Genomic DNA, 108455 nt, shown 5'->3' with positions numbered 1-108455 from the left:
CAGGACTCGAACCTGCGACCCAATGATTAACAGTCATTTGCTCTACCAACTGAGCTATCGAGGAACTGCTCAAACACGGTGCGTAGTATACTCATAGAAACGTGAGGGTCAAGTATCGATTATGGATGAACGCTAGCCGCTGGTTTCCTGTATCCGTATAATGCGCCTATACATGACAGTGGTTGGCACAGCATACTTGCCGACCGCGCGACAACACTCCATTCATCCTCGTCCACCGACGACTCATAGATGACAGGTACCGATGGCGAAGAAGCTCTTCATCAAAACGCACGGCTGCCAAATGAACGAGTACGACTCCTCCCGCATGGCGGATCTGCTCGGCGAATCTCACCAGCTCGAACTCACTGATAATGAGCGTGAAGCCGATGTCATTCTGCTCAATACCTGCTCGATTCGCGAAAAAGCGCAGGAGAAAGTGTTTCATCAGCTGGGACGCTGGAAAAAGCTGAAAGACGCTAATCCGAACCTGGTGATTGGCGTAGGTGGCTGCGTGGCGAGCCAGGAAGGCGAAGCCATTCGCAAGCGCGCCCCTCACGTGGATATGGTATTCGGGCCGCAAACCCTTCACCGCGTGCCCTCCATGCTGGATGCCCGTGGCAACAACCAGATTGCTGCCGTGGATGTCACCTTTCCAGAGATCGAAAAGTTCGATCACCTGCCCAAGCCCACCTCCGACGGTGCAACGGCGTTTGTATCGATCATGGAAGGCTGCTCCAAGTACTGCACCTTCTGCGTGGTACCCTATACCCGCGGTGAAGAAGTCTCACGCCCCTTCGAAGCGGTAATGGATGAAGTCATCCATCTTTCCGACCAGGGCGTGCGCGAGATCAACCTACTGGGCCAGAACGTTAACGCCTACCGTGGTGAGAACCAGCTTGGCGATGAAATCGACCTGGCCGAACTGATTGCTTGCGTGGCGGCGGTAGAGGGCATTGACCGCATCCGCTTTACCACCTCACACCCGGTGGAGTTTACCGACAGCCTGGTCGACGCCTTTGCCGATATCCCTGAGCTGGTGAGCCACCTACACCTACCGGTACAGTCGGGTTCAGACCGCATTCTTACTGCCATGAAGCGCGGGCATACGGCGGCCGAATACATCGAAAAGATGGAGCGCATCCGCGCCAATCGCCCGGATATCAGCTTCTCCTCTGATTTCATCATCGGCTTCCCCGGCGAAACAGAAGAAGATTTTGAAGCGACGATGAATTTAATTCATCAAATCGGCTTCGATCATTCGTTCAGCTTCGTTTACTCCGCACGCCCCGGCACACCTGCTTCTGGCCTGCCGGATGAAACGCCAGAGAGTGTCAAAAAGCAGCGCTTGGCGATTCTGCAGGAGCGAATCATTCAGCAAACCGCGCAAATTAGCCGCCGCATGGTCGGCAGCACACAGCGCGTACTGGTTAACGGATTTTCGCCCCGCGACCCCGGCCAGCTATCAGGTCGCACCGAGAATAACCGCGTGGTTAACTTCCGCGCTGCCAACCCCACCGAGCTGATCGGCTACTTTGTCGATGTAGAGATCACCGAGGCATTTCCCAATTCGCTACGGGGTGAGCTTGCCTCTCCCGAGCGCTATTGATCGTTCACTTATCACAGATCATTGCCCCGCTTCGGGCGGGGCAGTAAGCTGAACGATACACACACTAACGAGGGGTTCCCCACTCTTGAGCCAGCCAACACCTCAGGCCAATCGCATCATCACCTTAAGCCTTGAACCCAATGATCCGCAGCGCCTTGCTAGCCTTTGCGGCCAGCAGGACGAGCATTTGAAGCTGATTGAAAGCCGCCTAGATGTGACGCTGCGCAACCGGGGCAATGTGTTCCAACTAGCGGGCCCAGCCAACCGCATCAAAGCAGCGGCAAACGTGTTGGAACACCTCTATCGCGAGACAGCGGCGAGCGAACTTGACGCTGACACTGTGCACCTGTTCCTGCAAGAGTCCGGGCTTGAAGCCCTGGAAGAGGAAGAGGACGGCACCGGCAGCGGCGATGAAGTGATCATGCGCACCCCGCGCACCATGATCAAACCGCGCGGGCTTAACCAGCAACGCTACGTCTCTAGCATCCGCGAACACGACATCAACTTCGGCATTGGGCCTGCGGGTACCGGTAAAACCTACCTTGCCGTTGCCGCCGCGGTAGAAGCACTCAATCAGCAGGAAGTACGTCGTATTCTGCTCGTACGCCCGGCGGTTGAAGCGGGTGAAAAGCTGGGCTTCCTGCCTGGCGACCTGGCCCAGAAAATCGACCCTTATCTGCGCCCTCTTTACGACGCCCTGTACGAAATGATCGGTTTTGAGCAAGTCGCAAAACTGATTGAGCGCCAGGTGATTGAGATCGCCCCGCTGGCCTATATGCGCGGCCGTACGCTCAATAACTCCTATATCATTCTGGATGAGAGTCAGAACACCACCCCAGAGCAGATGAAAATGTTTCTGACCCGGATTGGCTTTGGCTCTACCGCCGTGATTACCGGCGACGTGACCCAGGTCGACCTACCCAAGGGCCAGCGTTCGGGGCTGATTCAGGTGCTCGACGTGTTGAAAGATACTCAAGGCATCGGCGTCACCCACTTTGCCGCCAAGGACGTGGTACGCCACCCGCTGGTTCAGCGCATTATCGAAGCCTACGATATGTTTGAATCCCAGCAGGAAGTGGAAGAGCGCGCCCGCCGCGAAGTGCGCCAGCAAGAGCGCGACGCACGCATGCAGGCACGCGAAGGCGCTTGGGATAGCTCGCGATGAGTGAAGGTACAAAGAATGGATGCATCGTTGATCGCCAGACGGCGATCAACGACCCCCAGCTCCCCTCGTTAACACAGCTTACCCAATGGGTGGACTGTGTGTTTGCCCACCACCCAGACGATCAGCGCCTTGAAGTGACTATTCGCTTTGTCGACGAGCTCGAAAGCCAAACGCTCAACCGCGACTACCGCGGCAAAGACAAAACCACCAACGTGCTGTCCTTCCCCTTTGAGAGCCCGCCGGGTGTGGAATTACCGCTACTCGGCGACCTGGTGATTTGCCATGCCGTGGTGGCCCAGGAAGCGGCTGAGCAAGGTAAGCCGATTGAGCATCACTACGCCCATATGGTCGTGCATGGCATCCTGCATTTAATGGGCTACGATCATATGGATGATCAAGAGGCCGAGGAGATGGAGCAGTTTGAGCGCGAGCTGTTAGCGGAGCTAAACATCCCCGACCCTTATGCTGATAACACCCACATGCACAACAGGGATGACGCTTAAACGCCTGCCTCTCTATTATTTGGCAGTAGGTGCGTTAAATCACGTAACAACTAATCTGGTACTATCCCCCGTTTCAGTGATAAAACAGCTACCTGACGACCTAGTCAATGAGATAGCAACTGTCTGCCCGCAAACGAGAGAATTGACGCATGAGCGAAGACCGATCGAGCAACCCCAATCAAAAATCCTGGCTCGAGAAACTCTTTGGCGCCCTTTCCGGAGACAATGACGAACCCAGCTCGCGGGATGAGCTGATGACGTTTTTACGCCATACTGCAGGGAAACTAAAGCTGGATCAGGACGCCATCATGATCATCGAAGGCGCCCTTGAGATCAGCGATCAGCAGGTTCGCGAAGTGCTGATACCCCGCTCCCAGGTATCCGCCATCGCGCTGGATCAAACCAGCGACGGCTACCTACCGCTGATTCAGGAAACCGGTCACTCCCGCTATCCGGTGATTGGCGAGAACTTGGATGATGTAAAAGGCATTCTGCTGGTTAAAGACCTGCTCCCCCTCCTCTCCCAGACGCAGGCCCAGCGTGATGCGTTCAAGTTAGATGACATTTTGCGCCCGGCGATGTTTATCCCTGAATCAAAACGGCTCAACAGCCTGCTCAAAGAGTTTCGGGATACCCACAATCATATGGCGGTGGTGGTGGATGAGTACGGCGGCACCGCGGGCATTATCACCATCGAAGATATTCTTGAGCAGATCGTCGGCGACATCGAAGATGAGCACGATACCGATGAAGAAGACGATATCCGCGAAATAGAGAATGGCCGCTACGCCATTCGCGCACTGACCCCCATCGAAGACTTCAACGAACGCTTCGACACCGAGTTCTCTGACGATGAGTTCGATACCGTTGGCGGCCTGGTGATGCAGCAGTTTGGTCATCTCCCGCGTCGCGGTGAACACACCATTCTGGGCGGCTGGCGGTTTGTGATTCTCAATGCCGACACTCGGCGCATTCGTCTCCTTGAAGCCTACCGCGACACGCGTCGTGATGACGAAGAGGATGATGACCAAGAGAACAAGCCCGACTAGGCGCTTGCTGTCGTGCTGCTCTCTACCCACTTTCTTGCACCTTACCGTAGATAGGTTATCGCTATGGGTTTCCCCCCCGCGTTTTTGTTACAGCTGCTTGCTGCCCTGGTGGCGGGCGGTTTCACCACCCTAACGGCTTCCCCTTTTGAGCTTTGGTGGCTAGGCCCGGTGGCGATTGGTCTGCTCTATGTGGGCCTGCACACCTTAACCCCTGCCCAGGCGGCTCTGAAAGGCTGGTTATACGGCGTGGCACTGTTCGCCAGCGGCACCTCCTGGGTGTATGTCTCTATCCACGACTACGGTTACACCGGCGTGCCGCTCGCCGTTTTCCTTACTGCGCTGTTCGTGACAATTCTGGCGCTGTTTTTTGCCGGCACTTTCTGGCTCTACCGGCGCTTCACCTCCGCACGACTCGCGTTTATCAGCTTTGCGGGCGCCTGGGTACTGGGCGAAGTACTGCGCACCTACCTGTTTACCGGCTTTCCCTGGCTGCTACTGGGCTCTGGTTTTGTCGATTCGCCGCTGGCCGCCTGGGCGCCCGTTGGCGGCGTCTACCTGCTCTCACTTATGGTCGCGCTTAGCGGTGCGCTTGGCGCTGAGCTACTGCTGCGCCGTCAGTGGTGGACGCTTGTCCCACTGGCTGCCATTTGGCTAATTCCCTTGGCACTCCCCCAGCAATGGACTACGCCAGCCGATGAGCCTACACGCGTGGCACTGCTACAGGGCAATCTGCCGCAGCTGTTGAAGTGGACGCCCGAAGGGCAGCGCACTGCGGCGAATACCTATAGTGAACTCACCCGCGAAGTCGCTGATGAGGTCGACCTGATCATCTGGCCAGAAACCGCCCTGCCAATGATGGAAACCCAGGCTCGCCCAGTCCTGGAGCGGGTGCAAGCGAACCTGCCCCCCGACGTCGCCCTACTCACCGGCATCGTTCAGCGCGACGAACAAGAGCGCTACTTCAATAGCGTGATTGGCGTTGGCGACGTAGAGGGCAGCTACCAAAAAGAGCACTTGGTGCCTTTTGGTGAGTACCTGCCGCTGGAGAGCATATTGCGCGGGGCGATCGATTTTTTCGACCTGCCCATGTCCACGTTCACCAAAGGTGCAACGGCGCAAACGCCGATGCAGGCCGCCGGGATCTCAATTGGCAATGCCATTTGCTATGAGATTATCTACCCACAGCTGGTCGCTCGCCGAGCCCAAGACAGCGGAGTGATCATGACGGTGTCTAACGACACCTGGTTTGGCGCCTCAATCGGCCCCCACCAGCACCTGCAGATGGCACGCCTACGTGGGTTAGAGAATGGTCGCTATGTGGTGCGTGCCACCAGTAACGGCATTACCGCTATTATCGATCCCAATGGGCAAATTGTTGAACGCGCCCCACAGTTTGAAACCACAACGCTTACTGGCGAGTTCTACGCTATGGAGGGGCTAACGCCTTTCACCCGCTTGGGTAGCTGGCCGGCTTGGTTGCTGGCAGGCTTGATGCTATTACCCGGCGTGGTGGCAGCGAGAGCCACCCGTCAGGCGTGAAGCGGGAACGTCAGAGGCGTTAGTCACAAGGAAGCTAGAAAAACGGCCCGAGTCCTCTGCTGGACTCGGGCCGTTTTGTTTTACTCAAGCAAGCCGCCTACCTAAGTGGCTAGATAGGCAGCTAGTCAATCCGTTATTTAGGCTGCGCTGTTTTTTAGCGTCGCCATATCAATCACGAAGCGATAGCGAACATCGCCTTTTTCCATGCGCTCAAAACCTTCGTTAATGTTATTGATATCGAGCATCTCGATATCACAGGTAATACCTTGATCCGCGCACAGCTTGAGCAGCTCTTCTGTCTCCGCAATGCCACCAATGAGCGAACCAGCCACCACACGACGCTTAAAGACCAAGTTAAAGGCTTCAATGGCTGGCTCAATAGGCTCAAGCAGACCGACAATGATATGGGTACCGTCATACTTCAGCGACGTTAAGTAAGGGTTTAAATCGTGCTGCACGGGCACGGTATCGAGCATAAAGTCGAAGGTTTCTGCCACCGCATCCATCTGCGCCTGGTCGCTGGAAACCACCACATGGTCAGCACCGTTACGCTTAGCTTCGTCAACTTTGGCGTCGGATCGAGTAAACACAGTGACCTCAGCGCCCAATGCTTTAGCCAGTTTAACGCCCATATGGCCTAAGCCGCCCATACCAATGACACCGACTTTATGGCCTTTACCTACGCCGTGATGCTTGAGCGGTGAATAGGTAGTCACACCAGCGCAGAGAATCGGCGCTGCCGAGGCCAGATCGATACCATCAGGCATTTGAAGCACAAAGTGCTCGCTCACCACGATGGAGTCAGAGTAGCCCCCCTGGGTCAGGGTGCCATCCTGGCGATCTTCGCTGCCATAGGTCATGGTGAAGCCTTCCAGGCAGTACTGCTCTACGCCATCTTTACAGGCGGCACAGGTACGACATGAATCCACCATGCAACCGACACCCACCAGATCGCCGGTTTTAAAACGCGTCACTTTATCGCCGACAGAGGTCACGCGGCCGACAATCTCATGGCCAGGCACTACAGGGTACTGACTCATGCCCCAGTCATTGCGAGCAAAGTGCAGATCGCTGTGGCAGACACCACAGTAGAGAATTTCGATGGCGACGTCATCGGGGCGCGGCTGGCGACGATCAAACGTAAACGGTGCTAAGGGCTTATCGTTAGCAAATGCGGCGTAGGATAATGCTTGGCTCATCGGTGAAACTCCTTATCAGCAAAAGACTGCTCTATAAATCAGCAGACGATTCCCCTCGTGCGAGGTATGCCGATAGTATTCGCCTAATGAGTGATGATAGCGATGAACGAAGCTACGCCATTTTTGCCAAATACTCCGATAACACGTAATAAAATAACAAAAAATGGCCATAAATCGTTATGATTATACAAAAGCCACCAGAAACCAGAGAGACACCCCATGGCCTCCACCGCTCAGGCTGGCAATGCGCTGGCTACCGTTATCGCGCCATTGGTTAAAGGCGACGGCATCAATAACACACCGCTGCCTGGCGTGTCGTTACTCTGTTTAAGCCGCCACCAGATCCGCACACCGCTGATCTATGAGCCAAGTCTGACCATCATTGCCCAGGGGCGTAAAATGGGTTATCTGGGTGATCGCGAAATCTATTACGACCCCGGTCACTACTTAGTCCAAACGCTGCCACTGCCCTTTGAGTGCGAAACCTACGGCTCGCCTGAAGCCCCGTTACTGGGTATATCGGTGCGCCTGGATCCGGCACTGTTAAGCGAGATGGTGATGGCCATGGGCGATACCGGACAGTACATACAGGCGCCACTACCCATGGCTTCGGTAGCCATGACAGAGGGCATGCAGGAGGCCGTATTGCGCTTAGCGCGCGCGCTAAATGTAGCGATAGAGTGCAGCGCCATGGGCAACGCCCGCATTCGTGACGTGGTGTTTGAAGCGCTAAAGGGGGAACAAGGGCCCGCTTTACGGGCGCTGGTACTGGGGCATGGGAACTATTCACGCATCGTGCAGGTGCTGTCTAAGCTTCACACCCATTTTGCCGACGACTTTAGCGTGGAACAGTTGGCAGCGCAGGCCCATATGAGTCCGTCGACGTTTCACCAGCACTTTAAACAAATTACCCGCTCGTCACCGGCCCAATATTTAAAACAGTTGCGGTTGATCAAAGCGCAGCAGTTGCTGCTGCAGGATAATCACAACGTCAATCAAGCTGCTGCTGCGGTGGGTTACCGCAGCGTGCCCCAGTTTAGCCGCGACTATAAGCGCTACTTTGGCGAGCCGCCGCTTCAACATCGCCGTCAGGAGCAAGCGTTACGGGCCTAAGGCCTCGCTGTTAGCGGCTACTATTTATTTTGCAAAGACCTGGCTCATATCTTTAAACGCTTTGAATTCCAGGGCGTTGCCACATGGGTCGAGCAGGAACATAGTGGCCTGCTCGCCGACTTCGCCTTTAAAACGCACGTAAGGCTCAATCACAAACTGTGTATCCCTTGCTTTCAAGCGCTCGGCCAAGGCTTCCCATTCGTCCCACGCCAAGATCACGCCAAAGTGCGGCACCGGCACGTTGTGTCCATCTACCGGATTGGTGTGTGCGCTCTCTTGCCCTGGCGTTTTGGGCTGTTCATGAATGACCAGTTGGTGGCCAAAGAAATTAAAGTCGACCCACTGCTCGCTGGAACGCCCCTCTTCCAAACCAAACACATCGTTATAAAACGCCCGGGCTAGCGCAACATCGTAAACGGGAATCGCCAGATGGAAGGGTGAAAGGCTCATGGTCATTCTCCATATTATGGGATGTTATCAGGGTTAGCGGGCACTTTATAAGGCTCCACTCTGTTCATCCTAGGGCGGCGCATGGGAAAATAAAATCAATAACTATTTAGCTGATTCACAAAAAGGATTTATCAATGATCCGCGAGCTAAAAACGCTGATTGCGGTTGCACAGGAAGGCACCTTCGCCGCCGCAGGCAACAAAATCGGCCTGACTCAAGCAGCGGTCAGCGCACAGATGAAACGTCTTGAGGAAGCGTTGGGTATCCCGCTGTTTGAACGTAAAGGGCGTGCCGCCATATTGACCCAGCGTGGGCAGGAAACGTTAAAACAAGCCCATGCCCTGCTCACCCTCTACAGCACACTGGGTGCTGCGGCAGCGGGCCAACCAGCCACTCAACGGGTCAACATTGGTGCCATCGCTTCGATACAGCGCTCGCTACTGCCCGATGCACTGGCTCGCTTTCATCACACCTATAGCGAGTGCTGCACGCGCGTGGTGCCTGGGCTATCTATGGAACTAGTGAATCAAGTCGACGCTGGGGAGCTGGACATGGCAGTGATTATTCGCCCGCCCTTTTCACTGCACAGCGATTTGCGCTGGACGCCCCTAGCCCATGAGCCTTTTCGATTAATCGTCCCGCACCATATTGACGGCGACCAGTGGCAGGAACTCATCACCCAACAGCCGTTTGTCCGCTATGACCGTGCCTCTTTTGGGGGCCGTCAGGTAGATCGCTTCCTTCGTCACAATCACTGCAACGTGCGTGAAGTGTGCGAAGTCGATGAACTGGAAGCCATCGTTAAACTCGTCGCAAAAGGAGTAGGCGTTGCCCTGGTGCCACAAGCGATAGCACAGCAACACTGGCCATCGGGAGTGCGTGCGATTGATTTAGGCGAGCACACTTTTCACCGCGATGTGGGTCTGATTCATCCCACCAGCGGCCATTTAAACGAACCCGCTAGGGCGCTTGCTCAACTGATTGGCGAAATCGCCCAGCGTCCTGACAAAGGAGTAAATGGATGAAGCCAGAGGATCTGGAAAAATTAGTGACGCGTACCATGCCCTTTGGCAAGTATGAGGGTCGGCTTATCGCTGATCTTCCCGGCCCCTATCTAAACTGGTTTGCACGGGAAGGGTTTCCCTCCGGGGAGATTGGTCAGTTGCTGCATTTAATGCATGAAATCGATCACAATGGGCTTGGCCCGCTGCTTGATCCACTGCGTAAAGCGCCGAGTCAGCGTGGCGAAACCTAAGGATTGGCGTTTTTTCGGCATTCTAACGCGCGTTGAGAGCACGCTGAAATTCAGCCCGATAAGCCGTCTCATGCTGTGCAGTATCCGCAGGAAAGCGGCCTAAGGCGACGGCTAGTTCAAAAAAGCCAGCCGCAGGTAAACCATCGCCTCGGCGGCTGACCACCAGCGCCGCGATGAAAGGCTTCTGCTGGGCAGCGTCTTCACGCATTAACTGCTCTAATGCCTGGGTGACTTGAGCAATAGTGCGCGGCGGCGTGAGCGCTAGTGCACTAGCCACCTGCTGATACGTCATGGGCAGAGTGTCACGCGGTGCACTGAGCAGTAGCTGGCGAAGCGCGGCTACGTTATCGGTCATATCTATCCTATCGTCTGGTTTAAAATGTTCACACTGCCCATTGGCGAAGTGTTTGTGCTAAGAGTAGCGAAATACGCGGTGATAAGGAGAGAACATGGTAACGCGACTAACAACGGTACGCCCTCGTGGAGGCCGTTGGCCAGGTATACTGGCTGGCTTGGCCATTCTGCTGCTAGCGGTGGCGGCCCTAATGATGGCGGGCGCTGGGCCTGCTTATCGGGGCGAACTCGTCAGCTTAGGTGAGGCGTTTAACTTACTTCGCAACGGCGTCTATGCCGCCGGAGCCGCAATAGCGATCAGTATTATCACGCTGCTGTTTAGCATGCTGATGCGTCGTTCCAGGCCGGCATTCATCGCCACCCTGGTCATCGTCGCCGCGGCTGCACTGCTTTACATACCCTGGCAGCACTGGCAACGCGCTCAACAGGTGCCTGCGATTCACGACATCACCACCGATACGCAAAACCCTCCTGCCTTTGAAGCGTTAGCTGACGCAAGAGAAGCGGCGCCTAACGCGGTTGACTACCCGGGCGGTGCCACCGCACAGCAGCAGCAAGCAGCCTACCCTGACATCAAGCCGCTGGTCTTGGACGAAGCCCCACAAACGGTACTCGCTGCCGCGCAAGCAGAGGCCGAAGAGGCTGGCTGGCGTATCGCCCGAATTACCGACAATCACATAGAAGCCACCGCGACCACGCGCTGGTTTGGCTTTGAGGATGATGTGGTGATTCGCTTAACTGAGGTTGAGAACGGGGTGCAGGTGGATATGCGCTCGGCGTCACGTCTGGGTGCCAGCGACGTGGGCACCAACGCGGCAAGAATCGCAGCTTTTTTAACGTCGCTGGAAGCGCGGCTTAAATAGCTCGTATTCGTTAATGTATCTGATCGCGCTTATGGCTATCTTCGCGCGCTAAAATTTGCTCAGCGTCCAGGGTGGCGATAGGCACCTGGTGGTGGGTGGGGATATCTCCACTCAACTGAAGCGCTTGATAACGCAGGGCACAAACGCGTAAAAACGAGGTGAAGTTGCCCAAATCGTGTCCGGCGTCGATGGATTCGTGATACAGCCGGGTGATCATCTGGGCCGTGTTCATGCCATCACGCTGGGCAATCTCTTCGAGAATATGCCAGAAATAATTCTCCATACGCACGCTGGTGACCATGCCATCGATACGCAGCGAGTGTGTCGCGCTGCGCCACAGCTCGGGGTCAGCTTGAACGAACAGTTTACACATGGGCGTAGTCTCTTTTGGTAAACATCTTCTCTTGGACTATTCGTGTCCACACGAGTCATTAGCATAGCGGACATAGGCGCAGAGCGCCCAGCAGGTGCTGGGCGCAAACGTCGTTATCACCGCAGATAACCTTACTTATTCAGTAACGCCATAAACTGGCCAAGCCAAGCCGGGTGTGCAGGCCACGCAGGGGCAGTGACCAGGTTGCCATCGGTTACCGCATCGGTCACTTCCAGGTTGGCAAAGTGACCACCGGCAAGCTCCACCTCCGGCTGGCAGGCCGGATAAGCGGAGCACTGCTTCCCTTCCAGTACTTTTGCAGCGGCTAATAGCTGAGCACCATGACAAATCGCCGCCACAGGCTTGTTGGTCTCAAAAAAGTGCTGAACCATGGTTAGCACCTCTTTGTTCAAACGAAGATATTCTGGGGCACGACCACCAGGCACCACCAAGGCGTCGTAATCGGCGGGGTTAATGCTGGCAAAATCAGCATTCAAGGCAAAGCGGTGGCCGGGCTTTTCGGAGTATGTTTGATCACCTTCAAAGTCATGAATTGCCGTCGCCACCGTATCGCCTGAGGCTTTCCCAGGGCAGACAGCATCGACACGGTGGCCAACGGCCATGAGTGCCTGAAATGGCACCATGGTTTCATAATCTTCGGTGAAATCACCGGTGATCATTAAAATGCGCTTGCTGCTCATCTCAGTGCTCCTCTTATCTATCTTATGGTTATTGATCGAGTGTTTGAGCACACGCGGGGCGTGTTAGATGAGACTAGCAAGCGCGCCCTGCTATCGGGTAGTAACTCAATACTACAGTGAAACTTCCTTCTGCGGCGGCAGCGTCAGTTGAGGCTGTCCGGCATGGTCGCTAACACGGAAGCGTCCTACCAGCGCATGCATGTCACCGGCACGATCATCCAACGTGTGGCTGGCTGTGGTCGCTTCTTGCACCAAGCGGGCATTCTGATGGGTCACTTGATCCAACTGCGAAATCGCCTGGTTGATCTGGTCGATTCCAGCCGATTGCTCATGGGTCGCTCCCGCAATTTCGGTAACATAGCGTGTTACCTCACTCAGGCTATCAATGATTTCCTGTAGGTGTTTGCTTGAGGCGTTGACCAGTTGCTCACCCTCACTTACCTTGGCGACACTATCGTCTACCAAATGGCGAATTTGGGCGGCTTCTTCGGCGCTGCGTCCGGCTAGTTTGCGAACTTCCTGGGCCACCACGGCAAACCCACGCCCCTGCTCTCCCGCTCGCGCCGCCTCAACAGAAGCGTTAAGTGCCAGCAAGTTGGTTTGAAAGGCGATATCGTCGATGGCTTTAATGATCGAGGTGATCTTTTCGCTTGCCTCGCGAATATCACTCATCGCCGACGTCGTGCGCGTGGACACATCGCCTGCAGCACGGGCGCGCTGGTCAACATTACCGCTAGCGTCTTTGGCCTGGTCAGCGTACTCAGCCGTTTGTTTGACCGTGGCAGTAATCTCTTCAAGGCTTGAAGCCGTTTCCGCCAACGACGCCGCCTGCTGATCGGTACGCTGGGAGAGATTCTCATTACCCGCGGCAATTTGACGGCTGCTGGCCGCAATGGCTTCAGCGCTTTCACGAATTTGCGCCACCATGCCTTCAAAGGTATCCATCATGTTATTGAACGCTTGAGCAGTTTGGCCCACTTCATCGTTGCGCTTAAGTTCAAGACGCTTAGACAGGTCAGCATTTTCGCCTGCGGCGCCGCTGATATTTTCCATTTGGTGACGCATCGCCACTAGCGGGCCCAGCACTCGCACCATGGTACGCCAGCCAAAAATCGCCAGTAGTGCGATAACCGCTAGAGTGACCATAATCAGTAACGAGCGACCCGCGTTGGCTAAGGTTTCGGCCTGGGTAGAGGCAGTTTGGGCTTGTCCAACGGTATAGGCTTCAACATCACTCAACGCATCACGCATTTGGTTCATGGATTCAGCCACACTGGTAAGTGCAGCTTGTACCTGTTCGTGTAGCGCCAGCTGTTGCAGACGTAATTCATACACAGCGTTGTCATCGGACACCATCAACCCTTCCAGCTCAACAATGACATCGTCTAAGTCTAGAATAAGCGTGCGCTGCTCTGCTTCGGTGCTAGGTGCTTCTGCAATCGCCGCTAATGATTGACGAGCCAACCCCACCTGTTGGGCAATTTCGTTGTAACGCAGGTTGACCAATGCATCGGCACTGCCCGTTTGCATCATCTGACGGCCAAGGTCGGATAGCTGCGCCAATGCCATGCGCGCGTTTCCGCTTAAACGACCAATATCAGCTTGTGTCGCAAACATGTTGTCCAACAGCTGCGTTGGCAGCGTGGTCATGCCATCTTCGCGCCAGGCTTCCATCAATACACGCTGCTCTTGGCGATTGCGAACCTGCGCCAGTGCAGCACGCCCAGCAATATTTTCCGCACTCAGCATTACTTGAGAAATTAGTGCTTGCATAGCACTAATCCGATCAGCCATCTGTATTTGCAGGCTCAGCTCCTCACGCCGCACCGCTTCAAGCGCCGTATCGCCTCCCAACAACGCTTGGTAGTGGCTCTCTAGTGCACTCAGGCCTTCAGCTATATCGATTCCACTCAATGCTTGCTGTGCAGCGCGAAAGCGTTCATCTAATTCGCTTTGAGGGGTGGCCGCGTCAAGGGCTGCTACGTTCTCTGCCGCAAGCAAATCCGCGTGACGTTGGCCAAACGCTCCCATCGTGAGCACCATGCCACGGCTGGCATCTTCAAGCGGGAGCACCTCACCAATAATATAACGCTGCGAATCAATGAGCCGTTGGTTGGTCACCCAGCCCGTTGCCGCTAGTACTATGGCTCCCAGCACCGCTGCTAAGAACAGGCTGATCAGCATTGCTCGAATACTTAAGGTTTTTTTCATTATCTGTTTTCACTTGTGTCAGGGTCTTACAGGTAACGTAAGCTTTGTGAATCGAAGCTTTAGGGCAACAGGCTCGCCCACTCCACCGACTCAAAACGGCCGTTTGTGATAATAGTGGGCCACACAGCATCGCTGGCTTGATGGTCGTTCGGCCCCAAACTAACCGGCTCCTCTAGTCCAATATCAACCGAACCCAAGCCGAGCAGACCATCCACAATCGCCTCACGATCAGGGTTAGCCCCGGCCGCTCTTACACCCTCAACAAAGAGTTTTGCCGCCAAATAACCCTCCAGGGAAATAAAGTCAGGCTCGCTACCCTGGGCATGGGTTGCTAGCGCTTGCCGGTAGGCCTCAACGGCAGGGAGGTCGGCATTTAGGGGCGGGACTACCTGAGTGATGATGACGCCTTCTGCGAGATCACCGAGCTCATCCATAAGGGCTTGGCTGCCCACAAAAGAGACATTCAGAAATACCGTGTCTGGAAGATCGTTTTTCGCTTCACGGATGAAGTCCGCCGCGGGGCCGTATGTACCGACAATGATAACGGCGCGCGGCGTCACCGGCGCTTCCAGAATGGTCGCTAGCCCCTGGTGGATATTACGCGTTCCGCGGGTAAAGCGTCCGTGGGCCAGCGCTGCGATATTTTCAACGCCATGAGCGGCTAACGCTTTTGTGGCGCCATTATATCCCGCATCGCCAAAGCTATCGTTTTGGGTAAAGAAGGCAATTTCCTCGGGCAAAACACCTGCTTCCAACAACCCGTCCACCATGGCAGCGGTTTCTTGTACGTAGCTGGCCCGATAGTTAATCACGTAGCGGTCTGGCGGTGTCTTACGCAGTACGCCTGCACCGGTAAACGCCCCATAAAGCAGCGTTTCATATTCGTTATAAATGGGAATGGTAACGGTAGCCGTCGGAGTACCGACATTGCCAATCGCCGCCAGCACTTCATCCTCTTGAATAAGTTCGCGGGTATTACTGGCGGCCTGCAGTGGTTTGTACTGATCATCCCGGGCAATCAAGGCAAGCGTTTCACCATTAACCCCGCCCGCCGCATTGACCTCGGCAAAGTAGGTTTCGATACCTTTCTGCATGCCCAACCCAAGCGGTGCAGCGCCTCCACTGGACGGGGCGACAATGCCAAAGGTAAGCTCTGCCTGAGCAAATAGAGGAGCAAGCACTCCGCCTAATACAGTTATTGTGAATAAAGCCCTTTTTAGCAAGGCCTTTCTTAACAACTTGGTTCCCAATCGTCGCATTGATCTGCTCCTTAATAGCTAGATCACTTCCCCACGTAAATAGCATGGGCGAAAGTGCGTAGCTTTCCCCTCACACTTTCGCCACATTACCGAACTTTTGTTTATTGCTATCTGAGTATTACTGTCTGTGTATTACTATCGGCAGGAGAATATACGACTAAAGATTAATTATCGTTAATTAATGAGTAACGTTTGTTACTCACTCTGTAACACTCACTCACAAGCTGACAAAGCAAGCCAAATGATCCCAAAAATCATGCTCTTAAAATCTCAACCGGTTGCTAAGCGGGCCTTTCGATAGCGAAACGATCGCTAATGCGGATGTAATCGCTGCCTGCTAGACGTCCAACAGGTTTGAGTAAATCCATATCCACATGGCGACCGTCCCACAGCGAATCATCAATATGGATGGAGACGACTTGAGCCAGTACTAATGTGCCTGCCAAGGGCTGATCTCCAAAGCTAATCATATCGAACAGTTTGCAGCCAAACGCCACGGGCGCGTTGGCAATCCGCGGCACGCTTACGCCAGACATCTCAGCCTTTTCAAGACCGGCCAGGGCGAACTCATCCTCTCCTGGGGGCAAGCTGGCGCTGGTGGTATTAAGCGCTTCAATTAACCCTTCACTGCCCACATGCACGACACACTCTGCGACGTCTTTTAAATTACGCACCGTATCTTTCAGCTCACCGCTGCCATTGAGCAGAGGGGAAAACGCCAGCACTGGAGGATTCACGCTGGCCACATTAAAGAATGAGAACGGTGCTAAATTGGCATTTCCCTGCTTATCCTGGGTAGATACCCAGGCAATAGGTCGGGGGCAAACAGTGCCCGATAGCAACCGATAAATAACCCCTAGGCTTAGTGGGGACTCATCCAAAAGGTAGTCGCTCATTTTTGACTCCTGGGTAATGGGTTTAGGCGTATTATCAACCTATAACAGCTATTACTTTACAATAGCATTGCCAGCAAGGAGCCGATTTGATGAAGATTGTTATTGCCGATGATTATCAGGACTGCGTGCGCGATTTAGACGCCTTCAAGCAGCTAGAGGGCCATGATGTCTCGATTTATCACGACACGCTCACCGACCTGGATGCATTGAGCAAGCGTTTTCAGGATGCCGAAGCGTTAGTGCTCATTCGTGAACGCACTCCTATCACCGCTGCACTGCTTGAGCGGTTACCTAACCTGAAAGTCATCAGTCAAACCGGCGGCGGCGCGGCGCATGTGGATATAGCGGCCTGCCGCCGCCATGGTATCACTGTCATGGCGGGCACCGGCTCCCCCTACGCTGCAGCAGAGTTAACCTGGGGTTTGGTGCTTGCCGCCATGCGCCATATACCGGCAGAGGTTGAGAATCTTAAGGCGGGCCGTTGGCAGCGTACCCTAGGCACGGGCCTCAAAGGCCGCACCCTAGGCATTTTTGGCTACGGCAAAATTGGCAGCTTGGTAGCACGCTATGGCCAGGCTTTTGAAATGAAGGTGTTGGTGTGGGGACGAGAAGGCACCCGCCAGCGCGCTGCTGAAGCAGGAATAGAGGTAGCCAAAAACCAGACCGATTTGTTCCAGCGTGCTGATGTACTCAGCCTGCACCTGCGGCTGAACGACGATACACGCGCTATTGTCAGCGCCGAATCTCTCGCTCAAATGAAACCCACCTCCCTGCTCGTCAACACCAGTCGCGCTCAATTAGTTGCCCCTGGGGCGCTTGAGAAGGCTCTAAAAGCCGGTCGACCAGGCCAAGCCGCAATCGACGTTTTTGATACGGAACCGCTGTTAGCTGACTCGCTGCTGGAACAACCCAATCTCGTCGCCACTCCCCACCTTGGCTATGTGGAAAAAGATAGCTACGAGCTCTATTTTGGCGATGCCTTTAGCAACTTGCTGGCGTATATCGCTGATCAACCCATCAACAATCTAGCCCGTTAATTGAGCGTGCTAGAGAGCGTAGCGGCCACCGCCTCTGTGCCAATTGTGCTAGCCTATAAGCCAATAAGTAACACAGAGGCCATTAATGCTCACCATTTCTAGCAACGTTACCCTGGCTGATTGGGAGATTGATATTAGCCAGATTCGCGCCCAAGGCGCGGGCGGCCAGAATGTCAATAAAGTCGCCTCAGCGGTACACCTGCGCTTCGATATTTTGAGCTCCACGCTGCCACCGCTGTACAAAGAGCGTTTAATGGCGCTGTCTGATCAGCGCATCAGTAAAGAAGGCGTGGTGATTATTAAAGCCCAAAGCCATCGTAAGCTTGAACTGAATAAAGAGGATGCGCTGGCGCGTTTAAAAGAGCTGATACAGAGCGCCACCAAACCGCAAAAAGTACGCCGCGCCACCAAGCCCACCAAAGGTTCGCAGCGCCGCCGGGTCGACCATAAAACCCGTAAGGGCAAAATTAAATCGCTGCGCGGTAAGGTGTCGGCCTCTTAATGACCAAAGACTCCGCACCTCCCGCTCCGCGCCCTCTTTCGCCCTGCATACAGATCTGTCAGATTGAACCAACCACATCGGTATGCGAAGGGTGTGGCCGCACGCTGGATGAAATTGCGCTTTGGGGCAGCATGACCGAGGCCGAAAAGACCCCGGTATGGGAACGCTTGGTAGCCGAAGGCTATGTTTCTAAAGGCTACGTTCCTAAAGACAATGTTTCCAAAGGCTACATTTCTAAAGGCAGTGTTTCCGGCGGGTGACGGTCGCGCAATATATGGTGTAGCTCTCCACACGCGACCATCGGGTCATCACAGTTAATAACGATATCCGAGTGGGCCAGTACATAGCTGCGGCCGGTAATGGTATTTTCGACGACCTGGTAAGCCCCTTCCTGATGGGTGCCAATGAAGGTGCCGATAAACCCCGTCTCACGTAGTGACACCGTCTCTAGCTTATCACCTACATTCAAACGTCCTTCGTAATTCATTAGCGCTAGACGTGCCGAGGTGCCGGTGCCCGTTGTGCTGCGGCAAATAACACCTGGATGCACGTAGGTCGTTGACCGTGAACGTGTATACCCCTCCCCTATCTGCTCTTCAGGGCCCATAAAGTGCAAAAATGGCAGCGGACCCACATCGCCCAGAGTGTAGTGGGAAAAGCCCCGCTGCGCTTTTATCGCTTCGACAATTTTGTAGGCGCACTCCGAAAGCGCACGCTCCTCATCACGGGAAAGCTTAAAGCCCAGCTCAGTGGCATCGACCAAAGCGTAAAAGCCACCACTATAGGCGATGGAGTAAGTCACTTCGCCAATACCCGGCACGTGAATCTTATCGCGATAGGTATCGATATAGCTGGGCAAGCCGCCACAGGTCACCGATTCCACCACACCGTTGTGCACTTTCGCTTCGATTTGCACTAACCCCGCCGGCGCTTCCAACTTAAATCGCTGTATGCCTTCCTGCTTGGGGACAATACCGCTCTCAAGCACCGCTGTGGCAGTACACAGCGTGTTGGAACCGGAATAAATGGGGTACCCCATTACTTCCATAATGATGTAACCCGCCACTGCCTCGGGATGGGTGGCTGGCACTAACAGGTCGACCGACATCTCCGGAATACCGTAGGGCTCTTCAAGCAGCAGGCGGCGCAAACCGTCGGCGTCATCGCGCAGATACTCCATCTGCTCGCGCACGGTAGCGCCAGGCAGACTATCTATCCCCCCCGTGACGATACGGCTAACATCACCTCCTGCATGGGTGTCCATTAGCTGGATGGTATGAAGGTTAGGCACTGGCGGTGCTCCTAAACGGCAGTGGAGGAATTCTCAAGGGCGAACGGCGCACCATGGGATGCCCACTGGGCATCGGGGACAAGCACGATTTTACCCAGGTAGTTGCTACCCCGATTGACAAAATAGCGCTCGGCAGCGTGCAGATCAGAGAGCTTAAAGGCAGCGTGCAGTACTGGTTTTAACTCCCCGCTGCGAATCCACGCCACCAGTTGTTCGGCCTCTTCACGGGTGCCGTGGGAAACACCAAATATCTGTACTTGATAAAGATAGATGCGGGTCCACATCATTTCGCTAAGGTTGCCACCGCTGGCACCGGCAATGGAGAGGCGCGGGTAGCTCTTACGCCCCTGCATATCGACAATCATGGTGTCGATAAACAGATTGGTCATCTCACCGCCGACCAAATCCATTACTGCATCAATCGGTTTGCCACCAGTGCTTTCCAGCACCCGCTCAACAAAAGTGGGCAGATCACCACGATCAATCACCGTTTCTGCACCGAGTGCTTTGAGTGCCTCGGCTTTATCAAGCTGACTGACTGCGTAAGGAATCGCGCCCACAATGCGACAGAGTTGAATGAGCGCGGTGCCCACACCGCCGCTGGCACCGCTGACCAGAACCCGCTCTCCGGCCCCCACCTTGGCGGCGGTCATCATATGATAAGCGGTTTGATACGAACACATGCCCATTGAGGCTAGTTCGGCATCATGCAGCTCTGGGTTAGGCACGTGATAAAACTGCTCCGCAGGCACGGCGATATACTCAGCAAAACCGCCGTCAGCCCCGTGACCATAGTAATCCGGGGTTAGATTGATATCCCGGCGTTCATCGGCGTAAATATTGAAATCAAGCAGTCCGCGCTGACCAATTCGCTTGGCGTCAACGCCTTCGCCAACCGCCACTATACGGCCAGCAACATCGGCGCCTTGAATCCGTGGAAAGGTTAAGGTTGGGGTGCCGCCCATGGCAAAGGAAGTCACATCACCTTTGTCTTTGGTCGGGTACAGGCCTTCACGCGCCTTGCGGTCAGTATTATTCTTCGCCGTAGCGGTCACCTGAACCAACACCTCGCCCGCCTTGGGCTGCGGCGTGGCGACATCCTGATGGTATTCCAGCTTTTCCATACCGCCATGCCCGGTCAATAGCATGGCAGCCATGGTAGTGGGCACCGTGTGTGTCGTCTCGGCCATGGAGTAACTCCTAGGTTGGGCTAACGTCAAACTGCTCAAAACTGATTAGCTAAAAACAGGGACGCCAATCAGCACTGTGTGCAGATAAAAAGCAAACACCACATACGCTATCAAGCCTACGAGCACGGTAGCAATGGTGGCCATTTTATGCGTACTGACGGGCGCAGGTGGTGTCAGGCGGTCGCGCTTTTTGGCGGCTTTAAACGCCAGGATAGCCCAGATAAGAAAGGCCGCAAAAAAGATAATCTCGCCCAAGCGTCCATTGGCCAGCAGGTGAGCAAACGCCCAGATTTTTACCGCCAGCATCATGGGATGGCCAAGCTTGGCCTTAATCGCGTTATGCGGAATATAGGCCGCCACCAGCATAATAAAGGCGGGTACCATCAGCAGCGCCACCGCGTGGCGCATTCCCATAGGCGGGTACCAGATATAGAGAGAGTCGAGGCGCATCTGCCCAAAACCATAAATCGCAATGGCCAGGCCAACGATGGATACCGCCGAATAGGCTACCTTCCAAGTGGTTTCGCCGTGTTTAGCAATCTGCTGCTGACGCCAGTTTTCAGCAAAGATACGTACAGAGTGGCTGCCTAAAAAAATCAGCAGCCCGATAATCATAATCGTCATGGAACAACTCCCAGTGAAAACGCTAGTCGACGGCTTTATGCCTTATAGTCTTGGTCACTGGAGAGGATGCCACACTCAGCCGCTGACCACCTATGTATGCGTCAATTTTTCGTTTCCTGATGAGTCTTTCCCTGGCGAGCCTAAAACCAGTCCTTAAAACCAGTCTTTAAAACCAATGCTTGCGCTTAAACAGCCATATCAGCCCCCCACCGATCCCCAGCATGGCACCCCATACAAAAAAGTAGCCGTACTGATAGCGTAGCTCGGGCATATTTTCGAAGTTCATGCCGTAAATCCCGGCGATAAACGTTAGAGGAACAAAGATCGCAGTAATGACCGTGAGGACGCGCATGGTGATATTTAGTTGGTGAGAGGAAATAGAGATATAGCCATCGATTAAGTCACCGCAAATGTCGTAGTACATTTGGGTCAAGGTATAGAGGCGCTCGAAGCGATCCGCTACATCGTTGATCGCGTGGAGGGTTTCACTCTCTTCCCGCGGCAAATGCTCATAGTCATAAGCGATGAGTTCTTGGGTAATACCCTGGTGGTAGCTAAAGATGCGGCGCATTTTAACCAGCCGCGAGCGATAGGTAATGATCTTGCGCATTAGTACATCATTACCATTTTCCAGCAGCTCGTCTTCCAGGTCGCTTAACGCCGTTTCGAACTCAAGTAGGCTATCGATATAAAAGCCCGCTGAAATATACATCACCCGCAGCGCGACATGTTCCGGCGAGTGGGCCAGTAGGGCTTTACCGTGCTCGTTGAATAGCCGTTCTATGGAGAGCGCTTGGCCGGGATGGAGGGTAACCAGAAACCGCTCCCCCACAAAGAAACAGACCTGTTGCGGTACGTAGTTCAGCTCAGCATCGAAGGAGGAGATGCCTCGGTAAATAATCAAGGTGTGATTATCAAACTCTTCGATTTTCGGCGGATGACGCTCTTTGTGGGCATCTTGAATCGCCATCGGGTGAAACTCAAACGCCTCTAAAATCGTCCGCTCGCTTTGCTGGGACTCCCCCTGCATATCGATCCAAATATGGCTGCCAGGCGTGGTCTGCCAAGCAGCCAACAGTCGTTCATCTCCCTCGTGGGTTTCGCCTTCAGGGGTAGTCAGAATCGTTCGAATCATGGTCGTCCTTGAAGATTTCCCTGGTGCTTAAAAAGCATTATCCAAAGGCTGGGCAATGCGTACTTGGGCTTTTCCAGAGCGCTTTGCATCATACATAGCCACATCGGCGCGCTTTAGCAGTTCATTAGCTGTCTCGGCACTCGCTGGTAAATACAAAGCAACCCCAATACTAACGCTGACATGTAACGCCGCATTACCAGCGGCCAGTGGCTCTTGAACCACCTGAACTAATTTATTGGCCAGCGAATCGATTGCGGTGGGCTCACTGCCTTCCAATAGCAGGACAAACTCGTCCCCGGCCCAGCGTGCGATATAGTCGGTTTCGCGCACCGTAGCCCCCAATCTTTTAGCAATCACGCGCAGCAATTCATCCCCCATGGCATGGCCATGGGTGTCGTTAATTGCTTTGAAACCATCCAGATCCATAAATAAAACGGCTAGGGGTTGTTGGGAGCGTCGAGTGCGGGCCATGGCTTCAGGTAAGCGCTCATCCAAGGCTCTTCGGTTAGGTAGTTTGGTAAGTGCATCTTCACGAGCCTGCTGATCACGCAGTCGCTCAAGCTGCTGACGTTCGGTAATATCGTGGATAAAAAGGCTTCGCCGCTCGCGCCCATCTATCATTAGCGTCTTAATGCGAACTTCAACAGGTAGCTCAGTGCCATCCTGGCGCCGTGCTGTAGAGGTGATGGAAGCACGGTTATTGCTGGGGGGCAGCCCGGCAGGAAAAATCAGCTGCGTTATCGTCCTTGCCAGTGTTTCTTTGCGTGGCCAACCAAACATCACTTCTGCTGCGCGGTTCCAGTCCAAAATAACGTCGTCGGCATCAATGCTAATGTAGGCGTCATAAGCTGACTCAATGACTAAATTGAGCTCATTGGTGCGCCGCTCAATTTGGCGTTCCATACTTTGATGTAGCTCATTCAGCGCCTGCTGAAATGCCGCGGCATTTTTCTTCTCCAGCACCACCCGCTCACGCAAATGAACTTCCTCTGTCGCTATTGCCGCTAAGTCTTGCAAGGCCGCTAACTCATCCTCGCTGACGACGCGAGGTTTAGTGTCGAGCGCGCAGAGTGACCCTAGTGCCAAGCCTTGCAAAGAGCGTAATGGAATACCCACATAAAAACGGATGCCATAGGGAGCAGTCACTAAGGGATTTTGAGAAAAACGGGCATCTTGGCTGGCATCCTCAACAACAAAGGGCTCTGAGGACATAATGGTATAAGCGCAGAAAGCCACATCGCGAGATGTCTCTTGGTTCTCAACGCCAATACTCGACTTAAACCACTGCCGTTGCGCATCTACCAACGTCACCGTCGAGATAGGCACGTCTAGCAGCTTGGTCACCAACCTTGTAATGCGATCAAAAGCAGGCTCTTCAGGGGTATCGAGAAGTGCAAGCTCATAAAGGGCTGCTAACCGCGCATCTTCGTCAGGTGCTGTGGGGAAACTCATTGTCATATCAACCATGAGGTAGCTGTTATTCTGCTAGCATAACGCGATCAGCTCTTTACTGCTTACATCTCACTTTTTTTTGGTTGAAAACGCGAGCAGCACACTCGTTAGCGTAGAGGCGATTAACGCGCCGACGAATGGCCCCAGGGTAGGGATACTGCCCGGAAAGCTGGCAGCCAAGATCCCTGCCATCAGGCTTCCGTGGCTTAACCAACCAGGAAGAATGGCACCTAGCAAACCTGCAACACCACCCCCAATGGCTGCAATTGGCGTCATACGTTGCCACAGGCCGAGCAACACAGGCACCACAATCGCGGCACACAGCAAGTCGGCAATCAAAAACAGCCGCAGTACCGACAGCCCCTGCAAGGCAATCAATACCACTGGCATCATCACCACAACCGTTATCCAACGGGCAGCAACGAGTGAAACGCCCTGTTGCTCGCTGCGTGCGACCACCAGCGAGGCAATGCCATTTTGCAGCGTATCAACGCTGGAGGCCACCAAGGTCACCGCCAATACCAAGGCGGGCAGTGAAAGCCAAATGGGGGCATCACTTAGCAGGGCAAAAAAGGGCATCGGGGGCTCCCCCAGAGAGAAACCGCTCATGGCAGCCAACACGCCCAAACCGCCAATCACCATGATCACGACGACCGTCATCGCCCCACCTAACCACGCCCCGCGCCCCAAGCTCTGATCGTCTTGCGCAGCCCACACGCGCTGCCAATAGCCTTGATGGAAAAGGTTAGCCGCGGTAACCGCGATCACTAGCGTTAACGCTACGCTGAGCGCACTAGTGATGGGAATGGAAGGGAGTACAGCCTCAGCAGGAATAGTGGGAAGCCGCCATAGCGCCATGATCCCCACCACACACAGCAGAACCAGCAGCAGCCACGCCTGCCAGCGATCCGTGGCAAGGCTGGCTCGCAGGCCTCCCGCTGCGGTATACACCAGCGTAGTAAGCGCTACGCCAATAATCACCAGTGCAGGGGGCACATCGGAAAGTAACGCAGTGATTGCCCCAATGGCGGTTAGCTCGGCGGCTAAAAAGCACGCCATATAGGCAATGGATACCAGCGTTACCCAGTGCCGTACACCCGCACCATAGCACGCCTCAGCAAACTCGGCGATGCTGCGCCCCTCGGGCAGCGCACGGCGAATCTTTGGCCCATACAGCCCTAAAACGATAAATGGCAGCGCAGAGCCAAGGGCATAGCCTGCCAGGGCCAGCGGGCCAACAAAGGCACCAATTTCAGGGGGCGCAAAGAGAATCCATGCCCCCATGCCGGAGGCTAGAAAGGAGAGTCCAAGTGTAGAAGCCGTTTGCGAATTACGAGCAGTGACATAGTCGTCAAGCGGGCCATCCACCCAGCGAGCCCGCAGGCCTAAATAAGCAAAGCAGCACAGCGCCGCGCCAAGCACGGCTGACGTTAGGTAAAGCATGTCGCGCTTCCTCCGCCGGTACGAACCGGATCAGGTTCCAGGGTCTGCGCAGCACACATCTCAGCCCTTTTGAGCAGGGCTCCCCTGGCGACAGTGAATGTAGATACGAGGTTAAGAACTGATTCAGGAACTATTCTCAATCAGAATAACCGCTTAGTAAAGCTTAGGATACCGTGGCCGCATGTTAGCGAGGTACACGCCCCATTAAGTAGAACTCCTCATTGGGCGGTGTGCCCGCCAGCGTGACCAAGCGATTTGAAAGACCAAAAAACGCCGCGATGGCGCCAATGTCCCAGCAGTCCTCTTGGCTAAAGCCTACCTCCAGCAGGCGGGAGAGCCATTCATCGGTCATTTCACCCACATCGATAGCGCAGTGCATAGCAAAATCGAGCATAACACGGTGGCGCTCGCTAATCGGCGCTACACGATGATTGATCGCCACTTGATCAGCGAGCAGTGGGTCTTTACTGTAAATACGCACCAGGGCACCGTGAGCGACCACACAATATAAGCAGCGGTTGCGTGCACTAGTGGCGACCACAATCATCTCTTTCTCCGCTTTGGTGAGCGTTTCCGATTCGCGCTCCATTAACGCATCGTGATAGGCAAAAAAAGCCCGAAACTCAGTGGGGCGATGGGCCAGCATCAGAAACACATTGGGCACGAAACCCGCTTTCTCCTGAACCGCTAAAATGGTACTGCGAATATCTTCCGGAAGATCATCCAGTGTTTCAGGAACGTTAAAACGACTTAATGATGCAGACATATTCACCTCTTTATTGTTAAATTTAAATATCTGGTAAAAACGGTTTAGCCGATGGGTAACAAAAAGCTAAATTAAGAGGCTTTTAATCAGCCAACCTGCTCGCCATACTGATGTATCGATCTGTGATAAAAAACCGCGCGCTACTCTTAATAAACAGTTCGTTCAAAGGGACACTGTCATGAACCAAAACGAAGCCGAAGCCAAGGAACATACCCCCGGTCGTCTAAATGAGCTGTTTACTGACCCCTATCGAGCATTTGAAAATGATACCGATGAGCGCCAGCTGCACATTCGTATTATGCTGCATATGTTACTTGCACGCCCAATGAAACGGGATCAGATGACCCTTCGTGTTATCCATGGCTGGGAAAACGGCGGCTTTGAGCCTGAAGACTTACAGCACGTCGATTACGCGCTCGGTGGTGTGCCTGACTTTAAGCGCGCGGTGCAGGATTTTGAACAAGCCTCCAAGCACAACACGCCGCTACCTGCCGACAAAAACGCCATCCTTGCCGCCCCACTCGCCGATGCAATTGCAGACGCCAAAGCCGAAGGGCAAGACCTTAACAATGACATTCGCGATACCCCAGCCCGCTGGCCAGCGTTTGAGGGCGGTTTAGCCCTGTATACGCTGTTTAAAATGTACCATCGGCTGATTTATGGCGAAGATGACACCTACCGCTGCACGCAATGCATGACCCCGTTGGGTATGCGCGAAATACACGAATTTCACCTTGAAGAGGGTGAGTTCGCCCTACTGGTTCCGCCCGCTGAACACTTCATGGAGGGAGAGTCACTGTTAGTGCTGCATGAAAGCCAGCTCGGCCCCATCGAACAGTTGCTCGAAGAAAGCCTGCCTTTATTCGATAATTTTTAGCAAGGAAGGCCAGCACCTCCCCCATCAACGGGCCTTGCTTTACGCAGGGCCCGTTTTGTTAATGCAGGAAGCAAGGCTCTTTAACCCAGCGAAATCGTGCTATTGATACCGCTGGAAACATTTTCTGGTTCGAACCAACGTGCCGTAACGGTTTTTGTTTGTGTCCAGAACGCTATAGCCTGCTTACCGTTAGGCCCTAAATCACCCAGTTTTGAAGCTCTTGAACCGGTGAAACTAAAGTAAGCGACCGGCACTGGGATTGGCACGTTAATACCAATTTGACCAACGTCGATATCGGTTTCAAAACGGCGCGCGACCCAACCTGAGTTGGTAAAGATGGAGGTACCGTTACCATTGGGGTTGGCATTGATAAAGGCAATCGCCTCATCCAGGGTTTCAACACTGACCACACACAGCACGGGGCCAAAAATCTCTTCCCGGTAAATCGTCATATCGGCGGTTACATCGGCAAATAGGGTCGGCCCCACGAAGTTACCGTTGGGGTAACCCTCTACCTGAACCTTGCGCCCATCGACCATCAGCTTGGCGCCCTCTTTCTCACCCGCATCGATTAAACGCAGTACGCGCTCACGGGCGGCCGGCGATACCAGCGGGCCCAGATCCGCATCAAGCTGAGTACCCGGACCTACCTTCATCTCTTTTGCCGCATCGACTATATCGCTAAGCCACTCACGTGCCTCGCCGACCAGCACGACTACCGAGTTTGCCATACAGCGTTGGCCCGCAGCACCAAAGGCTGAGCCCAGCAGGTTGTTGATCGCTTGACTCCGGTTAGCGTCGGGCATCACCACACAGTGATTCTTGGCGCCCATCATCGCCTGCATGCGTTTACCTGCTGCTGCCGCACGGTTGTAGAGCAGCGACCCCACATGGGTAGAGCCGATGAACGAGAGCGCTTTGATATCCTGATGATCGGCAATTTGATTAGCCACGTCGGGGCCACCGTGCACTACGTTGAGTACGCCCGCAGGCACACCCGCTTCGTGGGCTAGTTCCACTAACCGCATGGTGGAGCTGGGATCTTGTTCGGAGGGCTTAAGTACAAAGGTATTACCGGTAGCAATCGCCAGCGGGAACATAAAGCAGGGCAACATAATCGGGAAGTTAAAGGCAGTAATCCCAGCCCCGACCCCCAGCGGTTGGTGCATGGTGTAAACGTCTACCTCGTTGGCAGCGTTTTCGGCTAATTCACCCAGTTGCAGGGAGGTAATCGAGCAGGCGTGCTCCACCACTTCCAAACCGCGACCGACTTCGCCTTCCGCATCGGGCAGGGTTTTACCGTGCTCTTCAGTAATCAAGGCCGCCAGTTCCGAGGTATTGTCACGAATCAGCGCCTGCAGCTTGAGCATAATGCGCATGCGCTTACCCAGCGGCACTTTACGCCACTCCTTGAACGCCTCTTTAGAGCTGCTGATGGCACGCTCCACTTCGTCAGCGGTACAGAACGGCACGCGAGCCACCACCTCTTGTGTGGCTGGGTTGACCACATCGCGCCACTCCTGGCTTTGCGACTGCACGGGCTGACCATCGATATACATGGGAATTTCGCGAACGGACATAGCGTTGCTCCTATTTATGATTGTGGTTGTTATGGGTGCGAGTGTTAAAAAAGCTGTTTTTAAAATGCATCGCGGTAAGACAAGTACACAGGGTATAGCAGCAAGTTGACGTTAACGTCAACTAAGTATCTCGTGAGTAAACAAAATCTACACCTGGACGTCAATTAGCCTTTCCATTGTAGCGTCGCGCTGGCTATGCTTCGGCTTATCAGAGTGCACGTGTTTAAACACAGGGGATTATCTATGCAGGACTTTCACTGCCGCTGTGGCAATCCGCTGTTCTACGAAAACACCCACTGCCTCGCCTGTCAGTCAGAGGTGGGCTGGTGCCCTGCTTGTAGCAATATTACCGCCATTGAGCCCCTGGATAACGGCGGCTACCGTTGTACCCATCCAGGTTGCGATACGCCGCTAATGAAGTGCCACAACTACGCCGTTGAGAATGTCTGCAACCGAATGGTGGTGTTGGAGCGCGGGCATGCGGATACACTCTGCGACTGCTGCCGTTACAACGAAGTCATACCCGACCTCAATGTAGCAGGCCACCGCGAACGCTGGGCAGCACTTGAAGCAGCAAAACGACGACTATTTCATACTCTGGATCTACTTAAACTTCCCCACGGCACCAAAGACGACGACATTTCTGTGCCGTTAAGCTTTTCGTTTATGGCTGATGCCCTGCCCGATCAGGGCTTATGGCGCTCTACCGCCAAGCAGGAGAAGGTGTATACCGGCCATGCCGCGGGCCATATCACCATCAACGTTAAAGAGGCCGACGACGTTGAACGCGAGCGCTTACGGGTTGATATGAACGAATCCCACCGCACACTGATAGGTCATTTCCGCCACGAAATCGGTCACTACTATTGGGATGTGCTGGTTAAGGATCGCGATGAAGAGGCCTGCCGGGCGGTCTTTGGCAACCACCACCGGCCAAGCTATGCAGAAGCGTTAGAGCGTTACTACCAACAGGGAGCCCCCGCCGACTGGCCTAACCGCTTCATCTCCGCTTACGCCACCATGCACCCCTGGGAGGACTTTGCCGAAACATTTGCCTATTACCTGGATATGGTCGCCGTGCTGGATACCGCACTGCACATGGGCATTACCCACGTTGAGTACGACGGCAGCCTGGAGAGCATGCTGATTGCCTTTCACCAGGTAGGGATGGCAGTGAATGAACTCAACCGGGATATGGGCCTGCTCGATTTGGCCCCAGGAGTGCTTGCCCCGGCGGTGCGCGAGAAGCTGGCCTATCTGCATCAAATCGTACAGGCCGCCAGCCCGCTAGCGCGCAATTCCGTTACCGGCTAGTCGTTATCGTTATCCCCCGCGTGGCTTTGACTTTGGCTCTGACTCTGGGTTTGAGTGACACGGGGCACGCTGTCATCATTCACAAAGTAGGTGGCGCTAAGCGTATCGTGGATGGCGGCAAAGCCGATCTGCAGTTCGTCGATAAACAGGTGCAGCTTGCTGGGTGAGTGGGCCAGCGCTTGAATATCGGCATCCACCACGTCGGCACGCACCAGCGAAACGGTGGCCGCCGGGCGATCCTGTCTCGGCAGTAGCGTCAGCTCATGGCCCAGTGTCTCCAGACTACAGGCAATCGAGCGAGGCAGGTTCGGGTCTTGTAGCAAAAAGCGCAGCACATCGGGGCCACGTACGCGCAAACGCACCTGCTGACGGTACATTTGGTAGGCGGTGAGTGACTTAAGCACGCTCATCCATTGCAAGTTCTCAAACGGCAGCAGCTCTTCCGGGTTTTGCGGCAGCAGGCTGGCGGAGCGCACGTCAACAATGCGAGTGGTCATATCGGCCCGCTCTAACTGACGCCCCAGCTCAATGAAAGTGCGCGCAGGGCCATGGCTTAGCGTACCTTCAATCAATCCTGTCAGCGCTTGGCAGCCTCGGATAACGCTTTTGAGAAAACTATCCCGACGGCGTGGACTCACGCCATTTTCGGCATGATCGGCCACGCTCAGATAGAGCTGGTTAACCTCTTCCCAAATCTCCCGGGGCACCACATCCCGGGTGGTTCTCAGGTTTTCACGGGCACTGGCAAGGGCGGAGATAATCGAAATATCGTTGTCGGTATCGGCGCATAAAAAGTGCACCACATTGCGCTCTTCGAAGTCTGAATGTCGCGCTGTGAAGGTTTCCAGGCTGCCGGTCATTTCGATAAGCGGCGCCCAGCCGAGCGGCAGACGACCAGGCAAGTCGAGCATAAGGTGACTGTTGACGCTCAGCAAACGCGCGGTATCTTCAGCACGCTCAATATAGCGCGCCATCCAGTAGAGGTTCTCTGCAACGCGTGACAGCATGGCGTTAGACTCCTTGCACCGCGGCCGCTGCCGCCTTTTCGTCAGTTTCTACAATCCAGGTGTCTTTACTACCGCCACCTTGAGAGGAGTTCACCACCAGCGACCCCTCAATCAATGCCACCCGAGTAAGCCCCCCGGTGGTCACATGAATTTCAGGCCCAGAGAGTATGAAGGGGCGTAAATCCACATGCCGTGGCTGTGGTAAACCATTCGCCAACGTAGGCGTAGTTGATAGTGCCAGGGTGGGCTGCGCCATGTAGTTGCGCGGGTTCGCCTTAATCAAGCGGGCAAACTCTTCCCGGGTCTCCTTCGTTGAGCGCGGGCCAATGAGCATGCCGTAACCGCCCGACTCATTGGCCGGCTTCACTACCAATTCATCCAGGTGATCAAGCACATAGCGTCGGTCGTCCTCGAACATACACAGATAGCTGGGTACGTTGGGCAGCAGCGGCTCCTGGTCGAGATAGTAGCGAATCAGCGCAGGCACGAATGCATAAACGACCTTGTCATCCGCCACGCCAGCACCGGGTGCATTGGCCAGCGCGACTTTACCCGCCCGCCAGGCCCGCATCAAACCCGCCACTCCCAGCATGGATTCCGGGTTAAACGCTTCCGGGTCGAGGAACTCATCGTCTACGCGGCGGTAAATAACATCGACCCGACGCAGCCCTTCCACGGTGCGCATGTAAACCACATTGTCATCATCGACTAGCAGGTCACTCCCCTGCACTAGTTCAACACCCATTTGCTGGGCAAGGTAAGCGTGCTCAAAGTAGGCGGAGTTGTAGATCCCTGGGGTCAGTACCACTACCTGGGGGTCATCCCCCGGCCTTGGCGACATCGCCGCGAGCATGTCATAAAGCTGCGCGACGTAATCATCAACGGGCAGAATTTTTCCAGAGGCAAACAGCTCCGGCAGTACCCGCTTGGTAACGTTACGGTTTTCCAACATATAGGAGACGCCGGAAGGAATGCGTAAGTTATCTTCCAACACATACAGCGTGCCATCCCCATCGCGCACCAGGTCTGAACCGCACACGTGGGCCCACACGCCGTGGGGGGGATTAATGCCAACACACTGGGGGCGAAAATTAACCGACTGCGCCAGCACCTCGGCGGGCAGCACTTTGTCCTTAATGACTTTTTGGTCGTGGTAGAGGTCATCAATAAATAGATTCAGCGCCTGCACCCGCTGTTTGAGGCCTGCTTCGGTTTTGCGCCACTCACTGGCGGGTATAATTCGCGGCACAATATCAAATGGCCAGGCGCGGTCGATCATTGCGCCTTCAGAGTAAACCGTGAAGGTAATTCCCATGGTGCGAATCGCGATCTCCGCCGCGGTTTTCCGCTCGGCCAACTCCTCGGCGCTAAACCTTGCCAACATGTTGCAGAGTTCACCCGCGGACTCGCGTGGCTGACCGGGTGCGGCCATCAGCTCATCGTAATAGTCACGACACGCATAGTTATTCCAATTCACTTGGCTCATGGGCGCTCTCCTGGCGCTGGGGTGGAAGCGGCAACTTCCTTAATGCTCAGTGTAGGCCTGCCGCGCGCAAAACAATCAAACAATTGACAGCAAAATACGTACCATCTTTTGCGATATTTCAACGTTTGCTTACCCAAACGCTACTTGACAGGGAGCCGGGAGAAACATGAAACGCCTTTTCGCTCTGGCATGGTGCACATAAGCAGCTTCAAGTTGGTGCACAAAGCGATTTCCACTTTAGTTAAACGCCTTAGTTGAGATAGCGGCTGCAAAAAAGTAAAAGTGGAACGATACTTGCGAAACGTTCGGTTATTCCCTAACCCAGCCGACAAACCGGTTGATAACGGTTCCTTAGAGGGTGGCCCATGACCATTCGCGTTGCCTTGTACCATCGTACGACCTACCACTTTGACCGTCCGGTGCGTCTTTCGCCCCACGTTATTCGGCTGCGGCCAGCCCCCCACTGCCGCACCCATATCGAGGCGTACTCGCTTAAACTCTCCGGCGACGACCACTTTTTAAACTGGCAACAGGATCCGTTTGGCAACTTTAATGCCCGCGTAGTGTTCCCCGAACCGCGCAAAGAGTTAACCATTGCCGTCGAGCTAATTGCGCCGATGACGGTGATCAACCCCTTCGATTTCTTCCTGGATGACATTGCGCAAAAAATCCCCTTTGCCTATCCAGAAGCGCTGCGCCAGGAGCTAAGCCCCTATCTGGAAATAACCGAATCAGGGCCGCGACTAATGGCGTGGCTTAACGCCGTTCCCCGCGAACCCACCACCACCGTTGATTTCCTGGTGGCGCTTAATCAGCGCCTCCAGGACGACATCGGTTACCTGGTACGCCTGGAGCCCGGCGTTCAAAGCTGCGAAGAGACGTTAGCCCTGGCCAGCGGCTCATGCCGCGACAGCGCTTCGCTGCTAGTGCAAATTTTCCGCCACCTGGGCCTCGCCGCACGCTTTGTCTCCGGCTACCTCATTCAACTCAAGCCCGACGTCAAAGCCCTTGATGGGCCCAGCGGCAGCGAAGTGGACTTCACCGACCTGCACGCCTGGACCGAGGTGTTCCTGCCCGGCGCTGGCTGGGTAGGTCTCGACCCCACCTCGGGATTGTTCGCCGGCGAAGGCCACATTCCACTCGCCGCCACGCCGACCACTGGCAGCGCGGCGGCTATTACCGGCTTTTCGGATAAGTGTGAAGTGACCTTTGATGTGACCATGGAAGTGGAACGCATCCACGAAGACCCGCGGGTCACCAAGCCCTATAGTGACGAGCAGTGGCAGCGTATTTGCGCCCTGGGCGACGAAGTGGATGCCGAGCTGCTGCACGAAGACGTGCGCCTCACCATGGGAGGCGAACCTACCTTTGTGTCTATTGACGATATGGAGAGCCCGCAGTGGAATACCGAAGCGCTGGGCGAGCATAAGCGCGAGCGCGCTGAGGCGCTGCTAACCCGCCTGCAAGCCGCCTATGCGCCCGGTAGCGCTATTCAGCAACAGCAAGGCAAGTGGTACCCAGGTGAACCGTTGCCCCGCTGGGCGCTTGCCTGCTACTGGCGTAAAGATGGCGTGCCACTGTGGCGAGACCCGAAGTGGCTGGCCTGTATGGAAGGCGCTCCGAAAGTGGACGCTGACAGTGCGATGGCCCGACGCTTCACCAAGGCCCTTAGCGAACGCTTGGGGGTGGCGGAACGCTACTGGATTCCGGCGTTCGAGGATGCCTACTACTACCTCTGGAAAGAGCAGTCACTGCCGGTCAATGTTGACCCACGGGAAGCCAATCTCAAAGATGACGCCGAACGCCAGCGCTTAGCCCGTTTGTTGGAGCAAGGCCTGGATGAAGTGGTGGGCTACGCCCTGCCGCTGCGCCACTCGATCAGCCAAGCCCACCGCTGGGAGAGCGGCCGCTGGCCACTCAAGCGCGACCATTTATTCCTGGTGCCCGGCGACTCCCCCATGGGGCTGCGTTTACCCCTTTCGGCACTGCCCTGGGCGGATCCTGAAGAGCAGCCCCAGCCTGAATCGCTGTTCGCGCCACGCCCGGAACTGGGTGATATTCATGGTGAAGTTGCCCGCCGCAACGCCGAACAGCTGCATATCAGCGATGCCGAGCGATTGGGGCGCTCGAGCCACCCTAGTTCAACGCACCCCGAGGGCGAAGCCGTTCAACAGCAGCCAAGGGCTGATAGCGACCGGGAGAGTGGCGTTATTCATACCAGCCTGTGCGTGGAGCCCCGCGATGGCCGCCTGCATATTTTTCTGCCACCGCTGACCAGCTTGGAGCACTACCTCGACCTGATCAGCACCATTGAGGAGTGCGCCAAAGCCCTCACTTGCCCGGTCATGGTAGAAGGCTACTCGCCGCCCCGGGATCCGCGCCTGGAAAACTTTATGATCACCCCCGACCCAGGCGTGATCGAAGTGAATATTATGCCCGCCGCCAGTTGGCAAACCCTGGTGGCCCAAACCGAACGGCTATATGAAGAAGCGAGGAAAAGCCGCCTGGGCACCGAAAAATTTATGCTCGATGGCCGCCATACCGGTACAGGCGGCGGCAACCATGTCACCCTGGGCGGCTTGACGCCTGAGGACTCACCGTTTTTGCGCCGTCCGGATCTACTCGCCAGTTTAGTGACCTACTGGCAGCATCACCCCAGCCTCTCTTACCTGTTTTCAGGCCTGTTCATTGGCCCGACCAGTCAGGCGCCGCGGGTAGACGAAGCGCGCCACGAGGCGCTTTACGAACTGGAAATCGCCTTACAGCAAATGCCTGAAGGAGAAGTAGTGCAGCCCTGGCTGGTGGATCGCTTACTGCGCCACCTGCTCACTGACCTAACCGGTAATACCCACCGCGCCGAGTTCTGTATCGACAAGCTCTATTCACCGGATAGCGACAGCGGTCGCCTCGGTTTATTGGAGCTACGCGGTTTTGAGATGCCACCCCACGCCCGCATGGGACTGATGCAGATGCTGCTGATCCGCGCCTTAGTAGCGCGCTGCTGGAAAACGCCCTACCGGGCAAAGCCGGTGCGTTGGGGCAGCGCCTTACAGGATCGCTGGATGCTGCCCCATTACTTATGGAGTGACCTTGACGACGTGCTGGGGGATCTTCGCCACCACGGCTTTGATTTTGACCTGGAGTGGTTTGCCCCCTTCCTGGAGTTCCGCTTCCCGCTGCATGGCCGGTTGCATACCCCCATGCTGGATATCGAACTGCGTCAAGCTATTGAACCCTGGCATGTATTGGGCGAAGAAGCCTCGGCTGGTGGCACTGCCCGCTATGTGGACTCCTCGGTTGAGCGTCTGGAAGTCAAAGTCAGCGGCATGAGCGGTGACCGTTATGTAGTGACCTGCAATGGACGCCGGGTGCCCCTTTCCGCCACCGGTAGAAATGGCGAAGCGGTGGCCGGGGTGCGCTACCGCGCCTGGCAGCCCCCCTCGGCGCTGCATCCGCAAATTCCCATTCACGCGCCGCTGGTATTTGATGTAATCGATACCTGGAACCAGCGCTCCGTTGCGGGTTGCACCTACCATGTGGTGCACCCCACAGGGCGCAATTTCGACACTTTCCCGGTCAATGCGTTTGAAGCCGAAGCGCGCCGCCTGGGGCGTTTCAGTGACAGCGGTCATCGCCATGGCCATCAGGTACCCAAGCTGGAAACGCCCAGTCTGGAACTGCCGCAGACCCTCGATCTACGCTGGACACCTAGTTAAAGTTTTTTAACAAAGCTAAGGCTTTTCTCTTAACGCCCGGTACAGGATAATCCGCCCCTTACCCATCAGGATTACAAGGATAATGACGGCCCCTGTCTCTACCTCACTTCTCGCGCCCGTGGCTCACGGGCTCGTTGAGGATTACTTACACCAGCTAGGCAAGGGACAGCCCGGCACGTTTGACGCCATGCTCGATGGCCAGGGGCAGTTACGCCCCGGTTGGCAGAGTTTATTGGACTCTCTGGAAGGCATGGGCTCCACGGGGCGCTTGCAACAGCATGAGGAAATACAGCGTCTGTTGGCTGAAAACGGCGTTATTTTTAATATGCACGATGAAACCCAGGGGCGTTCATGGCGGCTTGACCCGCTCCCTTGGGTGATTGATGAACCACAATGGCATGCGTTGGAAGCGGGGCTCATCCAGCGCAGTCGTCTGCTCAGCGCTCTGTATGACGATATTTATGGCCCCAAAACGCTCTTTGAGACGGGGCTCTTACCAAGCCAGGCGTTGCTTGCCTCTCCACACTTTTTACTCCCCTGCCACCGCTCCCTGCCCACTGATCGCGCGCCGATCACGTCCCACGGGGTGGATGTGATTCAGGATACCCAGGGCCAGTGGCGGGTGATAGCAGACCGCCTTCAGGCCCCGTCAGGTACTGGGTTTGCGCTTGAAAACCGCATACTGATGGCCCGCGCGCTGCCGGATATGTATCGCAATGCGCCCTTAAAGCGGCTTGCGGGGTTTCTTGATCTGCACCATCGCACACTCATTGCGATGGCCTACCAACACCGCGATAACCCGACGCTTATTCTATTAACCCCAGGGCCGGGTAGCCCACGCTATTTTGAGCACGCCTATTTGGCCAACTACCTCAATATTGCCTTGGTAGAGGGGCAGGATTTGGTAGTGCGCGATGCCCAGGTATGGCTGCGCACCCTGGGGGGGTTGCAGCCGGTGGATGTGATACTGCGCCACTGCGACGACGCTTACTGTGATCCGTTAGAGCTGCGGGGTGATTCCCAGTTGGGCGTCCCCGGGCTACTCCAAGCCATGCGCGCCGGCGGCGTGGCGCTATCCAACGCCTTGGGGGTAGGCATTCTGGAAGCGCCGGTGTTGGCAGACTACTTACCGATGCTGTGCGAACACCTGCTTGGTGAGCCCCTGCTGCTGCCCAGCGCTGATGCCACGACTCAGCCGGCCACTGCGCCAGTTTTTGATCGCCACCTACAGCGCCTGGAACCCACCAGGCTCAACCTACGCTGTTTTGTGACACGTACACCGGGCAGCGCGACGGCTAAAAACAGCGCCACTGCCAAAAGCCGTCCAGTCAGCGAATACCAGGTAATGCCCGGCGGTTTAGCCTGGGTCGGCGAACCTGGCTCGCCATCGTTAAGCAGCACTGTCGTGAAGGATGTGTGGGTGACGGCGGCCTCTCCCCAGCCCCATGTTAGCCAACTTCGCCAGGCCAGAGGCCCGGTGGTGGCCACCCGTGACGGCACCGACCTACCCAGCCGAGTAGCCGAAAGCCTATTCTGGCTCGGCCGTTACGGCGAACGGTTAGACACCCGTGCGCGACTGCTACGTGAAGCGTTGCTCAGGCTGATGGAGTACGACCAGGATGAGATCGCCGATCAACTGCTTGATGAACTCCTGCTGGCACTGGATATCACCACGCTAAACGAAGAGGATGAACAGCGGCTACAGGCACCGTTGATGGGCTTTGAGCTAAAGCGTGCCGCGCTGCTGGCTCAATTTGATAATGTGGATCCCCAGGCATTGCAGCCGCTGTTTGCACAGTTAATGCGCAACGCCCGCAGCGTGCGCGACCACTTGGGCGATGACTCCTGGCGGGTGGTGCATCAACTGCGCCAGCGCATGGCCACCTTTAACCCCAGCTTAGGGGCCAGCGCGGCGCGGCGCGCCTGTGAAGGGCTGTCTGCTCAGTTAGCCGCCTTCTTCGGGCTGTGTAACGAAACCATGCCCCACCACTACGGCTGGCGGTTTATGGATATTGGCCGCTTTCTGGATCGCGTGCTGGGACTGCTGTCGCTGCTCAAGCTTACCCTCAATGCACCACACTCGCCGGGGTTGGCGCTGTGGGAAGTCGTGCTCGCCACCACCGATAACTTTACCGCCTATCGCCGCCGCTACCGCAGCGAGCTTCACCCTACGGCGATTCTCGACTTACTGCTGTTCGATGAAACCAATCCCCGCTCGGTGGGCTATATGCTCAAGCGCATTGAGCGGCAGATGGATCGCCTGCCCGGCAGTTCATCCCCCTACCGTAACGCTGAACGGCGGCTGCTGATACAAGCCAATGCGGCGCTGCACCTGGCCGACATTGATCGCTTAAGCCACTTGGCCGATACGTCAGAGGCACAAGATGCCTTGGCACAACTGCTGGATGCCCTGATTGAGCCCTTAAGTGCGCTTTCTGAAGCCATCAGCCAGAGTCATTTCAGCCACGTGGAGCGGCCGCGCCAGTTAGTCAGTATGGAGCCCGATGTATGAACTACACGTTGCGCCATACCACCCGTTACCACTACAGCGCCCCCGTGACCCTGTGCCATAGCGAAGCGCGGATGCTACCCCGCAAAACGCCACATCAGCAGTGTGGCGCCTCAGAACTGAAGATCAGCCCCGCGCCACAGGTGCAGATGGAGCGTCGGGACGTATTTGGCAATCGGGTGCTCTATTTCGCCATGGAGGAGGTTCATAAAACGCTGGATGTCACGGTGATAACGCCACTAAGCACGCAACCCTTATCAGCGTTGCCGCATGCTTCCTCAGCGTGGGAAAACGTTGCTCAGCAGCTTAGCCAGACCAATAGCTTTGACCTTCAGCTCTACCGCCTCGACTCCCCGTTTATTCGCCGTAACGATGAATTAGCGACCTTTGCTCATAGCTGCTTCACCCCAGGCAGGCCAATAGTGGAGGCAGCGCTCGCGCTTAATGCGCTTATTCATCAAACTTTTGAGTATGACCCAAGCTTTACCACACTAGCGACGCCGCTAAGCGAGGTGCTCGCCAACCGGCGCGGTGTGTGTCAGGACTTCGCCCACTTAGCCATTGGTGCGCTACGTTCGGTAGGCCTCGCCGCCCGCTATGTCAGCGGCTACCTGGAAACGCAGCCGCCGCCTGGGCAGCCACGCCTAATAGGCGCAGATGCATCCCATGCGTGGCTGGCGACCTGGATTCCCGAATGGGGCTGGCTGGCCCTCGACCCCACCAACGGTACCGTGGCAGGTGAGCAGCATCCGGTGCTGGCTTGGGGTCGGGACTATGCCGATGTCGCCCCGCTCAAAGGCGTTATGAACGGCGGCGGTGAACATCGTCTGGAGGTTGAGGTGGATGTGATGCCATTGGCGGGTTGATACCTGCCCACTGACCACTAGGCCGTCTCATAGGCGGCCTTGAGACGATAAAACTCCTCTACAATAGCGGCCATTTCATCGGCGTCATAATCACAAAGACCGCTCACCACGAGTTTTTTGGAACCAACGCCAACCGCTTCACCCGCAGACTCAATCGAGAAATCCAGCAGTGCATCGGCGCGCTTGCCATACACCTCTAACGAGGAGTGGTTCAACGTCAAACCGGGTGAAAAGCCATCCAATCGTTCGAGCGAAAACCCCATGCTGTCGTAGATAACCAAAGGACGTTTAGGGTTAAACATCACCCCATGTTGCTCCATCAAAGGTTTGAGATAGTGGGGGAAATTTTTGCCAGAGAATGCCACGTAACAGCGTGCGAATGCTTCCACCGCTGCCGTATCGCGGGTAATTTCGCCGCTGCGCACCACCTGCAGGTAGCACTTACCGCTATCATCGCAGACGTGCAGCGTGCCATCGTCTGCTTCGCTAAACTTAAGCGGCGTATCGGCTCCCACCATATTGGTGAAGCGAAACTCCATTTGCCGTGATAGCCCAAACGTTGCGAGTACCAGCGCAAACAGCAAGTCACCGGGCACACAAAAGCGGCGTGCATCCGGGTTATGAATAGGGTTGTAGTCACCAGCCACGCCTTTAGCAAAGCGACTGGCCTGCTCTGCAGAGATTACTACATACTCTCCGCGCTGCGTGTAAAAATCCTTGAACATGGCGTTTGTTGCCTGCCTAGCGTTGAAATCGAAAACCCATCACTGCCCAACGCCGCGCATAATGCCATAAAACACGCCCCAACAGGAGTTATCTGCTAGGGAAGCCACTATGCCAGACGCGAACACTCGTAAAAATCGCCTACCTCGCCTGCTGCTGAGGGTATTGATTGGCCTACTGTTTATCATCCTTATTTGGGTGGCAGGCAGCTATTGGCTGCTTAATAGCCAGTGGTTGCCAGCGCGCATTTCACAGTTTGAGGGCATCGATATCCGCTGGGAGCAGGGCGCTAGCCGACACCCTGGCCGCTGGGAAGTCGAGGGGCTCTATCTGGCTCGTGAAGATGAAGCACTGCCCATCTCGATTGAGGCCGAACGCGCCACTCTTTCGCTCTCACTACTGGCCCTATTGCGCGGCGAGCTGCATATCGAGGCACTCGATGCAAAGGGTATTCGCCGCCTGACTGTTGGTGACATTGCGCTTGAAGCTGACGGCCAGTTGAAGGTGGCGGAGACCACGCTTAGCCGTGACACTCTCGCGATCCCTAACGTCTCCCTCGCCATTACTAATGGTCGTTTAGTTCGCCTAAGTGATCAAGCGACCCTGGTAAGCGCTTTCAATCTTAACGCTGAGGCGACGCTCAAAACGATAACCCCTGTCAACACACGCAGCGGCGAGCTGACCCCCAACCTGCTGGCAGCGCTCTCCGCACAGCTGCAGTTGGAAGCCCAGGCGGATGCCTGGGATGTCTTTATGCCCTACCTGGACGCCCTCCCCTGGTTAACCCTGGAGGGCCGCGGGGCACTGACGGGAACACTAGAGCTCATCGCTGGCAAGTTACAAGCCGGTAGCGACGTTACTCTGAACGCCCCCTTGCTGCGTTTAGCCGTCGATGAGCAGCGTTTACGTGCACCCACTGACACACCAAACTGGCTAATTGCCGACGATCCACCGCCACGCCACACAGCCACCGGCCAAGGCCAGGTTCGTTTGGCCGTTGAGAGTGATCAACTACATTTTTCGACCCAGCTCAACGATGTAACGCTTGCTGACACTCATCCTTACGCCGAGAATGCCGACCTTCATTTAGCGTCCCAAATTCCCAATCAGCGCTTGGATCAGCTTGCACTACCCACGACAGCGACAGTTGCGTTAAAGGGCGATATCACGCGCTTGAATATGCTTGATCGCTTCCTCGCTCTTGATAACGAAGCGTCTGGCACGGAGTCTCCCGTTAGCCCAGTTAACAATGAAGGTAACATCCACCTTTCCGGTCATGGTCAAATTCAGGCCCATGCCAGCATTCGCGACTCACGCCCCCATGATGCCAAGTTGACGATTCAAGCGCCAGAACTGGCCGCCGATACACTTGGCTTCATCGCCCACGGCAGCGGCTCACTTAACGCCCAACTGACGCCGCAGGAGATCATAGAGGCAACGCTTAGCTTTGCCGATGCCACGCTGCACCACCAAGAGCGGTTGCTGCTTGACGAAGCCGACATCAACATCGTCGCCACCAGTCCCATTGACCCGCAAAAAGTGCGTGAAGAGGCATCGGCAACGCTGCGTTGGCAATCCGCACGCCTGCCAAATATTAATGTGTTACAAACCTACCTAGGCGCCCTTTTACCCGACCCGGCACCGCTGCAACTGCTTAGCGGGCAAGCCGCGAGCCATGGCCGACTCGATATCACCGCCGAGCAGCTCAGCGGTGAGGTGAATGTAGCCGGAGAGCGGCTTACTACTCGCTGGCAGAGCGAAGAGCAAGTCGGCACGCTAACCAGTGATATGCAGCTTTTTCTGCCTATTCGGCAGGCGGCAATGGATGGCTCAACCTTGAATATCAGCGGCACCCGATTGAATTGGCAAGTAGCCGACGCTGATCAACCAGGCGAGCGCCTAGCGAGTCTACTGGTATTAACCGACGGCCGTTTTCAACGTCGTGGTAACGCACCGAGCGGGCAGTTTTCGCTGGAAGGAAGCGTACAACAACTGGGCTTTTTGAATGCTTTCCTGCCTGATGCGCATGGTTTGACGATTGCGGGCGAAGGCCAGCTCTTCGCCCAGGGAGCCTTTCGCGATAACCGCTTGCTGGCCCCTACCCGGTTGAGGGTTAACGCCGACCAGCTAGAGGTTTCGTTTTTAGATTATCTCGCCACCGGGCGCGGTGAACTCACCGCCCAATTGGATAGCGCCGAGCAAGCCCAGCTCTCACTGGGCATCCCCCGCTTCGCGTTAAGACGCCAAGACGACAACAGCCCCCACCTGGAGGGTCGCCACTTTGCCCTCACCACGCAAACTGAGCACTTTAGCGACGTGCTTGAATCTCCCCAGCCGGAGCACTTCACCACCCGCATCGCGCTGCCAATTACCGAAGTGCCCGACTTCACCCGCTACAACCGCTACCTGCCCGAAAACGCGGGTATCAGGTTGCTGGACGGGCAAGCCAGCCTGGAGAGCGAGTGGCTGCTGGAAGGCTTAAACGCCCAGGGCGAAATCACCCTACGCGCTTTTGGCGCAGAGTTAGCGTTGCTGGATCAGCGGCTACGCGGCGACTTGCACCTTTATCTAGCGCTAACCGAGGGAGACCTGGAAACACGCCGCTTTACCGCCAACGACTCCTTCCTACACTTGGAAAATGTAAGCCGCCAGAGTGACAACGGCTCCGCAGATGCCGGTTGGTGGGTAACGCTTTCCATGTTGGATGCGCAGTTAGTGTGGGAAGACCCTATTCGCCTCGCTAGCCAGCTCCGACTTGAGATGCGCGATACTGGCTTACTCGCCAGGCTATTCCTCGCCCGGGCAAGGGACAGCGACTGGCTAGGACGACTGTTGAATGTTCACGATATCGAGGGCACGGCACAACTAGCGATCAGCGGCGAGCAAATTAGCCTGAGTGACTTAACACTCACCGGCGGCCCACTGTTGCTCCTTTCGGATGTCACGCTGGCCGAGCGCAGTGCCAATGGCGCGCTCTATGCCCGCCTTGGCGTGCTTGGGTTAGGGGTAGAGCTTAACGACAGCGAGCCAACCTTGCGGGTTATTCAACCACGCCGCTGGTTTGACCGCTGGCGTGAAGCAAACCGCTCCCAAGGCTTTAATAATTAGACTTAACGTTTTTTGCGTTCCCGGCGAATCATCCTCACCCGCTCTTTGGCCTTTTGCGGGGTAGAGAGCGGCGCCGACGCCTCGTCATGGTTTTTAGGCGGTACTGTGACCCAGGCAAACACCGGCAATGCCAGGCGCCAATGAATAGCCGCCAAACGCAGCCCAAGGGTGACGCTGAGTGAAGCGGCAATGGTCAGCGTTAACGGCGCCGCCAGCGCATGTAGCGCTACGTAGACGATTCCCCCCACCATCGCAGCGGTCGCATAAATCTCTTCGCGCAGCACCATGGGCACCCGCTGGGCCAGCACATCACGAATCATGCCACCTGCCACACCGGTCATCATGCCCATTAACACCGCCACTGTGCCCGAGGTACCCAGCAGCAATGCTTTATGAGTGCCAATCACCGTAAACAGTGCTAACCCAAACGCATCGGCAAACGGTAAAAAGCCCCGCGACAGGCGATGGATATAGTGAAACCCCATCAACGATACGCCCACGGTCGCTAAGATCACCCACAGGTAGGCTGGATCCGTCACCCAAAAAACCGGTCTTACGCCTAGCACTAAATCCCTCAGCGTCCCTCCACCAATGCCCGTAACGGCTGCAAGCACCAGCATACCTATCGGATCCATACGTGACCGGCACGCCAAAATCACACCCGAAAGCGCGAACACGATGACACCCGCCATATCCAGCCAGTAAACAACGCCCGACACGCCCCTCTCCTTTAATACTCGCTATCGTTAAAGGCAGGCAGGATAGCACTCCTGGCCGCTCAGCACCTCGACGAGCAATGCTGGGCCTTATTTAATGCTGATCTTGAACGCCATCTACTTAAATGCGTTACGCTTAAGCGCAAACGTGAACATCGCCATGAATAGGAGAGCCCATGGACTGGAACCCAGCCTATAGCTGGCTAGTACTCGCCTTGTTGCTGAGTCTGGCAGAGCTGACTTCTGGCGCGATGGTGCTACTCGCGCTGGGTATTGCCGCTGCGCTAACGGCGGCCGTTACTGCGCTAGGGTTAACGCTTCCTTGGCAACTGCTCAGCATGGGGATTTTTACCGGGATACTGCTGCCGATATGCATTATGGTCATTCGACCTCGCTTCTCCCCCCGCGGCGTTGCTTATGGCACAACAGGTACAGGTGTGGAAAAAGGTAATCGCTACGCAACTCTACGCCGCGATTTTGATGACGCCACCGGCATTAAAGTCAACGGCGACTTCTACCGTGTGCGGGTGCTTGATAGCGGTGAAACCGAGCTACCTGCCGGCACACCGGTCGTATTTAGACGTTTTGAAGGAACCACTGCGCTGGTCACACTCCATCAGCCTGCTGACATCACCCCGCAAGATGACAATTCCCAACGCAAGGAGCCTTAACCATGGATCTACCTATAAGCCCAGGTTTATTGATAAGCCTTATTATCGTCGTAATCGCGGTACTGATCATCTCAAAAGGTCTGATTATTATTCGTCAATCGGAAGTGATGGTGGTTGAACGCCTTGGTTCGTTCCACCGCGTGTTAGAAAGCGGTATTAACATCATTATTCCGTTTATTGAGCAGCCTCGCGCAATCACCATGCTGCGTTATCGCAAAATGGGCGAGGAGTACACCGCCATTACCTCCGATGAAACCCGCATTGACCGCCGCGAGACGGTGATGGATTTTCCCGGTCAGCCGGTGGTCACCACCGACAACGTCACCGTGCGTATCAACGGTGCGCTCTACTACCAAATCATCGACCCTAAGCGGGCCGTTTATGAAGTAGAAAATATGAGCCAAGCCGTAGAAGTATTGGCCAAAACCACACTGCGCTCAGTGGTCGGCAAGATGGAGCTGGATAAACTGTTTGAGTCCCGCGCGGAAGTGAATAACGAGATCCAGGCGGCTATGGAAGAGCCTGCCTCCAAGTGGGGTGTCAAAATCTCCCGGGTCGAAGTGCAGGATATTGCCATGCCGGAAGAGGTGGAGACTGCCATGCGCCTGCAAATGGCCGCCGAGCGCAAGCGCCGCGCCACCGTGACCGAAGCCGAGGGGGAAAAATCAGCGGCGATCGCCATGGCCCAGGGGCAGCGCGAGTCCTCGATCCTTAACGCTCAGGGTGACAAAGAGTCGGCTATCCTGCGTGCCCAGGGTGAGCAGGAGTCCATCAAACTGGTTCTCAGTGCTATTGGTGATAGCGAAGAGAACAAACGTACCGTCGTGGGCTACTTGCTGGGGCAGAGTTATATCAAGGTGCTACCCAATATGGCAAAAGATGGCGAACGAGTATTTGTGCCCTATGAGTCCTCTGCCCTGCTTGGCTCTATGGGTATGTTCCGTGAAATGGCTGGGTCACCGGAGGACACCGTGGCTAACCACCTGAAGAGAGGCAACGGCAGCGATAACAACCTTCGCAGTGGCATCGTCGGTGGCGCTGCAGGGGGCAATTAACGTTGTAGCGATTAATAATGACTGCTTGACCGTTTAAAAAGTACTATTTCAATACGCGAGTGCTTAGTGCTATTTATAGTGGCGGTGCAAAGCACGATTTGGCTGGATCGAGGGAGATCCAGCTATACCGTTTTAACCTTTGAGCGCTATAGAGTGCTGGAGGTGTCACCATTACCTAACACCGTAAACTGACGCCAAAAATAAGTGCTTGCTTTTGCGCTCACCACCCCATCGGTAGACACCGGTTGAAGCACTGACCAGTAGAAGTATCATAACCAAGAGGTGAGTACGACCATCATGCTGCCACGTTGGCTTGCCCTACGTCACTATGCTCAGCTACTTCTTCTCCTGGTCATCCTGGTGATGCTTCCCAGTGGCCTCCAGGCTGCTGCTCTGCCTCAACCACTGCAAAGCTGGGAGTATCGCTGGGGCGACTCTCCTTATGATGGCAATAACCACCCTCAATGGCTACAAAGCGACTCAACCGAGTGGCAGTCGATCGACTCCCCTTCTAACCCACCTGGTCGCAATGGGCACGAACACCTCTGGTTACGCACAACGCTTCCCGCGGGTGACTGGAGCGACCCAGTCCTCTTTATCACCAGCATCAATTTGATTGGGCAAGTGTATCTAGGCGACGAACTCATCTATCAATATGGTGAGTTTGACGATCAGGGCAAAGGCGATTTTGCAGGCTGGCCCTGGCACATGATCGATCTCCCACACGATGCCGCCGGTCAAACGCTTACCTTTCGCTTCTACTCTTACTACACCAGTATTGGCTTATGGGGCCAAGTACAGGTAATGGAACGCATTGACGTTCTCAAGCAGGTTATTCATGACTCCGCTCAGGATCTCGGCGTCAGTGCGTTGGTCTTGGTACTCGCTATCCTGGCCACCATTTTCGCGTTAATAGGCCCTGAGCGTCGTGGTTTCGGGTCTATTGCGTTGTTTGCCTACGCATCGGGGTTAATGCTGCTGGCTGAGACGCCTGCTCGTCAATTTATTGCCGATGGGCCACTGGCCTGGGACACCCTCCGTGCCGGCAGCTACTACACCTTGCCGGTGGCACTAGGAATGCTGCTCAGCCACTGGCTGGAAGGCGCCGCTAGGCGCTGGATAACACGCCTGTGGATTAGCCATTTGGCGTATCTCATTGTTGCGATTGGCTTAGTTCAACTGGGGGTGGTGAGCCTTTCTCTCACCTTCCCCGTATTCGATGTCATGCTGGCGATAACGCTCCCCATCATGTTGGCGCTCGCGCTCATGCGCTTTCAGCGGCTCTCTCTGGAACAACGACTCCTGGTAGTGAGTTTTACTTTTTTTGCCCCGCTGCTGTTGGCTGACATGGTGGTCGCCCATGGTTTTGTGGACTGGCGCAGTGTGCCCTTGAGCTACGGCTCATTGGCTTTTTCTTTAGCTAACGCGGCTATTTTTCTGTGGCACTACCGGCATACACAGCAGCAGTTGGCGATGGCCAACGAGACCCTTGAGCAGCAGGTTGCAGCGCGAACCGCCGACCTTGACCGGTTAGTGCAAGAACTGGAAGGCCTCTCACGCAAGGATCCGCTAACAGGCCTGCATAACCGCCGTCATTTCGATATGGCATTCGAACACCAGTGCCAGCGCGTAAAGCAGCATGCCAGTTATCTTTCCGTGCTGATGATGGATGTGGATCACTTCAAGCGAATCAATGACGATTTCGGTCATGACGCAGGCGATGCCGTGCTGGTGGAAATTGCCCTGATGTTGCGGCATCACCTTCGGGATTTGGACGTAATCTGTCGCTTTGGGGGTGAAGAATTTATTGCCTTACTGCCCGCCACTTCTCGAATCGCTGCCGAAACGCGCGCCAAGGCGCTGTTAACGTCCATGGCTCATCAGACATTTTCCCATCAAGGCACTCCACTGCGTAGAATCACCCTCTCCTGCGGGGTTGCAACGTACCCTGATCACACTGAAGACCCTAAGAAATTACTACGCCTGGCCGATGAAGCACTCTATCAAGCCAAGCACAGCGGCCGTAACCGCTGTGTCGTTTGGGAAGAAACACTTGAAGAGCAGGGATTTATGCTCGGTAGGCAGCAGCCTCAGTAATCGCCCATGCGATTGGCTGATTAAGCAGAACCCGCGGCCAGAAAATGATCGATAAACACCGCATAATCCTGCTCTGTGCAGTCAGCGTAAGCCACCGCCAGTGTCGACACCACCTCAACAAACAGCTCTTCACGCCCTTTTAATCGCTGGCCAACGGCCTTGGCAAAGCGTGTTGAGTCCCCCTGGTTAAGCGCCTGGGCACCGCGCAGATGTTCACGGGCGAGAATTTCTCCCCACTGCTGGGCCAGTTTTCGATATGACTTACCGCCCGAAAGTTTATGGGTCGGAAAGTCTTTCTTGAACGGCGAGCGCTCACGCACCGAAAACACCTTTCCGTTCATGGTTAGCCAGCCGAGATAAGCGTCCGGGTGCTCGGCAATGGCGTGGAAAGCAGCTGCATGGCGGATGGCCTCGTTAGGAAACAATTTACGCCACGCCTGCTGCTGGTGTTTATCCATTAAACGAAATGCTTCTGGAGGCACCTGCTCTTTGACATCCAGGATAATGTCATCGTGCTCGTGCTCAACACCGCCCTCAATCAAGACGTAATAGCGTTCCACACCCAACGAACCGGTGCCTGCATCCAAACGCCGTGCCGTATCCTTGACGCGAAAATGGTGGGAATCACTCTCTTTAACCGCCTGTTGCAGCGTTTGTTGGTACTCCTGCTCAATTAGGCGGCGCAACTGGCTGGCCACATCCGCCGGTAGGTTAGCCAGTTTGCCAGGCCGCTCGGTGAACTGGCGGCCTTTCTGCTCATCCAGGGTCGTCCACTTTTCGAGCATGCGCGCACGGCTCTGCTTATCGGCAACTTTGCTCATAAAGGGCTTAAGCGTGCCTTTGGCGCTATCAAGGGTCACGGCGTGAACAGGTTTGCCGTCAACATGGTGCGCCAGGGTTTGGTAATAGCCCTTTATTAACTTTTTTAGCGCTTTATCAATCGCTTTTGGATCCAGCTCAGCATTTTCACGAGCATCTAATACGACGCTGATAGCCAACCGCCACAGGTCATATTGGTAGTCGCCAATCAGCGCATCATCGAAGTCATCCATGCCGTAGCGCACTTGATCATCATGATGACCATAAGCGCCAAAATTATAGACGTGGGCGTCGCCCTGCAACCAGGTTTGGGTCTCCGGCCAGCCGCCAAAAAGGGCAAAACGCCAATCGTGCCATACATCATTCCAGTACAGATGATTGCTGCCGCGGAAAAAGCGGTAGGGCGACGCAGCCATTTTGGCGTACTTAGCTTGGCGAGTGGCCGTTGGCAAGGTGTTATTTGCCTGTTGGGTTGCCTCAATCACCCGCTGAGGGCGGTTATGTCCAGTCAATGCATGGCTCATTACGTTGCCTTTGTTGGTGCAAGTATCATTAGAAGCGCTGGTACCTATAAGCACTTTGCTACAAAGGTAGTCGATAACCATGAATAGATTAAGTCAGCACTCACCCCGCAGCTCTACATCCCCGCTGGGTAAAACCTCTTGGAGCGGCAATTCTGAAGAAACGCTCCACCACCTCAGCGTGGGTAGCAGGCGTCATCAAAGAGACGGCGACAAATACCGGCAGATTGAGCATCAGCCCCCAGAAGCCCGCGTGAATACCCAGTGGGTGTGGCCAAAGGAGAGTAAATGCCGTGGTGATCAAAAAACCTACCACGATGCCCGCCATGACACCCAAGCGAGAAGCCCGCGGCCAAAAGAACATGCCGATAAAGGCAGGCAGTACCTGGGAGGCAAACCCCAGCCCCACTAACAGAATCATCACCAAACTGCCGGGCTCGGCAATTGCCAGCGGCGCGACCACGAAGAACATAATGGGCAGAATCAGCAGCCGGGCGAGCTTTCCGGTCACGCCATCAGAGAGCTTTAGCACCGGCTGAAGAACATCTTTGCTCAGCGACAGCGATACCGAATGAATAAATGGCTCGCTGGAAGACATTGAGGCCGCCAGGGTACCCGCACCTAGCAATCCCACTAATACTACCGGCAAGTGCTGCATGGCATACTCAAGTACCACAGTGTCTGCTCGGGCCAGGTCAGGCAGCGAAAAGATCCCGATAAAGCCTACAACGACCATAGGCAGAATAACCACGTAATACGTAGGCAGCCACGTCGCGCTACGACGGATAGTGCGTGCCGAAGCCGCACTCATCCACTGCGTCCACACCGGCGGCATAAATGAGAACATGGAAACGATGATCGAGGTCGTCCAGAAACTAAAGCTCATATCGCCGCCTGCGCCTGGCAGGGTGAGAAACTCACTATGCTCGGCCTGAATGCGCTCGAATACCCCAGCGAAACTTAAGCCACCGGTTGCGCTATGCATGGCCCAAAGGCCAACGGCCCAAGCCACTATCAGCATCAACACGCCTTGAAAGGCATTGGTGCGACCAATCGCCCGCTGACCACTGGCGTAGAGATAGACGGCTATGCAAGCCAGTACCAGCACGACACCTAGCCAAATAGGAATCAAACCGCCGCTCATCACAAACAGAATATAGGCTGAGCCAATGGTTTGCAGTACCGCGTAGGCAATAGAGCCAATTGCCATCACGAGCGCCGCCAGCGCACCCAACGCGGGGCTTTGGTAGCGGTCTGAAATGGCGCTTGCCTGGGTAACATGACCAAACTGCTCGCCAAACTGCCACACCTTCGGCCCGAAGTACCACGCCACCAACGCCAGGTAAGCAAGATAAATCGCCACATAAAACACCGCGACGCCTTTGGAGTAAGCCCAGCCGGGTGCGCCCATAAAGGTGTAAGCACTTACACTACCGGCGGCGATCAGCAGGTAGAGCGTCACCGGCCCCATGCTACGCCCCGCCACGCCCCACTCCTCCAGGCTATTCATGGAGCGCCCTGCCCTGGCGCGTAGGCCAATCACCATGGCGATAGCGACATAGGTCAAGGTAATCAACAGTGGCCAGGGGCTATTCATGGTCATCTCGCTCCACAATGCGGTTGCCGATCAGCATCACCACCACGCAGGCAAAAATTACCAGGTAGCTCCACACAACTATCAGCGGCAAGCCCATCACCAAGGTGGCCCGGTTCACTAAACCAATCACCGGCCATGTGCCTGCCAGCACCAGCGCCACAAACGCAATTAACAGCCCCCAGCCCGCTCGGGAGGTAGGCAGCACCAACAAACGTCCCATAAGAGTTCCCCCTTAGTTTTTAAAGACCGTTTTTAAAGACCGTTTTTTAAAAGTGATTTTATAGAACAGCCGATTTACCGTCTGGCAGCGCAGGCCAGCGAGCTGGCAAGGCTAAGCGCGCTTCTAATTGCCGCGCAAGCTTCAGCACAAAGTGATCGGCAAAACGTGGGCCAACCAACTGCACGCCAATGGGCATATCTCCACGGCTAAATCCCGCATTGAGCGAGATCGCAGGCTGCTCACCCATATTCCACGGCACGGTATAGGCAATATGCTCAAAGGGCTGGCGCGGATCGTTGGTGGGCGATGGCCACTCGGCCGGAAAGGCAATGTTGGGTGTGGTGGGTGACATCACCGCATCGACCTTATCAAACACGGCTTCGGTGGCGCGTCGCATCACCATGGTTTGCTGAAAACCTTGCACCGCCTCTACGCCACTTAAGCGCGCGCCAGCGTCGGCCCAGGCTAAAATGGCGGGCAATACCTGCTCACGCTCTTCTGGCGAGAGCTTTAACAGCTCGCTCCACTGTCGGGCTTGCCAGAAGTGATCCAGCCCATCCAGCATTTCCCGGGTCAGCACTGGCGCCAGCGGCACCAGCGTTGCCCCAGCGGCTTCCAACTGCTTTGCGGTCTGTTCTACGTGGTGGCGAATCTCATCATCCAAAGCTAACCCGCAACCCGCCTCCATCATCACACCCACTCGCAAACCTTTAACGTCGAGTTCCAGATCCATCCAGTCAACCGTTTCCGGCGGCAGGCGCATCGCGTCGCGCCGATCCGTACGAGCAAGCGCTATCATCATAAGCGCGGCATCCTCGACGCTACGAGTCATTGGCCCAGCACAGCGGCCTACATAATAAGGGTCTATCGGTACCCGGCCTAGGGTGGGCTTAAAGCCGATGACGCCGCACCACGCCGCTGGCAGGCGTACCGAGCCACCAATATCGGTGCCCACATGCAGCGGCCCAAGCCCCGCGGCCGCCGCAGCGCCCGCCCCCGCGCTTGAACCGCCGGTATTACAGGCTAAGTTCCAGGGGTTGCGGGTTAAACCATGAAACGACGAGAGCCCGGATGAGAGCATGCCAAAATCGGGGCAGGTAGTTTTTGCCAACAGCAAGGCGTTGTCTTCTGCTAGACGCGCGGCTGGTGGGGCATCCTCAGTGGCAGCCGTCTGCTCTCCCAGACCGGTGCCTACCGGTACCGGCATACCTTTCGTTGCAATCAACTCTTTAAGGGTGACCGGGACACCATCCAAAGCGCCGCTTGGCTCGCCTTTTGCCCAGCGCTGGGTAGACGCTTCTGCTGCTTGCATGAAGCCATCGGGCTGATAGGCATACAGCGCGTTAATGTGCGGCTCCCACCGGGCTACATGCTTAACCAAGGCATCCGCCAGCTCATAAGGGGAAAACGTTTTAGCGCGGTAGCCATCAATTAATTGAGTGGCGGTGAGTTGGTGTAGTTCAGGCATCACATTACCTTTTTGCTGTTGTTATCAGACTGTTGCTATCAATAACCTCAGCATGAACCCACATAGCGCACTCTGCTATTTCAATATTGACTTCAGCGTGTCCACTTTTTGTGTGCACTCTATTCTTTCAGGATCTTCTTTCAATATCTTTCAAGATGACGGAGATTGCAGTGTTTGTAAGGCACTTGCCAGCAACGAAAGGCACGCCTCGGTGGCAAAACTACGCTGGCGATGGCGATAAACGCAGAGATCTACCCGCGCTGCTTCAAGCTCTAAAGGAGATAAGGGAATGCTAACGAGTTGACCCAATTGGCACTCCCGAGCTACCGCCATCGGTGGCAATACCAGAACGCCCGCGCCGTTAAGGGCGAGTGCTTTTTGAGTTTCCAGTGAGGCGGTCTTGAAGGTAGGGGCCAGAGCAACGCCAGCCTGATGAGCGGCGTGTTCCAGCGCTTGGCGCACACCATAGGATTCATCAGGCAGAATCAGCCGGTGCTCTGCCAAGGTGTGAAGGCTTACCTCAGTAGCTGAGGCCAGGGGATGATTCGGGGCTATCACGGCATGGTGATGTAACTCGGCGCTGGCAAAAGGCACAATGTCATCATGGCGGGGCATAAAGAACGACAGGCCAATATCCGCATCGCCTCGGCGCAGTGCCTCCACCATTTGGCTGGCGCTGGCGATTCCGATATCAAAACTCAAATGAGGATAGCGCTGCCCCATCTTGGCTAACGCTGGGGCTAACAGGCCAGCCACAACGCCTTCCGCCACCTGCAAACTGACCCTACCAGTTCGCAAGCCCTTCAAATCGGCAATATGTTCCTGAACCCGCTCTAGGTCTCGGAGAGTACGCTGCGCCTGGGCAGCTAACAACTCCCCGGCCGCCGTCAGGCTAATGCCGTTGGGGCCGCGCTCAATGAGCGGTGCGCCAAGCTGGTGTTCGAGTAAATCGATCTGGCGGCTAATCGCCGTGGGGGCGATATGCAGCTGGGCAGCGGCTTGGCGCAGCGAACGACACTGGGCCACAGTATCGAAATAGCGTAATGCGCGGCCACTGATCATAAGTGCCCCTTAAAGCCCCAACTGCCGTGACATCACTGTGACGGTCTCGCCCCGGTACTCAAGGCTTTCTAACGCCTGCCACCCCAGCCGTCGATAAAGCGCCTGTTGATCAGGTGTATAGAGATAGAAGCGCTCAAAGCCATGCGTAGCTGCTTCGGCTTCTATCCGGCGCACCAATGCAGAGGCAATACCCTGCCCCCGCCATTCAGGCACAACGAATACGGAGGCCAGCCAGGGGGTAAATTCGCGGCGAATACTCATATCATCAGCAATGAGGCTGGCGGTTCCCACAGGGGTTTCGCCTTGCATCGCCACAAAGATTGAGGGCACACCGCCCTGGCCACATTCGGCCTTGAAACGCTCAATAGCCTCTTCCAGCGTTAAGCCTGGGTGCAAATGCCCCCAGGACTCAAATGTCCAGCCCGCGACTATTTCAGCGTTAGGATCGTCGGCTCTTAGCCGCTGGAGAATGATATCGCATTGCATAAGTGGCGCCTGTCTTATTTAGCACAAGCAAATACAGTAGCGATATATGGGTAGGCTGGCTAGCGCCGATACCTCCTGCACACGCCGCTAGCCAGAGATCTCACCGCCATGCGCTGTCAAAAAAACTGCAACCAGGTAGGGCTAATCTCACCTTGCAAGCCCTGTTCGCTTAAGGGCTGGGCAGCAACACAGTCAATTCATCAGGCGGTCACAGGCTTTAAGTGCTTAGCCAGTTCATCATCCAACTCATTGGCACGCTTGGCTGCTGGCCTGCTTTCCATGCGCTCAATGTACTGCTTGAACACCTCGTTGGGCGGGATGTTCTTCTGCATCGTTTCCCACCAGAGATAACTACTAACCAAGATATCTGCCGCAGTAAACTGATCGCCGCAGATATAAGCATTTTCAGTGAGTGCTTTTTCAAGCGTATTGATACTGTCTTCCACTTGTCCACAGCCGACAGCCTGTGCGTTGCTGCTGTCGATTTTCCAATCATAAGTCATGGCGCTGGTGGCCATTTCGAACGGGCCCGCCATAAAAAACAGCCAGCGATAGTAAACGCCACGTTCGGGAGATTGCGGGGACGGTGACAGCTTTTTATCTGGAAACTGATCTGCCAGGTACGCGCAGATAGCCGCTACTTCCGTCACCACAGTGTTGCCATGTTTGATGGCAGGCACTTTCCCCATGGGGTTGATGGCCAAGTAGTCTTCGGTTTTCATCTCGGGGCCGAACTCCATCGCCTTTACCGAGTAGGCTATGCCTACTTCTTCCAGCATCCAGCGCACCACGCGCCCGCGAGACATAGGGTGAGTGTAAAACGTTAGCTCTGACATATTAGGCTCCTTTTTCAGTCAATTTTTCGGTGACATAAGGTACTGCCAGATCAGATTAGTGTGTTAATAGGTGATAATCCGTCCTAAATAAAAGCAACAATGCATTTTTCTGCAAGACTTTAACGATGGCTTGAGGAAGGAGGCGCTAATGGCAGGCCCCACAACACGCATACTTGCGGTGCTTGAGTTGCTGCAGGCTAATGGTCAGATGGGCGGCGCAGAGTTGGCCGAACGCCTGGGCGTGGATCGACGTACTATACGGCGTTACATTACGGCGCTGGAAGATATAGGTGTGCCGATAGTGACCGAACAGGGGCGCTACGGTGGCTATCGACTGGTGGCTGGCTTCAAGCTGCCACCGATGATGTTTACCGACGAAGAGACGTTCGCCGTTTCTCTAGGCTTAGTGGCCGCCAGCCAGCTGGGTATGACGAACGCAGCGCCTGCCATTGCCAGCGTGCAAGCAAAGCTCGAACGAGTGATGCCTGCGAAGTTAAAAAGACGGGTGCGCGGTATCAGTGAGACCACTCAGGTGATATTACCCCGGCGTGAACCCAGCCGTGATGACCGTGCACTTGAGACGCTGACGAAAGCCACTGAAGCCATGCGAACCGTCGGGCTGATCTACCACTCTCCGCAGCACGATCAGATTGAGCGTCGGATCGACCCCTACGGACTGGTTTTCCAACAGGGCCGGTGGTATGCCGTTGGTTTTTGCCACCTGAGGGGCGCCATGCGCTCATTTAGGCTGGATCGTATCAGCGGTGTCCACCTGCTCGATGCTACTTTCATACGACCCGCTCACTTCAATGCAGCCGATTTTTTGAGCGAAAGCCTCAGCTCCTGGGGGCCAACTCATGAAGTATCACTGGTGCTACACATCGATCATGCCGTGTCCGCTGACGTTGAGAACCGATTTTTCTGTACAGGCCCGTTTGAGGAGGTTGACGGTGGATTACTGCTCACCACCCGAACCGACAGCTTCGAGTGGTTTGCCTATTGGCTGGCACAGCTCCCGTTTCGATTTACCGTTCTCAAGCCAGATGGCCTCAAAGCGGCACTTCGCGAGCACGCCAACCATTTACTGGCCAGTTGCGAGACAGCTTCATCATATCCAATCGATACGCCCTGACACTGTCTGCAACTTATGAGAATGAAACGCACTATTCGTCTGACGCCAGGATAGGGCTTCTTAGCCACTTAGGTGCTAGTCTGTTGGTCAAATAACGTTAAATAAAGACTCACGAATGCAACCTTCTTTGAGACGCCCACACCGTCTTGCATTGGCAATAATTGCCCCACGCATTTTTGCCTTTTGCCATACCTTCGGGCTAACCGTATGGATCGCCGTTGTAGAAGGCAGCGGCTGGACGCTTATTCTACCCGGGATGTTGCTACTACTATGGCCCGGCGTTGCCTATGCGCTTGCAGCACACGCCCAGAACTCCAAGCGTGCCGAGTTCAGAAACCTCCTCTTTGACAGCCTGCTATTTGGTTTTTGGTGCAGCGTACTGGATTTTTACGTTTTAGCGACCATCACCATTGGGCTTGCCTGTTTGATGAATAATTTGGTGGTCGGTGGAGTGCGGAAAATGCTTATTGCAGCCGGACTTTTCATTCTTGCAGCTTTGTTTGGAAGCGCCCTAACGGGGTTCACTTTTCGTCCCTATGTAAGCAACCGTTTAGACATCTACCAATGGGCCGGGGCAGTGGTCTATTTTCTAACCATTGGCCGCGTCACCTACAGTCAGAATCGCAAGATTGGCCGCAGCATAGGCGAGATAAGGTTTCAAAACAGAGTCTTCCACGCCCTGCTTGATCTAGGAGCCGTCGCAAATCGCGCGACCAATATCCATACTCTGCTGGTTGACTCCTTAAACCACCTACAGACCCACTTCCCCGACTACGGATTTGCGGTTTTTTTACAAGAACGGCAGCGTTCAGAAGTGACACGCTTCGCAGCGGTGGCAGGGCTAAGCTCAGAGGATGAAAAACGCCTAAGATTTTTATTAACAAACGTTCATGGGCAAGGAGGAGATCCAACCACACTGCCACAAACAGATAAAGGCGAGAATCTGTATGTCGCGTCGATGGCGGGCCGACTAAGCATGTATGAAGGCTGGCTGATTGTGAAAGCTCCCAGCCGGGACGACGGTTTGAAGCAAATACTGTCTCTGTTTGCCGACCAGCTGGCGGCAGCTACCGAGAATAAATTGCTGCATTTGGAACTGAAGAAAACGGCTGAGCGTGACGGACTCACCGGGCTTTATAACCGAGGTTTTTTGGAATCAGCGCTGCAGATGAGTATTCAGGGCAAGGTGCAGACGCCAAACCTGGATTTTGCGGTGCTGATGTTGGATGTCGATAGGCTCAAGGACGTAAACGACCATTATGGGCACGTGGCAGGCGACCAACTAATTGCCTGCGTTGCCCAGTACCTGCAATTTCACTGCAGAGACAGCGACATACTGGCTCGCTACGGTGGCGATGAATTCGTCATTCTGTTCCCCTCTGCCGACCTAACGGCAGCTAGGCGTATGGCCAACTTGATCCAGGAAAACTTGCCTGAACAGCGCTGCACTATCGACACCGCCAGCGGTGAACATGAAGAACTCATGCTTCATGTGAGCATAGGCTGCGCCAGCTCCAGTGAAGTTCCCGCCCAACAGGTGTTTGCGTTGGCAGACGAGCGCATGTACGCAAATAAAAGCCAACGCCGTAAGCAATGGGCAGATGGACTGGGCACAGCAAGCAGGCCCTTCCTATAGAAGCGTGCTCACAACCCACTGCTAAACGGCTGCCCCCACTTATCGCCATGCACCAAGTCACTTAAAGGCAGGCGGGAACGCCAGCCTTGCGCTTCAAGCTCTGGCTGATCTAAAAACTCACTCACGTAGCCAAGGCAGAGATAAGCCAGCGGGTAAACGTGCTCAGGCAGATTTAACGCAGTGCTCAGCTGCTCCTGGTCAAGAATACTCACCCAACCAACGCCAATCCCTTCCGCCCGCGCTGCCAGCCAGAGGTTTTGCACGGCTAAACAAGTGCTAAACAGGTCGGTTTCCACAATGCTATTGCGCCCTAGCACATGGGGGCCGCCTCGGCTGCGGTCACAGGTAATGCAGAGATTAAGCGGGCTTTCCATAATCCCTTGCAGCTTAAGGCTGCGATAATGCTCTTTACGCTCACCTTCAAAGCGCTCGGCGGCCTTCTGGTTCTCTTGCTCAAACATCGCCAGCACCGTCTCCCTGACGTCGCGACTCTCAATCACGATGAAATCCCAGGGCTGCATAAATCCCACAGAAGGCGCATGATGCGCAGCTTCCAGCAGGCGGGTCAGCACATCAGGGGAAACCGGGTCAGGCAAAAACTGTGAGCGCACGTCGCGCCGCTCAAAGATGGCGCGGTAAACCCCTTGCCGTTCACTATCGGTAAAACGACCATTCGATACAGTCATAAAGAAACGTCCTACGGCTACGTCAGCTAACAGAGGGGCTTTTAGACGCCGACACGGCGGGTTTCAGCATATCGACATGCAGTATGCCATCTTCATCATAGGACTCACTGACGGCCTTAAACCCGAAAGATTCATAGAAGGCGGTTAGATAGACCTGTGCGCCAATCTTGATGCCGAGACTAGGGTAGGTCTGTTCGGTGAAGCGAATCGCCTCACTCATCAGCACACGCCCATACTGATGTCCGCGGAAGGCGGTAAGGGTCATCACCCGACCAATCGAGGGCTCGGCAAACTTATCACCCGGCCCCAGCAGACGAATATAGGCGGCCAGTTTCCCGCCTACCGTGGCCAGGAGATGCCAGGCGAGCGGATCCAGCTCATCCACTTCCTGATAAGCACACTGCTGCTCTACCACAAACACCGATTCTCGCGCTTTGACAATCTCATAAAAATCGCGGGTGCTAAGCTCATCGAATCTGAACCAGCGAAAATGTAAGGGCATACCGGTTAACTCTCCCGCTCATGGCGTTATTTTGTGTACGCAAAGTGTACAGAAGATTTGATAACAGAGCCTTTATCACGGCGCCAGGAAATATACGTGCTTAGCCTAGCCGCCAGCGCCAAGGGCTTGTCTCACACAGTACACCTTCGCTGTTCCAATCCTCCCAACCGGCAAATGGTATCGGCTTTTCACGCTCCCAGTGCGCAAGACGCGTGGCCCAGCACTCTTTACAGGCATTGAGATGGATCCGCAGAGCATCCTCTTTCTGATACTCAATACCACCGCCCTGCACGCCATAGCTTACTTGAGGCGGGAGTACATCAAAGCCAACATAGTAGAGCGAAGCATGCATAGGCCATAGCCAGGCGACCATATCACCCGCACGCCCAAAGGGTTGAAAGGCTATTCCAGGAGAGCCAGCGGTGACTGAGAGCATGGCACGTTTGCCACGAAAGTAGCCATGATCGTAACGCATACGGCTTGTGTAGCGCCCTCCATATACCAGTACGCGATCAAACCAGCCTTTCAAAATAGCGGGCTGGGCGTGCCACCATAAAGGGAACTGGAAGATCACCAAGTCAGCCCACTCCAACCGCGCCAACTCCCGCTGGACATCCTGCGGTAATGTGTCTTGCTGATAGTGAGCCCGCTGCTCATTGAGGGGATAGAAGTAGTCCGACGCCACGGCGCTATGCGGATATTGCTCAGCGTGCTCTACCGGATCAAACTGTTCAGCATAGAGATCACCCACCTCAACTTGATGACCCGCGTCCTCTAGCTGTTTTACCGCCACATCCACCAAGCCGCCATTGAACGACTTGCGTTCAGGATGAGCCAAGACGATCAATACATTCATTCTGCGCTGCCCCTATTGATTGGTTCAACGACAGACTAACCTGTTCAAATACGCTCAAACATTCGCGAAAAATAACAACTCAGCTTGCATGAATGAACAGCAAATAAGGTGGGACGATCTAGCAATTGTCCTCGCGACTACAAAGGTGAGGCGCTATCCGGCATCAGCCGAGCGCTGTGTATCAGCCATGCCAACGTTTACAGGTATTTAAGCGAAATGGAACAAGATCTAGACGTGACTCTTTTCAATAGTGGCGAATTTGCCACGATGACAAACCTCACTCCTGCTCAAATCCCGCTAAGAACTGCCTAAGCAGAACATCGAGTTGCGCTCGTTGCTCTTCAGTCAGGCCGCTGACCAGCTGCGCCTGGGTTTCCACATGGGCAGCAACGGCTTCATCGATTAACTCAAATCCACATTGAGTAAGAGAGATTAAAAAACCGCGACCATCATTAGGGTTTTTGACCCGCTTTATCAACCCCGCCTTTTCCAGCTGGTTGATACGGTGAGTCATGGTGCCTGAGGTCACCATCGTGGATGTCATTAAATCACCCGGCGATAGCGCGTAGGGCTCCCCCTCTCTACGAAGGGTCGCCAGAACGTCAAAGCTCGCATCAGTCAGACCGTATTTCGCCCAGGTCTTCTCCATTGCGCGCATTAAAGCGTGGTTAAGCCGTTTGACCCGCCCGATGGTACCCATCGGGGCTACTTCAAGGTCAGGCCGCTCCTGCCGCCACTGTTTGAGAATGTTGTCTACATGATCCATAAGCGTATTTTGCGCCTAATTATCTTGACGTCAAGATTAATCGCACATAACTTGATATCAAGACACTTTCGAAACGGTACCAATGAGAACTACGCGAATGACATTATTAAGCACTACCCGCTCCCACTCACGCACAAGAGTTTGGCTTGCCCCACTGGTGTATCTGTTATCCGGTGGTGCCTTACTGGGTCTATCGACTAATTTGGCAAAACTTGCCGGTGACATTCAGCTACCGGCACTCGCTTTTCTGTTTTGGTCAATTTCAGGAGCGGCGCTTATTTTATTGGTTCTCGCGGCCTTCCGCGGCAATCTACCGCCGGTAAACCTCCGCACCGTTGAGTACTACGCTATTTCAGGTCTGCTGGGCGTAGCGGGTGCCAACCTGCTTTTTTTCTCAGCTATCCCCCATGTGGGTGCGGGGTTCGTAGCATTAATCATCACCCTTCCACCGCTACTCACCTACGTCGGCGCATTAGCGTTAAAAATGGAACAGTTTCAGGTGTTGCGCGCAGCGGGGGTAATATCAGCCCTGGCGGGGGCCGTCACCCTAGCTTTCCATAAGCTTTCCGCGCCGGATGCCAATTATCTCTGGATTTTTCTTGCCTTAATCGGCCCCGTTCTGCTGGCTATCGGCAACCTCTACCGAACCTTACGATGGCCAGAAGGCGTCTCCAGCGATGCGCTGGCACCGGGGATGCTTATCGCCGCGGCCATCATTCTACTCAGTGTGGGGTTTCTGCCGGGCTTCTCACTGAACGTTCCGACAGAACGCTCCCTACCGTTCTTGCTAATTACACTCCAGGCGATGGTCTTCGCAGGCCAGTTCTTACTGCTCTTCCTGCTACAGAAAAGTGGCGGCCCGGTGTTTCTAAGCCTGCTGGGTTCCGTTGGCGCCGTGGTAGGCGTTCCGGTCGCCATAGTGTTGCAGGAAGAAACTGCCCCCGAGGGCTTACTGCTAGGCACTCTGTTAATTGGTGCCGGTATTGCCCTGCTCAATATTGGCAAAGCCAAACAAGCGCCTAATAAAACCGCCTAAACGAAGAGAACCACGATCATGGTTAGACGCCCCGTAAAGGGGCTCACCAGTAGCCGTTAAACAGACTTATTTTTACCATTAAAAAATGCGCCGCTGCATGTAGTGAGTATTATCTTCAGTTTTACAAATACGAAACCCCATATGCTCGTATAGCGCTATTGCTGGGTTGATACAAAACACACGTAACCGAAGTAAGTGAATGCCTGCTTGTTTAGCCATTTCCTCCGTGTATCGAATTGCCGTTGTACCCAAGCCTTGGCGCTGCCACTTCTTATCAATTTGTAGTTCACGAATATAGTAGGCATTTTCATCGTGATTGATGCATAGCAGACCCACTCGTGACGAGTTTATGATTAACTCGTAGCTGTCCAACTCCCCCCACTGTTTAGCAAACAGGGCGGTATCCCAGCGCATATCAAGCTGATTGTAGTAGGCTGACATATTCTGAATAATGATGTTTTCCGCGAACGCCTTGTCGTCAGTAGGCCGAATAATAGGCGACATATCTTCCATCCTATAGCTGCGTTCAGACAATTTCTCCAATAAGCGCGTTATTGGCTGCCTCAATTTCATACTGACTAAACACTTGAACGCCATGCTCGCGGAGCAGTGCGGCTGTCACTCCCATACCGGGTACTTTTTTACCAGAGAAACTGCCGTCATAAATAGCAGAGCTTCCACAAGAAGGGCTGAATTCAGCAAGTACTGCGACGCTGATATCGAATTTACGGCACAAGTTCAAAGCAATAGAGGCACCCGCTAAAAAGTCATTGGTTACCTTGGCTCCGCCTTTTTCGATAACATCGAGCTCGCCGTTTAATACGCCCTCACCACTACCTTTAAAAATCTCTGCGGGTGGTCTGGGAATGCTCATTCCCACCTCAACTTCAGGGCATACAGACACGATCCGACCTTCCGAACGCCACCGCTCAACGATCTGATCAGCCACCGCAAGGGCGCCACCATCGTAGCGAACCTTTTTCCCCAACAGGCAGGCACTCATTAATACTTTCTTCAAATCACCGCTCCAATCAATGCGAAACGCCAAGGCATGACCTTGGCGTTTTATCTTACTGCTTAACTTATCCCCTACCCCAACTGAAACGGATAAACCGGGCCAATTTTCAGCAGTTGAGTGAGTTCATCCAGCGCGGTGAGGGACTCTTCTGCCAGCTGTGGATCGGCCAAATCATCCGGGGCCAGCCGGTCGCGATAGTGGCGATTCACCCACGCGGTTAGGTCATCATAGAGCGTAGCGGTGAGCAGCACGCGGCCGGTGAGCGCTGCGCGTTCGGCGTCCGTTAGCACCACGCGCAGGCGCAGGCAGGCGGGGCCGCCGCCGTTGCGCATGCTCTGCTTAACGTCTTTGACGATCACTTCACTGATCGGGTTATTACCTGCTAGCAGGTGATTTTGGATAGTGTTCCATACCGCTTCGCGTTCCTGGCATTCGCCGGGCACTACCAGGGTCATGGTGCCGTCCGGGTTGGAGAGCAGCTGCGAATTGAAAAGATATGATGCCACTGCATCTTCCATACTCACTGCCTCAAGGGGCACCCGCACCGGAATAAGGGGTGTACTCATTTTAGCGCGCAGCGCATCCAGGGTGCCCTCTTCGTTCAGAAAGGCCATTTCGTGGTAGAGCAGCACGGGGCCATTACCTACGGCAATGACATCGTTATGGAAGACGCCCGCGTCGATGGCGTCCGGATGCTGCTGGGCAAACACCGTTTGCGCTTCGGTAAGCCCGTGCTGGCGAGCTACCGCCTGGCTGGCTTCCAGGGTTTGCCGGGCGGGGTAGCGCTGTGGTTCGCGATCGCCGCTACGCACGTCACCAAACGTTTGGCGGCCATATACGAACAGGTGAACGCCTGGTTCGCCATGCTCACCACACAAACGGGTGTGATTGGCCGCACCTTCATCGGAAAAGGCTGGGGTTGCAGGCAGCACCGGATGGTGGGCGAAGTGCTGTTCGTCGCGGAAAATTGCCTGCAGCACGCGGCCAGTGGTTTGCGGCTCCAGGTAGCGGTGAAAGCTGGATTGCAGATTCGCTGGGGTGAAGTGTACCCGGTTATCTGATGCGTCGATGCTGGGGGTAATGGTACCCGCGTTAGCCGTCCACATACTGGAGGCCGAACATACCGCTCGCAGCAACTGTGGGGCTTCAAGAGCGGCGCGAGCCAATACCTCACTGTTGCTACCGCTAAAACCTAAATCGCGCAGTGCGCCAATATCCGGGCGCTGTTGGGGCGGCAGAACGCCCTGGGCGTAGCCCGCGTCCATCAGCGACTTCATCTTAAGCAGCCCCTGCAGCGCGCCCTCTTTGGGGTTGGAGACCAGGCCGCCGTGGCTCATGGAAGCGACGTTGCCCACGGCCAACCCAGAGTAGTTGTGGGTTGGGCCGACCAGGCCGTCAAAATTGACTTCCCTGACGCTACTGATATCGGCGGCACTCATAGACTCACTCCCGGCGGCAGGGTCTCGGGCATCTCCAGGCTGTCAGCTTCCATGGAGGCCACCGGGTAGGCGCAGTAGTCTGCCGCATAAAAAGCACTGGGACGGTGATTGCCGCTGTCACCCACACCACCAAAAGGTGCATCGCCGGATGCGCCGGTGGTTTGGCGATTCCAGTTGACGATTCCGGCGCGAATACGCAGCAGGAAGTCATCCCAATCGGTTCGATCACCGCCAATTAAACCGGCGGAGAGCCCGTAGCGGGTGTTATTGGCAAGCTCAAGCGCTTCATCCCAATCGCGATAGCGGTGGATTTTCAGCAGCGGGCCGAAGTGCTCCTCGTCCGGCACGTCAAGACCGGTCACATCAATCAGCGCGGGACTTAACAGGCTGGTGTTCTCTTCCAGGCGCTTCATACGATTGATCACCGTGCCGCCCATGGTTTCCAACTCTTCTTGGGCTTTCAGCAGGCTATCCGCCGCCGCTACGCTGACCAAACCGCCATAGAACGGCGCAGGATTTTCTTCGAACTGCCCTGCCACGTGTAGCTTGGTGATCGCCTCTGAAAGCGCATCGATCAAGCGATCACCGACGGCCCCTTCCGGCACCATTAAGCGCCGCGCGCAGGTGCAGCGCTGGCCGCCGGAGAGATACGCCGACTGCAGAATGGTCAATACCGCGGCGCGCTCGTCGTCGACATCTTTCACCACCAACGGGTTATTGCCGCCCAGTTCCAGCGCCAGGATTTTATCCAACTGCCCGGCAAACTGTTGATGCAGCATACCGCCCACTTTGGCGCTACCGGTAAACAGTAGACCATCAATATCGGGGTTACCTGCCAGCGCTTGGCCCACCGGCACACCGCCCTGCACCAGATTGATAACGCCTGCGGGAAGCCCAGCTTCCAGCCAGCACTGCAGCGTTAAATCTGCCGTCAGCGGGGTTTGGTCGCTGGGTTTGAAGACCACACAGTTACCCGCCAATAGCGCAGGCACCATATGCCCGTTGGGCAGGTGGCCAGGGAAGTTGTAAGGGCCAAACACCGCCATCACACCATGAGGACGATGACGAAGCACGGCTTTGGCGCTGCCGACTTCTTTTTCCCGCTCACCGGTGCGTTCGTTATACGCTTTTACAGAGAGCGCCACCTTACCCACCATCGCGCCCGCCTCGGTGCGAGCCTCCCAGAGCGGTTTGCCGGTTTCAGAGGCAATCGCCACGGCAAGTTCTTCAGAGCGTGCTTTCAGCACTTCAGCAAATCGCTCGACAAGCGCCTGGCGCTCGGCAAAGGGTGTACGCGCCCAGCCGGGGAAGGCACCACGGGCGGCTTTCACAGCGGCCGTGACCTGTTCTGAGCTAGCCGTCGCTGCTTGCCATAGCGACTTGCCAGAAACGGGGTCGTGCTTGCTCAACGGCTCGGCGTCGCCTGCGACCCAGGCGCCATTGATGAGTTGCTGCTGTTGGGCGTGCATAAAAAACTCTCCTGTAAACGTCGCCTAGGTCTCGAGTAGCCGTAGGGTATCGCCGGCGGCAACGCCTAAGCGCAGCGCTTCTTGTTCGCTCAGCACGATGGTGTTGTCTTCGCTGGGCGCGCGGCCTACCCAACTGGCGGTAAAGTTGAGCATCTGGGTGGTGGCCGCCAGCCAGCGGCTGACACTCTCTTCGCTGGCAGCGGCAGAGATCTCCACCTGGCAGAGCCGTGAGTTGCGGATAGCGCGTACGTCATCAATGTACGCCTCCACCGTTGGGCCACCGTCGAAAATATCGATATAGCCTTCCCAGCGCAGCCCCTCTTTTTTAAGCATCTCCAGCGCCGGGCGGGTGTGACGATGCACCTGGCCAATGCAGGAACGCGCCTCTTCGGCCATAAAGGTGGTGTAAATGGGAAACTTGGGCATCAGCTCGCCAATAAAGCTCTTCTGCCCCAGGCCTGTTAGGCGGTCAGCTTCGCTGAAATCCATAGGGAAGAAGTGTTTGCCCAGGCTCTCCCAGAAGGGACTGGTGTTGTTCTCGTCGAACACACCGCGCATTTCCGCCAGCACTTTATCGGGGAAGCGGTCGCGGAACTGGGCGATAAACAGCCAGCGCGCTTTGGAGAGCAACGCGCCGTTGCGCAAATGTTTGTTGGCTTCGCCGCGGTATTCCGGGCGCAGAAACAGCGAGCACACCTCGGCATCACCGGTATGGTCGGAGCTTAAAAACAGCGTGTCGATAGTGCGGTGAAGGTCCAGCTGTACCGAGGAGTGTGCCAGGGTACCCAGCCGGTAGTTGTAGAACGGCACTTCACGGCCGACTTGGCCCTCTATGGCGCAGCAGCCAGCGAGTTCGCCGCTTACCTCATCTTCCAGCACAAAGAAGTAGAGCCGGTCATCCACCGGGGTGCGCTCTTCAAAGGCACTGGCGGCCGCTTCAATCTTGCCGGCTAGAAACTCGCGGTTATCCGGCAGCGAGGTAAAGCCAACGCCCGCCTGCTGCGCAAGCGCCTGAAGCCCATCCAAATCATCACGGGCAATGGGTCGAATGCGCATTACATTTCTCCTTCATCGAGCGCGTCTACCGCAGTGGGTAGCGTCAGCGGCGCGGCCAATACCGCTCGCCCTTCGGTCACGCCCAGCCGCTCGGCGTGCTCCGCTGAGAGCATCAACTGGCCCGTAGGCGAGAGCGCGTAGCGCGCGACGATACAGCGGAACTCGCCCAGTTTTTGATTGGCGACCAGTGCTGGCTCGGCATCGGGCAACGCGTGTTCAGGACGAATGCGCACCGGGTGCCAGGCGGCACTGCGGAAGGTTTCCAGCCGCTCGCGCTCGGCTTTGACGATCGGCCCGGCGTCAAAAATATCCACATGCCGCGAGCGCACGAAGCCCTCCGCCAGCATCTCCTCCAGCGCCTCTTCGTGGGCCGGGTGTTCCCGGCCAATCGCCGCCCGCGCTTGAGGCGTTAGCAGCGGCAAATAGAGCGGAAACTGGGGCATGACTTCAGCAATAAAACTTTTCGAGCGTACCCCGGCAATATGATTCATATCCTGGAAGCTGCGGGCGAAAAAGTGCCGCCCGACGCTCTCCCAGAACGGTGACTCATTGCGGGCATCCAGATAGCCGGGAAACGCCACCGCCAGAATGCGCGAAAAGCGCTCGGGGTACTGGGCGATAAACATCAGCCGCGCACGGCGCAGCAGGCTCTCCGCACTGGTGCCTTTATAACGCGGGTTAAGCGAAAAGGCGCACAGCAGGGTGGCGTCCGAGACTTCGTGGGAAAGCGCCAACGTCTGAACTTCGCGACGTACATTCAACTGCTGAGAAGCGTGAATCAGCGTTTCCTGGCGGTAGGTGTAGTAAGCCTCATTGGCTCCCGCCTGGGCACGGATAGTGGCCGTACCGAGCACTTCCTCGCGACTATCGTCGGCGAGTACAAACGTATAGTGCTCATCCTCAGGAAACTCGACGTCGCCGTTGAAGGCGTCCTGGGAGCGCGCTATACGCTCCTGGAGCCGTTCGCGATTTGCGGGCAAGTTGGTGAGCCTCGGCACCGCGTGCTCAGCCAGCTGCTCCAGCGCCATCAGGTCAGCCGCTTTAACGGGTCGAACTACCAGCATCCTCGACGCCTCCCCTTCAGTTAACACGATTGACGCAGCCTGTTGCTCTCTCATGCGCTCGCAACTAACCGCTCAATCGCGCGCTCTAAGCGAGCCATGCCTTCGGCGATATCCGCTTCTGGGATGACCAGAGAAGGTGCCATGCGCAGCACGTTCGGCCCGGCAATCAGCGCCATCAAACCCTCTTCAATAGCCAGCGGCAGAATGTCTTTAGCACGGCCCTCATAGGCATCCGACATCTGGGCACCGATCAATAAGCCCATACCGCGAATCTCTTTAAACACGCCGTGCTTACGGTTGATGGTTTCTAAGTGTTCGCGGAACAGATCATGGCGATGCTTAACGCCTTCGAGTACCTCGGGGGTATCGATAAGCTCCACCGCCGCCAGGGCAACAGCTGATGCCAGCGCGTTTCCACCGTAAGTAGAACCGTGGGTGCCCACCACCAGCGATTTGGCCACCGAGTCGATTGCCAACATAGCACCTATGGGGAAACCGCCGCCCAAGGATTTGGCACTGGTAAGAATATCCGGCGTGATACCGTAGTTCTTATAAGCGTAGAGTTCGCCGCTACGACCAACGCCGGTCTGCACCTCATCAAAAATCAGCAGCGCATTGTGCTCGTCGCATAGATCGCGCAGCCCTTGGAGGAATTCTTGGGTGCCCGGCACGATACCGCCCTCGCCCTGCATGGGTTCAACCATAATCGCGCAGGTGTCGTCGCCCACCAGCTTGCGCACGCTTTCTAGGTCGTTGTAATCGGCGTGGAGAATACCGCCCGGCACCGGGCCAAAGCCCTGGGAGTACTTGGGCTGACCACCCACGCTGACAGTGAAGAAGGTGCGGCCGTGGAAGGATTGATAGAACGATATGATTTTATCTTTCTGCTCACCGTAATTATCCACCGCCCAGCGGCGAGCAAGCTTAAGCGCAGCTTCGTTGGCTTCACCGCCGGAAGAGCATAAGAACACCTTATCGGCGAAGGTACGCTCGACCAGCGTCTTGGCCAAATTCAGCGCTGGCTCGTTGGTATACACGTTAGAGAGGTGCCAAAGCTTTTCGCCCTGCTCTTTGAGCGCGTTAACCAGCACCGGATGACAGTGGCCCAGGGAGTTCACCGCAATGCCCCCGGCGAAATCGATATATTCCCGGCCCTGTTGATCCCACAAGCGGCTGCCTTCACCGCGCACTGGAATGACCTGCTGCGGGGAGTAGTTAGGCGTCATGTAGTGGTCGTAATCTTGACGGCTTGGGGTATGGCTCATGGCACGCTATCTCCAGTGGAGGAAAGGAATGAAAACAGTATAAGGGGCCAACCAGCTTAACCGCTTTCAGCAATGGGACGGCAAATTATGAATAGCGGCGCTTAGTGATGCTAGTGGCTACCTTGAAGAACCCTAAAAGAGCCCCATACTTATTAGCAAGCTATGAAGCTATCCGTTGTGTAGCGAGGTATTAATACTCAGGACGAGAGGAGACCAACGTATGCATATTGATCTAAGCGGCAAACGCGCCATTATCACCGGCTCGACGGCAGGCATCGGTTTTGCGATTGCTCAAGGACTCGCCAATGCTGGCGCTCACGTGGTCGTGACAGGACGTACCCAAGCACGAGTTAATGACGCCATCGCCGCGCTTAAAAACGCTACTCCCAATGCGAAGGTAGAGGGTGTAGCGGCTGATCTCGGCACTGCTGAAGGTTGCCGAACGCTTATTAAGCAGCAGCCCAGCGCGGATATCCTGATCAATAACGTAGGCATTTTCGGCCCGCAGGACTTTTTCGATGTAGATGACGCCACGTGGCAGCAATTTTTCGATATTAATATCATGAGCGCGGTGCGGCTTTCCCGCCACTACGCCCAGGGCATGCGCGAGCGCGATTGGGGCCGCATACAGTTCATCTCCAGCGAGTCGGGGATCAACATCCCTAGCGAGATGGTGCATTACGGCATGACCAAATCGGCGTTGCTCTCCGTCTCTCGCGGGCTGGCCAAAGTGCTCAGCGGCACCCAGGTCACCGTGAATGCCATTCTCCCCGGGCCGACCCGTTCAGAAGGCGTGCTCAAGATGATTGGGGAAATGGCAGAGAAAGAGGGCATTTCTCAGCAAGAGATGGAAGAACGCTTCGTGCAGGAGAACCGCCCCTCTTCCATCATCCAGCGCTTGGCGACACCCGAAGAGGTGGCGAGCATGAGCGTTTACGCTGCCTCGCCCCAGGCCAGCGCCACCACCGGCGCGGCATTGCGCGTGGAAGGCGGCATTGTGGATACCTTAACCTAATCCTTTTCTAACCCAGGCGCTCTTCCCGCGGTGTCATGCCGAAATGGTGCCGGTAGGCGGTAGAGAAGTGGGCGCCAGAGGAAAACCCCGTGGCAAAGGCAATATCGCCTACTGGCCGGTCACTCTCTCTAAGCTGCTTGCGGGCTTCCTGCAAGCGCAAATCGAGGTAGTAGCGGCTGGGCACCGCCTGCAGATACTTCTTAAATAGCCGCTCCAACTGACGCCGGGAAATCCCCAGGTGCTCGGCAAGCTCCAGGGTCGAGAGCGGCTCCTCTATATTGGCTTCCATCAGCGTAACAGCCTCCACCAGGCTTTGTGGCGCATGGCCCAGACGGCTGCGCAGCGGCACGTGTTGGCGCTCATCGGCCAAGCGAATGCGATCACAGACAAACTGCTCCGACACCTGCTCCGCCAAACGCGCGCCGTGATGCTGGCCAATCAGCGTAAGCATAAGATCCATGGCCGCGGTACCGCCCGCGCAGGTCAGCCTGTCGCGGTCAATTTCAAACAGCTGTTGAGAAAGGGTTACTTGGGGATAGGCCTGGGAAAACGCTTCAAAACGCTGCCAGGGGAGCGTTGCCCGATAGCCTTCAAGCAACCCACAGCGTGCCAATACCTCTGTGCCACCGGCCAGCCCCCCCAGAGCCACACCGCGCCCCAGGTGTCCTCTCAACCACTCATTCAGCTTAGCGGGCAACGTATAGGGCAGCGGTGTTGGTGCGCATATCAACAGCAGGTCAAGCGGGCCTAATGCGGTACTTAAGGCGTGCTGAGCAATGAGCGAAAGCTGAGCACCGCTGCGCACGGGCTCGTCATTGAGACTTAATGTGACGGTGTGGTAAAGCATCTGCCCACTCAGCTGGTTGGCCATTTGCAGCGGTTCCAGTGCACTGGCGTGGGTCAGTAACGAAAACCCCGGCAACAGCAGAAAGGCCACCCGTCGACGGGGCGGCGCTGCCTGTGAGGCTAACGGGTTAGGCTGCATGATAACTGATTGAGCTGCTTGAAAAGATGCGTGAAACGCTGCATGAAAAACCGCCATCGCCGTAGGTAAACGACCATCTTACCCAATTGCGTAGCGGATGGCAGCGTTATGACCACTGCAGCAAAAACGTGACGCATGAATGCAAATTGCCGGGCGCAAGGCCCGGCAAATAAGAGAGCATGGCTAAGTACTAATTGCCCCGGTTAATAATGCCTAACACGACGATACTGACCACAATCACGCCGAGAATGATCACCACGAGCGGGAGCAGTTTATACAGCCCGTCTGGCCGCTTCTTGGCTTCAGGCTGTAGATGCGGTTTTGAGGTTTCATAATCCTCAGGTATCCGCTCATTGATAATATGCTGCTTCTCTTCTTCCGGGGTTTTGCTTTCCCTAGTATCCATAAACACCTCCAGCGTTCCGGTCGAATTGGGCGGCGCTACCGCCTCTGTGAATGGCTTACAGATTCACGACATCAAACGTCACCTCTGGATTGACGTCGGCATCGTAATCGACATCATCACGCTCAAAGCCAAACAGCTTCAAGAATTCGTGCTTATAACCAGCATAGTCGGTAATTTCGAATAAGTTTTCAGTGGTGACTTCCGGCCAAAGATCCTGACACGCCTTTTGAACGTCATCGCGCAACTCCCAGTCATCCAAACGCAGGCGTCCAACGTCGTCAGTAGTGAACTCGCCGCGTAGCCCCTTGGCCGAGTAGAGCTGCTCGCCGAATAGACGGTTCAACTGATCAATCGTGCCTTCGTGCAGGCCTTGCTCTTTCATAATGCGGTAGACCATGGCGATATACAGCGGCATTACCGGAATCGCAGCACTCGCCTGAGTGACCACCGATTTGAGCACCGCCACATTGGCACCGCCACCGCTCTCTTTCAGCTTGGCATCGATAGCCGCTGCTGCACGGTCAAGGTCTTCTTTGGCTTTACCCAGCGCACCGTGCCAGTAGATCGGCCAGGTGATTTCAGTGCCGATATAGCTAAACGCCACGCTCCGCGCACCTTTAGCAAGCACACCCGCTTGGTCAAGCGCGTCCATCCACAGTTCCCAATCTTCGCCACCCATTACCGTAATGGTGTCGTCGATCTCCTGCTGGGTAGCAGGTTCCACTTCCGCTTCGATAATCGCATCTTTATTGGTATCGATAGCAGTGGCACGGTAGGTTTCGCCAATTGGCTTAAGGCTTGAGCGTTTCACTTCGCCGCTATCCGGCAGTTTGCGAACGGGTGATGCCAGCGAGTAGACCACCAGGTCAATCTCGCCCATGTCCTGCTTGATCAATTCAATGGCTTTTTCCCGCGCTTCATGGGAGAAGGCATCGCCATTAATCGACTTGCTATACAGCCCTTCCTGCTTGGCGAACTTATCGAAAGCGGCACTGTTGTACCAACCCGCGGTGCCCGGCTTTTTGTCGGTGGCGGGCTTTTCAAAGAACACACCCAGGGTGTCGGCGCCGTAGCCAAACGCCGCGGTAATCCGGGCAGCCAAGCCGTAGCCACTTGAAGCCCCAATGACGAGCACTTTTTTTGGGCCAGCCTGCTTATCCAAGCCGCGAGCACGGGTCGCTTCAATCTGTTCGCGAACGTTCTGCTCGCAGCCAATAGGATGCGTAGTGGTACAAATAAAGCCGCGCACTTTGGGTTTAATAATCACATCGAACCTCGTTATCGGATTGATTTCGCTTTTGACATCATAACCAGCGACATCGTTTTGCCATAGTCTGTGCCAAAGTTTTTGGCACAGTATTTGAGATCGTTTTTGCCATGGCAGTGTTATGACTCATAGGGAGTATTCTAGCGGTCTAGCGGCGCCCTGTCCGCTATTAAGCTATTGTCCGCTGAGCTATTATTCTCCCTTGAGCTAACGACGCTTTCGCGTCACGATAGCCATCTATGCATGTATATAGACACTTATTGTAGGCACTTATGTTGTAGGTACTTATGCGGGTGCTTATATCAGCAACGACTTACCAAGAGACGAGCATGAATGCACAGCAGCTAGTAGATGAACGCGGCGACCTTTGGTTAGCGCTAGCCCCGCTGTGGCTGGATCGTGAGCCCAGCGAGCGCGATTACGCGCGTATGGTCGAGGTCATAGAGCGCTACGATATGACCCTTAACGAGCTTGAATGGATGTTCCGCCTGGAAATGGCACCGGTGATGTCTCGTCATCAGCTTTCAATCGCCAGCGAATGGCGACAATTTGACGACTACAAGCTGATGAAACAGTTGGTAAGCCACAACCTGCGGTTGAAAGGCTGGCGGCGCAAAAGTTGGGCGCTTTTTTCAGGGCTAACCACCATGATGGTGCGACACCGCTGGAACGCGCTAATGAATCGCGTGGCCGTTTCTCGGGGCGAAAAAGCCTAGCAACCTCAACGCTATGGATAGCGTTGATCAAGCGCCTCTTCCACTGCCAGGCGTAGTGGTCGCCCGTGGTCGCGCGATCCAAAGCGGGCAATCACCTTGCCATCACGGCCCACCAGGAACTTGGTGAAATTCCACTTGATCAACTGCGTACCCAGCACGCCAGGCGCCTCCCGCTTAAGATGGATAAACAGAGGGTGAGCGTCACGGCCATTGACCTTAACCTTCTCCAGCAATGGAAAACTGACCCCAAACTGCTTTTCGCCAAACTGACAAAACGCTTGGGCGCTTTCCGGTGATTGGCGGCCAAACTGATTACACGGGAAACCGAGTACAGTGAAGCCACGATCCCGATAGCGCTGAAAAAGGGTTTCGAGTTCTCTTAGCTGCGGGGTAAAACCACACTGGCTGGCAACGTTAACCACCAGCAGCACTTGGCCACGCAGCGCACGTAAGTTAAACGGCAGCCCTTGGTGGGTATAGCAGTCATTGTCATAAATTTGCATCACTCAGCCCCACAAAACCCCAAACGGCATAGGTATCACCATGCCACGGCTAGACTTTTTACACCAGCGGCCCGGCAACCACACGCAGTGCCAGTGCGATTAAAAGTACCCCGGTGATGCGGTTAATCCAGTGGGCACGCTGCTGCAGCCAGGGCAGAATCTGCGAGTGAGAAAGCACCACCGCCACCAACACGTACCAGCCCCCGTCAATAATCATCGCCGTTAATACAATGATAGCTTTAGCGGCCCCACTCATCTCCGGGGTCACAAACTGGCTCAGTAGTGCAACAAAGAACAGAATCAGCTTCGGGTTGCCTAATGCCACCAGTACGCCCTCTTTAGCGGCCTGGCTAGGATTAGTGGCGACAGCACTGGGCTCTAAAGCACCGGCTCTACCAGCGCGCAGCGCCTTAATCCCTAACCATGCCAGGTAAGCCGCGCCGAACCAGGTAATCAATTGGAACAGCAGCGGAAAACCGGCGATTAGGGCGCCTAGGCCCCAAACAGTCAGCAGCGCATAGAAGCCCACACCAAAAGCATGGAAGATGGCGGCCGTCACCCCGGTAAAGCGACCGCCGCCTAACGTATGGCGCAACACCAGTGCCAAACTCGGCCCCGGCGACATAGCCCCCATGGCACAAATCGCAGCGAGTGATAGCCAGAGTGTCAACGGCATGCCTGTTTCTCCTTGAAGAGTTGATATTACCCTGAGGGGACTGGCGGTCAGTATACGCTAAGCCAAGCAATGCTTCGGCGAGCGCCTTAAATAACGCTGTTAGCATGGTACGCTGTTGGGTAAAATTTACTCTTTTCGCTCTATGCGATTTATTCGCTCTTTTGAAAACATCCGCCCCGCCGCTCATTGCGCGGGGTATATAGAAAATATAGGTCTAGAAAAAATAGGACGGCAACATGGGTAGGGCTTTTCAGAACCGTAAGGAATCCATGGCCAAAACGGCCGATGCAAAGACCAAGGTCTACAGCAAATATGGACGCGAGATTTACGTTTGCGCCAAAGCGGGCGGCACTGACCCTAATGGCAATCTGGCGCTGCGCGGCTTAATGGAGCGGGCCAAGAAAGACCAGGTGCCCTCTCACGTGATTGATAAAGCGCTCGACAAGGCCAGTGGCGCCGGTGGCGAAGATTTCTCCCCCGCCCGTTACGAAGGCTTCGGCCCCGGCAATGTGATGGTGATTGTCGACTGCCTTACAGACAACCCCAACCGCACCTTTGGCGATGTGCGCGGCTGCTTCACCAAAACCAAGAGCAAAATCGGCACTCCCGGCAGCGTCAGCCACATGTTTGACCACTGTGCCATCTTCTCCTTCGCTGGAAGCGATGAAGAGGCTGTGCTTGAAGCACTGATGGAAGCCGATGTGGATGTCACCGACATTGAGCAAGAGGGCGAGCGCATCACCGTTTTCGCTCCGCACACCGACTATGCCAAAGCCAAGCAGGCGCTGCTGGATACATTCGGTGAGATTGACTTTGAGGCGGACGAGATTCAGTTCCTCCCGCAAACCACCACCCCGGTGGAAGGCGATGACGTAGCGATGTTTGAAAAGTTTCTTGCCATGCTTAATGAGCTGGACGATGTGCAAAACGTCTATCACAGCGGTGAATTGCCCGCAGAGAGTGATAGCTAGTCACCACCTCTTGAGTAAACTGACCCCACCGCGTTGCGGGTATCCAAGGCCGCATCCGGTGGCAACATCGCTGACTGCACACCCGCGGCACTCAGCACTGTTTTGCCGCGTACGGTGAGGTCGGTAATAAATAGAAACTGCTGACGGGGATCCACCGGATAGGCGCGTATGCGGTAGTGAGTGCCCCAGGGCTTCTCCTCAGCCACCACAATGATCGGCTGGTCGAATTTAAGGTAGGCACTGGTCAGCGCTACGTCACGCAGCGCTTTCCGCACCCAGCCTGCCTCGTGCTCAGGGTGAAGATAAAAGCTCGCTACGCACTGCAGGCTGGTACCGCCGTTGTTGGCATTATAAACGGCGTGATCCCACAGCTTTAAATGCGGTACATAGACCAAATCATCGTCGGGGGTTTGGATGTCAACAGTGCGTAAGCCCACGTGTTTGACTTCGCCGTAGGTATCTTCAATTTGAACCCAGTCGCCGGGTCGATAAGGGAGCTCTACCGCCGAAACAACGCCCGCTATTAAGCTGCTCACGTAATCTTTCATGGCAAAGCCAATGGCTAAGCCCAGTGCACCCAACAGGGTCACCATATTGCGCAGCGACGGCTCAATAATAATCGGTACGATGATGGCAAGTGCAGTAATCAATATCAGCAAGCGCGTCATCGGCACCAGAGCAAAAATACGAAAGCGAACTTGACCATGCATTCGGTTGCCGATCCAGCTCAGCCCCCGTTGGCTGACAATAATCAGTACGATGGCTGATAGCAGCACCACCCCAAGGGTAATCAGCGCTTGGCTATCGATATCGTTAAACAGTCGCGCATATTTCTGCTGTTCTTCCATGGGTCGCCCTCCACGGGCCTGTCACTTATAGCGGGTCTGCTTAGAGAGGATCCACTAGATAGTTTCGCGACTCTAGTAACTGCCGAACGCTCGCGTAGCTTAAAGGTGCAATCTGCCAACGTCCTTCACAGCTTGAAACAATGCCTTTGCGCTGCAGGGCTAGACGGGCATTGAGTGCTTCATGGTGTGAGAACGGCAGCACTTCTCCCAAAGAGTCGTCATCCAGACCGCCATGAACCATTAGCGCATGTAGCACCAGCGTGGCGATATCCCCGGTATCAACGGCAAGCTCCGCCTCTGCTAGGGCATCCACTAGCCACAGGGCCTCGTCATCACCTGCTTTTGGCTCACGAAGCCGCTCGCGCCAATAGTGCCAAGCAAGACCTATATGGCCGCGGCAGTGAGCCGCTAAGCGCTGCAGTTCTTTATTAGGCGCCTTACTCTTTTGATTAGATGCTGAGTCGAACAATACCTGCTTATCGGTTCGCGTGCTGTAAACAGGCGGTGGCTCCCCCGAATGGGTCGCAATTTGTGCAAAATAGCGTGCCAGTTGCTCGCCTTCCATGGATTGAAGGGTAAATACCGGCGCCCCATCAATACCGATTACATGTTGAAGGAAAGCGTAGGTACAGCTGTCACAACCAATCACTCCTTTGCCCAAACGTCCACTTAAAGCACGCTCAAGAAACTCCCGAACGCCCTGAATACCCTGGGTGTGGCGTAAAAAATAGCGTTCCAGAGCGGGAATGGCCCATTCTCGTTGATTGACACACTGCTCTACCCACTGAGTACTACCCTCAGCTATTTCGCTAAGCGTGGGCGGCGCTAAGCAGGCAACCTGATGCGTTTCAGCCCAATGAGTTACCACCGAAGCATGGCCGCTGTAGGGCGTGGTAATAAAGAACGTTACCGGCGCATCCTGGCCTTCTAGCTGCTGCCCCAATGCACTCGCCGCGGGAGCCCAATCAATAGGCGGCACTAAATGCGCTAGCCGCACCTCAGGTAGCGCACGCAGCTCGCTTTCGTCTTTCACCTGCTGCTCAGTGCTGTTTTTGCCCCCCAACCACGTTGAGATTGAACGTAACGAACGTCGCCACTGGCTCGCCTGGGTCTGCTCGGGGGTACGAAATTGATCTAGTTCCACGACCTCCCAAAGCGGCGTATCCACCCACGATGGTTGCTCCCCCATGACTATTTCCCTTTTGGCTAGCGGTAGACATCAACCTTAGCACGGCGCGCCCAACAGCTGATCTCCAATACGAACTTATGGTCTAAAATAAAGTCTTTACAAGCAGTAGTTAGCGCACTTAACGGACTATTTTTTATTGCGAAAGCAATAGCAGAAGCTAAAAGGAGAAAGCGATGAGTGTTGTCCCCGTTAGCGAAGCAGAGCTGCACGCCAAGCTTGAGAAGTGTATTGCCGGTGAACGGCTGCTGATTGAGCATGAAGGCAATCGCTTTAGTGCCAGAATCCAGCACGTTGGATTGATGGGCGTGAAGGTGATACCTGAAACCGAGATTAAGAACAGCCAGCGCACACCGGGTGACGTTGAAGGCGTCATGGTGCCCTACGACGAGATACTGGAGCTTGAAGTAAAGGGCGTGGTCTACAGCCGTTTACCAGAATAGTCTGCGCTTGCACGCCCGGCAAATACGCAAGGCGTGCAAACTGTTTGTCTATGACTCACTTCCTCGAAAGTAAGCCAACTGTTTTAAAACGTCAGACAGATTTTGCCGAAGTGCTGGCCAGACTCCTGATGGCGGAAAGCGTCGGCGATCTCGGCAAGCGGGAATTCGCGGTCAATGACCGGATGCATATCAAGGGTTTCAAGGGCGCGAATCATCTCTATTTGCTGGCGACGACTGCCCACAATCAAGCCCTTCAAGTTCGCCTGTTTGGCCATTAACTTGGCCGTAGGCAGCTCACCTTCACGGCCGGTGAGTATGCCAATCAGGGCGATGTGCCCGCCGATTTTAATCGCATCAAAGGATTGTGGCAGCGTACCAGGGCCGCCCACTTCGACGATATGATCAACGCCTTCGCCGTTGGTGAGCTCTTTGACACGCTTACCCCAATCAGGCGTCTCTTTGTAGTTGATGGTGTGCTCGGCGCCCATCTCGCGCAGCCGCGCCAGCTTTTCGTTCGATGATGAGGTCGCGATGACCCGCGCGCCCATCAGGCGGGCAAACTGCAGGGCAAAAATCGATACCCCACCAGTGCCCAGCACCAGCACGCTATCCCCCGCTTTGATACCGCCATCGACGACGAGCGCACGCCAAGCGGTTAAGCCAGCGGTGGTTAAGGTAGCGGACTCTGCGTGGCTATAGCCCTTGGGCTGATGAGTAAACCACTCGACCGGGCGCACCACCTGCTCACGCGCGTAGCCATCCACTCCGTCGCCCGGCGTGGTGCGAAAATCGCCCACTCTCGCCGGGCCTTCCAGCCAGTGCGGGAAGAAGGTTGAGACCACTCGGTCGCCAACGGCGAATTCGCTGACACCTTCGCCGACCGCTTCCACCACCCCCGCGCCGTCCGACATGGGAATGCGGTTTTGCTCTGTCGGGATCATCCCGGCAACCACTGCGTAGTCGTGGAAATTCAAGGAACTTGCATGAAGGCGTACTTTAATTTCGCCAGGGCCAGGCTCACCTGGGGCCGCTAGTTCAACGACCTCTAGCTTGTCTAAACCGCCGGGCTCTCGAAGCTGAATGGCTTGCATCACTACCTCCTATTGAACGCATGTCGTTAAAAAAACGACTGGTCTATTTTGAGATGAGGGCACTCTCTTCGAGATCAAGGTCGTGACCTAAAAAACCACCCGACTGACGCTGCCAAAGGCTGGCATAGATACCCCCTTTCGCCAATAGCTCCTGGTGCGAGCCGGTTTCGACGATACGGCCCTCATCCACCACAATCAGCCGGTCGAGCATGGCAATGGTGGAAAGCCGATGAGCAATGGCAATCACTGTTTTGCCTTCCATCAAGGTATCCAGCTGTTCTTGAATGGCGGCTTCCACTTCTGAGTCCAGCGCGGAGGTGGCCTCGTCCAGCACCAGAATCGGGGCATTTTTGAGTAGCACCCGAGCAATCGCAATCCGCTGGCGCTGGCCGCCGGAAAGCTTCACACCGCGCTCGCCCACATGAGCATCCAACCCGCGGCGCCCTTTCGGGTCGACCAGATCATTGATAAAGGTGTCCGCATGGGCGCGGCACACTGCGTTCCAAACGTCTTCGTCGCTGGCGTGGGGGCTGCCGTAACGGATGTTGTCACGCAGCGAGCGGTGTAGCAGCGACGTGTCCTGGGTGACCATGCCAATCTGGTGGCGCAGGGAGGTTTGGGTCACCTCGGCAATGTTCTGCCCATCGATCAAAATCCGCCCACCTTGCACGTCGTAAAAACGCAGCAGCAGATTGGCGAGAGTCGATTTACCCGCGCCTGAACGGCCGATCAGACCGATTTTCTCGCCGGGCTTGATGGTCAGACTTAGTCCATCAAAGACGTTTTTACTCTCCCCTTTCGCCTGGGCGTATTGAAAGCGCAGCGCGTCAAACACAATTTCGCCATGGGGAACCTGAAGCGCTTTAGCATTGGGCGCATCGTGGATCGTGGGCTTCTGAGCGATGGTGTTCATGCCATCCTGGACGGTGCCGATATTTTCAAACAGCCCGGCGACTTCCCACAAGATCCAGTCAGACATAAAGCGGATGCGCATCACCAGCGCGATAGCAATCGCCAGCACGCCTAGCGAAATCGCCTCCGTGTACCAGGCGCTGATCGCCATGGCCGCAGTGCCCACCAACAGCGCCGTATTCAGCAGCGTCAACCCCACGCTCATGATCGTCACCAAGCGCATTTGGCGGTGAACGGTGACCATAAAGCCTTCCATGGCATCCTTGGCGTAGCCTTGTTCCCGCTCAGTATCTGCAAACAGCTTAATAGTTTGGATATTGCTGTAGCTGTCCACCACCCGGCCCGTCATCTGGGCGCGGGCGTCCGCCTGAGCCATGGAGACATCCCGCAAGCGCGGTACGAAGTAGCGCATGATCCCCAAATAACCCACTAACCACAGCCCCAGCGGGATCAGCAGTAGTAGATCTGCCCGGCCCAGCAAATAGGCCGCGCCGGTGAAGTAGACGATGGCATAAACCAGCAGATCCATCACCTTGGTAACGGTCTCGCGGATCGCCAGTGCCGTTTGCATCACCTTTTGCGACACCCGCCCGGCAAACTCGTCCTGATAAAATGCCAAGCTCTGGCTCAGCATATGGCGGTGGGATAACCAGCGGCCAATCATTGGGTAGTTACCGAAAATACTCTGATGAGTGACAAGTGACTGCATCAGCACCAAGAGTGGCAAACCGATCAGTAGCAGCAACCCCAGGCCAGCAAGCCAGAGGCCGTTATCCGCCCAAAAGCCTGCCCGTTCAACGTTGCCCAGCCAATCGACCAGTTGGCCCATGTAGCTAAAAAAAACCACTTCCGCTGCCGACACTAGCGCTGTAAACAGCGTCATAAGCAGTAACAGCGGCAACATCGGCCGTGAGAAGTGCACAATAAAGGGCATTAACCCTTTGGGCGGCGTTTCCACCTTACCTTCTGGATAGGGGTTAACCCGCGTTTCAAAGTAACGAAATAACGGCTGTAAAACACGCGATAGCATGAGGCTTCCTTACGTTACTGGCGTTGGTATTAACGGTCTTTAATTTGTTATGTGTAAGTGTGCAGAGGGTAGATGTCGTTAAAATGTCATGAAGGATGGGAGTGGCGCAGCAGCCAACGCGCCCAGAACGGTGCAATAATCATCAGCGTCACCATACGCAACAGGTGATGAAAGGCGACAAATACCGGATCAATATTTAACGCCACGGCCAAAATGGCCATTTCGCCAATACCGCCCGGTGCCAGCGCCAGTAGCGCCACATCCCGCCCGACACCTAGCAACTGATGAATTAGCTCGGCAAATAGCGCCAGCACAAGCAACGCTAACAGTGTCGCCACGCCAGACTGGCATAAATAGCGCCCAAAGAGCTGACGTGTCATACCCTGAAAGCGCGAACCAATGGCGCTACCCAGCACCCACAGCATCAGGTTCATTCCCCACTCCGGTAGTGCAAGGCTGGCAATATCAACACCGGATAATAGAGCAGCGACCAGCAGTGGCGCCAGTAAAGCGGGGCTAGGAATGCGCAGCCATCGGCCCAGAGGCAACAGTAACGGGATCATCAGTAGCATCCAGCCATGTTCCAAGCCACTTTGTACAGGGCCGATGCCCTCGCCACCACCCTCATAGGCCCAAAACAGCGGCGGCAACACCAGAATCACTAAAATGATCCGCAGCGACTGCGCCACTGCGATACGCTGGGGGTCGCCGCCGCACTTTTCACCCAGCAGGATCATCGCCGTCATAGCACCAGGCGAGGCACCAAACCAAGCGCTAACCGGATCAAACCCGCAACGCCGATACCAGGCAGCAGCCACCGCGGTGGAAGCGGCCACTCCCAGCAGCAATAGCGCGGCAGAAACAGGCCAATCCAGCACACGATGCGCCAACTGCGGCGTGACCTGGCTACCCAGCACCAGGCCCATGACGGCTAAAAAGACATTACGTAGAGGCTCGGGTACCGAGACCTTAACACCTTGTGAAGAGGCCAGCAGGTTAGCAATCAGCGGGCCCAGCATCCAGGCCAGGGGCAAACCGGTGAGTTGGAACAGCGTGCCACCCGCGGCGCCAACGATTAGCGACACTGACAGCGCTTTAGCGCTCCCTGCATTCGGAATGATGCCCTTCACACTGCCTCCCTATATCTCACCACTCAGCCCCCTGAGATAATAATTAACCTGCTAAGAGCATCGTAGTTTACCACTGAACCAGCAACTTGGGCTTTAGGGTGGCGGAGACGGGCCGCTTCTATGGTTGGGAGCGGCTTTTAGCCGTGATCCTGAATTAACTTTTCTTGTCATGCTAACGGTATCCGTTAGCCCTCCAGCAAGCGTATAATACCCACCGCCAGTAATGGCGAACTTTCTCAGGGCGGGGTGTAAGTCCCCACCGGTGGTAATGCCATATCTTAATAGATGCGGACAAGCCCACGAGCGCTCAGCCAAAGGGTGTACCCGACAGTTGAGGACAGCAGATTCGGTGAGATCCCGAAGCCGACGGTCATAGTCCGGATAAAAGAGAAGGTTTCCTAGTGATATTACCCGTAGCGTTCCAACGCATGCGGGTGCTGTGCTATTGGATGCCTCATGCCCTGGTTCTGGTAAACAATCCATCAAGGATAACCATGAATCAGACCCAACCTTCTTCATCCCCTCGCGTTGCCTTTATCGAAGCGTCTTGGCACCACGATATTGTTACTCAGGCCAGAACAGCCTTTCTTGCTCAACTTACCGGCGAGCATGGCTTTTCAGCGGACCAAGTCGAGATATTCCAAGTCGCAGGGGCTTACGAAATCCCGCTTCAAGCGAAACTGCTCGCCAAAACTGGCCGTTACAGCGCCATTGTGGGGGCAGGCTTTGTCATTGATGGCGGTATCTATCGGCATGAATTTGTTGCTCAAGCGGTCATTGAAGGCATGATGCAAGCGCAACTGGAAACCGAAATCCCCATTCTTTCGGTTGTGCTAACGCCTCATCATTTTCATGAACACAGCACCCACCATGATTTTTTCTTTGATCATTTCCGTGCCAAAGGCAAGGAAGCGGCTGAAGCGTTGGTCATGACCCTGGAAAATCATCGAAGGATTCAAGGGCTACGGTAGGTCACTTCCTAACCTCTGGATACGCTTAGGTAGCGGGCAGTTTAAATGATTGCTCGCTACCGGGCTCAATCAAGACGTTTTTGAAGCCTGATCGCCATTTAGGATACTTGCCGAACAGCAGTACTTACTCGGCAAACATGCCTGCCCCCTCGGCTTTCGGAAAGCTACGCATCGTCTGCTGATTCCACGTCTCAAAGTGATCGTGCATTGCTTGACGCGCGAGCTCCCTGTCACGGGTTTTGACGGCAGCGACAATCGCAATATGCGTCTCGTTAGTTTTCTTGTGTGCTTCTTTAGATTGCCGTGCCAAAATCCTGCGCTGATGAAGCACTTTTTTCAGTACCGATGATAACCCTTGGAAAATAATCAATACGGCAGGATTTTTGGCCATAATGGCCAAAAGCTCATGGAATTCATAATCCGCCTGGATGCCTTCAAGAACATCGGATGACGTCACGATTTTTTCGCAGAGTAACTCAAGCCTTTTCAGCTCATGGGGCTGATGGTTAACCGCGGCAGCCTGCACGATCTCTTTTTCAAACATCTCACGTGCCGTTTCAAGATGATCGACGGAGATGTAGTTGAGCTTAAGCGCCAGCTCAAAATAGAGCTGGATAAAAACAGGCTCGGGCATTTTAAGAAAAGTACCACTCCCCTGCTTGCGTTCGATGAAACCAAGACTTTGCAATAAAGAAAGGACGTTCCTAACCGACGAACGATGCATATCAAAATGCTCACACAGCGCTCTTTCGGCCGGGAGTTTTAACCGGCCATCTTTAGACAGTTCGGAGACCGACACAAACTCCTTAAGTCTATCCAAAAGATTCGGATCGATCTGACTCATAACATCATCCAAGCGCCACCCCTATACCGTATCGTAAGTATAGGGGCAGCTTAGCATAATCAATGAATGTGCATACCGCCGTTAACATCCAGGGTGGCCCCTGTAATGTAGCTGGAAAGGTCACTCGCCAAGAACAGGAAGGCCTTGGCTACATCTTCAGGAGTGCCCATCCGTGCCAACGGGATGCCCTCTAAAATCTTGGCTTTCATCTGGTCGTCCAGCTTGCCAGCGGTAATATCGGTAGCAATTAATCCCGGCGTGACGGAGTTAATACGAATACCAAAAGCACCAAGCTCGCGTGCCATAGCCTTGCCCAGCCCTAACATACCTGCCTTGGCAGCACTGTAGTGCGGGCCCCCAAAGATACCGCCACCCCGCTGCGCAGAAACCGAAGAGGTATTAATAATTGAGCCTGACTTCGCCGTTTTCATATGTGGCACGACAGCCTGAGACATATAGAGCATGCCCCGGAGGTTGACGTCCAGAATGCGATCATAGTCTTCGGGTAAGATCTCTTCGAACTTCACTGGCTGAGTAATACCAGCGTTATTGATGAGCACATCAATGCGGCCAAATTTATCCGTGACTGCCTTCGCTAAATTGAAGCAATCATCACGGTTCGCTACGTTTCCAACCACTACTAGCGAGCGCTCAGGGTCAAACTCGCTGCGCACCTGATCGCAAGCCTGCTGATTGATATCGGAAATGACGATTGAAGCTCCGTTTTCATAGAAGAGCTTCGCGGTTCTCAAGCCAATGCCTTTCTCACCTGCCGCGCCTGTGACGATACAAACCTTGTCTTTAAGTAGCATAACGTTCTCCTTTTATTGATTTGTCGTAAATTGTTTGTCAAGAGACTCCAGCTTCATAAGAGAGCGGGAAATACGCCACTCGATGACATCGAGTGACAGTGGTTGCTCATCGCGCCAAGGTTGAGCATTGGCATCGCGATGAAGGCGGAATGGAAGCTCGAGTGAAAACGGCTTATTCTGGCGAAGAAGCTCCTCCGCTAGCGCAGTGTCATTCACATCCCCTGCTCCCAATGGAACGAAATCGATACCATCCTCGCGGCGCACACAGGGTTTAAGATGAAAATGGTCGGCAACATTCATCGCCGCACGGGCATCTTCAAGCGGTTCTCGAGCGGGGCAGTGGGCTAACAGATTGCCGATATCGTAATTAATACCGAAGGCCTGAGCGTCCAGCTGTTTAAGCAAGCCCGGCGCGTCACTGGCATGGTCGAGTAAGTTGGGAACGCCGTTGCCGGGATTCTCAAGCAGAATGCGCACACCATAGTTGTGAGCAATTGCAGCCAGGGTATCGGCCTGGGCAAAGAAGGTGCCTGCGCGCTCGCGCGTGGCAGCGTTAGTAATTACACAGGAGGCCCCTAACGACGCAGCAAAACGACAGCGTGCTTCAAGCCTGGCGACTGCGTTTTCAATGCCCAAATCAATATGGCCGGAAAAATAGCGGCACTGCTGGCCAAGGCGCTGCATTTCACTTTTTAGCTCAGCTGCGAAAGCATCAGTAAAATCGCTGTCGGTAAAGGCCTCTACATAACCATCGATAAAGGCAAACTCCACATTCCTTATGCCACACCGCGCTAGCGATGGCAGAATCACATCAAAATCATAGCCGTCGTAAGCCGCGGTACTGACAGATATAAAACTGGGCATAGTGTCCCCTTAGGCCGTTCCATTAAGCAGTCGGTAAGTGCGAATCAGCTGGCTGTCATCTAACTTGCCCTCTCCTCGCTCAGCGCTGGCAACAAATAGCTGACGCGCGGTTTCTGCCAGTGGCGTAAATGCCTTGGAGGCCTTGGCTGAGTCGCAGACAATGCCCATGTCTTTGCAGAAAATATCGACCACACTGGTGATATCACTCGGCTCAGCGATCATCCGAGGGCCACGATCCTTCAGCATCCAACTGGAAGCTGATGAGCCCTGTAACAGCGTTAGTATCGTTGAGGCATTAATACCGCTCTTCTCTGCCAGTGCCAACGCTTCTGCAGCGGCGGCAATGTGCACGCCGCATAGCAGTTGATTAACCGCCTTCATCGCCGCGCCCTGCCCCGGCCGCTCCCCAGCTTCAAATACAACTTTGCTCAACACTTCAAACGCTTGACGGCATTTCGACAAAGCGTCTTGGGTGCCCGCTGCCATAATAGTGAGTTCACCCGCCTCGGCACCTACCACTCCACCTGACACCGGGGCATCGATGAAGTAAAGGTCAGGCCTAATCGCCGCGACTTCTTGTGAGATAGCCGCCGCATCACCCGGGGCAATGGTCGACATTTGGACAACACAGGCACCTTGCCTAAGCGACTCAATACTGTTGGTACCAAACAGTACAGAACGCACCTGATCTGCATTTACCACCATGATAAAAAGTGCTTCGCAACGGGTCAGTCCGCGCTGCTTTTGCTCGGGAGATATCACCTGGTCGTTGAAAGCCGTTTCCGTTGACTCAACGGCATCCATACCCAGCACCTGGAAACCACCTTCTTTCAACCGGGTTGCCATAGGCCATCCCATGGCGCCAAGCCCTGCAAATGCGATAGTTTGCATAACCACCTCAGTAAATAATCAGCGCTGGCACGTAGGAGACCAGCAGCAACACGACAATGGCCACCAAATAGAAAGGCCCCAGCTCCTTTACCACGGCGCCAATACGTTCACGGGCAATAGCAGAAGAGACAAACAGAGTGGTACCGATGGGAGGTGTGAACAGACCAATGCTGAGGTTCACGCACATGATGATGCCAAGCTGCACCAGATCTAGCCCAATCGCGTTGGCGATGGAGACCAGCGTTGGCCCCAACAATAGGATGGCAGCGGGCAAATCGAGGAACATGCCGATAAAGAGCATCAGCAAGTTGATCGCCAAAATGATCAAGATAGGGTGTTTTAGATACTCGACAGCCCATTGAGCGACGGCCTGTGGGACACCGCCTGACGTCAGAATGTAAGCAATGATGTTGGCCGCCGCGATGATGAGCATCACAATGCCAGTGGTAATCACTGTGTTGACCAGCGCACTCATGACGCGTTCAGCCGTCAGATCCCGATAAATAACCGTACTGACCACCAGCGCATAGGCAACGGCAATGACACTCACCTCTGTGGGTGTGGCAATCCCCGCTCGTAGTAACACAACGATAAATACCGGCATCAGCAACGCTGGCAGTGCGGTGAACAGCGTGTTTTTTATTTCAGCGCTCGTATACTTGAGTGTAAGACGGGGGAACCCACGACGTCTGCCAATGATATTGCAGGCCAGCATCATGCCACCCGCAAGCATTAACGCTGGAATTACAGCGGCAATGAACAGTGATGCAATGGAGGTGTTAGAGACAGTAGCAAACAAAATGAGCGGGATAGAAGGCGGCATCAGGCCAGCAATCACAGACGAGGCTGAGGTAACAGCAGCACCGAAAGCGCCAGGATACCCCTCTCTCTTTTGCCACGGGATAAGCATGGAACCCAGTGCGGACGCCTCCGCTACCGAAGACCCTGAGACCCCACCGAAGACAGTTGAGCCCACCACGGTGACCTGACCAAGCCCGCCGTGATATTTACCCACCAACATGGAGGCTAAACTCACTAGCTTCTGTCCTAGCTTGCCAGACATCATCAGCCCACCAGAGAGTATAAAAAAGGGTATCGCCAGCAGCGGGAAACTTTGCGTCGGTTGAAAGATCTTCATAACCGCCATACTAGATGGCATAGGGCCAAAAACGGATAGTGCCGCCCAACCGCTTATAACCAGCGAGTAACCAACCGGCATCGCCATTAACAGCAACAAGACAAAGCCAATGAGCATCTGGGCCGTCATATCCCTTCCTCCCCGTGAGAAACTTGAGGTTCAGAGGATTGATCTCCCCCGGTGAGCACCATTGCGATGTTGATGAACGAAATAACAGCTAACCCCATAAAACCAACGACGACTGACCAATAAGCCCAGGACATACCAATCCGGGTTATCGGCAATCGCTGGGAGCCTGCAATTTCAACGACATCCAATCCGTTAACGGCCATGAAGCCAAAAGCGATCATTGCTATTAGGTTGACGGCCAACACCACTAACTTCTTCGGTAGTCTTGGCAGCTTTTCGACTACCAGCTCGACGCCAATATGCTCGTTTCTTGCCGCAGCGGCGACGATGGCGCACATGGTTAACCAGGGAAAAACCAAGTTGGGCACTTCCGCTACCCAGCCCAAGTTGGTAGAAAACACATAGCGAACCACCACACCCAGTAATAGCGACACGAAGATAGTCACAACGGCGACGATGGATACCCATTTGAAGATGTGATAAATCACACGCTTTGAGCTCACTAGCAGTGAAGTGGGCTCGCCCACTTCACTGCTGCGGCTCTCTGTTGAGAGCGTCATGAAAAGCCCCTTCCTTTATTGCGCTTCACGCTGAGCCGCATTGACGACCATCTCGACCAATTCTGGGTACTCTTCTGCCCACTGGTCATAAACGGATGAAGTGGCTTCGATGAAAGGTTCAGGATTTACTTCGTTAAAAGCGACACCCGCCTCTTCCATCTTACTTCTCAGCGCCTCGTCGGCCTCAAGTGACGCTTGACGATTGAACTCACCCGCCTCAACGGCCGCTTGCTGAATCACTTCTTGGTATTCGGGTGAAAGCGTATCCCAGACCATCTTGCTCATAAGTAGCGGGGTTGACTCATACTTGTGGCCGGTTAAGGAAATATAGTCCTGCACCTCGTGAAGCTTGGATGAGTAAATATTCATTAATGGATTTTCCTGACCATCAACGACCCCTTGTTCAAGAGCAATATAGAGTTCAGAGAAATTCATTGGGGTGGGGTTTGCGCCAAGCGCCTCAAAGATATCAACCGTCATTTCATCGGGAGGGGTTCGAATCTTAAGGCCTTCCAAGTCATCAGGGGTCTCAATAGGACGAACATTATTGCTGACATGACGAATGCCGTTATCCCACAGCGCCAGTAGCACAAGACCCTTCTCTTCAGAAAGCCTTTTCAGTTCATCGCCGACTTCGCCGTCCATAACCTCCCAAGCGTTGGGAAGAGAGTTGAACAGAAACGGTAGTCCCAGAACGGAGAACTGCGGTACAACGCTGGATGTCGAGCCCTGGCTATTGGTACTAAACGCTAAGGTACCCATTCTCATCTGGGTGATGGCTTCCATATCGTCGCCATACTGCGCATTACCACCAACATCGACTATTAATTCCCCATTGGTTCCTTCTTCGACGAGCTCTGCGAAGAGTTCTGAAGCATCCCACTTGGGGTTACCTTCCGCCGCATTGTGGGCGAGTTGCAGGGTTTGCTGAGCGGCGGCATTACCACTAATGAAAAAAGCGCTGGCAATGACAGAAGCAAGGACTGTTTTTTTCATGTCGTTTCTCTCTATTAAAATATTTGTTGTTAGAAATAGCGGTTATCAAACGTAGCTGGAGTCTTAGTTTTTTGATTTAGTTAGTATCTTCAGGCAACGTGCTGCTTTAGCGTTTTGATCACCTCCTTGGTGGAAATACCGTAACGATCATGCAGAGTCGGTAAAGCACCGGCATCCAGAAATTCATCGGGAAGGCCGATCTGATTAAATTTGACGGATACACCCTCTTTCATCAGCAGCGATGCGATGCTTTCGCCCAGACCACCAATGATTGAGTGGTTTTCGGCCACGAAGACGGGACGTTCAGGATAGCGACGAACCTCCGCCAGAATGGTATCGGTATCTAGCGGCTTGATTGTGGCGCAGTGTAAAACCGCCACGTTGGTGCCTTTCTCTCTCAGCTCATCGGCAGCCTCAATCGCACGCATCGTCATCAGCCCAGAAGAGATGATTAGGGCATCTTCTCCATCTAGCAGCCTTTTAGCCTTGCCGATCTCGAATTGGTAACCTTCAAAGCGATCTAAAACACGGGGCACCTTGCCACGCAGTAGGCGTAAGTAGACGGGGCCATCAAAATCGACCATCGCTTGAACTGACTGCTCAATATCGACCGCATCACAGGGGTCAATGATGGTTAGGTTCGGCATGCCGCGGAAGATAGCGATATCTTCGGTAGCCTGATGGCTCGGGCCATAGCCCGTGGTCAACCCGGGAAGTGCGCAGACAATTTTGACGTTCAGCTTCTCTTCGGCAATGGCTAAACAAATAAAGTCGTAAGCACGGCGTGAGGCGAAAACGCTATAGGTCGTCACGAAAGGGATAAAGCCTTCGCGAGCCATACCGGCGCCTGCCATAATGAGTAGCTGTTCAGCCATACCCATCTGGTAGTAGCGATCAGGGTAAGCCTGAGCGAAGATATGCAGATCGGTATATTTGCCCAGATCTGCCGTCATACCGACAATCTTGGGATTTTTCGCAGCAGCCTCTACTAATGCATGCCCGAAGGGCGCGGAGGTCGTTGGCTGGTCATCACCGGCGATGGACGCAATCATTGCCGAGGTCTTTAGCTTCTTCTTGGCGCTCATTTCACATCCTCCTTACTGGACACCGTAAACGTCATCGAGCTGTTTGAGCGCCACACTCCACTCATTCTCATCAACACGAATAAAGTGGTTCTTGTCACGTTCTTCGAGGAAAGGCACGCCGCGGCCCATTAGGGTGTCGCAGATAATCACCCGGGGCTTGTGAGAGACACTGGCTAGCGCACTGTCGAAAGCTTTGACTAGCGCTTCAAGATCATTGCCATCAACACGGTAGGTTTCCCACCCAAACGCAATCCACTTATCAGCGATCGGCTCGTAGTTGAGTACGGTGGAAGACTTATCGTCAGCCTGCTGATCGTTGACATCGACAATGGCAATCAGGTTATCCAGCTTCCAATGAGCTGCTGACGCGACTGCTTCCCAGGTCGAGCCTTCATTTAGCTCGCCATCTGAAAGCAGGTTAAAAATACGTGAGGCACTCTTCTTGCGCTTAAGGCCCAGCGCCATTCCCACACCGATGCCCAAACCATGTCCTAGCGAACCACCGGTGATTTCCATGCCCGGCGTGTAATCGGCCATACCTGACATGGGCAGAATGCTGTCGTCGCTGCCGTAGTCCTCGATCTCTTCCTCGCTGATAACACCAGCCTCTATCAAAGCGGCGTACAAGGCGATGGCGTAATGCCCGATAGAGAGCAAGAAACGATCTCGTCCTTCCCAGTCAGGGTTCTTGGGATCCAGCTTCAGGGCATGGAAGTAAGACACTGCCAAAACATCGGCAATCCCAAGCGCTTGACCAACGTACCCCTGCCCTTGTACTTCACCCATCCGCAGAGCGTGGCGGCGAATTTTGTAAGCCCGCTGCCGAAGTTCCTCAATAACACCAGCGCTCGACGCGGTAGCTGTTTGACTCATTCCAGTCACCTCCAAATGGTTGACCATTTAAAGATAGAGATAATTGCGACGGCTTGAAACGAAACTTTAGTCTAAACAATAACGGGATCGCGCATTAAAAATCAGTAAAATCACTCAAAACCAATGCTAATAAATAAAAAATAATATTTAAAAACAGAAACATGCATTTTTTTAAAAAAACCAGCGCTGTCCTGTGAAACAAACCACAATCGCTGAACTTAAATACCAGAGAAAAAATAAAAACACCTCAACCCTATAAATGGTCAACCATTTTTAAATTTTTCAAAAAATAGCTCGATACATTCTCACGACAGCACCAGCACTGACGTATCGAATGCTGCTGCTAAGAGAATTCCATACCGGGTAGGCCAAACAGTGATGCCCTGCTGCCAGTGCCACCTACGTTTTTGTACGGCCAAAGTGACATCCTAACGCTGATAACGTAGGCATCATGGGTACAGGTAGGATGGGTAGCTCAGGGTTGGAACGATAGGCATCCATTTAAGGACGCTGGGTTACCATCAGCGCTATGTTCGCCATAGCGGAGGTCAGGTAAGTGCAAAGCTCATGCTGCCGGCCCGGTACTCGCCCGCACCACCAGCTCGGGCGGCACCACCTTCCGAACCGGCGGATATTGCTCCCCCGCCATACGAGAAAGCAGCAACTCACTGGCACACTGGCCAATTAGGTCAGTGCGTACCCGTACACTGGTCAATGCTGGTGCCGAGTAGGCGGCCGCAGCCATATCATCGAAACCGGTGACAGAAATATCCACACCTGGGCGCACCCCATGCCGGTAGCACGCCGCCAGCACACCAAAGGCGATAATGTCCGAAAAACACATAATTGCGGTCGGTGGTTCCGGCATCGTAAGCAGCCGCTCTAGCATGGCGTCACCGAATTCCAGTGTTGTTGGCCCGTGGTGAACCGAATCACGTGTAACAGGCAAACCGGCAGCATCCATCTGCTGTCGGAAGGAGCATTCTCGATCTCGGGCAGTGGACGTATCACCACCACCACCTAACCAAGCAAAGCGCCGATGCCCTGCTTCATATAAGTGTTCGAATAAAAGACGGATGCCTAGCACATCGTCGTTGATGACTCGGTCGAACCCCGTATCAGCGACATCCCGGGAAATTAGTACCAGTGGAAAATCCTGTAGATGCCTTACCTGCGGCCCATCAAGATCTTCTCGGGTGGTACCAGCGACAGGCACTAAAATCAGCCCCGCGGCACCATGCTCGGCCATCTGACGAATGAAGCGCGCCTGGATCGATGGTGTTTCATGGGCATGGCAGAACAGCATCATGCGATCCGCCTCGCGGAAGCGCGCTTCCATGTGCCCGAGGAATTCGGTGAAAAAGGGGTTGCTCAGATCATTAAGGCATACCGCCACAGTGCCGCTATCGCCTCTCCGCAACCCCGCCGCATGCCGGTTATAGACGTAACCCAGCTCCTTCGCAGCCTGTTGTATACGCTCCCGCGTCGCTTGGGAAATTCGCAGATCATTACGCAGGGCTAATGATACTGCGGAAACGGTGACGCCTACCTGATCGGCGATAGTTTTAAGTGTCGGACGACTTGCCATATAAAAATCTCAACTCCCATGATTTATAGGCGACGGAACGCGATCTAGTACGCCAGCCTCCTTTTGGAATTATGAGCAACATACTCTCATAGCGGCTTTTTTAGTGATATCGCAAGCCTCGTAAACACGGAATTCCAATTTTATAACGACCAAAGTTGTATTTATTCAATCGATTGAACTAGGTAAAAAATAACGATGAAGGCATCTCAACAACTATCAGAAAACGCCGTCAAGATCCCTCGCCACTGTCTGGAGCACACAGCATGACAAGCACAAATTCGACAACAATAATGACTATTTCACTGGCCCTATGTGCCTCGTTGGCAGCCACTTCCGCCTCAGCCGATAACACTGAAACCTGTCACTGGCAGCCCGAGCGAGCCGTCACCTTTATCGTTCCCTGGGGAACCGGTGGAGGCACCGACGCCAATGCACGTCGGTTGGCCAGCTTGCTTGAGGAACAAATGGGCGTGCCCTTCAACGTCATCAACCGCACCGGTGGTAACGGCGTTGTAGGCCATACCTCACTTGCCCGTGGCAATCCTGACGGCTATACCATTGGTGCCGCCACGGTCGAGATCGACACCATGCACTGGCTCGGCCTAACGCCGCTGACTTACCAGGACATCACGCCCATTGCATTGATTAACCGCAGCTCCCCTGGGGTAGTGGTACAAAATAATTCGCCCTACGAAACACTTGAGGCCCTACTCGACGAAGCACGCCAGAACCCCGGAGAATTGACCGCTTCGGGAACCGCCCAGGGCGGCATCTGGCATCTCGCCCTAGCCGGTATGCTCAAGGCCGAAGGCTTGGCTCCCGATGCCATTCGCTGGATCCCTAGCCAAGGCGCGGGGCCTGCACTCAAGGAGTTGATGGCGGGGGGCGTTGATGTCGCGACACCTTCGCTCTCTGAGGCCCGCAACCTGATCGAACAGGGGGAGCTAAAGGCGCTGGGCTATATGAGCGATACCCCGATGGAACAGATGCCTGAAGTCCCCTTGACAGCTGACACACTGGAGAGTGGATGGACACTGAGTGCCTTTGTGACGGTCAGCGGCCCTGACGGTCTACCGGACGAGATCGCCTGTGCCTACGAGCAAGCAATCGAGACAGCTATCAACAGTGAAGCTTGGGCCGAGTTCAAGCGCAGCAGTGGCACTCAAGTAGTGTTCGAGAATCGCCACGAAACCGCTCAACTCCTCGCTGAGGCTGATCGTCAATTGGGCGAAGTGGTCGAAGCGATCGGCCTCGCTAAGTAAGCGAGGCCGATTGATAAGCAGGAGGTATTCATGTACTGCAATGATCGCTTATCGGGGAGCCTACTGGTTCTCTTCGGCGCACTGGTGCTCTGGCGCGCCTCAACCTTTCCGTCCCTGGCCGGGCTGGAGTACGGCCCCGGCCTGTTTCCCTCCATCGCGGCGATTGGCCTGATAGTTTGCGGAGCGCTAATCGGCTTTGGATCGCGGGGGCGGCGGAAGGCGCCGAGTACTTCGACGATGCCGCCTCGGCAAACAGGCTGGAGGATGGCGGCACGCCCCCTGGCCCTGCTGATCGTGATACTCGGCTATGGCCTATTGCTCGACCCCCTGGGCTTTCATATTGCTTCCTTCATGGCAGTCTCCGCCACAGCCCTGATCTTCGGCATGCGTGCTGGGGGCGCAGCACTGCTAGCGCTACCCCTGGTGATCGGCGTGCATCTGCTGTTCTATTCACTGCTGCGCGTCCCGCTCCCCTGGGGTCTGCTGACACCAATGGCATGGTGACTCTATGAGCGCCTCTACCCTCGCCGCCCTTTTCAGCCCAACGTCCTTAGCGGTCATCCTCGCCTGCACGCTCTATGGTACTTTCATCGGCGCCATGCCGGGCCTAACCGCTACCATGGCGGTGGCCCTTCTGGTGCCCTTTACCTACTTCATGGATCCGTTGATCGCCATCAGCGCCATTGTCGCCACGACTACCACAGCAATTTTCGCTGGCGACGTACCCGGCACTTTGATGCGGATCCCCGGAACGCCCGCCTCCGCTGCCTATGTCGAGGACGCTTACCGTCTTTCCCGCTCAGGACGCTCCCGCTCGACGCTGATGGTGTCATTGTTCGCTGCCTGCATTGGAGGCCTGGTGGGTGTCGCCCTTCTAGCGCTCATTGCCCCTCAGCTGGCCCGTGTCGCAGTGCAGTTTTCCAGCTTCGAAACCTTCTGGCTGGCCTGCCTAGGACTGAGTTGCGCGGTACTAACTAGCAACGGTAGCGTCGCCAAGAGTTTTTCCAGCCTCTTCCTTGGCTTATTTATCGCCACTATCGGCATCGATGTTGCCGTCGGCCATCCACGTTTCACCTTCGGCAATTACGAACTGTTCGATGGCATTAGCTTTATTCCTGCCATCATCGGCCTGTTTGCGCTCAGCGAGATCCTGCGCAGTGCACAGACAGGACATCGCGATCAACCTGCCAATGCAGCACAAGAGTCGTTTTCCAAAGCGCTGCATAAAGCAGCGCTCGTACTGCGTCGCTTCAAGCGCAACATCGCCCTCTCCAGCGTACTTGGCACCCTGATCGGCGCGCTGCCCGGCGCCGGGGCAGATATCGCTGCTTGGATCTGTTATGCGATTTCACGGCGCTTCTCGCGCCATCCCGAACGCTACGGCACGGGGTACATTGAGGGCGTAACCGACGGTGGCTCCGCCAACAATGCAGCTATCGGCGGCGCCTGGACGCCAGCGTTGGTGTTCGGCATCCCCGGGGATAGCGTCACGGCTATTGCCATCGGCATCCTGCTACTCAACGGGATGTCACCTGGGCCGCAGATATTTACCGAGTCGCCGGAACTGGTACATACCCTTTACGGCGCATTCGCGCTGAGCAATCTCGCGATGATCCCTGCTGGCCTGTTGGTGATCATGGCTTCCAGTCAGGTGATACGTATCCCGCGTCGGGTACTCATGCCCTGTGTACTACTGTTCTCGTTGGTGGGAGCTTACGCCATTACCAATTCGGTCATTGCTATCTGGACAGTGCTGGCGCTGGGTGCTCTGGGATACGCCATGGAGGTCAATGGCTTTCCGCTGGCCCCCGCCATACTGGGTATCGTTCTCGGCACAATCGTCGAGGAAAACTTCATGACATCGATGATGAAGGCCCAAGGCGACTTGCTGGCCTTCTTCGATCGCCCCTGGGCGGCAGCGCTAGGCACACTCACCCTGCTGCTCTGGGCGTTACTGCTGACTCGCGGTATCTATGAGAGTGTTCAGCGTCGCTCCCCCAGCCCTTCTTCGGAAACGGAAACCTATCCATGAACCATCGCAACCGTACAAAACTTGCCCTTAAGCAGGGTCGAGCCATTAGCGCCCTGTGGCTGGAAAGCGCTAGCCCCGAGCTAGCCGAAATTGCCGTTTGGGCAGGCTGGAAAACCATTCTGATCGACAACGAGCACGGTGTCTCCAGCCTCGAACACACCGCCCACCTAGTTCGCGCCATCGAAGCCGCGGGTGGTGAAGCGGTTTTGCGCATTCCCGCCAACGATCCTACCTACCTGAAGAAGATCCTGGATATGGGGGTACGCTCGATCATGGTACCGATGGTCAATAGTGCCGGACAGGCTCAAGCTGTCGTCGATGCCTGCCGCTACCCTCCCCAAGGGCAGCGTGGCTATGCGGCTCCTATCGTACGCGCCTCAGGCTACGGCGCTTTCAGTGATTATGCCAGTCAAGCCAACGATGACCTGCTGTTGATCACCCAGATCGAGCATACTGAAGGGGCAGATAATGTCGAGGCGATCGCCGAGGTTGATGGCATAGACATGCTGTTCATCGGCCCCAACGACCTGGCTGGCTCTATGGGCTTGCTCGAACGTCTCGAGGCACCCGAGGTACGCCGTCTGATTGAAGACCTTGAGCGCCGCATCGCCAATAGCGGGCGCTGGATGGGCACCATCACCGGCCCCGGTCGCGATGTCACCACTCTGACCAATAGTGGCTACCGATTCGTGGCAGGGCCCAACGACATAGCACTGCTTGCCAACACCCTACGCCACGAGGCGGCACAATGGCGTGAGCAATCGGCTGATTTCGGAGGATCCTGATTCCGATATGGCTCTTAGAGGCCGGGGCGTCACTGCCGCCGGCCTTTTGAAGACGCTAAGATAAAGTGACTAAGATAATGCTTAAAACAAACCGCTGCCGCACTCTATAGCGCTTCTTGTTGACACATCAATCTATCAACCTCGTCCGCCATCGGAATGCTACTGGCAGCACCGTGTTTTTGAACCGCCAGGGCAGCAGCTGCTGTTGCTCTTTGCAAGCACTGAGAAGGTTTTAGGCCAGCTTGCCTAGCGGCAAGGAAGTAACCCACAAAGGTATCGCCTGCGGCCGTTGTATCGATGGCCTTTACCTTTAAAGCCGCTTGAAAAAGAGTCTCACTGCTGCGCTGATACCAAGCCCCCTCGCTACCTAGAGTAAGAACCACCTCGACATCGCCAAGCGATTCTTTACAACGCCTTAGCAAATCTGCAGCGCTGGATTCTACCGGCATCTCTAATAAAGCGGCGGCCTCTGTACGGTTAAAAAAAAGCAGTTCACATTGATCTAGAGGAAGTGATGATACCTTCGAAGTCATTGGTGCAGGGTTAAATATCACCTTGCAACCGTGGCTCACTGCTAATGGAATAAGCTGACCAAGCCCGTTACATTCGTTTTGAATAAGTATTGTGTCTCCAGGAGCGGTTTGCGCAATAAGCGCCGTCATTCTCTCCTGCGTAAAACCATGATTGGCGCCAGAGAACAACAGAATAGCGTTTTCTCCCAGTGCGTCAATTTGAATGATGGCATGCCCACTTGGCTCTGGGGTCAATTCGATATCTTTCACACCCACACCCGCAGACTCAAGCTCACTGGTCACCCAGGCATCTATCGATGAAACTCGCCCCCAGTGACTCACCATGCCTTTGGCACGCGCTATTGCCAGTGACTGATTGACGCCTTTTCCACCTAATCCAATATTATAATCACCGCTTTCCAACGTTTCGCCAGGGCGAACAAAATAGGGTACACGGTAAGTATAATCGATATTAATGGAACCAAAATTAAAGATCATTGACACACCCTCTTATTCAAAAAGCCAGCCAGCTTTAAAGCTGACTGGCCTCTAGGTAAGGTTCTCTAACACTTACTCTTCTAATGCATTCTCTTCTAAAACCTACTCTTCCAAACCTTATTCTTCCAAAACTTATTCTTCCAAAACAAAGGGAGAGGTATAGTTATCTACATTATCTGGCGTAATAAGGATACAGTCATAAAGCTGCTTTTCACTATCCAACCCCGTTTCTCCAGTATTGATGTAATGATCAGCGATTTTTACGGCATCTTCTGCAAATACGGCTACCGGCTGTAGCACGGTGTAGGCCAACTCACCCGAGCGAACCGCATCAACCGCATCGGGTGAACCGTCAAACCCACCGACCAATACATCGTCTAGCCGCCCCTCTTGTTTCAGAGCGACAATAGCGCCTAAGGCCATTTCGTCATTACCGCTAATGACGCCTCGAATATCAGGATGAGAACGGAGCATGCTCTGCATTTTATTGCGCCCTTCCGTCCGATCCCAATTAGCGATGTCAGACGCCGCGAGGGTAAGGTCAGGGTACTGGCTAAGCACCGTCTCATAGCCATTGGATCTTGTCGCAGCATTATTATCGGAAGGAGGCCCTTTTAATTCTATATAAGATCCTTCGCCATCCAATTGCATTGCCCACTCTTGCGCGCCTAACGCGGCTCCCTGTGCATTATTGGAAACCAGTTGCGCCTTGGCTAATCCCTGCTGGTTAATCTCAGCGTTAATAATAAATACCGGGATTCCCGCCTCGATTGCTCTTCGCACCGCGCCAATGGAACCGTCCGCATTAGCGGGGTCGAGAATGATTGCTTTAGCACCATTGGTAATTGCCGTGTCAACCTGATTGCTTTCCGTGTTGGTGTCACCCACATGGGAACTTACATTTGCATCATAGCCCAACTCTTCTGCTGTGCGCTCAGCAATTGTTCCTTCTGTTTGCCAATAGGGGTTTGACATATCATTGACAATAATTGAGATCAGCCCCTTGTCCTGAGCAACTATAGAGCTACTAAAGAGCATCGAGACACTAGCGAGAGCTGTAAAAAGCATTTTTTTACTTTTTGGAAGCATGATTATTACCTCATAGTTATGATTGTTGGTCTTTGAATCGGTAGACCTGAGCAGGCCACACTGCTAAGCAATGCTACGTTAAGTAGCGCTTGCTCTAGAACCTTCACGCTTAATTTCTGCCGTTTTCTCGGCTTGTTGCGAGGACTTTCTTTTAGCACTGTATTGGACATTATTTAACATGACGGCGAAGACAATCACGCTACCCGTGAAGACCATTTGCCAATAAGCAGACACACCGATGATGACCAGACCGTCGGCTAGAAAGCCAATTACAAATGCGCCCAATAAAGTATTTCGAACCGTGCCACGCCCCCCCATCAGTGAGGCGCCGCCGATAACGACAGCAGCAATCGCTGTTAGCTCATAGGTGGTACCTGCCGTAGGCCCAGCAGAGGTCAACTGTGAGGCAAGCACGATCCCAGCCATGGCTGCGCACACGCCGGAAATAATGTAGACGGAGAGCTTAACGCGATTGACGGGCACCCCGGAAAGCTCTGCAGCACGGGCATTGCCACCGGTAGAGTAAATCCACCGACCAAAAGGCGTACGACTGAGCGCCAACATGCAAATAACCGCAGCACAAAAGAGAATCAAAACACCTACAGGAATACCGAATAGTTTATTAAACCCAAGCCATTCAAACCCAGTATTACCTAATGCAGGGTCACCACTTAAACTATTGAACGTTAATCCATCGGTTAACAGCAGTGCGGCTCCACGCGCGACATACAACATGCCCAGCGTGGCCACGAAAGCAGGCACTTTGAAGTAGGCCACTAATACGCCATTGATAGCCCCCACCAGGCCGCCCAGTAAGCAGGTAAGTACCACGACGACCCACACTGAAGGAAAGAAAGCCAAATCAAGCGCTTCAATCTCTACTCCTTCTAACAACATACCCGCGAACACTCCGCAAAGTGCCAGCGTAGAGCCAACCGATAAATCGATACCGCCGGTCAGAATGACAAACAGCATGCCGATGCCTAGCAAGCCAAAAACAGCCACATGCGAAGACATGGTTTAAAAATTACCCGTTGAAAAATAAACAGGCGAGAGCATGGAAAAGACAATAATGATCACGATTAATGCAAAAAAAGCCCTACCTTCCAGCAAAATCTTGACGATATCGATACTGCCTTTTTCAACTTGTAACGCGTTATTGTTGTGATGAGACATAGTCATTACCTATCCGATTGAATAATCATGCAGCCACTGATTCGCCCGAAGCAGCCATAATTTCATCTTTCGTTACACCCGGTTTGAATTCAGCGGAGATCCGTCCTTTGCTCATCACCAGCACTCTGTGTGGAATACTCAAGCACTCGCTCACTTCAGATGTTGTAAAGACAACCGCCAACCCCCGCCGAGCCCCTTGGCTCAATAACTTGAACACTTCGGCCTTGGCGCCCACGTCGATACCACGGCTTGGCTCATCAAGTATGATGACGTCTGGATGGGTAGCCAACATCTTACCGATCACCACTTTTTGCTGGTTACCGCCAGACAGTGAACCAATGGCAGCCTCCCCGCCGTCTGTTTTAATGTGCACCTTATCGATAGCTGAATTAATCATTTCTGCTTCCAAGCTGGAAGAAGTAAGCCCCTTGCGAGTAAACGCATGGATACTGGCTAGCGACAGATTTCTACCGACTGACAGGGTGGGTACTAACCCATCACGCTGGCGATCCTCAGGCACTAACACCAACCCTCTCTCGATTCGCTGTGCAATGTTGTAATGGGATACGTCAGTTGAGTTGAGCAAGATATTTCCCTTGGACTGCCGGGTTCGTCCTGCCACACATTCCAATAACTCAGTTCTTCCAGCGCCCATTAGCCCATAAATACAAACAATCTCGCCGGCGCGCACATCAAGAGAAAGATCCTCAACAACATAGCGACCTGCCACTTTATCGTCGCTTACGTAAAGGTTCTGGATAGAGAGCGCGGTGGGGCCCTGCTCATACCCCGTGGGCGGTGAGCCAAGATCGAAACTCTCTCCTACCATATGCCTGACGATCCACTGCAGGTCGATATCACTACGTGGGGCGTAAGCAGTCATGACCCCATCGCGGAGAACAACAGCATGATCGGTAATCTGCAGCGCCTCTTCCAAATGGTGAGAAATATAAACAATCGACACACCCTTGTTTTTGAGATCCTGAACGACTTTGAATAACGTCTCGACTTCCGTGGCACTCAACGCGGAAGTCGGTTCATCCATAATCAAGATGCGAGAGTTCTTGGACAGCGCTCTCGCGATTTCAACGATCTGTTGCTGCCCTACCCGCAGATCTTCGACCAGGGTAAGAGGGTGGATCGGTTCATCCAGCTCTTCCATTAACAGTTCAGCCTGATGCGCTTCTTCTTTATAGTCGACGCTGCCCCTTCCTTTAGTCAGCTCACGCCCCATAAAAATGTTGTCACGCACATTCAGGTTAGGGGCCAAGCTCAACTCCTGATGAATAATGGTAATCCCCAGCGCTTCAGCCTCCGACGGCGAAGAAAAGCTGATGCTCTCTCCTTCCAATACAATCTCCCCAGCCGTCTGAGCAATGACGCCAGACAAAATTTTCATCAGCGTAGATTTACCTGCTCCATTTTCGCCGAAGAGCGTTGTCACCTGCCCTCGATATATATCGAAGTTCACTTCTTTGAGGGCTTGCACGGCACCGAAACGCTTTTCGATATTGCGTGCCGAAAGAATCACCGGAGCCGCTTCCACTGTTGATGTATCGATACTCATAGCCCCTCACTCAATGATCGCTATACTCACCGGCGTAATTAGCCAGTTTTTGGGATTTATCATGGTAAAAGAGCCGACTACTTCTAACGTTTTTCCGGTTAACTCTTGCCCGGAAATATCCGCAAGCACTTGACGCTTCATTTCATCATTGAGCGCTGCGCCGACATCTTGGTACTCAATCTGATTGGTAAAGTCGCCAAATTGAATATTGCCGGTTGTATCTCTCAGCGTAGTGCCATTAATGGCTGGGCCTGTTTGCACGCGAATGACGATATCTGAAGGCACATCGGCAACCTCTAGGGTGTAAACGCCTCCCCGGCTTTCTACAGCAACTCCGGATAAAGAGACCGGCACAATATGGCCAATGCCGGCAGCGACGCCGTATTTCTCGCCTGCCGCTCCGGCATCCTGGAGAACCTCTGGCGCCAATACCGATGCATTTACAGCGTTATTCTCGACATACGCTTGGATTTCTGGAAATGTTTCCTGAGCAAATTGCTGTGGTGAAAACCCCACCGCGCTCTCAAGTTCAGTAAGACTAATGACTTTAGTATCAAGCGCCATGAGTGCAACCAGCGCTAAAGCAAAAGCAGCTGCCACATAGGCTCTTATACGCTTATTACCGGGCACCGAATTTAATGTCGCCGACATAATCACTCCGGTTATCATTGTAGTTATAAAAAAGTTATAAATAAGAAACTTCCCCTACCTACTTCCCGCCAGGTATAAGCACAACCTTTAAGGCGTTAGGGTCATTGCGCATTAGATCTAGTCCTTGATGAAATTCGGCTAACGGCAGCTTATGGGTCACCACATGATCCGTTGGGAAATCACCGTCTCCGATGCCTTCGATCACTAGTGGGTAACAATAAGGGCCTAGATGCGCACCCAGTATATCCAGCTCTTTACGATCGCTGATAATGCTCCAATCAACAGTCACTGGCTCTTTGAATACGCTGAACTCGACGAACCGGCCAAGTTTACGGATCATATAAAGCCCCTGCTCTACCGACTGCACCGCGCCGGTGGCCTCAATATAAATATCGCAACCATAGCCTTCCGTAATACTTTTCACGTAGTCAACCACATCGACGTCAGCAGGATTCAGGACAATGTCGGCACCAAACTGCTTGGCAAGTTCTAAGCGCTTATTGTTGAGATCCAGCACGACCAGTTTGGAAGGCCCGGATTTTTTGATTGCGCCAATCATCCCTAGCCCTAGGGTTCCCGCACCGGAGAGGACAACCACATCTCCCAGTTCAATCTGCGCACGCTTAACGGCATGTAACGAACAAGCATAGGGTTCAATAAGAACCGCTTTCTCCATCGGAATCTCATCTGGCAACTTGTGATTAATGGCTTCTTTAGGAAAGACCATATATTCGGCCATACCGCCATTTACGTTGTGCTGAAATCCATACACGTCGTGCTTTTCGCACATCCAGTACTGCCCACGGTTACAGAAACGGCACTCCCAGCAAGGCACGATTTGCTCAGAAATAACGCGATCACCGATCTCAAGGTTTTTAACGCCCTCTCCTAAAGCCATCACATGACCAATAAACTCATGGCCTGGAATCATCGGCGCCTTGATATAAGCAGGCTGAGTATCATCTCCCCAAAAGCTGGGGGCGCCTTCATATGCTTTGAGATCGCCTGCGCAGATTCCGCACGCTTCAACCTTTATCAGTACTTCCCCTTCTCCCACCTTCGGCACGCCCACCTCTTCAAGACGATAATCACCAGGTGCGTAGGCCACGACGGCTTGCATGGTCAGTGGCAGTTCGGTGTGATTGTTGTTATCGGCGTTATGCATTACTCACTCCTAATATATCTTGTATTGCCTGGCTAGCGACGCACGCTTTACAAAAGATCTTGTTGTGTACATATGAATTAACTGCCTTAAGCATAGCTGAGTCAATCCATAATGGAGTTTTCTAATCTTATACTTTAGACCAATAGAATAATTGGCTGTTTTTTATGTTTAAATTTTAAAAATGGAAATTATTTATTATTTCGACCATGCGAAAGCATCCCTTAAAGCCATGCTATATGATCCATCATCGTACAAATGTACAAATGCCTGCCAAATATCACTGACATTGGAGCGAAAGGAAGGAGGAAACTAGGTATGCCAAGGAGATCACATGCCTAAGGAAAGCCAATAAATGCAACAGATGAAATTGGGCTGGCCTAAGAGCAAGATGCAGAGAAACCCTAGATTTTGAATATAAATTAAGCGCGCACCTCACCTTTAGTCGCTTCATCGAGACGCAGAATAGTGTGAGCGTTAGTGACGCTAGTGGCCAATGTATCAATGACCCCAGTACGCAGCGCCCCCAGTATCCCGACCGCTTTAGTATTCTCACTGGCGATAGCGATAACGTCGGGAATACGCGTGAGGTCCTGGATATTGAGCCCCACCACACGCCCCTGCATCTGCGTGGCAGAAGGCTTCCCATGGATATCGATAAAGTCATAACCCATCATATCGCCCACGGTTCCAGAGAGCCGTGCTTCAGCAATCTCCTGGGCCGAAAACCACCCCATGCGCACCATATTACTGTCTTCACTGACATCGCCTACACCAATCAAAGCAGTATCCGCGCGTCGAGCCCGGTCTAGCGTCTGGCGCACGGTGGAGTTTTCATACAACGCATCCCTAAGTTCACCGCTCTGCACCAGTGCAGGGGCATACAGCGTCTCACTGTCACCGCCAAACCGACTCGCCAAACGTCGACAAATATGGTCAGGATTCATATGCTCGCCTGCGCGCAGCGAGCCGCCAATGGCGCACACAAATGAAACTTTTAACGACTCCGCCAGGAAAACGTTATCCGCCACCGCGGCGACGTTACGCCCCATCCCAACGGCCACAATCTGGCCATCGGTCAAACTACGCGACAAATGGTCGGCGACCAGACTCGCAACCGACGAGCGCTGTACATCCGGATCGGCATTATCCAGAGCGATCAATGCTCGCTTCAGGCCAAAGCGCCGTTTGAGCTCCTGCTCGATCTCAACACTCACGGCGGGATGCAGGCGCACGCGAACATCGACAATTCCTTCTGCCTGGGCACGCTTGAGCAGCCGCCCTATTCGCACACGCGAGTGGCCGAGCCTATTGGCGATCGCTTCCTGCGTTTCCCCCTGCACATAGTAGAGCGTTGAAATCTCTGTCATTAAGTCTATATCTGCAGCGTCTTGACCATTCATCCTCGGCATCCAGGGGTTGTTGAAGGGCATGTATCATGTCAGTTTGCTTGACACTTTTTCAACACAGGAATCAGCGCTTGAATAATCAGCGCCAATGAAACCGAACCGGCATCCGGTGTACCCACGCTTTTTTCAGCCAATGGGCGCGCACGGCCAACGCGGGGTATTAATTGCCTGGTAGCCTCAGCCGCCTCACTCGCTATGCGTGCAGCGGATTCCCAGCAAGCCAAAGCTTCCTGACCTTTCTCAGCCTCCCACGCCAGGGCATCGGCAAAAGGCACCAGCACATCGACAAGCGTTTTATCGCCCAACTCAGCCTTACCAAATGCCATCACTTGCTGACGGGCATTGACCACGCCAGCGGCAAGGCGCTGCCCTGATAACGGCTTCTCATTGCCAAGCGACTCCCCCATCGCTTTTAAGATCACCCGCCAGATAGCACCAGAGGTCCCGCCCGCTTCGTCTGACCAGCGCTGCCCAGCCCACTGCAGCACTGTCTCCGCGCCCGCGCCGCCATTAAGCGCCTCTTTGGCCGCTTCAAGCGCAGCCCTGCTACCCCGCTGCATACCAATACCGTGATCACCATCCCCAGCCACAGCATCAATCTGGCCCAGCATCTCGCAGTTTTCATTGACCGTATTGGCGAGCACTTCGAGCGCCTCAACGACGCCCCTGGCTAACGCTCGCGAGGTTTCGCTAGCCGCGGGAATCTCATCTTGCGTAACCACCTCTACCTCGGCAGGATGCAGCGCCTGCGCTGGCGTCACGCTGCCTTTTCGATAGCCCGGCGCATCCGCAGCGGCAGTCCACAGCGGCTCCATCTCTTTATCAAGCCAGAACAACGTCAGCGAAACCCCGGCCATATCAAGACTGGTCACCAGCTCGCCCACATCGGGCTCCACAATGATTAACCCAGCGTCCTGCAGCAACTCGTCAACCTTGCGATAAATAACGAACAGCTCTTCATACTTAACGGTACCCAAGCCATTGAGTATCGGTGCCACCCGAGCTCCTTGGAGTCTGATACCGTTAGGAACTTCTTCCAATAATCGGCCAACGAGAATTTCTGCCAAGCCATCTGCGGTAGGAATATCCGTCTCACTAATACCCGGCTCACCGTGAATCCCCAGGCCTATGGCCATCCTGCCTTCGGGCACATGAAAGAGCGAATCGGCTGCGCCCGGTAACGTGCATCCCTCAAACGCCACTCCAAAAGAGCGAGTGCAGCGATTTGCCTCCTTCGCCACTTGAACTACTTCTTCCAGTGATAGTCCCTTTTCTGCTGCAGCGGCGGCGGCCTTGAAAACGGTTAGATCACCGGCGATGCCCCGGCGCTTATCAATCTCCGCCAAGGGGGCACTGGCGACATCATCAGTGACCAGCACGATTTCACAGGGAATACCGTCCGCGATCAAACGCTCGCGCGCTTCACCAAAATGCAGCACGTCCCCCGCATAATTCCCAAAAGAGAGCAGCACACCACCGCCGTTGTTGGCGGCTTTGGCGACGGAATAAACTTGCTGTGCAGAAGGCGAGCAAAACAGATTTCCCATGACCGCCCCATGGGCCAACCCCTGCCCAACCAATCCCGCAAAGGTGGGATAATGGCCACTACCACCGCCAACCACGACCGCAACACTACCTGACTGGCTGCGCGTACTGCGTACGACACCTCCCGGCACAGCCATCAGCTTATCGCGATGAGCAGCTACTAAACCTAAACGAGCTTCTTCAGGGAAATCACTTGGATCATTAAATAGGCGTGTCATTATTATATCCTCTGGAGTGAGGCCAAACTGCGTTATCACAGCTTGCATGCTGTTGTTATTAATCAGCGTCGACGAATATGAGCAATCCCACGGTTAAGGAGTATTCAATCGAGACTCATATTCGTCAATCTTTGCTATTTTTAATTCGGAATTTCCACCCGAAAAGTGGCTGCCCAAAAAGGTTGCCACTATTGACTTAGCCAACTCTGGCCCAATCACTCTGGATCCCAGCGTGACAATCTGTGCATTATTACTGGTGCGCGCCTTTGCTGCTGAGTAAGTATCGTGTGCCTGCGCAGCGCGGATACCGGGCACCTTATTGGCAGAAATAGCCACTCCGATTCCCGTGCCACATACCAGTACTGCACGATCGAAGCGCCCCTCCTTAATCGCCGTAGCCACCTCAAAGGCAACATCGGGGTACAGCACCGGCTGGGCATTAAAAGTGCCAAAATCTTCAACCTCGTAGCCTAACTCTCGGATATAACCAATGAGAATCTCTTTCAAGTCGTAAGCGGCCTCATCACCGCCAATGGCGACTCTGAGAGAAGACGTCGCACTAGACATTCATGCTCTCCCTTTCTAGGAAATAGAAACGCGGACGACTAACAAAGATGAATACCACCACGCAGTTGCCAGCCGTCTACTGACGCTATTCAATCTATCACCAACCGAGCATTTGTAAACACACCGATCATAAGATCTGGTCGTATTTTTTGAGAGCACTCAGGATAAAAACCAAGAAAAAATTAATAAAATGCTGATAATAAAAGAATTATATGAAGATAAAGCATTATCTACCCAGCACTATACTTTTGTTCAATGACCTTAAAATCGATTTAAGTGGCATGCTGATTTGACTAAATCGGTCTAAATGGACAATCATTTGAACAAATCATGTTCATTTTTAAGGAGAGTAGGCAATGTCGCTTTTGGATGGATTACGCGAACACTCATTGGTCGTGGCCGACACGGGCGACTTGGATGCCATAAAGCGCTATCAACCGCAGGACGCTACCACTAACCCCTCATTGATTCTCAAGGCCTTCGAACTGCCTCGTTATCAAGAGTTGATCGACAAGGTGCTTGCTGAATCATGTCGTGATGAGAGCGACCCGAGCCGAATAGTTGACCAACTTTCGGTTGCGATTGGCGGGCAAATTGCCAATGTAGTACCTGGACGAATATCGACAGAAGTGTCCGCACACCTCTCTTTTGACACCCAAGCGAGTATCCACAAGGCCTACGAGTTGATTGAGCGCTACGAAAAACAGGGGATTAACCGCAACCGTGTGCTGATCAAGCTCGCGTCTACCTGGGAGGGGATCCGTGCGGCTCAGCAATTAGAGCGTGAAGGCATTAACTGCAACTTAACGCTCTTGTTCAGCGATGCTCAGGCGCAGGCCTGCTTTGATGCAGGGGTGTATCTGATATCGCCCTTCGTTGGCCGCGTTAGCGATTGGTACCAAAAGACAACAGGTAAGCAGTTCACACCAGAAGAAGACCCTGGCGTGCTATTTGTAAAGGGGATTTGCGAGAGAGCTGCCGCTGGTCATTATGACACTGTCGTCATGGGGGCAAGTTTTCGTACCACCGATCAAGTATTAGCATTGGCGGGCTGCCATCGCCTGACCATCTCTCCTGCACTGCTAGAACAGCTTGATAGCATGGAAGGAGAGGTGGCCTCAAAAATCCAACAGAAAACCGTCACTCGTGAAGCATTCACACCGCTATCAGAAGCAGGCTTTCGTTGGCAACACAACCAAGATGCAATGGCCAACGAGATGCTGGCTGACGGAATCCGACGCTTCGCCAACGACCAGCAAACATTAGAGTCGTTGATTACTCAGCGCCTGACTGCCCGTGCCTAACGAGATGCTACGCAATACAACAACCAAGGTATCACTGCTATGAATAGCCGTTTTGAGCTAGCCAATGCCATTCGCGCCCTCTCCATGGATGCCGTTCAGAAGGCCAAGTCCGG

The 108455-nt window shown here is 54.5% G+C and carries 102 protein-coding genes and 2 riboswitches; of the genes, 34 read left to right on the top strand and 68 right to left on the bottom strand.

The features are described 5' to 3' along the window. Nucleotides 1-262: 262 nt before the first annotated feature. The 5 genes from miaB to lnt all read left to right on the top strand — a co-directional run bounded on the left by miaB (nt 263) and on the right by lnt (nt 5862). Nucleotides 263-1606 (top strand): tRNA (N6-isopentenyl adenosine(37)-C2)-methylthiotransferase MiaB, encoded by a 1344-nt coding sequence (miaB, locus tag JI62_RS05585; protein WP_088699214.1) that lies wholly within the window; start codon nt 263-265, stop codon nt 1604-1606. Nucleotides 1607-1691: 85 nt separating this feature from the next. Beyond that, nucleotides 1692-2771 carry a PhoH family protein gene (locus JI62_RS05580; protein ID WP_088699213.1) on the top strand — a complete coding sequence of 360 codons (1080 nt, stop codon included), beginning with the start codon at nt 1692-1694 and terminating at the stop codon, nt 2769-2771. Then, on the top strand, nt 2768-3274 hold the full coding sequence (ybeY, locus tag JI62_RS05575) for an rRNA maturation RNase YbeY (protein ID WP_088699212.1): 507 nt from the start codon (nt 2768-2770) through the stop codon (nt 3272-3274). Before JI62_RS05580 ends, ybeY begins: the two co-directional genes overlap by 4 nt. 149 nt (nt 3275-3423) lie before the next feature. Beyond that, nucleotides 3424-4323, top strand: coding sequence for an HlyC/CorC family transporter (locus JI62_RS05570; RefSeq protein ID WP_088699211.1), 900 nt, complete (start codon nt 3424-3426; stop codon nt 4321-4323). 63 nt (nt 4324-4386) lie between these two features. Then, entirely contained in the window at nt 4387-5862 is a 1476-nt protein-coding gene (gene lnt, locus JI62_RS05565; protein ID WP_088699210.1) for an apolipoprotein N-acyltransferase, read from the top strand. A 137-nt stretch (nt 5863-5999) separates the two neighbouring features. On the opposite strand, the gene JI62_RS05560 is transcribed toward lnt, so the two are convergent. Then, nucleotides 6000-7061 (bottom strand): NAD(P)-dependent alcohol dehydrogenase, encoded by a 1062-nt coding sequence (locus JI62_RS05560; protein ID WP_088699209.1) that lies wholly within the window; start codon nt 7059-7061, stop codon nt 6000-6002. A gap of 219 nt (nt 7062-7280) precedes the next feature. Here JI62_RS05560 and JI62_RS05555 point away from each other — a divergent pair, with 219 nt between their 5' ends. Continuing rightward, nucleotides 7281-8174 (top strand): AraC family transcriptional regulator, encoded by an 894-nt coding sequence (locus JI62_RS05555; RefSeq protein WP_088699208.1) that lies wholly within the window; start codon nt 7281-7283, stop codon nt 8172-8174. 24 nt (nt 8175-8198) lie between these two features. On the opposite strand, the gene JI62_RS05550 is transcribed toward JI62_RS05555, so the two are convergent. Further along, nucleotides 8199-8624, bottom strand: coding sequence for a VOC family protein (locus JI62_RS05550; RefSeq protein ID WP_088699207.1), 426 nt, complete (start codon nt 8622-8624; stop codon nt 8199-8201). 134 nt (nt 8625-8758) lie between these two features. Here JI62_RS05550 and JI62_RS05545 point away from each other — a divergent pair, with 134 nt between their 5' ends. Both JI62_RS05545 and JI62_RS05540 read left to right on the top strand, forming a co-directional pair. Continuing rightward, on the top strand, nt 8759-9649 hold the full coding sequence (locus tag JI62_RS05545) for a LysR family transcriptional regulator (RefSeq protein ID WP_088699206.1): 891 nt from the start codon (nt 8759-8761) through the stop codon (nt 9647-9649). Continuing rightward, on the top strand, nt 9646-9879 hold the full coding sequence (locus tag JI62_RS05540) for a DUF3820 family protein (RefSeq protein ID WP_088699205.1): 234 nt from the start codon (nt 9646-9648) through the stop codon (nt 9877-9879). The genes JI62_RS05545 and JI62_RS05540 overlap by 4 nt, the downstream gene beginning before the upstream one ends. Nucleotides 9880-9901: 22 nt before the next feature. Here JI62_RS05540 and JI62_RS05535 read toward each other — a convergent pair whose 3' ends face one another. Continuing rightward, nucleotides 9902-10234: a hypothetical protein gene (locus tag JI62_RS05535; RefSeq protein ID WP_088699204.1), complete on the bottom strand. Its 333-nt coding sequence runs from the start codon at nt 10232-10234 to the stop codon at nt 9902-9904. 94 nt (nt 10235-10328) lie between these two features. Between JI62_RS05535 and JI62_RS05530 the strand changes: the two genes are divergently transcribed. Next, nucleotides 10329-11096 (top strand): DUF1499 domain-containing protein, encoded by a 768-nt coding sequence (locus tag JI62_RS05530; RefSeq protein WP_088699203.1) that lies wholly within the window; start codon nt 10329-10331, stop codon nt 11094-11096. 10 nt (nt 11097-11106) lie between these two features. Here the strand turns inward: JI62_RS05530 and JI62_RS05525 are convergent, their stop codons facing one another. The 5 genes from JI62_RS05525 to JI62_RS05505 form a co-directional block, all read right to left on the bottom strand. Continuing rightward, nucleotides 11107-11469: a ribbon-helix-helix domain-containing protein gene (locus JI62_RS05525; RefSeq protein WP_088699202.1), complete on the bottom strand. Its 363-nt coding sequence runs from the start codon at nt 11467-11469 to the stop codon at nt 11107-11109. A 131-nt stretch (nt 11470-11600) separates the two neighbouring features. Further along, entirely contained in the window at nt 11601-12170 is a 570-nt protein-coding gene (locus JI62_RS05520; protein WP_088699201.1) for a DJ-1/PfpI family protein, read from the bottom strand. Between the two features lie 111 nt (nt 12171-12281). Continuing rightward, on the bottom strand, nt 12282-14381 hold the full coding sequence (locus tag JI62_RS05515; RefSeq protein WP_088699200.1) for a methyl-accepting chemotaxis protein: 2100 nt from the start codon (nt 14379-14381) through the stop codon (nt 12282-12284). A gap of 59 nt (nt 14382-14440) precedes the next feature. Beyond that, entirely contained in the window at nt 14441-15562 is a 1122-nt protein-coding gene (locus JI62_RS05510) for an ABC transporter substrate-binding protein (RefSeq protein WP_240513148.1), read from the bottom strand. A 359-nt stretch (nt 15563-15921) separates the two neighbouring features. Next, nucleotides 15922-16536 (bottom strand): flavin reductase family protein, encoded by a 615-nt coding sequence (locus JI62_RS05505; RefSeq protein ID WP_088699198.1) that lies wholly within the window; start codon nt 16534-16536, stop codon nt 15922-15924. A gap of 89 nt (nt 16537-16625) precedes the next feature. On the opposite strand from JI62_RS05505, the gene JI62_RS05500 reads away from it, so the two are divergent. From JI62_RS05500 to JI62_RS05490, 3 genes are all read left to right on the top strand, one after another. After that, a complete protein-coding gene (locus tag JI62_RS05500) occupies nt 16626-17573 on the top strand; it encodes a D-2-hydroxyacid dehydrogenase family protein (protein ID WP_088699197.1) in 948 nt (315 codons plus the stop codon). An 85-nt stretch (nt 17574-17658) separates the two neighbouring features. Continuing rightward, entirely contained in the window at nt 17659-18075 is a 417-nt protein-coding gene (gene arfB / locus JI62_RS05495) for an alternative ribosome rescue aminoacyl-tRNA hydrolase ArfB (RefSeq protein ID WP_088699196.1), read from the top strand. Then, complete coding sequence (locus tag JI62_RS05490) at nt 18075-18335, top strand: DUF1289 domain-containing protein (protein WP_088699195.1); 261 nt, start codon at nt 18075-18077, stop codon at nt 18333-18335. Before arfB ends, JI62_RS05490 begins: the two co-directional genes overlap by 1 nt. Here the strand turns inward: JI62_RS05490 and JI62_RS05485 are convergent. The 7 genes from JI62_RS05485 to JI62_RS05455 all read right to left on the bottom strand — a co-directional run bounded on the left by JI62_RS05485 (nt 18302) and on the right by JI62_RS05455 (nt 25976). Then, a complete protein-coding gene (locus JI62_RS05485) occupies nt 18302-19366 on the bottom strand; it encodes a proline racemase family protein (RefSeq protein WP_170938482.1) in 1065 nt (354 codons plus the stop codon). The two genes, JI62_RS05490 and JI62_RS05485, sit on opposite strands and share 34 nt — an antisense overlap. A gap of 11 nt (nt 19367-19377) precedes the next feature. Beyond that, the gene (locus JI62_RS05480; protein ID WP_088699194.1) at nt 19378-20556 is read right to left on the bottom strand and encodes a zinc-binding dehydrogenase; all 1179 of its coding nucleotides are present in this window, start codon (nt 20554-20556) and stop codon (nt 19378-19380) included. A gap of 45 nt (nt 20557-20601) precedes the next feature. Next, nucleotides 20602-21180, bottom strand: a complete 579-nt coding sequence (locus JI62_RS05475; RefSeq protein WP_088699193.1) for an NnrU family protein — start codon at nt 21178-21180, stop codon at nt 20602-20604. Nucleotides 21181-21346: 166 nt separating this feature from the next. Then, nucleotides 21347-22315, bottom strand: coding sequence for a magnesium transporter CorA family protein (locus JI62_RS05470; RefSeq protein ID WP_088699192.1), 969 nt, complete (start codon nt 22313-22315; stop codon nt 21347-21349). A 27-nt stretch (nt 22316-22342) separates the two neighbouring features. Continuing rightward, nucleotides 22343-23767 (bottom strand): diguanylate cyclase domain-containing protein, encoded by a 1425-nt coding sequence (locus tag JI62_RS05465; RefSeq protein WP_088699191.1) that lies wholly within the window; start codon nt 23765-23767, stop codon nt 22343-22345. Nucleotides 23768-23836: 69 nt separating this feature from the next. Beyond that, nucleotides 23837-25210 carry a sodium:solute symporter gene (locus tag JI62_RS05460; protein ID WP_088699190.1) on the bottom strand — a complete coding sequence of 458 codons (1374 nt, stop codon included), beginning with the start codon at nt 25208-25210 and terminating at the stop codon, nt 23837-23839. Further along, a riboswitch (TPP riboswitch) is annotated at nt 25200-25306 on the bottom strand. Its footprint overlaps the gene before it by 11 nt. A gap of 88 nt (nt 25307-25394) precedes the next feature. Further along, nucleotides 25395-25976 carry a peroxidase-related enzyme gene (locus tag JI62_RS05455; protein ID WP_088699189.1) on the bottom strand — a complete coding sequence of 194 codons (582 nt, stop codon included), beginning with the start codon at nt 25974-25976 and terminating at the stop codon, nt 25395-25397. Between the two features lie 178 nt (nt 25977-26154). Here JI62_RS05455 and JI62_RS05450 point away from each other — a divergent pair, with 178 nt between their 5' ends. Beyond that, nucleotides 26155-26853 carry a hypothetical protein gene (locus JI62_RS05450; protein WP_088699188.1) on the top strand — a complete coding sequence of 233 codons (699 nt, stop codon included), beginning with the start codon at nt 26155-26157 and terminating at the stop codon, nt 26851-26853. An 80-nt stretch (nt 26854-26933) separates the two neighbouring features. On the opposite strand, the gene JI62_RS05445 is transcribed toward JI62_RS05450, so the two are convergent. Next, on the bottom strand, nt 26934-28433 hold the full coding sequence (locus JI62_RS05445; protein WP_088699187.1) for a CoA-acylating methylmalonate-semialdehyde dehydrogenase: 1500 nt from the start codon (nt 28431-28433) through the stop codon (nt 26934-26936). 243 nt (nt 28434-28676) lie between these two features. Between JI62_RS05445 and JI62_RS05440 the strand changes: the two genes are divergently transcribed. Then, nucleotides 28677-29747 (top strand): zinc-binding metallopeptidase family protein, encoded by a 1071-nt coding sequence (locus JI62_RS05440; protein WP_088699186.1) that lies wholly within the window; start codon nt 28677-28679, stop codon nt 29745-29747. Here JI62_RS05440 and JI62_RS05435 read toward each other — a convergent pair. Both JI62_RS05435 and JI62_RS05430 read right to left on the bottom strand, forming a co-directional pair. Further along, nucleotides 29744-30754 carry an alpha-E domain-containing protein gene (locus JI62_RS05435; protein ID WP_088699185.1) on the bottom strand — a complete coding sequence of 337 codons (1011 nt, stop codon included), beginning with the start codon at nt 30752-30754 and terminating at the stop codon, nt 29744-29746. The two genes, JI62_RS05440 and JI62_RS05435, sit on opposite strands and share 4 nt — an antisense overlap. 4 nt (nt 30755-30758) lie before the next feature. Beyond that, the gene (locus tag JI62_RS05430) at nt 30759-32240 is read right to left on the bottom strand and encodes a circularly permuted type 2 ATP-grasp protein (protein WP_088699184.1); all 1482 of its coding nucleotides are present in this window, start codon (nt 32238-32240) and stop codon (nt 30759-30761) included. Nucleotides 32241-32605: 365 nt separating this feature from the next. Here JI62_RS05430 and JI62_RS05425 point away from each other — a divergent pair, with 365 nt between their 5' ends. The 3 genes from JI62_RS05425 to JI62_RS05415 all read left to right on the top strand — a co-directional run bounded on the left by JI62_RS05425 (nt 32606) and on the right by JI62_RS05415 (nt 39331). Continuing rightward, a complete protein-coding gene (locus JI62_RS05425) occupies nt 32606-35956 on the top strand; it encodes a DUF2126 domain-containing protein (protein WP_088699183.1) in 3351 nt (1116 codons plus the stop codon). Nucleotides 35957-36038: 82 nt separating this feature from the next. Then, nucleotides 36039-38468, top strand: a complete 2430-nt coding sequence (locus JI62_RS05420; protein ID WP_088699182.1) for a circularly permuted type 2 ATP-grasp protein — start codon at nt 36039-36041, stop codon at nt 38466-38468. Then, nucleotides 38465-39331 carry a transglutaminase family protein gene (locus JI62_RS05415; RefSeq protein ID WP_088699181.1) on the top strand — a complete coding sequence of 289 codons (867 nt, stop codon included), beginning with the start codon at nt 38465-38467 and terminating at the stop codon, nt 39329-39331. The genes JI62_RS05420 and JI62_RS05415 overlap by 4 nt, the downstream gene beginning before the upstream one ends. 17 nt (nt 39332-39348) lie before the next feature. Here JI62_RS05415 and JI62_RS05410 read toward each other — a convergent pair whose 3' ends face one another. Continuing rightward, nucleotides 39349-40056, bottom strand: coding sequence for a DUF3581 family protein (locus tag JI62_RS05410; RefSeq protein WP_088699180.1), 708 nt, complete (start codon nt 40054-40056; stop codon nt 39349-39351). 109 nt (nt 40057-40165) lie between these two features. On the opposite strand from JI62_RS05410, the gene JI62_RS05405 reads away from it, so the two are divergent. Continuing rightward, nucleotides 40166-43162, top strand: coding sequence for a hypothetical protein (locus tag JI62_RS05405; protein ID WP_088699179.1), 2997 nt, complete (start codon nt 40166-40168; stop codon nt 43160-43162). 2 nt (nt 43163-43164) lie between these two features. Here JI62_RS05405 and JI62_RS05400 read toward each other — a convergent pair whose 3' ends face one another. Then, nucleotides 43165-43881, bottom strand: a complete 717-nt coding sequence (locus tag JI62_RS05400) for a trimeric intracellular cation channel family protein (protein ID WP_088699178.1) — start codon at nt 43879-43881, stop codon at nt 43165-43167. A gap of 173 nt (nt 43882-44054) precedes the next feature. Between JI62_RS05400 and JI62_RS05395 the strand changes: the two genes are divergently transcribed. The 3 genes from JI62_RS05395 to JI62_RS05385 all read left to right on the top strand — a co-directional run bounded on the left by JI62_RS05395 (nt 44055) and on the right by JI62_RS05385 (nt 47701). Continuing rightward, nucleotides 44055-44549 (top strand): NfeD family protein, encoded by a 495-nt coding sequence (locus JI62_RS05395; protein WP_088699177.1) that lies wholly within the window; start codon nt 44055-44057, stop codon nt 44547-44549. 2 nt (nt 44550-44551) lie between these two features. Then, entirely contained in the window at nt 44552-45604 is a 1053-nt protein-coding gene (locus tag JI62_RS05390) for an SPFH domain-containing protein (RefSeq protein WP_088699176.1), read from the top strand. 297 nt (nt 45605-45901) lie between these two features. Next, nucleotides 45902-47701, top strand: coding sequence for a GGDEF domain-containing protein (locus JI62_RS05385; RefSeq protein ID WP_088699175.1), 1800 nt, complete (start codon nt 45902-45904; stop codon nt 47699-47701). Between the two features lie 20 nt (nt 47702-47721). On the opposite strand, the gene JI62_RS05380 is transcribed toward JI62_RS05385, so the two are convergent. The 7 genes from JI62_RS05380 to JI62_RS05350 form a co-directional block, all read right to left on the bottom strand. Then, nucleotides 47722-49044 carry a DUF2252 domain-containing protein gene (locus tag JI62_RS05380; protein WP_088699174.1) on the bottom strand — a complete coding sequence of 441 codons (1323 nt, stop codon included), beginning with the start codon at nt 49042-49044 and terminating at the stop codon, nt 47722-47724. A gap of 100 nt (nt 49045-49144) precedes the next feature. Then, nucleotides 49145-50638, bottom strand: coding sequence for a sodium:solute symporter family protein (locus tag JI62_RS05375; protein WP_088699216.1), 1494 nt, complete (start codon nt 50636-50638; stop codon nt 49145-49147). Next, nucleotides 50631-50858 (bottom strand): hypothetical protein, encoded by a 228-nt coding sequence (locus JI62_RS05370; RefSeq protein WP_035584707.1) that lies wholly within the window; start codon nt 50856-50858, stop codon nt 50631-50633. The genes JI62_RS05375 and JI62_RS05370 overlap by 8 nt, the downstream gene beginning before the upstream one ends. A gap of 58 nt (nt 50859-50916) precedes the next feature. Then, nucleotides 50917-52326, bottom strand: a complete 1410-nt coding sequence (locus JI62_RS05365) for an amidase (RefSeq protein ID WP_088699173.1) — start codon at nt 52324-52326, stop codon at nt 50917-50919. A 150-nt stretch (nt 52327-52476) separates the two neighbouring features. Further along, nucleotides 52477-53388 (bottom strand): LysR family transcriptional regulator, encoded by a 912-nt coding sequence (locus JI62_RS05360; protein WP_088699172.1) that lies wholly within the window; start codon nt 53386-53388, stop codon nt 52477-52479. Nucleotides 53389-53397: 9 nt separating this feature from the next. Continuing rightward, entirely contained in the window at nt 53398-53874 is a 477-nt protein-coding gene (locus JI62_RS05355) for a GNAT family N-acetyltransferase (protein WP_088699171.1), read from the bottom strand. Between the two features lie 200 nt (nt 53875-54074). Beyond that, a complete protein-coding gene (locus JI62_RS05350; RefSeq protein WP_088699170.1) occupies nt 54075-54710 on the bottom strand; it encodes a glutathione S-transferase family protein in 636 nt (211 codons plus the stop codon). A gap of 148 nt (nt 54711-54858) precedes the next feature. On the opposite strand from JI62_RS05350, the gene JI62_RS05345 reads away from it, so the two are divergent. Next, nucleotides 54859-55842, top strand: a complete 984-nt coding sequence (locus tag JI62_RS05345; protein WP_088699169.1) for a helix-turn-helix transcriptional regulator — start codon at nt 54859-54861, stop codon at nt 55840-55842. Between the two features lie 115 nt (nt 55843-55957). Beyond that, nucleotides 55958-57478 (top strand): sensor domain-containing diguanylate cyclase, encoded by a 1521-nt coding sequence (locus tag JI62_RS05340; RefSeq protein WP_088699168.1) that lies wholly within the window; start codon nt 55958-55960, stop codon nt 57476-57478. A gap of 8 nt (nt 57479-57486) precedes the next feature. Here JI62_RS05340 and bluB read toward each other — a convergent pair whose 3' ends face one another. From bluB to JI62_RS05320, 4 genes are all read right to left on the bottom strand, one after another. Beyond that, nucleotides 57487-58164 (bottom strand): 5,6-dimethylbenzimidazole synthase, encoded by a 678-nt coding sequence (gene bluB / locus JI62_RS05335; RefSeq protein WP_088699167.1) that lies wholly within the window; start codon nt 58162-58164, stop codon nt 57487-57489. A gap of 22 nt (nt 58165-58186) precedes the next feature. Then, on the bottom strand, nt 58187-58666 hold the full coding sequence (locus JI62_RS05330; RefSeq protein WP_088699166.1) for a GNAT family N-acetyltransferase: 480 nt from the start codon (nt 58664-58666) through the stop codon (nt 58187-58189). Between the two features lie 100 nt (nt 58667-58766). After that, complete coding sequence (locus tag JI62_RS05325) at nt 58767-59522, bottom strand: NAD(P)H-dependent oxidoreductase (protein WP_088699165.1); 756 nt, start codon at nt 59520-59522, stop codon at nt 58767-58769. A gap of 277 nt (nt 59523-59799) precedes the next feature. After that, nucleotides 59800-60288 (bottom strand): MarR family winged helix-turn-helix transcriptional regulator, encoded by a 489-nt coding sequence (locus tag JI62_RS05320; RefSeq protein ID WP_088699164.1) that lies wholly within the window; start codon nt 60286-60288, stop codon nt 59800-59802. Nucleotides 60289-60385: 97 nt separating this feature from the next. Between JI62_RS05320 and JI62_RS05315 the strand changes: the two genes are divergently transcribed. Further along, on the top strand, nt 60386-61324 hold the full coding sequence (locus JI62_RS05315) for a DMT family transporter (protein WP_088699163.1): 939 nt from the start codon (nt 60386-60388) through the stop codon (nt 61322-61324). A 78-nt stretch (nt 61325-61402) separates the two neighbouring features. Here the strand turns inward: JI62_RS05315 and JI62_RS05310 are convergent, their stop codons facing one another. The 7 genes from JI62_RS05310 to JI62_RS05280 form a co-directional block, all read right to left on the bottom strand. Further along, nucleotides 61403-61828: a GNAT family N-acetyltransferase gene (locus JI62_RS05310; RefSeq protein ID WP_088699162.1), complete on the bottom strand. Its 426-nt coding sequence runs from the start codon at nt 61826-61828 to the stop codon at nt 61403-61405. A gap of 22 nt (nt 61829-61850) precedes the next feature. After that, entirely contained in the window at nt 61851-62327 is a 477-nt protein-coding gene (locus JI62_RS05305; RefSeq protein ID WP_088699161.1) for a DUF523 domain-containing protein, read from the bottom strand. Nucleotides 62328-62413: 86 nt separating this feature from the next. Further along, nucleotides 62414-63781, bottom strand: coding sequence for an N-succinylarginine dihydrolase (gene astB / locus JI62_RS05300; protein WP_088699160.1), 1368 nt, complete (start codon nt 63779-63781; stop codon nt 62414-62416). Then, on the bottom strand, nt 63778-65250 hold the full coding sequence (gene astD, locus JI62_RS05295; RefSeq protein WP_088699159.1) for a succinylglutamate-semialdehyde dehydrogenase: 1473 nt from the start codon (nt 65248-65250) through the stop codon (nt 63778-63780). The genes astB and astD overlap by 4 nt, the downstream gene beginning before the upstream one ends. 24 nt (nt 65251-65274) lie before the next feature. Continuing rightward, entirely contained in the window at nt 65275-66306 is a 1032-nt protein-coding gene (astA, locus tag JI62_RS05290; RefSeq protein ID WP_088699158.1) for an arginine N-succinyltransferase, read from the bottom strand. Further along, the gene (locus JI62_RS05285; protein WP_088699157.1) at nt 66306-67370 is read right to left on the bottom strand and encodes an arginine N-succinyltransferase; all 1065 of its coding nucleotides are present in this window, start codon (nt 67368-67370) and stop codon (nt 66306-66308) included. Before JI62_RS05285 ends, astA begins: the two co-directional genes overlap by 1 nt. A 50-nt stretch (nt 67371-67420) precedes the next feature. Further along, the gene (locus tag JI62_RS05280; RefSeq protein ID WP_088699156.1) at nt 67421-68635 is read right to left on the bottom strand and encodes an aspartate aminotransferase family protein; all 1215 of its coding nucleotides are present in this window, start codon (nt 68633-68635) and stop codon (nt 67421-67423) included. Between the two features lie 220 nt (nt 68636-68855). Here JI62_RS05280 and JI62_RS05275 point away from each other — a divergent pair, with 220 nt between their 5' ends. After that, entirely contained in the window at nt 68856-69650 is a 795-nt protein-coding gene (locus JI62_RS05275; protein WP_088699155.1) for an SDR family NAD(P)-dependent oxidoreductase, read from the top strand. Between the two features lie 7 nt (nt 69651-69657). Here the strand turns inward: JI62_RS05275 and JI62_RS05270 are convergent, their stop codons facing one another. The 3 genes from JI62_RS05270 to fabV form a co-directional block, all read right to left on the bottom strand. Then, the gene (locus tag JI62_RS05270; protein WP_170938481.1) at nt 69658-70635 is read right to left on the bottom strand and encodes a GlxA family transcriptional regulator; all 978 of its coding nucleotides are present in this window, start codon (nt 70633-70635) and stop codon (nt 69658-69660) included. 190 nt (nt 70636-70825) lie between these two features. Continuing rightward, nucleotides 70826-71041: a hypothetical protein gene (locus tag JI62_RS05265; RefSeq protein WP_035584784.1), complete on the bottom strand. Its 216-nt coding sequence runs from the start codon at nt 71039-71041 to the stop codon at nt 70826-70828. A gap of 55 nt (nt 71042-71096) precedes the next feature. After that, a complete protein-coding gene (gene fabV, locus JI62_RS05260; protein ID WP_088699154.1) occupies nt 71097-72308 on the bottom strand; it encodes an enoyl-ACP reductase FabV in 1212 nt (403 codons plus the stop codon). Nucleotides 72309-72637: 329 nt separating this feature from the next. Between fabV and JI62_RS05255 the strand changes: the two genes are divergently transcribed. Then, nucleotides 72638-73024 (top strand): DUF7079 family protein, encoded by a 387-nt coding sequence (locus JI62_RS05255; RefSeq protein WP_088699153.1) that lies wholly within the window; start codon nt 72638-72640, stop codon nt 73022-73024. 11 nt (nt 73025-73035) lie between these two features. On the opposite strand, the gene JI62_RS05250 is transcribed toward JI62_RS05255, so the two are convergent. Continuing rightward, nucleotides 73036-73527, bottom strand: a complete 492-nt coding sequence (locus JI62_RS05250; protein ID WP_088699152.1) for a glutathione peroxidase — start codon at nt 73525-73527, stop codon at nt 73036-73038. 58 nt (nt 73528-73585) lie between these two features. After that, a complete protein-coding gene (locus tag JI62_RS05245) occupies nt 73586-74203 on the bottom strand; it encodes a LysE family translocator (protein WP_088699151.1) in 618 nt (205 codons plus the stop codon). A 236-nt stretch (nt 74204-74439) separates the two neighbouring features. Here JI62_RS05245 and JI62_RS05240 point away from each other — a divergent pair, with 236 nt between their 5' ends. Beyond that, entirely contained in the window at nt 74440-75174 is a 735-nt protein-coding gene (locus tag JI62_RS05240; protein ID WP_088699150.1) for a YebC/PmpR family DNA-binding transcriptional regulator, read from the top strand. Here JI62_RS05240 and JI62_RS05235 read toward each other — a convergent pair. Together JI62_RS05235 and JI62_RS05230 are read right to left on the bottom strand one after the other, a co-directional pair. Further along, nucleotides 75171-76022 (bottom strand): mechanosensitive ion channel family protein, encoded by an 852-nt coding sequence (locus tag JI62_RS05235; RefSeq protein ID WP_088699149.1) that lies wholly within the window; start codon nt 76020-76022, stop codon nt 75171-75173. The two genes, JI62_RS05240 and JI62_RS05235, sit on opposite strands and share 4 nt — an antisense overlap. Nucleotides 76023-76062: 40 nt before the next feature. Continuing rightward, nucleotides 76063-77211: a hypothetical protein gene (locus JI62_RS05230; RefSeq protein WP_088699148.1), complete on the bottom strand. Its 1149-nt coding sequence runs from the start codon at nt 77209-77211 to the stop codon at nt 76063-76065. A gap of 173 nt (nt 77212-77384) precedes the next feature. Here JI62_RS05230 and JI62_RS05225 point away from each other — a divergent pair, with 173 nt between their 5' ends. Next, a complete protein-coding gene (locus JI62_RS05225) occupies nt 77385-77651 on the top strand; it encodes a hypothetical protein (protein WP_088699147.1) in 267 nt (88 codons plus the stop codon). 83 nt (nt 77652-77734) lie between these two features. On the opposite strand, the gene JI62_RS05220 is transcribed toward JI62_RS05225, so the two are convergent. The 3 genes from JI62_RS05220 to JI62_RS05210 form a co-directional block, all read right to left on the bottom strand. Continuing rightward, nucleotides 77735-78742: a zinc-dependent alcohol dehydrogenase family protein gene (locus JI62_RS05220; protein WP_088699146.1), complete on the bottom strand. Its 1008-nt coding sequence runs from the start codon at nt 78740-78742 to the stop codon at nt 77735-77737. Nucleotides 78743-78785: 43 nt separating this feature from the next. Next, complete coding sequence (locus tag JI62_RS05215; RefSeq protein ID WP_088699145.1) at nt 78786-80684, bottom strand: ABC transporter ATP-binding protein; 1899 nt, start codon at nt 80682-80684, stop codon at nt 78786-78788. 86 nt (nt 80685-80770) lie between these two features. Next, nucleotides 80771-81814: an AbrB family transcriptional regulator gene (locus JI62_RS05210; RefSeq protein ID WP_088699144.1), complete on the bottom strand. Its 1044-nt coding sequence runs from the start codon at nt 81812-81814 to the stop codon at nt 80771-80773. Between the two features lie 228 nt (nt 81815-82042). Further along, nucleotides 82043-82211: riboswitch (FMN riboswitch) on the top strand. A gap of 97 nt (nt 82212-82308) precedes the next feature. Between JI62_RS05210 and JI62_RS05205 the strand changes: the two genes are divergently transcribed. After that, nucleotides 82309-82785 carry a 6,7-dimethyl-8-ribityllumazine synthase gene (locus tag JI62_RS05205; RefSeq protein ID WP_088699143.1) on the top strand — a complete coding sequence of 159 codons (477 nt, stop codon included), beginning with the start codon at nt 82309-82311 and terminating at the stop codon, nt 82783-82785. A gap of 124 nt (nt 82786-82909) precedes the next feature. On the opposite strand, the gene JI62_RS05200 is transcribed toward JI62_RS05205, so the two are convergent. The 10 genes from JI62_RS05200 to JI62_RS05155 form a co-directional block, all read right to left on the bottom strand. Next, nucleotides 82910-83629 (bottom strand): FadR/GntR family transcriptional regulator, encoded by a 720-nt coding sequence (locus JI62_RS05200; RefSeq protein WP_088699142.1) that lies wholly within the window; start codon nt 83627-83629, stop codon nt 82910-82912. A gap of 59 nt (nt 83630-83688) precedes the next feature. After that, on the bottom strand, nt 83689-84441 hold the full coding sequence (locus JI62_RS05195) for an SDR family NAD(P)-dependent oxidoreductase (RefSeq protein WP_088699141.1): 753 nt from the start codon (nt 84439-84441) through the stop codon (nt 83689-83691). 12 nt (nt 84442-84453) lie between these two features. Beyond that, nucleotides 84454-85305: a sugar phosphate isomerase/epimerase family protein gene (locus JI62_RS05190; RefSeq protein ID WP_088699140.1), complete on the bottom strand. Its 852-nt coding sequence runs from the start codon at nt 85303-85305 to the stop codon at nt 84454-84456. Between the two features lie 9 nt (nt 85306-85314). Further along, nucleotides 85315-86196, bottom strand: coding sequence for an NAD(P)-dependent oxidoreductase (locus JI62_RS05185; RefSeq protein WP_205737490.1), 882 nt, complete (start codon nt 86194-86196; stop codon nt 85315-85317). A gap of 7 nt (nt 86197-86203) precedes the next feature. Next, the gene (locus JI62_RS05180) at nt 86204-87463 is read right to left on the bottom strand and encodes a TRAP transporter large permease (protein ID WP_088699138.1); all 1260 of its coding nucleotides are present in this window, start codon (nt 87461-87463) and stop codon (nt 86204-86206) included. Beyond that, complete coding sequence (locus JI62_RS05175) at nt 87460-88023, bottom strand: TRAP transporter small permease (RefSeq protein ID WP_088699137.1); 564 nt, start codon at nt 88021-88023, stop codon at nt 87460-87462. Before JI62_RS05175 ends, JI62_RS05180 begins: the two co-directional genes overlap by 4 nt. Nucleotides 88024-88038: 15 nt before the next feature. Next, the gene (locus JI62_RS05170) at nt 88039-89019 is read right to left on the bottom strand and encodes a TRAP transporter substrate-binding protein (RefSeq protein ID WP_088699136.1); all 981 of its coding nucleotides are present in this window, start codon (nt 89017-89019) and stop codon (nt 88039-88041) included. Between the two features lie 89 nt (nt 89020-89108). Next, nucleotides 89109-90104 (bottom strand): transketolase family protein, encoded by a 996-nt coding sequence (locus JI62_RS05165; RefSeq protein ID WP_088699135.1) that lies wholly within the window; start codon nt 90102-90104, stop codon nt 89109-89111. A gap of 12 nt (nt 90105-90116) precedes the next feature. Beyond that, nucleotides 90117-90977: a transketolase gene (locus JI62_RS05160; RefSeq protein ID WP_088699134.1), complete on the bottom strand. Its 861-nt coding sequence runs from the start codon at nt 90975-90977 to the stop codon at nt 90117-90119. Nucleotides 90978-91542: 565 nt separating this feature from the next. Further along, the gene (locus tag JI62_RS05155) at nt 91543-92565 is read right to left on the bottom strand and encodes a LacI family DNA-binding transcriptional regulator (RefSeq protein WP_088699133.1); all 1023 of its coding nucleotides are present in this window, start codon (nt 92563-92565) and stop codon (nt 91543-91545) included. Nucleotides 92566-92828: 263 nt separating this feature from the next. On the opposite strand from JI62_RS05155, the gene JI62_RS05150 reads away from it, so the two are divergent. The 4 genes from JI62_RS05150 to JI62_RS05135 are packed head-to-tail and all read left to right on the top strand — an operon-like array spanning nt 92829 to nt 96644. Then, on the top strand, nt 92829-93827 hold the full coding sequence (locus tag JI62_RS05150) for a tripartite tricarboxylate transporter substrate binding protein (protein WP_240513147.1): 999 nt from the start codon (nt 92829-92831) through the stop codon (nt 93825-93827). Nucleotides 93828-93857: 30 nt separating this feature from the next. Beyond that, nucleotides 93858-94331 carry a tripartite tricarboxylate transporter TctB family protein gene (locus JI62_RS05145; protein ID WP_088699131.1) on the top strand — a complete coding sequence of 158 codons (474 nt, stop codon included), beginning with the start codon at nt 93858-93860 and terminating at the stop codon, nt 94329-94331. A 4-nt stretch (nt 94332-94335) separates the two neighbouring features. Then, complete coding sequence (locus tag JI62_RS05140; protein WP_088699130.1) at nt 94336-95859, top strand: tripartite tricarboxylate transporter permease; 1524 nt, start codon at nt 94336-94338, stop codon at nt 95857-95859. Further along, complete coding sequence (locus JI62_RS05135; RefSeq protein ID WP_088699129.1) at nt 95856-96644, top strand: HpcH/HpaI aldolase family protein; 789 nt, start codon at nt 95856-95858, stop codon at nt 96642-96644. The genes JI62_RS05140 and JI62_RS05135 overlap by 4 nt, the downstream gene beginning before the upstream one ends. A gap of 104 nt (nt 96645-96748) precedes the next feature. Here JI62_RS05135 and JI62_RS05130 read toward each other — a convergent pair whose 3' ends face one another. From JI62_RS05130 to JI62_RS05090, 10 genes are all read right to left on the bottom strand, one after another. After that, complete coding sequence (locus JI62_RS05130) at nt 96749-97654, bottom strand: ribokinase (protein WP_170938480.1); 906 nt, start codon at nt 97652-97654, stop codon at nt 96749-96751. Nucleotides 97655-97786: 132 nt separating this feature from the next. After that, nucleotides 97787-98743 (bottom strand): D-ribose ABC transporter substrate-binding protein, encoded by a 957-nt coding sequence (locus JI62_RS05125; protein ID WP_088699127.1) that lies wholly within the window; start codon nt 98741-98743, stop codon nt 97787-97789. A gap of 78 nt (nt 98744-98821) precedes the next feature. Further along, complete coding sequence (locus JI62_RS05120) at nt 98822-99760, bottom strand: ABC transporter permease (RefSeq protein ID WP_240513146.1); 939 nt, start codon at nt 99758-99760, stop codon at nt 98822-98824. A gap of 3 nt (nt 99761-99763) precedes the next feature. Next, nucleotides 99764-99919 (bottom strand): hypothetical protein, encoded by a 156-nt coding sequence (locus tag JI62_RS22845; protein ID WP_240513145.1) that lies wholly within the window; start codon nt 99917-99919, stop codon nt 99764-99766. A 25-nt stretch (nt 99920-99944) separates the two neighbouring features. After that, nucleotides 99945-101486, bottom strand: coding sequence for a sugar ABC transporter ATP-binding protein (locus JI62_RS05115; protein ID WP_088699126.1), 1542 nt, complete (start codon nt 101484-101486; stop codon nt 99945-99947). Between the two features lie 6 nt (nt 101487-101492). Then, nucleotides 101493-102137, bottom strand: coding sequence for a DUF2291 family protein (locus tag JI62_RS05110; protein ID WP_240513144.1), 645 nt, complete (start codon nt 102135-102137; stop codon nt 101493-101495). A 58-nt stretch (nt 102138-102195) separates the two neighbouring features. Further along, nucleotides 102196-103302 (bottom strand): MDR/zinc-dependent alcohol dehydrogenase-like family protein, encoded by a 1107-nt coding sequence (locus JI62_RS05105; protein ID WP_088699124.1) that lies wholly within the window; start codon nt 103300-103302, stop codon nt 102196-102198. A 419-nt stretch (nt 103303-103721) separates the two neighbouring features. Further along, nucleotides 103722-104702, bottom strand: a complete 981-nt coding sequence (locus JI62_RS05100) for a sugar-binding transcriptional regulator (protein ID WP_240513143.1) — start codon at nt 104700-104702, stop codon at nt 103722-103724. Nucleotides 104703-104740: 38 nt separating this feature from the next. Continuing rightward, the gene (locus tag JI62_RS05095) at nt 104741-106471 is read right to left on the bottom strand and encodes a dihydroxyacetone kinase family protein (protein WP_088699122.1); all 1731 of its coding nucleotides are present in this window, start codon (nt 106469-106471) and stop codon (nt 104741-104743) included. A gap of 93 nt (nt 106472-106564) precedes the next feature. Then, on the bottom strand, nt 106565-107038 hold the full coding sequence (locus tag JI62_RS05090; protein ID WP_027959983.1) for an RpiB/LacA/LacB family sugar-phosphate isomerase: 474 nt from the start codon (nt 107036-107038) through the stop codon (nt 106565-106567). 356 nt (nt 107039-107394) lie between these two features. Here JI62_RS05090 and tal point away from each other — a divergent pair, with 356 nt between their 5' ends. After that, the gene (tal, locus tag JI62_RS05085; RefSeq protein WP_088699121.1) at nt 107395-108342 is read left to right on the top strand and encodes a transaldolase; all 948 of its coding nucleotides are present in this window, start codon (nt 107395-107397) and stop codon (nt 108340-108342) included. Nucleotides 108343-108455: the final 113 nt, after the last annotated feature.

Source organism: Halomonas campaniensis, from assembly GCF_002211105.1.
Classification (GTDB): Bacteria; Pseudomonadota; Gammaproteobacteria; order Pseudomonadales; family Halomonadaceae; genus Vreelandella; species Vreelandella campaniensis_A.
Note: the sequence above shows the minus strand (reverse complement) of the source record. Positions and strands in the feature narration are given on the sequence as shown.

What these genes read in the sequence shown, in the direction of transcription:
- JI62_RS05150 (WP_240513147.1), top strand. Translation starts at nt 92,829, where the DNA reads ATGACAAGCACAAATTCGACAACAATAATGACTATTTCACTGGCCCTA.
- JI62_RS05480 (WP_088699194.1), bottom strand. Translation starts at nt 20,556, where the DNA reads ATGGCCGAGACGACACACACGGTGCCCACTACCATGGCTGCCATGCTA.
- JI62_RS05190 (WP_088699140.1), bottom strand. Translation starts at nt 85,305, where the DNA reads ATGCCCAGTTTTATATCTGTCAGTACCGCGGCTTACGACGGCTATGAT.
- JI62_RS05380 (WP_088699174.1), bottom strand. Translation starts at nt 49,044, where the DNA reads ATGAGCCATGCATTGACTGGACATAACCGCCCTCAGCGGGTGATTGAG.
- JI62_RS05570 (WP_088699211.1), top strand. Translation starts at nt 3,424, where the DNA reads ATGAGCGAAGACCGATCGAGCAACCCCAATCAAAAATCCTGGCTCGAG.
- JI62_RS05470 (WP_088699192.1), bottom strand. Translation starts at nt 22,315, where the DNA reads ATGATTCGAACGATTCTGACTACCCCTGAAGGCGAAACCCACGAGGGA.
- JI62_RS05325 (WP_088699165.1), bottom strand. Translation starts at nt 59,522, where the DNA reads ATGAATGTATTGATCGTCTTGGCTCATCCTGAACGCAAGTCGTTCAAT.
- JI62_RS05365 (WP_088699173.1), bottom strand. Translation starts at nt 52,326, where the DNA reads ATGCCTGAACTACACCAACTCACCGCCACTCAATTAATTGATGGCTAC.
- JI62_RS05465 (WP_088699191.1), bottom strand. Translation starts at nt 23,767, where the DNA reads ATGAGTTTCCCCACAGCACCTGACGAAGATGCGCGGTTAGCAGCCCTT.
- miaB (WP_088699214.1), top strand. Translation starts at nt 263, where the DNA reads ATGGCGAAGAAGCTCTTCATCAAAACGCACGGCTGCCAAATGAACGAG.
- JI62_RS05355 (WP_088699171.1), bottom strand. Translation starts at nt 53,874, where the DNA reads ATGCAATGCGATATCATTCTCCAGCGGCTAAGAGCCGACGATCCTAAC.
- JI62_RS05350 (WP_088699170.1), bottom strand. Translation starts at nt 54,710, where the DNA reads ATGTCAGAGCTAACGTTTTACACTCACCCTATGTCTCGCGGGCGCGTG.
- JI62_RS05230 (WP_088699148.1), bottom strand. Translation starts at nt 77,211, where the DNA reads ATGGGGGAGCAACCATCGTGGGTGGATACGCCGCTTTGGGAGGTCGTG.
- JI62_RS05115 (WP_088699126.1), bottom strand. Translation starts at nt 101,486, where the DNA reads ATGAGTATCGATACATCAACAGTGGAAGCGGCTCCGGTGATTCTTTCG.
- JI62_RS05140 (WP_088699130.1), top strand. Translation starts at nt 94,336, where the DNA reads ATGAGCGCCTCTACCCTCGCCGCCCTTTTCAGCCCAACGTCCTTAGCG.
- JI62_RS05170 (WP_088699136.1), bottom strand. Translation starts at nt 89,019, where the DNA reads ATGAAAAAAACAGTCCTTGCTTCTGTCATTGCCAGCGCTTTTTTCATT.
- JI62_RS05540 (WP_088699205.1), top strand. Translation starts at nt 9,646, where the DNA reads ATGAAGCCAGAGGATCTGGAAAAATTAGTGACGCGTACCATGCCCTTT.
- JI62_RS05460 (WP_088699190.1), bottom strand. Translation starts at nt 25,210, where the DNA reads ATGCTTTACCTAACGTCAGCCGTGCTTGGCGCGGCGCTGTGCTGCTTT.
- JI62_RS05130 (WP_170938480.1), bottom strand. Translation starts at nt 97,654, where the DNA reads ATGATCTTTAATTTTGGTTCCATTAATATCGATTATACTTACCGTGTA.
- JI62_RS05315 (WP_088699163.1), top strand. Translation starts at nt 60,386, where the DNA reads ATGACATTATTAAGCACTACCCGCTCCCACTCACGCACAAGAGTTTGG.
- JI62_RS05200 (WP_088699142.1), bottom strand. Translation starts at nt 83,629, where the DNA reads ATGAGTCAGATCGATCCGAATCTTTTGGATAGACTTAAGGAGTTTGTG.
- astA (WP_088699158.1), bottom strand. Translation starts at nt 66,306, where the DNA reads ATGCGCATTCGACCCATTGCCCGTGATGATTTGGATGGGCTTCAGGCG.
- JI62_RS05175 (WP_088699137.1), bottom strand. Translation starts at nt 88,023, where the DNA reads ATGACGCTCTCAACAGAGAGCCGCAGCAGTGAAGTGGGCGAGCCCACT.
- JI62_RS05090 (WP_027959983.1), bottom strand. Translation starts at nt 107,038, where the DNA reads ATGTCTAGTGCGACGTCTTCTCTCAGAGTCGCCATTGGCGGTGATGAG.
- JI62_RS05280 (WP_088699156.1), bottom strand. Translation starts at nt 68,635, where the DNA reads ATGAGCCATACCCCAAGCCGTCAAGATTACGACCACTACATGACGCCT.
- JI62_RS05205 (WP_088699143.1), top strand. Translation starts at nt 82,309, where the DNA reads ATGAATCAGACCCAACCTTCTTCATCCCCTCGCGTTGCCTTTATCGAA.
- JI62_RS05275 (WP_088699155.1), top strand. Translation starts at nt 68,856, where the DNA reads ATGCATATTGATCTAAGCGGCAAACGCGCCATTATCACCGGCTCGACG.
- JI62_RS05305 (WP_088699161.1), bottom strand. Translation starts at nt 62,327, where the DNA reads ATGAGTGCCTGCCTGTTGGGGAAAAAGGTTCGCTACGATGGTGGCGCC.
- JI62_RS05330 (WP_088699166.1), bottom strand. Translation starts at nt 58,666, where the DNA reads ATGCCCTTACATTTTCGCTGGTTCAGATTCGATGAGCTTAGCACCCGC.
- arfB (WP_088699196.1), top strand. Translation starts at nt 17,659, where the DNA reads ATGCTCACCATTTCTAGCAACGTTACCCTGGCTGATTGGGAGATTGAT.
- JI62_RS05440 (WP_088699186.1), top strand. Translation starts at nt 28,677, where the DNA reads ATGCAGGACTTTCACTGCCGCTGTGGCAATCCGCTGTTCTACGAAAAC.
- JI62_RS05545 (WP_088699206.1), top strand. Translation starts at nt 8,759, where the DNA reads ATGATCCGCGAGCTAAAAACGCTGATTGCGGTTGCACAGGAAGGCACC.
- JI62_RS05450 (WP_088699188.1), top strand. Translation starts at nt 26,155, where the DNA reads ATGAACCAAAACGAAGCCGAAGCCAAGGAACATACCCCCGGTCGTCTA.
- JI62_RS05390 (WP_088699176.1), top strand. Translation starts at nt 44,552, where the DNA reads ATGGATCTACCTATAAGCCCAGGTTTATTGATAAGCCTTATTATCGTC.
- JI62_RS05285 (WP_088699157.1), bottom strand. Translation starts at nt 67,370, where the DNA reads ATGCTGGTAGTTCGACCCGTTAAAGCGGCTGACCTGATGGCGCTGGAG.
- JI62_RS22845 (WP_240513145.1), bottom strand. Translation starts at nt 99,919, where the DNA reads ATGTCTCATCACAACAATAACGCGTTACAAGTTGAAAAAGGCAGTATC.
- JI62_RS05500 (WP_088699197.1), top strand. Translation starts at nt 16,626, where the DNA reads ATGAAGATTGTTATTGCCGATGATTATCAGGACTGCGTGCGCGATTTA.
- JI62_RS05555 (WP_088699208.1), top strand. Translation starts at nt 7,281, where the DNA reads ATGGCCTCCACCGCTCAGGCTGGCAATGCGCTGGCTACCGTTATCGCG.
- JI62_RS05250 (WP_088699152.1), bottom strand. Translation starts at nt 73,527, where the DNA reads ATGCAAATTTATGACAATGACTGCTATACCCACCAAGGGCTGCCGTTT.
- JI62_RS05095 (WP_088699122.1), bottom strand. Translation starts at nt 106,471, where the DNA reads ATGACACGCCTATTTAATGATCCAAGTGATTTCCCTGAAGAAGCTCGT.
- JI62_RS05505 (WP_088699198.1), bottom strand. Translation starts at nt 16,536, where the DNA reads ATGAGCGACTACCTTTTGGATGAGTCCCCACTAAGCCTAGGGGTTATT.
- JI62_RS05240 (WP_088699150.1), top strand. Translation starts at nt 74,440, where the DNA reads ATGGGTAGGGCTTTTCAGAACCGTAAGGAATCCATGGCCAAAACGGCC.
- JI62_RS05435 (WP_088699185.1), bottom strand. Translation starts at nt 30,754, where the DNA reads ATGCTGTCACGCGTTGCAGAGAACCTCTACTGGATGGCGCGCTATATT.
- ybeY (WP_088699212.1), top strand. Translation starts at nt 2,768, where the DNA reads ATGAGTGAAGGTACAAAGAATGGATGCATCGTTGATCGCCAGACGGCG.
- lnt (WP_088699210.1), top strand. Translation starts at nt 4,387, where the DNA reads ATGGGTTTCCCCCCCGCGTTTTTGTTACAGCTGCTTGCTGCCCTGGTG.
- JI62_RS05550 (WP_088699207.1), bottom strand. Translation starts at nt 8,624, where the DNA reads ATGAGCCTTTCACCCTTCCATCTGGCGATTCCCGTTTACGATGTTGCG.
- JI62_RS05420 (WP_088699182.1), top strand. Translation starts at nt 36,039, where the DNA reads ATGACGGCCCCTGTCTCTACCTCACTTCTCGCGCCCGTGGCTCACGGG.
- JI62_RS05145 (WP_088699131.1), top strand. Translation starts at nt 93,858, where the DNA reads ATGTACTGCAATGATCGCTTATCGGGGAGCCTACTGGTTCTCTTCGGC.
- JI62_RS05475 (WP_088699193.1), bottom strand. Translation starts at nt 21,180, where the DNA reads ATGACGATTATGATTATCGGGCTGCTGATTTTTTTAGGCAGCCACTCT.
- JI62_RS05530 (WP_088699203.1), top strand. Translation starts at nt 10,329, where the DNA reads ATGGTAACGCGACTAACAACGGTACGCCCTCGTGGAGGCCGTTGGCCA.
- JI62_RS05195 (WP_088699141.1), bottom strand. Translation starts at nt 84,441, where the DNA reads ATGCTACTTAAAGACAAGGTTTGTATCGTCACAGGCGCGGCAGGTGAG.
- JI62_RS05535 (WP_088699204.1), bottom strand. Translation starts at nt 10,234, where the DNA reads ATGACCGATAACGTAGCCGCGCTTCGCCAGCTACTGCTCAGTGCACCG.
- JI62_RS05410 (WP_088699180.1), bottom strand. Translation starts at nt 40,056, where the DNA reads ATGTTCAAGGATTTTTACACGCAGCGCGGAGAGTATGTAGTAATCTCT.
- JI62_RS05445 (WP_088699187.1), bottom strand. Translation starts at nt 28,433, where the DNA reads ATGTCCGTTCGCGAAATTCCCATGTATATCGATGGTCAGCCCGTGCAG.
- JI62_RS05165 (WP_088699135.1), bottom strand. Translation starts at nt 90,104, where the DNA reads ATGAGCGCCAAGAAGAAGCTAAAGACCTCGGCAATGATTGCGTCCATC.
- JI62_RS05160 (WP_088699134.1), bottom strand. Translation starts at nt 90,977, where the DNA reads ATGAGTCAAACAGCTACCGCGTCGAGCGCTGGTGTTATTGAGGAACTT.
- JI62_RS05125 (WP_088699127.1), bottom strand. Translation starts at nt 98,743, where the DNA reads ATGCTTCCAAAAAGTAAAAAAATGCTTTTTACAGCTCTCGCTAGTGTC.
- astD (WP_088699159.1), bottom strand. Translation starts at nt 65,250, where the DNA reads ATGCACGCCCAACAGCAGCAACTCATCAATGGCGCCTGGGTCGCAGGC.
- JI62_RS05455 (WP_088699189.1), bottom strand. Translation starts at nt 25,976, where the DNA reads ATGTCTGCATCATTAAGTCGTTTTAACGTTCCTGAAACACTGGATGAT.
- JI62_RS05560 (WP_088699209.1), bottom strand. Translation starts at nt 7,061, where the DNA reads ATGAGCCAAGCATTATCCTACGCCGCATTTGCTAACGATAAGCCCTTA.
- JI62_RS05100 (WP_240513143.1), bottom strand. Translation starts at nt 104,702, where the DNA reads ATGAATGGTCAAGACGCTGCAGATATAGACTTAATGACAGAGATTTCA.
- JI62_RS05180 (WP_088699138.1), bottom strand. Translation starts at nt 87,463, where the DNA reads ATGACGGCCCAGATGCTCATTGGCTTTGTCTTGTTGCTGTTAATGGCG.
- JI62_RS05185 (WP_205737490.1), bottom strand. Translation starts at nt 86,196, where the DNA reads ATGCAAACTATCGCATTTGCAGGGCTTGGCGCCATGGGATGGCCTATG.
- JI62_RS05520 (WP_088699201.1), bottom strand. Translation starts at nt 12,170, where the DNA reads ATGAGCAGCAAGCGCATTTTAATGATCACCGGTGATTTCACCGAAGAT.
- JI62_RS05310 (WP_088699162.1), bottom strand. Translation starts at nt 61,828, where the DNA reads ATGTCGCCTATTATTCGGCCTACTGACGACAAGGCGTTCGCGGAAAAC.
- JI62_RS05265 (WP_035584784.1), bottom strand. Translation starts at nt 71,041, where the DNA reads ATGGATACTAGGGAAAGCAAAACCCCGGAAGAAGAGAAGCAGCATATT.
- JI62_RS05405 (WP_088699179.1), top strand. Translation starts at nt 40,166, where the DNA reads ATGCCAGACGCGAACACTCGTAAAAATCGCCTACCTCGCCTGCTGCTG.
- JI62_RS05395 (WP_088699177.1), top strand. Translation starts at nt 44,055, where the DNA reads ATGGACTGGAACCCAGCCTATAGCTGGCTAGTACTCGCCTTGTTGCTG.
- JI62_RS05425 (WP_088699183.1), top strand. Translation starts at nt 32,606, where the DNA reads ATGACCATTCGCGTTGCCTTGTACCATCGTACGACCTACCACTTTGAC.
- JI62_RS05235 (WP_088699149.1), bottom strand. Translation starts at nt 76,022, where the DNA reads ATGGAAGAACAGCAGAAATATGCGCGACTGTTTAACGATATCGATAGC.
- tal (WP_088699121.1), top strand. Translation starts at nt 107,395, where the DNA reads ATGTCGCTTTTGGATGGATTACGCGAACACTCATTGGTCGTGGCCGAC.
- JI62_RS05245 (WP_088699151.1), bottom strand. Translation starts at nt 74,203, where the DNA reads ATGCCGTTGACACTCTGGCTATCACTCGCTGCGATTTGTGCCATGGGG.
- JI62_RS05255 (WP_088699153.1), top strand. Translation starts at nt 72,638, where the DNA reads ATGAATGCACAGCAGCTAGTAGATGAACGCGGCGACCTTTGGTTAGCG.
- JI62_RS05135 (WP_088699129.1), top strand. Translation starts at nt 95,856, where the DNA reads ATGAACCATCGCAACCGTACAAAACTTGCCCTTAAGCAGGGTCGAGCC.
- JI62_RS05220 (WP_088699146.1), bottom strand. Translation starts at nt 78,742, where the DNA reads ATGCAAGCCATTCAGCTTCGAGAGCCCGGCGGTTTAGACAAGCTAGAG.
- JI62_RS05120 (WP_240513146.1), bottom strand. Translation starts at nt 99,760, where the DNA reads ATGTCTTCGCATGTGGCTGTTTTTGGCTTGCTAGGCATCGGCATGCTG.
- JI62_RS05415 (WP_088699181.1), top strand. Translation starts at nt 38,465, where the DNA reads ATGAACTACACGTTGCGCCATACCACCCGTTACCACTACAGCGCCCCC.
- JI62_RS05155 (WP_088699133.1), bottom strand. Translation starts at nt 92,565, where the DNA reads ATGGCAAGTCGTCCGACACTTAAAACTATCGCCGATCAGGTAGGCGTC.
- JI62_RS05215 (WP_088699145.1), bottom strand. Translation starts at nt 80,684, where the DNA reads ATGCTATCGCGTGTTTTACAGCCGTTATTTCGTTACTTTGAAACGCGG.
- JI62_RS05110 (WP_240513144.1), bottom strand. Translation starts at nt 102,137, where the DNA reads ATGTCGGCGACATTAAATTCGGTGCCCGGTAATAAGCGTATAAGAGCC.
- JI62_RS05385 (WP_088699175.1), top strand. Translation starts at nt 45,902, where the DNA reads ATGCTGCCACGTTGGCTTGCCCTACGTCACTATGCTCAGCTACTTCTT.
- JI62_RS05430 (WP_088699184.1), bottom strand. Translation starts at nt 32,240, where the DNA reads ATGAGCCAAGTGAATTGGAATAACTATGCGTGTCGTGACTATTACGAT.
- JI62_RS05270 (WP_170938481.1), bottom strand. Translation starts at nt 70,635, where the DNA reads ATGCAGCCTAACCCGTTAGCCTCACAGGCAGCGCCGCCCCGTCGACGG.
- JI62_RS05375 (WP_088699216.1), bottom strand. Translation starts at nt 50,638, where the DNA reads ATGAATAGCCCCTGGCCACTGTTGATTACCTTGACCTATGTCGCTATC.
- JI62_RS05490 (WP_088699195.1), top strand. Translation starts at nt 18,075, where the DNA reads ATGACCAAAGACTCCGCACCTCCCGCTCCGCGCCCTCTTTCGCCCTGC.
- JI62_RS05525 (WP_088699202.1), bottom strand. Translation starts at nt 11,469, where the DNA reads ATGTGTAAACTGTTCGTTCAAGCTGACCCCGAGCTGTGGCGCAGCGCG.
- JI62_RS05105 (WP_088699124.1), bottom strand. Translation starts at nt 103,302, where the DNA reads ATGCATAACGCCGATAACAACAATCACACCGAACTGCCACTGACCATG.
- astB (WP_088699160.1), bottom strand. Translation starts at nt 63,781, where the DNA reads ATGAGTGCCGCCGATATCAGTAGCGTCAGGGAAGTCAATTTTGACGGC.
- JI62_RS05345 (WP_088699169.1), top strand. Translation starts at nt 54,859, where the DNA reads ATGGCAGGCCCCACAACACGCATACTTGCGGTGCTTGAGTTGCTGCAG.
- JI62_RS05225 (WP_088699147.1), top strand. Translation starts at nt 77,385, where the DNA reads ATGAGTGTTGTCCCCGTTAGCGAAGCAGAGCTGCACGCCAAGCTTGAG.
- bluB (WP_088699167.1), bottom strand. Translation starts at nt 58,164, where the DNA reads ATGACTGTATCGAATGGTCGTTTTACCGATAGTGAACGGCAAGGGGTT.
- JI62_RS05320 (WP_088699164.1), bottom strand. Translation starts at nt 60,288, where the DNA reads ATGGATCATGTAGACAACATTCTCAAACAGTGGCGGCAGGAGCGGCCT.
- JI62_RS05360 (WP_088699172.1), bottom strand. Translation starts at nt 53,388, where the DNA reads ATGATCAGTGGCCGCGCATTACGCTATTTCGATACTGTGGCCCAGTGT.
- JI62_RS05370 (WP_035584707.1), bottom strand. Translation starts at nt 50,858, where the DNA reads ATGGGACGTTTGTTGGTGCTGCCTACCTCCCGAGCGGGCTGGGGGCTG.
- JI62_RS05340 (WP_088699168.1), top strand. Translation starts at nt 55,958, where the DNA reads ATGCAACCTTCTTTGAGACGCCCACACCGTCTTGCATTGGCAATAATT.
- JI62_RS05515 (WP_088699200.1), bottom strand. Translation starts at nt 14,381, where the DNA reads ATGAAAAAAACCTTAAGTATTCGAGCAATGCTGATCAGCCTGTTCTTA.